This window comes from Streptomyces sp. NPDC093600 (genome assembly GCF_044764755.1).
In the GTDB taxonomy this organism is placed as follows: domain Bacteria; phylum Actinomycetota; class Actinomycetes; order Streptomycetales; family Streptomycetaceae; genus Streptomyces.
Window position 1 is genome coordinate 14,450 of the sequence record NZ_JBIWIU010000012.1, and the last position, 112,523, is coordinate 126,972.

The window sequence follows — 112,523 nt, forward strand, 5'->3', positions numbered from 1 at the left end:
CGCCGGGGCCGTCGGGGCCGTCGGGGCCGTCGGGGCCGTCGGGGCCGTCGGGGCCGTCGGGGCCGTCGGGGCCGTCGGGGCCGTCGGGGCCGTCGGGGCCGTCGGGGCGCGAACCGCGTACGAGCCGGTCAGGACGCCCCCGACCTGGCCCTACCGCGGGCGGGTCCGGTCCGCGATGCCGCCCGGGCCGAGGAAGCCGGTGGGGGCGAGGGCGTCCTCGTCGAGGCGGGACAGGACGCGTCGGGCGCGGAGGGTGACCAGTGCGGGCAGCAGCGGGCCGGCCGCCGGGACGAGGCGCAGCCAGGGCGGCAGGCTCACGACGGCGCTGCGGCGCTCGATGCCCCGGGCCAGCCGCTCGCCGACCCGGTCGAGGCGGTGGACACGGGAGGCGGGCCACGGCAGCCGGTGCCGCAGCTCGCGCATCACCCGGTGGTCGTCGGCCGCCCGGATCATGCCGGTGTCGTGCCAGAGGAGCCGGGCCACGCCTACCGCCACGCCGCGGTGCGCGACCTCCGCGCCCAGGGAGTGGGTGAACGCCTCCACGCCGGCCTTCGACGCGGCGTACGCCGTCATCATCGGCGACGGCGTGATCGCCGCGAGCGAGGAGATCTGCAGGTAGTAGCCGTGGGTCGCCGACAGGGCGGGCAGGAAGACGCGCGCCGTGACGGCGCTGCCGATGAGGTTGACCTCGACGATCCGCCGCCAGGTGTCGGGGGCTGTCCGGTCGAACGGGCCGCCGGCCGCGATCCCCGCGTTGGCGACGACGACGGACGCGGGCCCGAGCCGCCGCTCGACCTCCTCCGCCACGGCCGCCATCCGCCGCTCGTCGGTCACGTCGGCCCGCCAGTGGTGGGCGGCGCCGCCCGCCTCGCGGCAGCGGGCCGCCACCCGGGCCAGTTCCGCCTCCTCGTGCCCGAGGAGGGCGACGCGCGCGCCGCGCCGGGCGAGAGCCAGGGCCACCCGCTCCCCCACGCCGCGCGCCGCGCCCGTCACGACGGCCGTACGGCCCCGCAGTGGTGAACCTCCGCCCATGGGTCCACGGTAGGCAGGTGGGGGATGTTCCGCGCGGGAGCGGGAACCCGCTCGCTCGACGACCGACTTCTCACCCGGGAGGACCCCATGGCCGTACGACACCAGCTGATCCGCCGGAGCCCGGAGGCCGTCTGGGCGGTCCTCGCGGACCCGTCGCGCTACAGCGAGTGGGTGGTGGGCACCTCGGAGTCGGATCCCCTGGACGGCGACTGGCCGCGGGTGGGCTCCCGGCTGCGGTACACGGTCCGGTTCGGCCCGTGGTCGGGCAGCGGCGAGACGATCGTGCGCCGCTGCGAGCCCGGGACCCTCCTGGAGCTGGAGGCTGTCGCCAAGGGCATCGGAACCGCCCGGGTCGCGCTCGAAGTCCGCCCGTGGGGCGAGGAGTGCCTGGTCATCTGTGACGAGCATCCGCTGCGCGGACTGGGCGGACGCTGGCACAACACGCTGTCGGACGCGCTGATGCAACTGCGCCACCGGGACATGCTCTCGCGGCTGGCCAGAACCGTCGAGAACGAGCCGGGCGACGGCGCCGCCTCCGGCGCACGGGCGGGTGACGCGGCGGCCGCCCCGCCGCCGCGGGCGGTGTGACCGGTGCCCGACGCCGTGGTGATCGGGGCCGGCCCCAACGGTCTCGTCGCCGCCAACCTCCTCGCGGACGCCGGGTGGAGCGTGGAGGTCCTGGAGGAACAGCCCGAGCCGGGCGGCGCGGTGCGCAGCGACCGGGGCGTCCACCCCGACTACGTCCACGATCTGTTCAGCGCCTTCTATCCGCTGGCCGCCGCCTCCCCCGTACTGGCCCGCCTCGACCTGGCGCGCCACGGCCTGCGCTGGAGCCACGCCCCACGGGTGCTCGCGCATCCGCTGCGCGACGGCCGCTGCGCGGTGCTCGCGCGGGACGTCGAGGACACGGCGACGGGGCTTGAGGCGTTCGCCGACGGCGACGGCGACGCCTGGCGGAGCATGTACGCGGTGTGGGACCGGCTGGGCGCGGACATCAGGCGCGCCCTGTTCACCCCGTTCCCGCCCGTCCTGGCCACGCTGCGCCTCGCGACCCGGATGAGCCCGCCGTCCGCGCTGCGACTGGCCAGGAACCTGTCGCTGCCGGTCCGCCGGCTGGGCGAGGAGGAGTTCGGCGGGGAGGCGGGCCGGCTGCTCCTCGCGGGCAACGCGCTGCACGCCGATCTGGCTCCGGAGGCGGCGGGCAGCGGAGGGTTCGGCTGGCTGATGTCGATGCTCGGCCAGAGCCACGGCTTCCCGGTGCCGGTGGGCGGCGCCGGGGCGCTGACCGCCGCGCTGGTCCGCCGCCTGTCCGGGCTCGGGGGTGCGGTTCGGTGCGGGGAGCGGGTGGTGTCGGTCGTCGTACGGGAGGGCAGGGCGGTGGCGGCCCGTACGGCGGCCGGTGAGGAGGTGCCCGCGCGGCGGGCCGTGCTCGCCGATGTGTCGGCGCCCGCCCTCTTCGGGCGGCTGGTCGACCCGGCGCATCTGCCCGACCGGCTGCTGCGCGACATCCGGCGCTTCCAGTGGGACTTCGCCACCTTCAAGGTCGACTGGGCGCTCGACGCGCCCGTGCCGTGGACGGCGCCCGCGGCGGCGACGGCCGGAACCGTGCACCTGGCCGACGGGGTGGACGGGCTGACCCGGTTCGCCGCCCAGATCTCCATGGGGCTCGTCCCGGACGAGCCGTTCGCGCTCTTCGGCCAGATGACCACGGCGGATCCGGGGCGGTCACCGGCCGGGACCGAGTCGGCGTGGGCGTACACGCACCTCCCGCAGCACATCCGGGGCGACGCGGGACCCGACGGGATCACCGGAGTCTGGAACACCCGGGAGATGGAGGCGATGGCGTACCGCGTGGAGGCGCAGGTGGAGCGGTACGCCCCCGGCTTCCGTGACCGGATCCGGGCGCGGCGCGTCCTGGCCCCGCCGACGCTGGAGTCGATGGACGCGAATCTGCGTCGGGGTGCCATCAACGGCGGTACGGCCTCCCTGCACCAGCAGCTCGTCTTCCGCCCCACCCCGGGCACCGGGCGCCCGGAGACGCCGGTCAGGGGCCTGTATCTGGCGTCCGCCTCGGCCCACCCGGGCGGCGGGGTCCACGGCGCACCGGGCGCCAACGCGGCACGGGCCGCGCTGCGCGGACGCCTGCTGCGCCGACGATGACGGGGAAGGGCCCGCCGTCCTTGGGACGGCGGGCCCTTCCCCGTAAGAAACCGCGGGTCAGGTCGTACCGACGAAGATCACGAGCAGCAGCCAGACCACCGGAGCCGTCGGCAGCAGCGAGTCCAGCCGGTCCATGATGCCGCCGTGCCCCGGCAGCAGCGTGCCCATGTCCTTGATGCCCAGGTCCCGCTTGATCATCGACTCGCCGAGGTCACCGAGCGTCGCGCTCGCCGCCACCGCCAGGCCGAGGACGAGCCCCTGCCACCACGTGCCGTCCTCGATGAGGAACTGCATGCACAGCGCGCCGGCCCCCATCGCGAAGGCCACCGCCCCGAGCAGTCCCTCACGGGTCTTTCCGGGGCTGATGCGGGGTGCCAGCTTGTGCTTCCCGAAACGCCAGCCGATCGCGTACGCGCCGGTGTCGCTGACCACGGTCAGCACCAGGAACATCAGCACCCGCTGCGGTCCGTCGTCGGCGGTGAGCATCAGCGCCACGAACGTCGCCAGGAACGGTACGTAGAACGCGGCGAAGACGCCCGCCGTGACGTCCTTCAGATAGCCCTCGGGCGGCTCGGTCATGCGCCACACCAGCACCGCCAGAGCGGTCAGCGCCATGGCGACCCAGGCACCCTCCGCGCCGCGGACATAACCGGCGACGACCATCGCAGTGCCGCCGACCGCGAGCGGCACCAGCGGCGCCTTGATGCCCTTGCGTTCCTGGAGGCGGGAGGTGAGCTCCCACAGGCCGACCACCACGGCGACCGCTATCACGCCGACGAACGCGGCCTTCCAGATGAACAGCGACGCGATGATGACGGCGCCGAGCCCGAGCCCGACTCCTATGGCCGCGCCCAGATCGCGCCCCGCGGTCTTCTTCTTCGGGGTGGCGGGCTGGGACGGGCTGGACATGGGCTCCTGCGGGTGCTCGTTCGGCGTCTCGGCACCGAACGGGGGACCGCTCCGGTGAGCGGCCCCCCGATCGTGGTCGTCCTGGTGGTCGCCGGCGGGGACGTCGGGCACGATGGGCATGGGCCGAGTCTGCGCCGCCTGCCGCCCATCGTATGCGGGACCCGCCGGGGCAGGCCCCTGGTGGGGCTCCCGGTAGCCGGAACCGGCCGGGGCCCCCCAGGAAGAGTCGTTCATCAGACCTCGAGCAGCTCGGCTTCCTTGTGCTTGAGCAGCTCGTCCACCTGCGCGACGTACTTCGCGGTGGTGTCGTCGAGCTCCTTCTCGCCGCGGCGGCCCTCGTCCTCGCCCACCTCGCCGTCCTTGACCAGCTTGTCGATGGTCTCCTTCGCCTTGCGGCGGACGGAGCGGATCGAGATCTTGGAGTCCTCGGCCTTGCTCTTGGCGACCTTGATGTACTCCCGGCGGCGCTCCTCGGTCAGCTCGGGGAACACCACACGGATGATGTTGCCGTCGTTGCTCGGGTTGACGCCGAGGTCGGAGTCGCGGATCGCCTGCTCGATGTTGCGCAGCGCGCTCTTGTCGAACGGGGTCACCACGGCCATGCGCGGCTCGGGCACCGAGAAGGACGCCAGCTGGTTGATGGGCGTGATGGCACCGTAGTAGTCCGCCACGATCTTGTTGAACATCGCCGGGTGCGCACGGCCGGTGCGGATCGCGGCGAAGTCCTCCTTGGCGACCACGACGGCCTTCTCCATCTTCTCCTCGGCCTCGAGGAGGGTCTCTTCGATCACCAGTTGCTCCTGCGTGTCGTCGCGTCTTGTCCTGCACGGTGTACGACCGGCAGGGCTCTGTCCATCCCCTCGCGGGGCGGTACCCGGTTCGAGCCGAGGCTCAGGCCCGGGTGCCCTGGTCGCTCACGAGAGTGCCGATCTTCTCACCCTTCACCGCGCGCGCGATATTGCCCTCGGCGAGCAGTTCGAAGACGAGGATCGGGAGGTTGTTGTCCCGGCACAGGGTGATGGCGGTGGCGTCGGCGACCTTCAGGTCGCGCGAGAGCACCTCGCCGTACTCCAGTGCGTCGAACTTGACCGCGTCGGGGTTGGCCTTCGGGTCGGAGTCGTAGACCCCGTCCACGCCGTTCTTGCCCATGAGCAGGGCTTCGGCGTCGATCTCCAGGGCGCGCTGGGCGGCCGTGGTGTCGGTGGAGAAGTAGGGCATGCCCATACCGGCGCCGAAGATGACGACGCGGCCCTTCTCCAGGTGGCGTACGGCGCGCAGCGGGATGTACGGCTCCGCGACCTGACCCATGGTGATGGCGGTCTGGACGCGGGAGTCGATGCCCTCCTTCTCCAGGAAGTCCTGGAGGGCGAGGCAGTTCATGACCGTGCCGAGCATGCCCATGTAGTCGGAGCGCGCCCGGTCCATACCGCGCACCTGCAGCTCCGCGCCGCGGAAGAAGTTCCCGCCGCCGATCACGATCGCGATCTCCGCGCCGTCGCGAACGACCGCGGCGATCTCGCGTGCGATCTTGTGCACGACGTCGGGGTCGACGCCGAGCCCGCCGCCGCCGGCGAATGCCTCACCGGACAGCTTCAGCATGAAGCGGCCGGCCTTTTTGCCGTGGTTGTCGTCGCCCTGTGCGGCGCCCTGATTCATGGAGATCTCCTCGTGCACATACGAAGAAGGCCATTGCCTTGGGTCCTTGCGGTTTCCCCTACGGCAATGGCCTCCTCGTCAGATCTGCGGTCGTCCTACGCGAACGCGGACAACTGCTTCAGACCCTACCGGGGTCCGGTGTCCGTTGCGTACGGACTCAGATGCCGACCTTGATGCGCGTGAAGCGCTTCAGGGTGACGCCGGCCTCGTCCAGGATCTGCTGGACGGACTTCTTGTTGTCGAGCGCGTACGGCTGGCCGAGCAGCGTGGCGTCCTTGAAGAAGCCGTTGACGCGACCCTCGACGATCTTCGGGAGCGCGGCCTCGGGCTTGCCCTCGGCGCGGGTGGTCTCCTCGGCGACGCGACGCTCGGTCTCGACGACCTCGGCCGGAACGTCCTCACGGGTGAGGTACTTCGGCGCGAAGGCGGCGATGTGCTGCGCGACCCCCTTGGCGATCGCCGCGATGTCGTCGGTCGCCTTGTCGAACTCGACGAGGACACCGATCTGCGGGGGCAGGTCGGGCATGGTGCGGTGCATGTAGGCCGTGACGTAGCCGTCGGCGTACTGCGCGAAGCGGTCGAGGACGATCTTCTCGCCGAGGTTGGCGTTGGCCTCGTCGACGAACGCCTGCACGGTCTTGCCGGGCTCGATCTCGGAGGCGAGCAGCGCCTCCAGGTCGGCCGGGGAGGTGGCGGCGACGTGCTCGGCGAGCTTGTTGGCGACGGCCTGGAACTTGTCACCCTTGGCGACGAAGTCCGTCTCGCACTTCAGCTCGACGAGGACACCGGAGGTGTTGTCGTCGGCGATGAGGGAGACCACGGCGCCGTTCTCGGCAGAGCGGCCCTCGCGCTTGGCGACGCCCTTCTGGCCCTTGATGCGCAGGGCCTCGACGGCCTTGTCGACATTGCCGTCGGCCTCGTCGAGCGCCTTCTTGCAGTCCATCATGCCGGCGCCGGTGAGCTCACGGAGCTTCTTGACGTCAGCGGCGGTGTAGTTCGCCATGAGTCTGAGTTTCTCTCTCGAAGTCTGAAAGATCTACGGGTGGACGGCGGGGGCTTCGTGGGCCCCCGCCGTCGACGTCCGTTCCGTCCGAACCAGCCCGGCCGGTGAAGGCCGGGCCGTGGATCAGGCCTGCTCGGCCTCGGCGGCCGGAGCCTCGGCCTCAGCGGCCGGAGCAGCCTCGGCGTCCGCGGCCGGAGCCTCGGCAGCGGCCTCGGCCGGCTTCTCGCCCTCGGCGGCCTCGACGGTCTCGTCGGCCTTCTTCTCACCCTCGAGCAGGTCGCGCTCCCACTCGGCGAGCGGCTCGCCCGCGGCCTTCTCGCCCGGCTTCGAGTCGCCGGTCGCGGCGCCGGAACGGGCGATGAGGCCCTCGGCGACGGCGTCGGCGATCACGCGGGTGAGCAGGGTGACGGAGCGGATCGCGTCGTCGTTGCCCGGGATCTTGTAGTCGACCTCGTCGGGGTCGCAGTTGGTGTCGAGGATCGCGACGACCGGGATGTGGAGCTTGCGCGCCTCACCGACGGCGATGTGCTCCTTCTTGGTGTCGACGATCCAGACGGCGCTGGGCACCTTCTGCATCTCGCGGATACCACCGAGGGTCTTCTCCAGCTTGGCCTTCTCGCGCGAGAGGACCAGGAGCTCCTTCTTGGTGAGACCCGAGGCGGCGACGTCCTCGAAGTCGATCTGCTCGAGCTCCTTGAGGCGCTGCAGACGCTTGTAGACGGTGGAGAAGTTGGTGAGCATGCCACCGAGCCAACGCTGGTTGACGTACGGCATGCCGACACGCGTCGCCTGCTCGGCGATGGCCTCCTGGGCCTGCTTCTTCGTACCGACGAACATGATGGAGCCGCCGTGCGCGACGGTCTCCTTGACGAACTCGTAGGCGCGGTCGATGTACGACAGCGACTGGAGCAGGTCGATGATGTAGATGCCGTTGCGCTCGGTGAAGATGAAGCGCTTCATCTTCGGGTTCCAGCGACGGGTCTGGTGACCGAAGTGGACGCCGCTCTCCAGCAGCTCCCGCATCGTGACGACGGCCATGGCCGTATCTCCTTGAGTTTCTCGGTTATGTCCTGACACCCCGGCGCGCCGTGCCGCAAGGGACCGAAAGGCGCTCCACGACCCGTGAGGGTGGTGGCGGGGCGTGCGAAGTCGACCCGGTGACCCGGATCGCCATAGGAAGTGTACGGGACCCAGGGAGCACCGGGTGACGGCGCTGTCCACGACCGGGTGACGGCTCTGTCCACAACCGGCCCGTCGTCCACAGATACCGTCCATGACCCCCACGAACCGGACCACCCCGGGATCGTGTCGTCCATGCACCTGACGACACTGCTCCTCACCCTCACCCTGGTGTGGCCCGTGGGACCACCGCCCCCGGAGATCCTCCGCGGCTGGGACCCACCCGCCGGACCGTACGCCGCCGGCCACCGCGGCCTCGACCTCGCGGCCCCACCGGGCACCCCCGTCCACGCGACGGCCTCCGGCACGGTCACCTTCGCCGGCCCCGTCGGCGGCCGCGGAGTCCTGACCGTGACCCTGCCGGGCACCGGCACCCCGCCGCTGCGCACCACCTACAGCCCCGTGACCCCGCTGGTGGCGGAGGGCACCACCGTCACCAGCGGCCAACCGGTGGCCACCGTCGCCGCCCCGGACGACGACTCCCCCCACTGCCCGGAGTCCTGCCTCCACTGGGGCCTGCTCCGCGGCGACACCTACCTCAACCCCCTGCTTCTGCTACGGACGGGCCCGTCCCGCCTGCTCCCGGTGGCGGGGGTGCCGTAGAACCCAGCCGTGACGAAAGGGGGGGAGGGGTGGGGGTGGGGGCGGGGGGAGGAGGCGGGGGTCAGCCCCGGACGCCGCGGAGGGCCATGGAGACGGCGGCCTCCGCGATCCGGTCCGGATCCTCGGCCGCTCCGAGTTCGATGCGGCGCACCGCCGCGTCCACCACGCCTTGGAGGAGCATCGCGCCGAGGCGGGGCTGGTCCTGGCCCAGGTCGCGGAGGGCTTCGACGATCATGGCGACCAGGCCGCCGTGGGCGGCGCGGATCTTCTCGCGGGCGCCGTCGTCGAGCTCGCTCGCGGAGATCGCGACGACGGCGCGGTGGCGCCGGTCGCCCACCAGCTCCAGCTGCTTGCGGACGTACGCCTCGACCTTGCCCTCGGCGGTACCGGCCTCGGCCATCGCGGATTCGACCTCGGCCGCCCAGACGGGGAAGTCGACGGCGCACAGCTCCTCGACCACGGCCGCGCGGGAGCGGAAGTACTCGTACACCGAGGAGCGGGCCAGGCCCGTGCGCTCGGCGAGGGCGGGGAAGGTGAGCGCTTCCGTTCCGCCTTCGGACAGCAGGGATCGCGCGGCGTCCAGCAGGGCGCCGCGCTGCATCGACCGGTGCTCGGCCACGGAGGCCGCTCGAATCCTGGGCACGGCTCCACTGTACGACCGGCCCCCGGGCGTCAGCGTCCTACATCGGCCAGCTTGGCGCGCAGCTGGAGGACGGACTTGGTGTGGATCTGGCTGACTCTGCTCTCGGTGACGCCGAGGACGTGCCCGATCTCGGCGAGGGTGAGTCCTTCGTAGTAGTAGAGCGTGACGACGGTCTTCTCCCGCTCGGGGAGGGTGTTGATGGCCCGGGCCAGCAGGCGGCGGAGCTCGCGGTCCTCGGCGACCTCGACGGGGTTGTCGGCGGCGGTGTCCTCCAGCGTGTCCATGATCGACAGCCGGTCGCCGCCCTCTCCGCCGACGTGCAGCAGCTCTTCGAGCGCGACCACGTTCGCCAGGGACAACTGGCTGAAAACCGCGTGCAGTTCCTCCAGGGCGATGCCCATCTCGGCGGCGACCTCGGTCTCGGTCGGGGTGCGCCGCAGTTGGGCTTCGAGGGTGGCGTACGCGCGCTCGACGTTGCGGGCCTTCTGGCGTACGGAGCGGGGGATCCAGTCGAGGGCGCGCAGTTCGTCGATCATCGCGCCGCGGATGCGGGTAATGGCGTAGGTCTCGAACTTGATGGACCGTTCGACGTCGAACTTCTCGATGGCGTCGATGAGGCCGAAGACCCCAGAGGAGACGAAGTCCGCCTGCTCGACGTTGGACGGCAGTCCCACACTGACGCGGCCGGCGACGTACTTGACGAGCGGGGAGTAGTGGAGGATCAGCTGCTCCCGCAGCCGCTCGTCGCCCGTGTCCTTGTAGGACCGCCAGAGCTCGTCGAGCGATGTCGGTGCGGGCGGTCGCACGGTGCCCCGGGCTGCTGGGGGCACCGCAGCGCGGTCAGACCCGGAGGTGTGCTGGGGCATGCGTTGCCTTGAGCCGTTCTGCTGTGGAGTGGGTCGGAGTGGGTGTCCGGTAGTGAATTCTGGTGAGCGTAGCGTGACTGGGCTGTCGCGGTGAGCGAACATTCGTGGATCGGGCCGGTGCGGGTGGGGGGCGTCGGCCACATCTTCGAACGCTGGTCGTGGCGGGGGTCGGCTCCTCGGGTGCGGCCGAGGGAACTCGGCTGTTCATCGGCATCACCTTTTCACCCGAATGCCCCAGGTCAAGTACCGCCTCGCCGCGCGTTCGACCCTTCGGGCGGGCTGTTCGTCAACCGCCAGTCGCCTCCTTGCCGCTCGACGTACCCCAAGGAGTGGAGTTCGTACAGCCGGGCGAGGGTGTCGTCGGGGGCGGTGCCGGCTCGTGCGGCGATCTCGTTCACGGGGGTGGGGCGGCGGGCGGGCAGGGCTTCGAGGACGCGGGCCGCGGCGGGGGCGAGGAGATCTCTGGGCAGGACGGGGCCTCGGCGGGCGGGCGCGAGTTCACCCATGTCGCCGACGAGTTCGATGACCTCCGCGGCGTCGGTGACCAGGGTGGCCTGGCCGCGCAGGAGTTCGTGGACGCCGGCGGAGAGACCGCTGGTGACGGCGCCGGGGACGCCCATGGTGTGGCGGCCGAGGCGTTGGGCGTGGCGGGCGGTGACGAGGGAGCCGCTGCGGTATTCGGCCTCGACCACGACGGTGCCTCGGGTGAGGGCGGCGATGACGCGGTTGCGGAGGATGAAGCGGCTGGGGGTGGGGTGGCTGCCGGGCGGTAACTCGCCTATGACGAGGCCCTGTTCGGCGATGCGGCGGAGGAGCCCGGCGTGGCCGCGGGGGTAGGGGGTGTCGACGCCGCAGGCGAGGACGGCGACGGTGGCGCCGTGGGCGGCGAGGGCGCCTCGGTGGGCGGCGCCGTCGATGCCGAAGGCGGCTCCGGAGACGACGACCCAACCGCGTTCGGCGAGGTCGGAGGCGAGGGTGGTGGCGATGTGGGCGCCGTACGGGGTGCAGGCGCGGGCGCCGACGACGGCGACGGAGCGCAGGGCCCAGGAGCGCAGGTCGGCCGGGCCCCGGATCCAGAGGCCGATGGGGCGGGCGTCGCCGAGGTCGTCGAGTTGTCGGGGCCATTCGGTGTCGCCGGGGACGACGAAGCGACCGCCGTGGTGGGCGATGGCGTCGAGGTCCCGTCGGGGGTCGGCGTCGGCGGCTCGTCGTCGCCATCCGTCGACCCGTTTCTCACCGGTTCCGGGGAACGGCCCCGGGTCGGCGGAGCGCGGGGGCGGGTGCCCGCTGCGCGCGGGGCGCCCGTCGTCGGGCCGTGGCTCGGGCAAGGTGCCTGCCCGCGGCTCGGGCAAGGTGCCTGCCCGCGGCTCGGGCAGGGTGTCTGGCCACGGCTCGGGCAGGGTGCCGGGGTCGGGTTCGTGTCGGGCCGGGTCCCTGAGGCGCTGGAGGAACCCGTTGGCGCCGTACCGGTCCAGCCAGCGGCCGGCGTGTTCGTCGCCGGGTTCGACGATGCGGGTCAGGGCGGCGCGGGCGAGGCGCTCGTCGTCGGCGTTCATGAGCGGTCACCCGCTCCCGCGGCGGCCACGCCCCGGGCGATGCCGGTGCGCAGTTCCAGGGCGAGGCCGACGTCCCGGGTGTCGGGGCGGTCGTGTCCGGCGAGGTCGGCGACGGTCCAGGCGACGCGGAGGACCCGGTCGAGGCCGCGGGCGGTGAGCATGCCGCGTTCGATGTCTCGTTCGGCGGCCGCGAGGGCGCCGGGGGCGACGGTGTAGCGGGTGCGGAGTTCGTGTCCGGGCACTTCGCTGTTGACGGTCCAGGGGGTGTCGGCGAGGCGGGTCGCGGCTCGGTCGCGTGCCTCGCGGACGCGGTCGGCGACGGTCGTGGTGGATTCGCCGCGGCCGCCTTGGGCGAGGAGGTCGGAGCGTGTGACGGGTTCGGCTTCGACGCGCAGGTCGACGCGGTCGAGGAGGGGTCCGGAGAGCCGTGCCTGGTAGCGGCGGATGAGGGAGGTGGGGCATTCGCATCCGGCGCCGTGCAGGGTGTGCCGTCCGCAGGGGCAGGGGTTGGCGGCGAGGGTGAGGAGGAAGCGGGCCGGCAGGCGTACGACTCCGGCGGCGCGGGCGACGACGACGTGCCCGGATTCGAGGGGTTGGCGCAGGGCGTCGAGTGCTTTGCCCGAGAACTCCGGGGCCTCGTCGAGGAAGAGGACGCCTCGGTGGGCGAGGGAGACGGCGCCGGGGCGTGGGAGTCCGTTGCCGCCGCCGACGAGGGACTGCATGGTCGCGGAGTGGTGGGGTGCGCAGTAGGGCGCGCGGCGGACGAGGGGTTCGCCGGGCGGGAGGATGCCGGCGACGGAGTGGACGGCGGTGACTTCCAGGGACTCCTGGCGGGTGAGTGGGGGCAGGATGCCGGGGAGGCGTTCGGCGAGCATGGTCTTTCCGGCGCCCGGTGGTCCGGAGAGCAGCAGGTGGTGGTTGCCGGCGGCGGCGACTTCGAGGGCTCTGCGGGCGCCGTGCTGTCCGGCGACGTCGGCGAGGTCGGGTCCGTCGGCGGGGTCGGCGGCCAGTCCGGTGCCGATGCCGGCGCCGGGGACGAGGAGTCCGGCGAGCATGGCGTCGGGGCGGCCTTCCTCGGTGGGTTCCTCGTGGGGGACGGGTTCGTCGGTGAGGACGGCGATGAGCTGGCGCAGGCTGCGGACGCCGAGGACGGAGACTCCGGGGACGAGGGAGGCTTCGCCGGCGGTCTGTTCGGGGACGACGACCTGTCGGTAGCCGGCGTCGGCCGCGGCGAGGACGGCGGGCAGGACGCCTCGTACGGGGCGTACGCGGCCGTCGAGTCCGAGTTCTCCGATGAGGACGAGGTCGGCGATGACGCGGGGGTCGATGCGTTCGGCGGCGCCGAGCACGGCTGCGGCGACGGCGAGGTCGAATCCGCTGCCGCCCTTGGGGACGGATGCGGGGCTGAGTCCGACGGTGAGTTTTTTCTGGGGCCATTCGGCGTCGGAGTTGACGATGGCGGCCCTGACTCGGTCGCGGCTTTCGGTGAGGCTCTTGTCGGGGAGTCCGACGAGGGTGAAGGCGGCGACTCCGGCCTCCAGGTCGGCCTGGACCTCGACGACGACGCCTTCGACGCCGACGAGGGCGACGGAGCAGGTGCGGGCGAATCCCATCAGGCCACGCCCCTGGCGTGGGTGAGGCGGGGTGCGCCGCGGCGGGGCAGGACGACCCCGATGAGGTCGATGCGGACGCCGCCGTCGGGCGGGGGTGCGCCGTGGCGGTCGAGCCAGCAGGCGGCGAGTCGTTTGAGGCGGTGCGCCTTGGTGGGGGTGACGGCGGCCATGGGGTGTTCGAAGGGGCCTTCGCGGCGGGTTTTCACCTCGCAGACCACGACGGTGTCGCCGTCCCTGGCGACGATGTCGATCTCTCCGGCGCGTCCACAGCGCCAGTTCCGGGCGAGGACGGTCATGCCGGTCTCGGTGAGCCGGCGGACGGCGAGTTCCTCTCCGTACCGTCCGAGTGCTTTCGTGGCGTTCATCGGTACCACCTCCGGCACCGACGGTGACACCTGGCGACGCTGGGTGCAGGAGGCTGTGGAGGGGCGGTCGCCTGTGGAAAACCGCCTCACTCGTGCGGGTGGTTTGGGACCGTCGCAGGCCGGCTGAGCGGCGCCCGGCGAGGGGGCCGGTCAGCTGCCGGGGAGCTCCAGGTCGCTCTTGTTGAGCTCCTCGATGTTCACGTCCTTGAACGTGAGGACGCGGACCTGCTTCACGAACCTGGCGGGCCGGTACATGTCCCAGACCCAGGCATCTGCCATGGATACCTCGAAGAACACCTCGCCCTGAACCGAGTGCACCTGCATCTCATAGTCGTTCGTGAGGTAGAAGCGCCGCTCGGTCTCGATCACGTATTTGAACAGCCCGACGACGTCGCGGTACTCCCGGTAGAGCTTCAGCTCCATCTCGGTCTCGTACTTCTCGAGGTCCTCGGCGCTCATGGCATGTTCCCCTTCAGCCGTGCGTCCCCCTATTGTGCGCCAGGCTCTCGCACCCCTAAACGATTTCCGGGGGGAGATCCAGCGGTGCACTCGGAGGTCCCTCGTCGAGCAGCGTGTGCAGCAGCTCGGCGAGTCTGGTCGGGTACACCGTCTCACGCGCCGCCGACAGTTCGGCGGAGGTCCACCACCTCAGCCCCGCGACACTGCGCGCTTCGAGCTCGGTGAGTCCGCCGGGCGCGGTCGCGGTCTGGGTGGTTCGTGCCAGGTAGTACCACTCGTCCTGGTCCCAGCGTCGGCCGTCGAACGGGAACGAGCAGATTCGCCGCCAGATCACCGGGCCCAGTTCGACGTCGGTGATTCCGGTCTCCTCGACCAGTTCGCGCAGCGCGGCCTGCTCGCGGGACTCGTCGCCCTCCAGGCCACCGCCGGGGGTGAACCACCAGGTCCGTTCCGGGGCGTCGGGCTCGTATCCGTGCAGGAGGAGGATGCGGTCGTCGGGGTCGAGCAGCACGACGCGTGCGACCCGCCGCAGCTCCCGCCCCTCGACACCGACCCCGGCACCACTCACGCCGACCGCAGCACCGGCCCCGGCACCACTCCGGTCCGTCACCTCGCCCATGCCCGTCATACGTCCGCCGTCTCCTTCCGCGGCCGTGCGGCCAGCCGCGCCGCCAGTGGCCCGTACGCCGCCCCGGCCAGGATCAGTACACACCCGGCGACGACGGCGTAGAAGAGCGGCGCGACGGGCCCCGGCGTCGAGACCCCGCCCGGCAGGGCCGCGAAGCTCGTGGGGCGCGCCAGGATGCCGTCCATGGGCCAGGCGACCGCGTCGAGCCTCCCGGTGACCGCCGAGCGCGGTACGGATCCCTGGCCGGCCTCCTGGAGGTGGACCCGGGAGTCGAGGGAGTTGTGCCGCTCGTCGCCGAGGAGGAAGAGGTTCCGCTCGGGCACGGTGGCCGAGAACTCCTGTCCCGAGGCGGGACGGCCGGGCCGCAGATACGGTTCCTCGACCGGCTTGCCGTTGATGGTGAGCCGTCCGTCCGCGCCGCAGCAGGCGATCGTGTCGCCGCCGACGCCGACGACCCGCTTGACCATGGGCATACCGCCCCACCGCGGGTCGGTGAAGACGACGATGTCGCCGCGCCGTACCTCGTCGCCGTCGATCCGCTGGGCGAGGACCCGGGAGCCGACGTCCAGGGTCGGGGTCATCGAGTCGCTGGGCACGGTGTAGGGCTGGTAGAGCACGGCGCCCCAGGCGATGCCGCCGATGAAGAGCAGACAGCCGACGGCCACGGCCAGCCCCGACAGCACACTGCCGAGGCGGCCGCGGCCGCCTTCCGTACGTATGGTTCCGCTCATCCCAGCGCTCCCCACCACGAAGGATTCCGTAGCTCGGTCCGACGATCTGGGACGGCACCCTACCCGCGGGTCGCTACTCGGCGGTATGCCGAGAGGTGAGCCGCTTGCGGCGCCACAGCACCAGCGGCAGCGCGCCCGCGAGTCCGGCGGCGCCCGGGGCCACGGCCAGCGCCTGGTTCAGCCCCGGCTGGTCGAAGACGTCGGGCTCGGGGAGCGTGGCCCAGCGGGTCACGGGCCAGGCCACCACGATCGCGCGTCCGACGACCTGGTCGTTGGCGATGGTGCCGCCGCCGGGAAGCTGCTGGTGGTAGCGCGAGTCCAGGGAGTTCTGCCGGTTGTCGCCCATCACCCAGATGCTGCCCTCGGGGACGTGGATCGGGCCGAAGGAGTCCTGGCAGGGCATGGAGCCGGGGTAGAGATAGGCGGTCTCGTTCAGCTCCTTGCCGTTGAGGACGACCTTGCCGCCCTCCTTGCAGGAGACCGTGTCGCCGCCGACCGCGATGACCCGCTTGATCAGGTCCTTCTCCTCGGCGGACGGCATGAGGCCGATGAAGCTCAGGAACTCCTGCAGCACGTTCGGGTCGGTGACCGGCTGGTTCTCCAGCCAGCCGCCCGGGTCGTGGAAGACGACGACCTCGCCGCGGTCCGGCTCGGAGCCGAACCAGGGGGTCAGTTTGTCCACGAGGACCCGGTCGCCCTTCTGCAGGGTGTTCAGCATCGATTCCGAGGGGATCGAGAACGCCTGCACGAGGAAGGTCTTGATCAGCAGCGCGAGCAGCAGGGCGATACCGATCAGCAGGGGCAGTTCCTTCCAGAAGGAACGCGGCTTCTTCGGTTCCGCTCCCCTCTCCCCCGCCGCTTCCGCGGAGTCGGTGTCGCCGGGATCGGCGTCCGAGCGGCCTGCGGAGTCATCCGTCATGGCGACCGACGACTCGGCGAGCCCCTCCGGCCGCTTGTCGGGCTCGTCGTGTCCGGATCGTGCGCCGACGGCCAAATCCCCCACATCCACTCCTCAGTCCGTGCAATCGCCTGCCCCGGAACAGGGACAGGCCCACCACTCCCATAACGAGCGGGAGTTCCGCAGGGGTCGGGAGCCAGGGCAATCCGTTCAGATTCCGCGAGGACACACTATGCGACATACCGAGCGCCGACGCGGATCCCGAACCTCCGTCCGGCACCGCGGCGAAGGTCTGGGGCTCCTCCAGCCGGCGCCAGTGCCCCACTGGCCACACGATGGCGACGGCCCGCCCGACGACGTCCTCCTCGGAGATCGTCCCTCGATCCTTCTCATCCAGGTGGAAGCGGGAGTCGGCGGAGTCGGACCGGTGGTCGCCCAGTACGAAGATCCGGCCCGCCGGCACCTTCACCTTGAAGGGGATCTTCGAGGGAGCGTCCCCGGGGTGCAGATACGGTTCGTCCAGCGGTACGCCGTTGACGGTGATCCGGCCGTCCGTGCCGCAGCACTCGACCGTGTCGCCACCGACCGCGACGACCCGCTTGATCAGATCCTGCTCGTCGGCCGAGGGCAGCAGCCCGATGAAGGTCAGGAACTGCTTGATCTGCTTGACGCCGACGGGGTCGTCGGCGGGCGGCGCCGCCTCCTCCTGGAGCCAGTCGCCGGGGTCCTTGAAGACGACGACGTCGCCGCGCTGGGGCTTCGAGCCGAACCAGGGCGTCAGCTTGTCCACCACGACGCGGTCGTCGATCCGGATGGTCTGCTCCATGGAGCCGGACGGGATCACGAACGCCTGGACCAGGAAGGTCTTCAGGACGAGGGCGATCAGCAGCGCCACCATGATCAGGAGCGGTATCTCCTTCACGGCGGAGCGCCGTCTGCGGCGCTTGACCTTGCGGGCGAGCTTGCGCCGCTCCGCCCGGCCGGGCCGCGGGCGCGCGACACCGTCCGTGGAGCGGGTGCCGGTCGGCAGCCGGGGGTCGCCGCGCTCCCCCGGCGGCCTGCCCCGGTTACCCATGGCCGCCCGCCGCCGGAGCCGGTACGGCGTCGAAGGCGCCGGTCTCCGGCACGCCCGACCAGCGCCCGACGGGCCATCCGATCCAGTCGGCGCGCCCGATCACCCGGTCGACGGGCACCATCCCGCCGCCCGGCTGCCCCAGATGGTCACGGGAGTCGCTGGACTGGCTGCGGTGGTCGCCCATCACCCACAGGGTGCCGTGCGGTACGACGATGTCGAACGGCACATGGGAGGGCGCGTCGCCCAGCATGACGTACCACTCCTCGACGGGTACGCCGTTGACGGTGAGCCGGCCGTCCTTGCCGCAGCAGACGACGCGGTCGCCGCCCACGCCCACCACACGCTTCACGAAGTCGGTCTCGGCGGGCTCCGCGAGGCCGAGGGAGGAGGCGGCGCCGCGCAGGAGGCCGGTGACCGGGTTCTCCTCGGGGGCTTCCCGGAGGAAGGAGCCGGTGCCGTCGAAGACGACGACGTCGCCGCGGCGCGGCGCATCGCCGAAACGGTACGCCAGCTTGTTGACCAGGATCCGGTCGCCGACCTGGAGCGTGGGCTCCATGGAGCCGCTGGGGATCAGGAACGGCTGGAGCACGAAGTGGCTCAGGAACAGCAGGAAGACCACGCAGGCGGCGCCGATGAGCCCCGTACGCCGCCAGGGCTGCCCGACGCTGGACTCGTCCGGTACGTCGGGGCCCTCGGCCCCGGACGGCTCATCGTCCGCACGCGACTCCTCCGCCCCGGACCGATCGCCGGCCGCACGCGACTCTTCGGCACCGGACCGCTCGCCGGCCGCACGCGGCTCCTCCGCCCCGGATGCCGGGTTCTCCGTCCGGTCCGGCTCGGCGGCCCCGGACATACGCGCGGAGCGCGGCCGCTCCTCCGTCTCGGAGGAGCGGCCGCGCTCCGTGTGCTGTGCTTCGGTGTCCATCGGGGGCAGAGCCTATCCGGCCGCCCTGAGAGTCAGTGATCCGAAGCCCCGCGCGGCAAAGGAGCCTCAGCTCACCTGTCGCGCTTCTCCTTGATCTTGGCAGCCTTGCCGCGCAGCTCACGGAGGTAGTAGAGCTTGGCGCGACGGACGTCACCGCGGCTGACGAGCTCGATCTTCTCGAAGATCGGGCTGTTCACCGGGAAGGTGCGCTCGACGCCGACGGAGAACGAGACCTTGCGGACCGTGAAGGTCTCGCTGACGCCCGAGCCCTGGCGGCGGATGACAACGCCCTTGAACTGCTGGATACGGGAGCGGTTGCCCTCGATGACGCGCACGTGGACGTTCACGGTGTCGCCGGGACGGAAGGCGGGGAGGTCGGTGCGGAGCGAAGCCGCGTTGACCGAGTCGAGCAGGGAGGCCATGGAGGTCTCTTTCCTCGCTGATGCCACAGGTCATCAGCGGTACGTTCGAAGTGGATGGAGCGCCGGTCGCGGGGCGGGCGTCGTTCCCCCTGTGGCAGGGGCGCACGCCGGACAAACGGCAGCGGCCTATTCTTCCACGCCGTCGGGCCTGCGCCAAAATCGGCCACCGGGCTCGGGGGCCCAGCCGAGCATGGAGAGGATCTCCCGGTCCTTCTTGTCGAAGAGGGCCGGGTCGCAGCGCTCGATCAGATCCGGCCGGTTGCGCGCCGTGCGCCGGAACGCCTCGTCGCGCCGCCAGCGTGCGATCTTCCCGTGGTGACCGCTGAGGAGTACGTCGGGGATGGTGCGGCCACGCCACTGCGGCGGCTTGGTGTAGACGGGGCCTTCGAGGAGGTTGGCCATGGCCCCCGGGGCGAAGGAGTCGTCGCGGTGGGACTCGGCGTTTCCGAGGACACCGGGCAGCAGCCGGGCGACGGCCTCGGTGACGACCAGAACGGCGGCCTCGCCGCCGGCCAGGACGTAGTCGCCGATGGAGACCTCGTAGACGGGCATCCGGGTGGCGTACTCGTCGATGACCCGGCGGTCGATGCCTTCGTAGCGGGCGGGGGTGAAGATCAGCCAGGGGCGCTCGGAGAGCTCGACGGCGAGTTCCTGGGTGAAGGGTCGGCCGCTGGGGGTGGGGACGACGATCACCGGGCCGTGGGCGCCCGCCTCGTAGCCGTCGGCGAGGGTCTGGTCCAGGGCCTCGCCCCAGGGCTCGGTCTTCATGACCATGCCGGGGCCGCCGCCGTAGGGAGTGTCGTCGACCGTGTTGTGCCGGTCGTAGGTCCACTCGCGCAGGTCGTGGACGTGGACGTCGAGCTGTCCACGCGCGCGTGCCTTGCCGACGAGGGAGACGTTCAGCGGTTCGAGGTACTCGGGGAAGATCGTGACGACGTCGAGCCTCATGCGTCGTCGTCCCGGTGTGCGTCGCCGCTCTTGAACGCGTCGCCCTCCTGGTGTGCGTCGCCGTCCTCGGAGGCGTCGTCGTCCCGGTGTGCCTCGTCGTCCCGGGAGGAGACGATCTCGGCGCGGTCGTCGATCAGCCCGGGCGGCGGGTCGATGACGGCCCGCTGCTCCTCCAGGTCGATCTCGGTGACGATCTCCTCGACGAACGGGATCATCAGCTCGGTGCCGTCCGGGCGCTCGACGATGAAGAGGTCCTGGGACGGCAGATGGGAGATCTCGGTGATCCGGCCGACCTCGGTGCCGTCGGTGAGTACCACGTCCAGGTCCATGAGCTGGTGGTCGTAGTACTCGTCGTCCCCCTCGGGCTGCTCGTCGGGGTCGACGTCGGCGATGAGCAGGATGTTGCGCAGGGCCTCGGCGGCGTTGCGGTCCCGTACGCCTTCGAAGCGGAGCAGCAGCCGGCCGCTGTGGACGCGGCCGGTCTCGATGGTCAACGGTCCGGCCGAGGCCGGGTCCGTGGCCAGGACGGCTCCGGGCGCGAGCCTGAGCTCGGGCTCGTCCGTACGCACCTCGACGGTGACTTCGCCCTTGATCCCGTGGGCGCGGCCGATCCGCGCGACTACCAGCTGCACGACGTACACACTCTCCTGTCGGACGACGACGGGCCGGGGCGGGCGTTATGCCCTCCCCGGCCCGTTGCCGGCGCATCTATGGTGAAACAGCCGACGTTCTCAGCGGACCTGGTCCACGTCGACGAGGTCGACGCGGATCCCACGGCCGCCGATGGCGCCGACGACGGTCCGCAGCGCACGTGCGGTGCGGCCGTTACGGCCGATCACCTTGCCGAGGTCGTCGGGGTGCACCCGGACCTCCAGCACACGCCCGCGGCGCAGGGTGCGCGAGGCGACCTGCACGTCGTCGGGGTTGTCGACGATGCCCTTCACGAGGTGCTCGAGAGCCTCCTCGAGCATGATCAGGCCTCGGTCGACTCGGTGGACGCGGCCTCGGCCTCGTCCGCCTTCTTGTCGGCCTTCTTCGCCTTCGGGGTGATGGCCTCACCCTTGGCGTCGTCACCCTCGAGGGTCTTGGCGAACGCGTCGAAGGAGGCGCGCTTGTCCTCCTTCGTCTCCGGCTGCAGCAGCGGCGCCGGGGCCGGCAGGCCCTTGTGCTTCTGCCAGTCGCCGGTGAGCTTCAGGATGGCGAGGACCGGCTCGGTCGGCTGGGCGCCGACGGACAGCCAGTACTGCGCACGCTCGGAGTCGACCTCGATCTTCGAGGGGTTGTACGTCGGGTGGTACAGACCGATCTCCTCGATCGCACGACCGTCCCGGCGGGTGCGGGAGTCGGCGACGACGATGCGGTAGTGCGGCTGGCGAATCTTGCCGAGGCGCTTGAGCTTGATCTTGACTGCCACTGGAGTGGTGTCTCCTGGTCTTGACGTGGTTGGGCACATGAGATGCCACGTGGGGTTGCGGTACTCGGGTGCCCGATGGACGCGTCAGCCGGAGGAGAGAGGGGTCCTGTGCGGCTGTCGAGTACAGCTAGCCATTGTGCCACACGCGCGCGGCGCGCCGGACCCGGGCCGTGGCCCCGGCCCGGGTCGTACACCGGCCGTCTCTCAGCTCGCCGCGCCGACGGTCTCCGGGATACGGAAGGGCTTGCCGCACCCGCCGCACACGATGGGGGCCTGGGCGAGGACCGAGGGGACCACGCGGACGTTGCGCCCGCAGTCGCAGACTGCCTTGACCCGGACGCCGCCGCCGGAGGAGCCGTGGCGGGCGGCCGGGCCGCGGAAGGAGCGTTTGGTGTCGGCGGCCGTCGCGACGGTGTGGGCCTTGAGGGCGCGCTGGAGCCGCTCGATCGTGGGGCGGTAGCGCCGCCTCGCCTCGGGGTTCAGTGTGACCAGGGAGAAGCCGCTGCTCGCGTGGGGCTCCTCGGGGTGGTCGAGGCCCATCTCCTCGGCGATCGCCAGGAATCTGCGGTTGTGGTAGCGGCCGGCGCGCGAGGTGTCTCGGACGCCTCGGGCGGCTGCGATGCCGTGGACTGCCTCATGGAGCAGTCGTTCGAAGGAGAGTTCGGCGCCGCAGGCGGACGAGGACTCTCCGATCAGGGACTCGGGCGCGGCAAGGTCGGGCAGCTCGGGGTGGTGCCGCTGAATGTCGGCCCACGCCTGTGCCAGCTCTGCGGCGAGAACAGGTGGTGTCGTGCTCACGTCGCGTACAACGAGCCGAGACGCTCCCGGGTTCCATTACGGGGCATCCCAAATAATTTGCACGTACCCGTCAGTTGCCGCTGTTGTGTCGGGACGAGGGCCAGTGCGCCGATCTGCGGAGAAGCCGCGCAGCTCGCTGCAAGCTGGTGTGTAGCGGCGCATACGCCCCGGCGCGTAGAGGTGGCGTACGCGCCCTGGGGGCTGTGGCAGGACAGTACCGGGTGTAGACGCGAGCCGGCGCACCGCCCCTCGGGGAGTCGTCACCCGAAGGGAAAGTGGTGCGGCACCACCACTGGACGCGGGGACGGATGCGCAGTTCCCTGGCATACGGGGGATGCGGGCGCACACGGACACGGGGGCTGTCGACCAGGTACTGATTGGGGCGCATTCCATGACACCTACGCTCGTCCCGCACCACCCCGCGCGCGACTGGGTCGAGATCCAGGAACGCATGCTGGTCCCGCTGTACGAGGCGGTGTACGACCGTCTCGGCCTGGGTCCCGGGTCCCGGGTCCTCGGGCTCGGCTGCGGGTCGGGCCTCGCGCTGCTGATGGCGGCCGCGCGGGGCGCTCAGGTCACCGGTGTGGATCAGGATCACGCGCGCGTGGAGCTGGCCAGGGAGCGGCTTCCGGAGGGCTCGGGGCACACGGTCGTCACGGGCGGTCCGGCGGATGTCGTGGGCCTGTCGGCCGGCCCGTACGACGTCGTCACCGCCTTTCATCCGGTCGGCGGCCTTGCCGCGGCGCTGGCCGCCGTCACTCCGCTGGCCCAGTCGGGGGCTGCGGTGGTGCTGGCGGGCTGGGGGCCGCCCGAGCGGTGTGCGACGGCGTCGGTCCTGCGGGTCGCGTCGCGGCTGACGGGGTGGCGTCCGGCCCTGCGGGACGATCTGGAGGACGTGGTGTTCCGCTCGGGGCTGCGGCCCGACGGCTCGGGCCGGGTGGCGTGCCCGTTCGGGTACGCGGACCCGGAGAGCGCGGTCCGCGGGCTGCTCTCGACGGGTGACTTCGACGCGGCGGTCCGCGCGACGGAGCCGGCGCAGGTCGAGAAGGAGATCCTGGAGGCCCTGGATCCCCATGTCCGCCCCGACGGGACGGTGTGGATGCCGAACGTCTTCCGCTACCTGATCGCCCGCGTGCCCTGATCCGGACGAGAGGCACCTAAGGGGTGTCCGGCGGTGTCTCCGTCTCCTTCGTGAGGCGGGTGATGCCGGCGGCGCGGTAGGCGGCGTCCTCCTCCAGCGTCTCGTTGGCGAGGAGGGCGGCCGCCAGGGCGTCGAGCTGGTCGCGGTGGTCGCCGAGCTGCCGGACGGCGCTCTCGTAGCACTCGTCGACGATCCGGCGCATCTCCGCGGCGACCGTGTCGAGGGTGGCGGGCGCCGCCGACAGGCCGTACGCCTGCTGGGCGTCGCCGGGGATGGCGGTGAGCCGGCCGACGCGTTCGCTCATGCCCCAGCGGCCCGCCATGCCGCGGGCGATGTTCGTGACCTGCTCCAGGTCGCTCTCGGAGCCCGTGGTGACGACGCCGAAGACGACCTGTTCGGCGGCCATCCCGCCCAGCGCGCCGATGATCCGGCCGCGCAGGTACTCCTCGGTGTAGGCGTACTTGTCGGCGTCGGGTGTCGACAGGGTGACGCCGAGGGCGCGGCCGCGCGGCACGATGGTGATCTTGCGGACGGGGTCGGCGCCGGGCTGGAGCATGCCGAGGAGGGCGTGCCCGCTCTCGTGGTAGGCGGTGCGGCGCCGTTCCTCCTCCGGCATGACGAGCGGGCGCTCGGCGCCCAGCTGGACTTTCTCCAGGGCGTCGGAGAGGTCGGACCGGGTGACCTGATTCTGCTGGCGCTTCACGGCGAGCAGGGCGGCTTCGTTGGCGAGGTTGGCGAGCTCCGCGCCCGTCATTCCGGGGGTCGTACGGGCCACCTGGACCAGGTCGACGTCGGGGGCGAGCGGGATCTCCCGGGTGTGGATCCTGAGGATGGCCTCGCGGCCTCCGCGGTCGGGCGGGTTGACGTGGACGATCCGGTCGAAGCGGCCGGGCCGGGTGAGCGCCGGGTCGAGGACGTCGGCGCGGTTGGTGGCGGCGAGGACGATGACGCCCTCGGAGCCGGTGAATCCGTCCATCTCGGTGAGGATCTGGTTGAGTGTCTGCTCGCGCTCGTCGTGTCCGCCCATGCCGGAGCCGCCGCCCCGGGCCCGGCCGATGGTGTCGATCTCGTCGATGAAGATGATCGCCGGGGCGACCTTGCGGGCCTCGGCGAAGAGCTCCCGTACGCGGGAGGCGCCCACGCCCACGATCATCTCGATGAACTCCGACGCCGAGGCCGAGAAGAACGGCACTCCGGCCTCTCCGGCGACCGCCCGCGCGAGGAGGGTCTTGCCGGTTCCGGGTGGTCCGGCCAGGAGCACGCCGCGCGGCATCTTGGCACCCATCGCGCGGTAGGCGTCCGGGTTCTTGAGGAAGTCGACGACGTCGTTGAGCTCGCCCTCGACCTCGTCGATGCCGGCGACGTCCTCGAAGGTCGTGCGCCGGGTGCCTTCCAGCTCGACGGGTCTGGGCGGCGCCTTGCGGGCGAGCATGCCGCCGGCGCCGCCCATCCCGGACCGCATCCGGCGGGCGATGAACACCCACAGCAGGACGAGCAGCAGCATCGGTGCGAGCGAGATCAGCAGGTTGGCGAGGAAGCTGCGTTCCCGGACGACGGGCTCCGCGGTGACGGTCACCTTCTGCCGCGTCAGCTCGGCCCAGAGGTTGTCGTCGGCGAAGGCGGGCCGCTGGGTGGTGAACTGGGTGTAGTCGCCCTCCCCGTCGGGCACGGGCTGCTTGTTCCTCAGCTCCCCCTGGATGGCGTCGCCCCTGGAGTAGATCTTGGTGACGTTGCCCGCGTTCACCTGCCTGCTGAACTCGGTGTACGAGATCGTCGGGCCGTCGCCGCCGTTGAAGAAGGACAGCACGATGTTGGTGAGGAGGAAGACGACCAGGGCGACGAGGACGAGTCCCGGCCAGCCGCCGGGCATCTTCCTCTTCGACGGCGGGGGCGGCGGGGCTCCCTCCGAGCGCCACGGCTGGTCGGTCCGGTCGCGCGGGGGGACGGAGTTGGCCACGCTGCTCTCCTCAAGCCGACGTCAGCCCCCATGATGCGAGAAGGGGATCAACCCGGCATTACGGGTGGGGCGCGGGTGTGAAGAAGGGGCCCGGGACGGTTGCGCACCGTCCCGGGCCCCTCGGATCGTCCGGCCTCGTCAGCCCAAGAACGCCCTGTCAGCCCATGAGCCCTCGTCAGCCCATGAACTTCTTGAACTCGTCCGGGAGCTCGAAGTCCTGCGGGCCCTGACCGGCCGCCGGCAACCCGAAGGCGCCACCCTGCTGGGCCTGCTCGCGGCGGGCGGCCGCGGCCTGCTCCTCGGCCTTGCGCTTCATCGGGTTGCCGCTCTTGCGCTTGCCCTTGGCCTGCTTGATCTGCTTCTTCTGCCGGCCGGGGCCGCCGCCCATGCCCGGCATCCCGGGCATGCCGGGCATGCCGCCGCCCTGGGCCATGCGCGACATCATCTTGCGGGCCTCGAAGAACCGCTCGACCAGACCCTTGACGGTGCTGACCTCGACGCCCGAGCCCTTGGCGATACGGGCGCGGCGCGAGCCGTTGATGATCGTCGGGTCCTGCCGCTCCGCGGGCGTCATCGACTTGATGATGGCGGCCGTGCGGTCGACGTCGCGCTCGTCGATGTTGTTGATCTGCTCCTTCATCTGCGCCATGCCGGGCAGCATGCCGAGCAGCTTGGAGATGGAGCCCATCTTGCGGACCTGTTCCATCTGGGCGAGGAAGTCGTCGAGCGTGAACTCCTGGCCCTTCTTGGACGCCAGCTTGGAGGCCATCTTGGCGGCCTCTTCCTGGCTGAAGGTCTGCTCGGCCTTCTCGATGAGCGACAGCATGTCGCCCATGCCGAGGATGCGGGACGCCATGCGGTCCGGGTGGAACGCGTCGAAGTCGTCCAGCTTCTCGCCGTTGGAGGCGAACATGATCTGCTTGCCGGTGACGTGCGCGATGGAGAGCGCGGCACCACCGCGGGCGTCGCCGTCGAGCTTGGAGAGCACGACGCCGTCGAAGCCGACGCCGTCGCGGAAGGCCTCGGCGGTGTTGACCGCGTCCTGGCCGATCATGGCGTCGACGACGAACAGGACCTCGTCGGGGCTGACGGCGTCGCGGATGTCCGCCGCCTGCTGCATCATCTCGGCGTCGATGCCGAGGCGGCCGGCGGTGTCGACGATGACGATGTCGTACTGCTTGCCGCGGGCGTACTCGATGGAGTCCTTGGCGACCTGGACCGGGTCGCCGACGCCGTTGCCCGGCTGCGGGCCGTAGAAAGCCACGCCCGCGCGCTCGGCGACGACGCCGAGCTGGGTGACGGCGTTGGGGCGCTGGAGGTCGCAGGCGACGAGCAGCGGGGAGTGGCCCTGGCCCTTGAGCCAGAGACCGAGCTTTCCGGCGAGGGTGGTCTTACCGGCGCCCTGGAGACCGGCGAGCATGATCACGGTCGGGGCGGTCTTGGCGAACCGCAGACGGCGGGTCTCGCCGCCGAGGATGCCGACGAGCTCCTCGTTGACGATCTTGATGACCTGCTGGGCCGGGTTCAGGGCCTGAGAGACCTCGGCGCCGGTGGCGCGCTCCTTGACCTGCTTGATGAACGCCCGGACGACGGGCAGCGCGACGTCGGCTTCCAGGAGGGCGATACGGATCTCGCGCGCGGTGGCGTCGATGTCCGCCTCGGACAGGCGGCCCTTGCCCCGGAGGTTCTTGAATGTCGCTGCAAGGCGGTCGGAGAGGGTATCGAACACGGTGGTCGCGGATCCTCGGTGTCGGGGGCGGGCGGACGGATTGCCCTCCAGGGTATCGGGTGCGGCGCGCGGCCCGGGCGGCGATTCCCCCACCCCGCCCGCGGCCGCGCCGTCACGCTCTCACCGCAGCGCGCTCTCCAGGGTCCGCGCCAGCTCCGCCGCCTCCTCGCCGGGGAGGAGCGAGCCGTCCGGGCGGGTGACGTAGAGGGTGTCCACCGCGTTCGCGCCCAGGGTGGAGACGTGGGCGCTCCTGACCCGTACGTCCGCGCCCTCCAGTGCGCGGCCGATGCGGTGGAGGAGGCCGGGGGCGTCGTGGGCGCGAACCTCGATGACGGTGGCGAGGCGGGAGTCGGCGGCGGCGACCGTGACGCGCGGTGGCGGGGCCGTGGCCCCGCGGCGCCTGGGGTAGGCGGCCTCGCGTTCGGCGAGGCGGGCGGGGATGTCGAGGGAGCCGTCGAGGGCGCGTACGAGGTCGGCGCGGAGCCGGGCGGCCTCGGGCAGGGAGCCGTACTCCGCCGCGACCCGCCAGTTCAGGATCAGTACGGGAGCACCGGCGCCGAGCTCGGTGGGGAGTTCGATGGCGCGCAGGTCGGCGGCGCGGACGGTCAGCCGGTGCAGGGCGAGGACCCCGGCCGCCGCGGGCAGGACCCCGGTCCGCTCCGGCAGGGCGATGAGGAGTTCGACGCCCACGGGCTCGGGGGCGCCGGGGTCCACGGGCTCCTCCGGCTGGGCGTGCAGGGCGAGCACCGGCTCCCCCGTGCGCAGGGCCTCGACGGCGAGCCGTTCCTGTTCCGCGCTGGGTTCGGCCGCCTCGGGGTCGGCGGCGGGCTCGCCCGCCAGGACGGCGGCGACCCGTTTCACCAGGTCGGCGACGAGCGATCCGCGCCAGGAGGACCAGGCCGCCGGGCCGGTGGCCAGGGCGTCGGCCTCGGTGAGGGCGTGCAGCAGCTCCAGGGTGCCGAGCGTGCCGACGGCGGCGGCCACGGACCGGACGGTCGCGGGGTCGTCGAGGTCGCGACGGGTCGCGGTCTCGATGAGCAGCAGGTGGTGGCGTACGACGGTGGCGATGGTGCCGACGTCGGCGCGGTCGAAGCCGACGCGGGTGGCGAGGTCGCGGGCGATGGTCTCGCCGGCCACCGAGTGGTCGCCGGGCCAGCCCTTGCCGATGTCGTGGAGCAGCGCGGCGACGAGGAGCAGGTCGGGGCGGCCGACGCGGCGGGTCAGCGAGGAGGCGCGGACGGCCGTCTCGACGAGGTGCCGGTCGACGGTCCAGGTGTGGACGGGGTTGCGCTGGGGGCGGCAGCGGACGCGTTCCCAGTCGGGCAGGAGCCGGGTGATGAGCCCTTCGGCCTCCAGCGCCTCCCATACGGGGACGGTCGACTCGCCCGCGCCGAGCAGGGTGACCAGTTCCTCCCGTGCCTCGGCCGGCCACGGCACCGGCAGGGGTGCGGCGGCGGCCGCGAGGCGGCGTACGGCGTGCAGGGAGATCGGGAGGCCGGACTGGGCGGCGGCCGCGGCGGCCCGCAGGGGCAGGACGGGGTCGCGTTCGGGTCGGGCGCCGCGGGCGAGGACGACCTCGCCGTCCATCTCGACGACGCCCTCGGCCAGGGGGGTGCGCTCGACCGGTGGTTTTCCGCCGCCCGAGCGTCCGCCGAGGAGGGTGCGCAGCCGGGGCCGGCTGGAGCGGGCCTTGAGCACCCGGTTGACCTCGCGCCAGGTGACGTCGGTGGCGTACGAGATGATCCGCGCGGCCTCGTAGACCTCGCGCAGCAGCGTGTCGGCGTCCAGGAGGCCCAGTTCTTCGGCGACGGCGTCCTGTTCCTGGAGGGCGAGCCGGTCGGTGGCCCGGCCGGTCGCCAGGTGGAGGGCGTCGCGGGCGTCGAGGAGCCGGCGCCGGGCCGCGTCAAGGCCCTCGCGGGGGGCGTCGGCGAGCCAGGAGGCGGCGACGGCGCGCAGGACCTGGGCGTCGCGCAGTCCGCCTCTGGCCTCTTTCAGGTCGGGTTCGAGGAGGAACTGCAGTTCCCCCATGCGGTCGGCCCGCTCCCGGCAGAGTGCGTCGAGTTCGGGGAGCCGCTGGGGCGCCTGGTTGCGCCAGTCGGCGAGGACGGCGGTGCGCAGTCCGGCGACGAGGCCGTGGTCGCCGGCGACGGGCCGGGCGTCGAGCAGTCCGAGCTGGACCTTGAGGTCGTCCCCGGCGGTCTTGCGGGCCTCGGCGGGGGTGCGGACGGAGTGGTCGAGGGCGAGGCCGAGGTCCCAGACGGGGTACCAGATGCGGTCGGCGAGGGTGGCGATCGCGCCGGGGTCGGCGGTGCCGTCGTGCAGGAGCAGCAGGTCGAGGTCGCTGCGGGGGGAGAGCTCGCCGCGTCCGTAGCCGCCGACGGCGACGAGCGCGACGCCCCGCGGTGGTTCGGCGGCGGCGAACAGTCCGTTCAGCCAGTCGTCGGTGAGCCGGGCCAGGGCGGAACGGCGCGGCGGCCCTGACCGCGCCTTCTCGCTGAGAAGGCGCAGCCGGGCCGCCGCGTGACCGCTGGGTCCCGAGTCTTCCGCTCGCGTACTCACATCGACGCTCGTCACCCAGCGGCTCCTCTTCCGTGTGCTTACAGTGCGTCCGGGCCGCGTTCGCCGGTGCGGACGCGTACGGCCGTCTCGACGGGGACGCTCCACACCTTTCCGTCACCGATCTTGCCGGTGCGGGCGGCCTTGACCACGACGTCGATGAGCTGTTCGGCGTCACCGTCCTCGACCAGGACCTCGATACGGATCTTGGGGACGAGGTCGACGGTGTACTCGGCGCCGCGGTAGACCTCGGTGTGGCCGCGCTGGCGGCCGTAGCCGCTGGCCTCGGTGACCGTCAGGCCCTGGACTCCGAAGGCCTGGAGGGCTTCCTTGATCTCGTCGAGCCGGTGCGGCTTGACGACTGCGGTGATGAGCTTCATGCGTCCACCTTCTTGTTCTGCGTGACGGCGGGGGCGGGGGCGGCGGTGGAGCGCGAGGAGGCACCGCCGCCGGCTCCGCTGAAGTCGTACGCGGTCTCGGCGTGCTCGACCTGGTCGATGCCGGAGACCTCGTCGTCCTCGCTGACCCGCATGCCCATCGTCTTGTCGATGATCAGCGCGAGGATCGCGGAGGCGATCAGAGAGTAGGCGAGGACGGCGACGACGCCGATGGCCTGCTTGCCGAGCTGGTCGAGGCCGCCGCCGTAGAAGAGGCCCTTGGCGTCGGACTGGACACCGCCGGTGGCGAAGAAGCCGACGAGCAGGGAGCCGATGACACCGCCGACGAGGTGGACGCCGATGACGTCGAGGGAGTCGTCGTAGCCGAACTTGTACTTCAGGCCGACGGCCATGGCGCAGACGAGACCGGCGATGGCGCCGACGGCGATCGCGCCGAGCGGGCTGACGGAGCCGCCGGCGGGGGTGATCGCGACCAGACCGGCGACCGCGCCGGAGGCGGCGCCGAGGGTGGTGAAGGAGCCGTGGCGGATCTTCTCGTAGGCGAGCCAGGCGAGCATGGCGGCGGCGGTGGCGACCTGGGTGTTGACGAACATCACGGCGCCGACGCCGTCGTCGTTGCCGAGCCAGGAGCCGGCGTTGAAGCCGAACCAGCCGAACCAGAGCAGCCCGGCGCCGAGCATGACCAGCGGGAGGCTGTGCGGGCGCATCGGGTCCTTCTTGAAGCCGACGCGCTTGCCGATGACGAGGATCACGCCGAGGGCGGCCGCACCGGCGTTGATGTGGACGGCCGTGCCGCCGGCGAAGTCGATGACGCCCATCTCGAAGAGCCAGCCGCCGGAGCCCCAGACCCAGTGGGCGACGGGGAAGTAGACGACGGTGACCCACAGGGCGATGAACAGGGCCCAGGCGGTGAACTTCACGCGGTCGGCGAGGGCGCCGCTGATCAGGGCCGGGGTGATGATCGCGAACATCAGCTGGAAGACGGCGAAGACGTACACCGGGATGGTGTAGCCGTCCCACAGCTCGGTGACGCCGATGCCGCTGAGGCCGACGTACTCGGAGGACCAGCCGATGACCGATCCGGAGTCGGTGCCGAAGGCGATGCTGAAGCCGTAGAGCACCCACAGGATCGTGACGATCCCGAGGCTGATGAAGCTCATCATCAGCATGTTGAGGGTGGACTTGACGCGGACCATGCCTCCGTAGAAGAAGGCGAGGGCCGGGGTCATCAGCATGACCAGGGCGGAGCAGATGAGCATGAACCCGGTGTTGGCGGCGGACAGCTCGGGGGCGTCTGCTGCCAGGGTCGTGATGGCTGGTGCCATCGGCGTCTCCTCGTCGTCGGTACGGCCTGTGCGGGGGCGGGGCCGGAGAGCGGCTTCGGCCGTGAGGGTGGCCGGTTATGCGCCAGAGGTTGGCGCAGCGCGGTTTCCGTCGATGCCGCACGATGTTTCGGCGCAGTGACGAAGGCAGGGGGCGTGTTACACGACGGTGAACGGCTGTGTCACGGGAAGGTAACGCGCGTACCCTGCCCGCGGCGCCTCCGACCCGCTCGCGGACGCGGACCGGCCGCGGCAGTCGTCCCAGTGACCTTGCGGCGGGGGAGCCGAGTCGGGCGGTACGGGATGTCTGTCGCGGCCGGGGTTCGAGGGGCCGTACGAGGACGGCGGGCGGTCAGACCGCCTCCGCGGTCTCGGGCAGCAGGGCGGTGAGCCGGTCGGTGAGCCGGACGACCTCGGCGACGTCGCCGAAGTCGCGGGCGGCCGTGTCGACGGTCTTGCGGAGCCGGTTGTTGACCCGCTCGGAGCGGACCTTCTTGGCGACGACGAGCGCCTTCTCCGCGAGGCGGGCGGACTGTTCCGGCTCCCGCTTGAGGAGGTGCACGGTGGCCATGCCGATGAGGTTGAGCGCGTACGAGCGCTGGTGCTCGGGGTCCTTCTCGAAGAGCCGGACGGCCCGCTCCATGACGGGTTCGGCGAGGGAGGCGTAAGTCGGGGAGCGGCCGGCGACGTAGGCGAGGTCGCGGTAGGAGTGGGAGTTCTCGCCGTTGAGCTCGGCCTCGGAGAAGAAGCGGATCCAGTCGGGCTCGGGCTCGCCGTCCAGGCCGACGTCGGCGAAGGTGTCCTCGGCCATGCGCACGGCCCGCTTGCACTTGCTGGGCTGGCCCATGTTGGCGTAGGCGCGGGCCTCCATCGCATACAGCATGGACTGGGTGCGGGCGGTGGCGCAGTCGCGGCTGCCGTACTGGGCGAGGTGGATGAGTTCGAGGGCGTCGTCGGGCCGGCCGAGGTGGATCATCTGGCGGCTCATCGAGGAGAGGATGTACGACCCGAGGGGCTTGTCGCCGGCTTCCTTGGCGGCGTGCAGGGCGAGGACGAAGTACTTCTGCGCGGTGGGCTGCAGGCCCACGTCGTAGCTCATCCAGCCGGCGAGTTCGGCGAGTTCGGCGGCGCACTTGAAGAGGCGTCGGGCGGTGGCGGCGGGCTGCGGCTCCTGGAGCAGGTCGGTGACCTCGTGGAGCTGGCCGACGACCGCCTTGCGGCGCAGGCCGCCGCCGCACTGGGCGTCCCACTGGCGGAACATGGCGGTGGTGGTTTCGAGGAGGTCGAGTTCGCCGGTGGAGAGCCGGTGGGGGCGGCGGGTGTCGAGGGCCGGTTCGGCGGGCTCGGCTTCGCCGACGGGGGTGGGTACGAGCCAGCGCTGCATGGGCTCGATGAGGGCGGGTCCGGCGGCGAGGGCCAGGGAGGTGCCGAGGAAGCCGCGGCGGGCAAGCATCAGGTCGCTGCGGGAGAACTCGCTGAGGAGGGCGACGGTCTGGGGCCCGGCCCAGGGCAGGTCGACGCCGGAGACGGACGGCGACTGGTGGGCGGTGCGCAGTCCGAGGTCCTCGACGGCGACAACGGAGCCGAACCGCTCCGAGAAGAGTTCCGACAGGATCCGCGGGATGGGCTCGCGGGGCTGCTCGCCGTCGAGCCAGCGCCGCACGCGTGAGGTGTCGGTGCTGATGTGGTGCGCGCCCATCTGCCGGGCTCTGCGGTTCACCTGGCGCGCGAGTTCGCCCTTCGACCAGCCGCTGCGCACGAACCACGAACTCAGCCGCTCGTTGGGGCGCTTGCCGGCAGTCGTACCGTCTGCGCCGTTGCCGCCCACTGGAACGCCCCCATCCACGTTGATGTCCTGTCGCGCGAAGCACTCTCAGAATGCCGTGCGTCGCGGCTCCCGTCCGGCGCTTGCACCGCTTCGAACAGGAAACCGAGTTGCCTCCGGCATACCCACGCGCAACGAATTCTTGGGCTTGTGCACCGAACGTAACCCTACGATCACCCGTCCGGGGAGGCGGATTCAAGAAACGCCACCATTCGCCACCCCTTCGAATGAACTCGCCCGCCGCCGAACACGATTCACTTGACATGCGACGAACCCGGGTAGGCGGAGCGAAGCGCGAGGAGGCGCGCGCCGAGGTCCGCACCACCGCACTCGCGACCGTGCGCCCCGCGGGGGCGACGGAGCGTGACGACGGTGCTCCGGGTCGTAACCACCGGCGCGTCCGACCCGTTGGAGGGGGCATGGGCTTCACGATCGGCGGCATTCGTGAGATGCGGTCCGGCGTACGCCGCCGCGTCCGCACCACGGAGTGCACAGCGGTGGCCGAGTACACCGGGCTGTGGGGCTGGGACGTCGTCCCGGGAGTGCGGGCGGTGTCCGGCCGGTGCTCCTGCGGGGACGCGTCGTGTACGGCCCCGGGGGCGCATCCGCTCCCGTTCGCCGAGGAGGTCCCGGCCGGGGCGGGTCTCGACGAAGCGGCCAGGACGTGGTCCCAGTACCCGGGCGCGGCGCTGCTGCTGCCGGTGGGCCGGTCCTTCGACGTGATCGAGGTCGCCGAGACGGCGGGCCGGCGGGCGCTGGTCCGGCTGGAGCGCATGGGGCTGCCGCTGGGCCCGGTGTGTGTGACGCCGACCGGGCGGGCGCAGTTCTTCGTGGCCCCGGGCGCGGCGGCGGAGCTGCCCGGGCTGCTGTACCGGATGGGCTGGGACGACGCCGATCTGGACCTGCGCTGCCTCGTGCCCGGTGGGCACATCACCGCGCCGCCCTCGGACCTCGGCGGCCTGGGCCCGGTGCGCTGGCTGCGCCCGCCGACCCTGGACACGGCGGGAGCGCCGCCGCAGGCACGGCTGCTCCTGGGCACCTTGGCGTACATCTGCCACCGCACGCACCTCTAGCGGCGCACGCACTTCTGGCGGGGCTGCGGCCCCGGGCCCGCCCACCGGCGGGTGGGCGGGCCCGGTGAGGCCGGGCGGTTCTAGGCTCCGTCGCCGATCAGGGCGTCGACGAACGCGCCGGGCTCGAACGGAGCCAGGTCGTCCGGGCCCTCGCCCAGGCCGACCAGCTTGACCGGGACGCCCAGCTCGCGCTGGACCGCGACGACGATGCCGCCCTTGGCCGTGCCGTCGAGCTTGGTGAGCACGATGCCCGTGATGTCGACGACCTCGGCGAAGACGCGCGCCTGGACGAGGCCGTTCTGGCCGGTGGTGGCGTCGAGCACGAGCAGGACCTCGTCGAGCGGGCCGTGCTTCTCGACGACGCGCTTGACCTTGCCGAGCTCGTCCATCAGGCCGGTCTTGGTGTGCAGCCGGCCCGCGGTGTCGATGAGGACGACGTCGGCGCCCTCGGCGATGCCTTCCTTGACCGCGTCGAAGGCGATCGACGCCGGGTCGCCGCCCTCGGGGCCGCGCACGGTGCGGGCGCCGACGCGCTCGCCCCAGGTCTGGAGCTGGTCGGCGGCGGCGGCGCGGAAGGTGTCGGCCGCGCCGAGGACGACCGTGCGGCCGTCGGCGACGAGCACCCGGGCGAGCTTGCCGGTGGTGGTGGTCTTGCCGGTGCCGTTGACGCCGACGACCATGACGACGCCGGGGGTGCCCGGGGCGCTCTCGGTCTTCACCGAGCGGTCGAAGTCGCCGAGCAGGGCGACGAGCTCTTCGCGCAGCAGGGCGCGCAGCTCGTCGGGGGTGCGGGTGCCGAGCACCCTGACGCGCTCGCGCAGCCGCTCGACGAGCTCCTGGGTCGGGGCGACGCCGACGTCGGCGGTGAGGAGGGTCTCCTCGATCTCCTCCCAGGTCTCCTCGTCGAGGTGTTCGCGGGAGAGCAGCGTGAGCAGCCCCTTGCCCAGCGAGTTCTGCGAGCGGGCGAGCTTGGCCCGGAGCCGTACGAGACGGCCCGCGGTCGGCTCGGGCACCTCGATCTCCGGGGCGGGGGGCGCCTCGGCGACGACGGGGTCCTCGAGGGCGGCCGGGGTCTCGACGGCCTCCTCGGCGGTCGGGAGGTCGAGCTCCTCGATCGTGCGGCGTGGTTCTTCCCGCGGTGTCTCCGCCTCGTCGCCGACATGCGGTTCGGCGGGCGGAGCGGTGATGGTCGGCGTGGTGGACGGCGCCTCGGCCGGCGGCAGCTGCTTCTTCTTGCGGCCGCTGATCACGAGCCCGCTGGTCACGGCGACCGCGACGACGAGAGCGATGACTACAGCAAGGATGAGTTCCATAACCCGTCCAGTATCGGCCACGACCGGACCGATGAAGGAGCACGTACGCTGGGTGGGTCCCCCCTCATCTGTACGGAGTACCCCCATGCCCCACGCCTCCGAAGCCGAAGGCGCGACGAACGACGGCGCGACGAACGACGGCGCGATGGAGACCCGAGGTCTCGAACCCGTCCCCGACGCCGAGCGCACGGGCCATGTGCGCGAGCTCTTCCCGACCTGGGTCGCGGCCAACATCAGTGTGCTTCTTCTCACGATGGGCGCCGGCCTGATCGTCTTCAACGGTCTGAACTTCTGGCAGGTGCTGGTCGTCGCGATCGCGGCGCCGGTCCTGTCGTACGGAATCGTCGGGCTGATCTCGATCGCCGGAAAGCGCGGCGGCTCGCCGGGCATGGCGCTCTCGCGGGCCGTCTTCGGTCAGCGGGGGAACCTCTTCCCCGGTTCGTTGATCTGGGTGGCGCGCTGGGGGTGGGAGACCATCAACGCGGTCACCGGCGCCTATGCCGTGCTGACCGTGCTCGACCTGCTCTTCGGGGTCGAGTCGAACACGGTGCTGATCGTCGTCACGCTGCTGCTCTTCGTCGCCTGTACGTTCCTGGTCTCCGGTCTCGGCATCAACGCGCTGCGGGTGTGCAGCAAGTGGTCGACGTACCTCTTCGGCGCCTTCTCCGTGCTCGTGCTGGTGTATCTGATAGCCGACACCGACTGGTCTGCGGTCTTCGACAAGCCGGCCGGTTCGACGGCGATGATGATCGCGGGCATCGGAACCATCGCGGCGGGTGGCATCAGCTGGGTCCCCTCGGGGCCGGACTTCACCCGCTACCTCCCGCGGACCGCCTCCGCCAAGGCGATGGTCGGCTCCACGATCGGCGGCGCCGGGATCGTCGTGCTGCCGATGGTGCTGATGGGCGCGGTGATGGCGGTGGCGACGCCCGGTCTCGCCTCGGCGCAGGACCCGGTGTCGTTCATCGGCGAGCTGCTGCCGGCCTGGATCTCCGTCCCGTACCTGCTCATCGCGCTGATCGGGATGCTGCTGATCAACTCGATGTCGATGTACTCCGCCGGGTTCACCGCACAGACGCTGGGGATCAAGGTCTCGCGTGCCGCGGCGGTCAGTGTGAACGCCGTGATCAGCCTGGTCTTCGGCTTCCTGCTGATGGTGGTGGCGACGAGCTTCATCGGTTCGTTCATCTCGTTCCTGACGCTGCTCGCGGTGGCGTTCTCGGCGTGGATCGGCGTCTTCGGCGTCGACATGCTGCGCCGCCGGTCGTACGACGGGGCGGCGCTGATGGACACCACGCGGACGAGTGCCTACTGGTACCGGGGCGGCTTCGCCTGGCAGGCGATGACGGCCTGGGCCGTGGCGCTGGTGGCGGGTCTGCTGTTCACGAAGGTCGACTGGTTCTCCGGTCCGCTGGCGTCCTCGTGGATCGGTGAGAACGGGCTCGGCTGGGCCGCCACGATCGTGGTCGCGGGCGCGCTGTACGCCGTGCTGCCGCGGACGTCCGCCGGGGTGCCGGCGGAGCCCGCCGAGATCCGCGAGACCGTCTCCGTCTGACGCCGAGACCGTTTCCATCTGACGCCGAGACTGTTTCCATCTGACGATACGTCAGATAGCGTCCCCCTTCGCCGGCTTCCACGCTCGCCCGCCCGCGGAGGGGGACTTCCCATGCCCTTCACAGTCGTACGGTTCAATCTCGTCGATCCCCGCGCGACCCCCGCGTCCCTCTCGGAGCGCTACCGCGCCGCGCTCGCCATGGCCGCCTACGCCGACGAGCACGGGATCGACACGGTCCAGACCGAGGAGCACCACGGGGCCGCGAACAACTGGCTCCCCTCCCCCTTCGCCTTCGCGGGCGCCGTGTTCGGGGCGACGAGGCGGATCGCGGTCACCGTGTCCGCCGCCATCGGTCCGCTGCACGACCCGCTGCGGCTGGCCGAGGAGATCGCGGTCCTCGATCTGCTGAGCGGGGGCCGGCTGGTGACGGTGGCGGGCATCGGCTACCGCCCCGAGGAGTACGAGGAGCGCGGGGTCGACTGGGGCCGGCGCGGCAAGCTGCAGGACCTGCTCCTGGAGACCCTGCTCCAGGCGTGGTCCGGCGAGCCCTTCACGTACCAGGGCCGTACGGTACGGATCACTCCGCGGCCCTTCACCCAGCCGCATCCGCTGCTGCTCGTGGGCGGCTCCTCGAAGGCGGCGGCGCGGCGGGCGGCCCGGCTGGGCCTGCCGTTCTTCCCGAGCGCCCATCTGCCCGAGCTGGAGGCGGACTACCGGCGCCTGTGCGCGGAGTACGGCACGGAGGGCTGGACGATGATGCCGGCGGAGGAGACCCCGCTGCTGCATCTCTCGGAGGACCCGGACCGGTCCTGGGAGCTGTACGGGGAGCATTTCCTGCACGAGGCGCGGACGTACGCCTCCTGGCAGTCGAAGGACATCCGCTCGGCCGTGCGGTCGACGGCGACGACGGTGGCGGAGCTGCGCGCGGAGGGGGTCTACCGGATCGTCACGCCGCGGGAGTGTCTCGCTCTCGGCCTGGAGAGTCTGGTGCTGCATCCCCTGTGCGGCGGGATGCCGGTCGACGAGGCGTGGCGGAGTCTGCGGCTGTTCGGGGAAGACGTACTGCCCCGACTCGGGGCATAGGGCCCTGAGCCGGGGCAGTTCCGTGGTCGAGGAGAGGGGCAGCGGGGGTTAGCCCATCTCCTCCAACGCCTTGCCCTTGGTCTCCTTCACGTACCGCAGCACGAAGGGGATGGAGAGCACGGCGAAGACCGTGTAGATGACGTAGGTGCCGGAGAGGTTCCAGTCCGCGAGGGACGGGAAGCTCGCGGTGATGGCCCAGTTGGCGATCCACTGCGCGGAGGCGGCGACGCCCAGGGCGGCGGCGCGGATCCGGTTGGGGAACATCTCGCCGAGGAAGACCCAGACGACCACGCCCCAGGAGAGGGCGAAGAAGAGCACGAAGACATGGGCGGCGACGAGCGCGACGACGCCCTGGGTCTCGGGCAGCTTGCCGTCGACGAGGTCGGCGGAGAAGGCCCACGCCTCGAAGGCGAGGGCGATGGCCATACCGATGGAGCCGACCAGCGCGAGCGGCTTGCGGCCCACCCGGTCGACCAGGACCATCGCGATCACCGTGCCGACGATGTTGATGATCGACGTGGTGAACGAGTAGAAGAACGAGCTGGACGGGTCGATGCCGACGGACTGCCAGAGCGTCGCGGAGTAGTAGAAGGCGACGTTGATGCCGACGAGCTGCTGGAAGACCGAGAGTCCGATGCCGACCCAGACGATGGGCAGCAGCTTGAAGCGGCGGCCGGTGGCGAGCAGGTCCCTGAAGGTGGACTTGTGCTCGCGGCGCATGGCCAGCTCGATCTCGGCGACGCGGTGGTCGAGGTTGACGCTGTGGCCCTCGACCTCGGCCAGGACCTCCTTGGCCCGGTCGACCTTGCCCACGGAGATCAGGAAGCGCGGGGACTCGGGGATGGCGAAGGAGAGCAGGCCGTAGAGGACGGCGGGGACCACCATCACGCCGAGCATCCACTGCCAGGCTTCGAGGCCGCCGATCTCTCCGCGCTGGTCGCCGTCGGCGAGCTGCAGGATGCCGTAGTTGACCAGCTGGGAGATGGCGATGCCGATGACGATGGCGGCCTGCTGGAAGGAGCCGAGGCGGCCTCGGTAGGCGGCGGGGGCGACTTCGGCGATGTACGCGGGGCCGATCACCGAGGCCATGCCGATGGCGAAGCCGCCGACGATCCGCCAGAAGGCGAGGTCCCAGAGGGCGAAGGGCAGGGCCGAGCCCACGGCGCTGATGGAGAACAGCACGGCGGCGATCTGCATGCAGCGGATGCGGCCGATCTTGTCGGCCATCCGGCCTGCGGTCGCGGCGCCGATGGCACAGCCGATCAGGGCGATGGCGATGACCTGGGCGAGCGTCCCGGAGCCGATGTCGTAGCGGTCCCGGATGGCTTCGACGGCGCCGTTGATGACGGAGCTGTCGTACCCGAAGAGGAAACCGCCCATCGCGGCGGACGCCGTGATGAAGATGACGTGGCCGAGGTGGTCCGGGTGGGCGGCTCGGCCTTCGGACGGCGGCGGCGTGGGCGCCTGAGCGGTGCTGGTCACATGGACTCCTGGAGGCTCCGGCAGCGTCGCCGGGGCGTGGGGGGGCGAGCCCTTCCAGTGGCGCACAACTTCACGCCGCCCACCACTTGAAGGTAAAAGCAACGTTGCAGAGACTATTCCTTCAAGTTTCGAAGTCAAGACTTGTTCACTTGTGAATTCTGGCGGACGGCACGTTGCCTTGCGTTCAAGTCTTGAATGACCAGGGTCAGCGCAGCCGCTGGCTGATGACCTTCGATACCCCGTCGCCCTGCATGGAAACGCCGTAGAGGGCGTCCGCGACCTCCATGGTCCGCTTCTGGTGCGTGATCACGATCAGCTGCGAGGACTCCTGGAGCTCCCGCATGATCCGGATCAGCCGCTGAAGGTTGGTGTCGTCCAGCGCCGCCTCGACCTCGTCCATCACGTAGAACGGGCTGGGGCGGGCCTTGAAGATCGAGACCAGCATCGCCACGGCGGTCAACGACCGCTCGCCGCCGGAGAGCAGCGAGAGCCGCTTCACCTTCTTGCCCGGCGGGCGGGCCTCCACGTCGACGCCGGTGGTGAGCATGTTGTCGGGGTCGGTCAGGACCAGCCGCCCCTCGCCCCCGGGGAAGAGACGCGAGAAGACGCCCTCGAACTCGCGGGCGGTGTCCCGGTACGCCTCGGTGAAGACCTGCTCGACGCGCACGTCGACCTCCTTCACCACCTGAAGGAGGTCGGCGCGGGTCTTCTTCAGGTCCTCCAGCTGCTCGGAGAGGAACTGGTGGCGCTCCTCCAGCGCCGCGAACTCCTCAAGGGCCAGCGGGTTCACCTTTCCGAGCTGCTGGTACGCCCGCTCGGCGGCCTTCAGCCGCTTCTCCTGCTCCGCGCGGACGAAGGGGCGCGGCTGGTTGCGCGGGTGCTCCGGGTCCTCGGGCAGTGTCTCGCCGTCCGCGGGCGGCGACGGCGGTACGAGCTGATGGGGGCCGTACTCGGAGATCAGGCCGGCCGGCTCGACACCGAACTCCTCCAGGGCCTTGGTCTCCAGCTGCTCGATCCGCAGCCGTTTCTCCGCACCGAGGACCTCGCCCCGGTGGACGGAGTCGGTGAGCCTGTCGAGTTCGGCCTTCAGGTCCCGGCCCCGGGCGCGGGCGGCCGCGAGGCCCTGCTCGCGGGCGCCCTTGGCGGCCTCGGCCAGGGCGCGCTCCCGCTCGGCCCGGACCAGGGAGACCTCGATATGGGCCAGCAGCTGCCGGGCTCCGGCGGCGACGGCGGTGGCGACCTCGGCCTCGTGGCGCAGCCGGGCGCGGCGCTGCTCCGCACGCGCGCGTGCCTCGCGTTCGGCGCGTGCGGCCCGGTCGAGGGAGTCCGCGCGGCCGGCGAGGCCCTTGACCCGTTCCTCGTGGGTACGGAGCTGGAGCCTGGCCTCCATCTCCGTCTGGCGGGCGTTGGCGCCGTCCGCGGCGAGCCGGTCGCGCACGGAGGTGTCGGGTTCCTCCTCGGCCGGGGCCTCCTCGGCGACGAGGAGCCGTTCGGCCAGCTCCTCCGCCTCGTACAGCGCCTTCTCCAGGGACTCCTGGGCGCGGGCGGCGGCCGCGGCGGTCCGCTCGGCCTCCCCTGCTGCGCCGCGGGCCTGGCCCGCGAGACGCCCGAGCTGCTGGGCGACGGCGGACTTCTCCCGGTCGGCGGCGCGGCGGCGTTCGGCCAGCTCCTCGACGAGCGCGGCGGCGGCTCGGCGGCGCTCCTCGGCCTCCCGCTGGGCCGACGCCAGCGCTTCGCAGCGCACGTCGAGCTCCGCCAGCTCGGCGGCGGCCTCGTCGACGGACGCCTGCACCTCCAGCAGGCTCGGCGCCCCGGCGGAGCCGCCCTGCGCGAAGTGGGCCCCGAGCAGGTCCCCCTCGGGCGTGACCGCGGTCAGCCGGGGCCGGACGCGGACAAGCTCCTCGGCCTCCTCCAGGCTGCCGACCACGACGATCCCGTCGAGCAGGCGCCGCACGGCCCCCATGAGCTCCTCCGGTCCGCGCACGAGGGAGACGGCGGGCGTGCACCGAGGCGCGTGGCCGGGGTGCGCGGCGTGGCCGGGGTGCTCCGCGTAGCCGCGATGCTCGGCGCCGGGTGCCGCCGGGCCGCTTCCGGGTTCCACCGTGACGACGCCGTACGCCTCCGGCGACGCCAAGCCGCCGGCGGTGGCCTCCGGGCGGCCGTCGGCGGAAGTGGCCGAGCCGTCCCGGTCCTGGCCGATGCCGTCGGCGGCGGGCTCGGGGGCCTCCGCCGCCTCCACGCCCGTGAGCAACCGCGACGCGCGACCGGCGGGCTCGGGGGCCTCCGCGCCCGTGAGCAGCAGAGACGCGCGGCCGGCGTCCTGCTTGCGCAGCAGGCGCAGCGCCTGGGCCGCCGAGGCGGGGCCCGATACGGCGATCGCGTCGGCCGCGGCGCCGAGGGCGGCGGCGACGGGGATCTCGTACCCGGGGGTGACCGTGAGGAGTTCCGCCGCGGGGCCGAGGAGACCGTCCACGATGTCCTGCGCGGCGAGCAGCGCACCGGTGCCGTCCTTGCGGCGCAGGCCCAGGGCGAGGGCCTCGTGCCGGGCGCGGGTCGCCGCGCGGCTGCGGTCGGCGGCGGTGGCGGCCTCCCGGGCGGCCGTCAGGGCGGCCTCCGCCTCGGCGAGGTCCCGACGGGCGGCCTCGTACCGCTCCCCCAGCTCGGTGTCGTCCGCGTCGAGCCCGTCGACCTCGGCCTTGAGCTGCTCGTACTCCTCCTGGGCCCGGGTCGCCCGTTCCCGCGCCTCGTCGCGCGCGGCGGCGAGCCGGTCGATCTCGGCCTGGGCGGACGCGGCACGCGAGCGGGCGGCGTTGACCTGGCCGTGCAGCCGGGCAAGCCCCTCGCGCCGGTCGGCGATGGCACGGGCCACGTCCTTGAGCCGCCGCTCCTCCACCGCCAGCTCGCGTTCCAGCTCGGCGCGGTGCGCGACGGTGTCCTCGAGCGCCCGCTCGGCCGCCTCCAGCGCGGCCTCCAGTTCGGCCTCCTGCTCGCGGATACGGGCCGCCTCGCGCTCCATGTCCTCCGGGTCGCGTCCGCGACGCTCCTCCGGCGGCTGGGTGGTGACGCTCTTCACGCGCGCGTCGGCGAGCGAGACCGTGCCGCGCACCCGCTCGGCGAGCTGGGAGAGCTCGTACCAGGTCTGCTGGGCCCGCTGGAGGCGCGGGGCGAGCCGCCGCACCTCGTCCTCGAGGTCCGCCTCCTTGGCGAGCGCGGCCCGCAGCTCGGCCTCGGCGCTCTCCCTGCGCTCCTTGAGCGCGGCCTCGTCGGCGACCTCGGCCTTCAGCGCCTCCTGGAGCCGTACGAGATCGTCGGAGAGCAGCCGCAGCCGGGCGTCGCGCAGGTCGGCCTGGATGACCGCGGCGCGGCGGGCGACCGCCGCCTGCCGGCCGAGGGGCTTGAGCTGGCGCCGTAGTTCGTCGGTGAGGTCCTGCACGCGCGCGAGGTTGGCCTGCATCGCGTCCAGCTTCCGCAGCGCCTTCTCCTTGCGCTTGCGGTGCTTGAGGACGCCGGCCGCCTCCTCGATGAAGGCGCGCCGCCCCATCGGGTCGGCGTGCAGGACGGAGTCGAGCTGCCCCTGGCCGACGATCACGTGCATCTCGCGCCCGATGCCGGAGTCGGAGAGCAGGTCCTGGATGTCGAGCAGCCGGCAGGTGTCGCCGTTGATCTGGTACTCGCTGCTGCCGCCGCGGAACATGATCCGGGTGAGGGTGACCTCGGCGTAGTCGATGGGCAGCGCGCCGTCGGAGTTGTCGATGGTCAGGGAGACCTCGGCGCGGCCGAGCGGCGGCCGCCCGGTCGTGCCGGCGAAGATGACGTCCTCCATCTTGCCGCCGCGCAGCGACTTGGCGCCCTGCTCCCCCATGACCCAGGACAGCGCGTCCACGACGTTGGACTTGCCGGATCCGTTGGGGCCCACGACACAGGTGATTCCGGGTTCGAACCGCAGCGTGGTGGCGGAGGCGAACGACTTGAAACCGCGGAGTGTCAGGGCCTTGAGATGCACGCCCCCGGACTCTACCGGGGCGCGTGCGTTTCGCCCCCGAAGGCGCAGGGCAGACCCTCCCTCAGGAAAAGGGGTGGGGCCTGGGGAACCGGAGAAACGGGGGACTCAAGAAAGAAGGGACGCCGAAGCGTCCCTTGCATATCTGGCTGTGCCAGCGAGAGTGTCTCTCACCTGGCCCCTGCGGGCTGAGACATCAGGTGAGCGCAGGCTCCGCCTGGGGTACGTCGAGGTCGATGCGGTCGAGCAGCGAGTCTCCGTGCTGTGCGGCGGCAGCGTTGAGCGCGTCGTTCTCGGACTGAATCCGTACAAGCTCGGACTCGAGGTCCTGAACGCGCTGCTGAAGCCGTCGCATCTCGGCGAGGAGTCGCGGGTCGGAGCCGCCGACGTAACCGAGAAGCGCCTTTGCCATGATGGATGGTCCTCCACAATGAGTGACCGACCGATGCGGTTGGGTCGTGAGGGATTCGCACCCGCGGTGCTCGGCAGTACTTCTTGTGGTGCCGGTTCTCACTGCCAAACAGCTAAGGTGCGCGGGGCTTCCAGAGTCTCACCAAAAAGTTTGACGGTCAACACGATCACGCCCCGCATCAAGGGGCGACCGGGGGGTCCACGACCGCGGAACGTGCGGCGGGCCTCGCGACATCGGTGCCTCTGGGGCTGTGGAGATCATCCTTCCTCGTGCGACCGGACAAGGCAAGCCCTTCTCGGCAACCACCTGGTCATTTCCCCGTCAGGTGACGTTGCTCGAACGTCCGCCCGGTGATCGCGCGGACCACCGGACGGAGTGAGCGGGGAACGGTCGTCAGCGGATCGCGAAGCCGTCGTAGCCGCCGCGCGGGGTGTCCCAGATCTCAGTCACCCCGTCGACGCGCCCGGGTGTGTCGTCGGAGCGGAGCCAGTCGAGCAGACGGTGGCAATTCTCACGCGGCCCTTCGGCGACGACCTGCACCCGTCCGTCGTCGAGATTGAGCGCGAATCCGACCAGGCCGCCGATCTCCAGCGCGTTTGCCCTGGTGAACCAGCGGAAGCCCACTCCCTGTACTCGACCGCGTACCCAGGCGGTGAGCCGTACGTCTTCGTTCATGGCTGCACGCTAACGGGCCGATCACCGCAGAGGGGCACCGCCCCCGCGCGTCATGGCGTACAGTCCCGACCGAATAGGGCTCACCCGCATGGGTGAGTCCTCTCTGACAGGCTCCACAGAAGCAAAGATCGCAAAGAGCACAGCACAGCACAGGTCGTCGTCAGGAAGGCAGAGCAGATGGGACGCCATCGTCGCTCCGGCGCCGCGCCCGCCGCAGAAGGGTACGCGGCGGACGGGGACCGCCGGCACAGGGGGGCCCGCCGCAAGAAGCGGGGCGCGCCCGTGCGCACCGGGCTGCTCGGTGCCTCCGCCGCGGTGGCGGTCGGCGCGGTCGCCGTCGCCTCGGGTCTGCTGCCGGGCGGGGACACGTACACCGTCGGCAGCCCGAGCTCTGGCGAGACCCGCTCCCACTCCCAGGCCCAGCAGGCGCCGGAGCTGACGACGCAGGGCGGTGCCTCGGCGACCCCGTCCGACCGGTCCTCCTCCCCCACCCCGAGCGCGGGCAGGAGCGCGGGTACGGGCACCGCCGGGAAGAAGGCCTCGCCGTCGGCGAAGCCGTCGCTCACCCCGTCGAGGACCACGGCCTCCCCGACGCCGAAGAAGCCCTCCCCGAAGCCGTCGAGGACGGTGCGGACCGCGAATCCCACGCCGAAGCCGGCGCCCACGACCGAGAAGCCGGTCGTGCGGAGCGAGGCCCCGGCCCCGGCCCTGGTGAGCCGTGACGCGGCCGCCGCGGCGGAGGTGGTCCGCCTGGTCAACCTGGAGCGGGCCAAGGTCGGCTGCGTCCCCGTCCGCTCCGACGCGGAGCTGACGGAGCTGGCCGACGCCTTCAGCGAGGACATGGCGCGGCGCGGCTTCTTCGACCACACGGACCCGGACGGCGCGACGCCGTGGGACCGAGCGGCCAAGGCAGGCATATCCGGCATGGGCGGCGAGAACATCGCTCGCGGCCAGGTGGACGCCGCGGCCGTGATGTCGTCCTGGATGAACAGTGACGGACACCGCGCGAACATCCTGAACTGCGACTTCACCTCCCTGGGGGTCGGCGTCCACTTCGCGGACGGCGGCCCGTGGTGGACCCAGGACTTCGGCTACTGACCCGTACCCGCCCTTCGGCGAGACCGCGGGGTCACCTGACCTGAGCGCAATCCCCGAGTGAGCGCTCTCCTGGGCGCAGCGCTCCGCGCGTAAGGTGGAGGGATGAGTGACGACCTCGTGTTCGACGTGTTCGCCCGGGCCTGCGCCTCGCGCGAGACGTTGGAGCATGTGACCGGGCGGTGGGGTTCGCTCACCCTGGGCGCGCTCTACGAGGGCACGTTCCGGTTCAACGAGTTGCGCCGCCGGGTCGACGGTGTGAGCGAGAAGATGCTGGCGCAGACCCTGCACGCGCTGGAGCGGGACGGGCTCGTCCACCGTGAGGCGCGGCCGACCAATCCGCCGCGGGTGGACTACCGGCTGACGCCGCTGGGCCGGGAGATCGCGGAGCAGCTGCGCCGCCTCATCGACCTGGTCGAGGGGCGGATGCCGCAGGTGCTGTCGGCGCGAGAGGGCTACGACGCGGCGCGTGCGCCGAGCGTGCCCGTCGCGCCGTGACGCCCGGGCTTCTCAGAGGATGGCGCGCGGCGGGCGCTGGCAGCGCGGACAGAAGTAGCTGGACCTGTTCATCCAGGGGCGGCGGCGCATCGGCGTCCCGCAGCGCCGGCACGGCTCGTCCTCGCGGCCGTACGCGTCCAGGGAACGGTCGAAGTAGCCGGATTCGCCGTTCACGTTGACGTACAGGCTGTCGAAGCTGGTCCCGCCTGCCGCGAGCGCCGCGTTCATCACGTCGCGTACATGGCCGAGCAGCTCGGCCGAGCGGGGCCGGGTCAGGCTCGCGGTCGGGCGTTCGTAGTGGAGCTTGGCCCGCCACAGCGCCTCGTCGGCGTAGATGTTGCCGACCCCGCTGATCAGCGACTGGTCGAGCAGCGCGCGCTTGATGGTCGTACGGCGCAGGCGCAGCGCGGCCTGGAAGGCCGCGTCGTCGAACGCCGGGTCCAGCGGGTCGCGCGCGATGTGGGCGATGACGTCGGGCAGGCCGTCCGGCGTGTTCTCGTGGAGCGAGAGTCCGCCGAAGGTCCGCTGGTCGACGAAGCGCAGCTCGGTGCCGAGGTCGTCGTCGAACCGGACGCGGATGCGCAGATGCTTCTCGTCGGGTGCCGTCTCCGGCTGGACGAGCAGCTGGCCGCTCATGCCGAGATGGCCGAGGACGGAGGCGTCGGAGTCGGCGAGCGGGATCCAGAGGTACTTGCCGCGCCGCCGGGCGGTCCCGAACCGGTGCCCCTTGAGCCGTGCGGCGAAGTCCTCGCCGCCGGCCGGGTGGCGCCGCACCGCCCGCGGGTGCAGGACCTCGACCTCGCCCACGGTCCGCCCGCCGACCCAGCGTTCAAGACCGCGCCGCACGACCTCGACCTCGGGCAGCTCGGGCACGGGACTCCTCCGGACGGGGTACGGGAACGATGCCCGAAGCCTACCGCCCGGACGGCCACCCCCGGCTGGAGGGTTCCACGCGGAACGACCCCGCCCGGGACCCTGGTCGGGGTCCCGGGCGGGGTCGTTCAGGAAGCGGTGGTCTCAGGCCGAGGCCTGGTCCGCGGCGGAAGAGACGTCGGCGCCCTCTTCCGTTCCCGCCTCGGCCGCGGCCTTCGCCGCCGCCAGGCGTTCGTCCGCGGCCGAGCGGATCGCGCGCCACGCGGATTCCGCGGCCTGCTGCTCCGCTTCCTTCTTGCTGCGGCCGGTGCCGGTGCCGTACGAGACACCACCGACGCGGGCGGCAGCAGTGAAGACCTTCTCGTGGTCCGGGCCCGTCTCGGAGACGAGGTACTCCGGAACGCCCAGGCCCTCGGCCGCGGTCAGCTCCTGGAGGCTGGTCTTCCAGTCCAGTCCGGCACCGAGGTTCGAGGACTTCTCGATCAGCGGGTCGAAGAGCCGGTGCACCAGCTCGGACGCCGCGTCGAGGCCCTGGTCGAGGTAGACCGCGCCGATCACCGCTTCAAGGGTGTCGGCGAGGATGGACGCCTTGTCCCGGCCACCCGTGCCCTCTTCGCCCCGGCCGAGCCGGATGAAGGAGCCGAGTTCGAGGCCGCGGCTGACCTCCGCCAGCGCACGCGAATTGACCACCGCGGCCCGCAGCTTGGCCAGTTGGCCCTCGGGCAGGTCGGGGTGGGTGCGGTACAGCGTGTCCGTGACCACCAGGCCGAGCACGGAGTCCCCGAGGAACTCCAGACGCTCGTTGGTGGGCAGGCCGCCGTTCTCGTACGCGTACGAGCGATGCGTCAGCGCACGCACCAGAAGGGCGGACTCGAGCTGATACCCGAGCCGCCCTTCCAGAAGCGTGTGGGACGAGGCATTGTCCGTCTTGTTGTCCGTCTTGTGGGACTCAGACATTGCGCCTCTCACCAGCCACTCAGACCGAGAGGACCTGGCGCTTGTTGTAGGTGCCGCAGCTCGGGCACGCGATGTGCTGCTGCTTCGGCTCCTGGCAACGCTCACACGAAACCAGGGTGGGGACCGCAGCCTTCCACTGCGACCGGCGGTGGCGCGTGTTGCTGCGCGACATCTTCCGCTTCGGAACAGCCACGGCTACTTCTCCTGCTTCTCGGCGGCGCGTCCGGATCCAGGCTCGTCGCCGCTCATGTTGTCCTTCTCATCGGTTCCCAGCGAACCGGCGAGTCCCTGCAGTGCCGCCCAACGGATGTCGACGGCTTCATGGTGGTGGTCCGGGTTGTCGTTCAGGTTGGTTCCGCATTCGGAACACAGACCCGCACAGTCCTCCCGGCACACCGGCTGCATCGGCAGTGCGAGCACCACCGCATCACGCAGCACGGGTTCGAGGTCGAACATGCCGTCCTCGAGGGGGATCATGTCCTCGTCTTCCTCGGCTTCGTCGCCCGCGGCCGCCTTGGAGCGGCCCCGGTCGTCGGAGTCGGGGTACGAGAACATCTCCTGGAAGTCCACGTCGAGCTCAAGCTCGACGGGCTCCAGACACCTTACGCACTCCCCCTCGGCCGATGCACGGGCGGTGCCTGTGACAAGCACCCCTTCCATGACCGACTCGAGACGGAGATCGATCTCCACGGGGGCGCCTTCCGGCACTCCCACGACCCCTTCGACACCGAGGTCGGCGGGGGCCGCGACCGAACGGGAGAGCCGCTGGAGGGCACCAGGACGCCGCCCCAGCTCGTGTGTGTCGAACACGAGGGGGTTGCGGTGGTCGAGGCGCGTGCTCAGGGTTCTTCCTGCTTTCGGTTCGTGGGAGGGCTGCCGTGTTCGAATCGAGAGACGAAGCGGGCAGCGTGGATCGCGGGCATACGCGCGACCGAAGAGCCAGGATACTGGACGCTTCGCTCAGGGCCCAATCCGGGCCCGTGCGGCACCGGGGTCTCAGCGCCCCTGCTCGTACCGGCGCAGCTGCTCCAGGTCGATCATGCCGGTGTCGAAGAAGCTGGTCTCGTCGAGAGCGGCGGCCTGCGGCTGCTGGGGCTGGTGCGGGGGCTGCGGCTGCTGGTCGTAGGCGTACTGCTGCTGGTACGCGTACGGGTCCTGGTTCTGGTTCTGGTAGGCGTACGGGTCCTGCTGCTGGTACGCGTACGTCTCCTGAGGCTGCTGCTGGTAGCCGTACGGGTCGGGCTGCTGGGCCGGGAGCTGCGGGGCGTCCTGCGGGACGTACTGCCGCACCGGCTCCGGGTCGGCGAGCTCCGCGAGCCCGGCCAGATAGTCGGCGTCGCTGGTGTGCACCGCGCCGCCGCCGGCCGCGTCCTGGGCCGCCATGTGCTCGCCCAGGGCGTCGCTGGTGGTGCGCCCGTGCAGCTTCTGCCGGCCGCGGCCGACCGCCTCCAGGGTCTTGGACAGCACGGCCTCGAAGGCGCCCAGCTTGGCGTCGACATAGGCGTCGGCCCGGTGGATCAGGGTCTGCGGGTCCGAGCTGTACTCCGGGGCGTCCTCGTCGGCGTACCCCTGCTCGTCCAGGCCCGGGCCCCGGCCGAGGAGCTTCTCGCGGCCGCGGTCGACGGAGCCGATGGTCTTGTTGAGGACGACCTCGAAGTTGGCGAGCTTGGAGTCGACGTAGTCGTCGGCCTCGGCGCGGATCTCCTCGGCCTCGCGGCGTGCCTCGGCGAGGATCCGGTCGGCCTCGTCCTGGGACTGGCGGGCGACCTGCGTGTCGGAGATCAGGGAGCCGCGCTCGGCGTGGGCGGCCTCGATGATCCGCTCGGCCTCCCGACGGGCCTGCTCGACCATCTGCTCGCGCCCGCCGAGGAGCTCCTGGGCCTGGGCGAGCGAGCCCGGCAGGGCCTCCCGTACCTCTTCGAGCAGGGCGAGCAGCTCGGCGCGGTTGATCACACAGGATGCCGACATGGGCATGGAGCGGGCGTTGGCGACCGTCGAAACGATCTCGTCGAGCTTCTTCTGCACGTCCACCGGGTGTTCGCCACTCTCTACAGCTGAATGAAGACGGACGGGACGACTGTAAGGGCAGTCGTCCCCCGTCCGACACCGAGTGACGGTCTGTCAGCGGCGGTGGCGCGTGGTCACTGTCCGCCGCGCTGCTGGGCGAGGCGCTCGGTGAGCCGTCCGAGTACGGCCTCGGGCACCAGGTGGGAGACGTCGCCGCCCCAGGCGGCGACCTCCTTGACCAGCGAGGACGACAGGAAGCTGTAGGTGGGGTTGGTGGGGACGAACAGGGTCTCGACGCCCGAGAGGCCGTTGTTCATCTGCGCCATCTGCAGCTCGTAGTCGAAGTCGCTGACCGCGCGGAGGCCCTTGACGATGGCCGGGATGTCGCGCTGTTTGCAGAAGTCGACGAGGAGGCCGTGGAAGGACTCCACCTCGACGTTCCCGAAGTCGGCGGTCACCTCGCGGATCAGCTCGATCCGCTCGTCGACGGTGAACAGCCCCTTCTTGGACTGGTTGATCATCACCGCGACGTGTACGACGTCGTACAGCTTGGAGGCGCGGGCGATGATGTCGAGATGTCCGTTGGTGATGGGGTCGAATGACCCCGGACAGACGGCGCGGCGCAACTTGGGTCCCTCGCTCTCCGGTCCGGTCATCGTGCGTCTTCGCACGTAGAGGCGGCGCGACCGTACCAAAACGTTCCCTCGCCGTAGCGACGGGCTCGCAGTGGCTCGAAACCGGCCGGCCAGCCGAATTCCCCGCCTCGGGTGCTGCGCTCCACGGTGACGAGAGCGTCCTCCGCGATCCAGCCCCCGGAGCGGAGTGTGAGGAGGATCTCGCGAAGATCGTCGTCGGAGACGGCGTACGGGGGGTCGAGGAAGACCAGGTCGTACGGCTCCGCCGGGGCCGGGCCCGTCACGATCTGTTCCGCTTTGCCGGTACGGAGTTCGGCGCCGGGCAGTCCGAGGGTGCGGATGTTCTCGCGGACGGTCTTCGCGGCGCGCGGGTCGGCCTCGACGAGCAGCGCGTGGGTCGCGCCGCGGGACAGCGCCTCCAGGCCGACGGCGCCGGAACCTGCGTACAGGTCGACGACCCGTGCCCCGGCCAGGCCGTGGAACGACTCCCAGGTGGAGAAGAGGCCCTCCCGCGCCCGGTCGGAGGTGGGGCGGGTGCCGTTGCCCGGCGGTACGGCGAGTCGGCGTCCGCCGGCGGTGCCGGCGATCACGCGGGTCATCTGGGTCCTCGCTCTGTATGGGCCGTGAGCCGTCTGTCTGGGCCGTGAGCCGTCAGCCATTGCGTGTGCAATAGCTTATGGCGGCTGCCGGCCTGCCGCGTCAGCCCTTCTCCAGGTACTCCTCGCGTTCCTTGTCGAGGAGGGCGTCGAGGGCGGTGCGCAGCTCGGGGTGGTCGGTGAGGTCGGGGTCGGCGAGGACGACGGCGGTGGCCTCCTCGCGGGCGGCCGTGATGACGTCCTCGTCGTCGATGACGGTGAGCATCCGCAGCGAGGAGCGGACGCCGGACTGGGCCTGGCCGAGGACGTCGCCCTCGCGGCGCTGTTCGAGGTCGATCCGGGAGAGTTCGAAGCCGTCGAGGGTGGCGGCGACGGCGGCGAGGCGCTGCCGGGCGGGGCTGGCCTCGGGCATCTCGGTGACCAGGAGGCACAGACCGGGGGCGGAGCCGCGACCGACGCGGCCGCGGAGCTGGTGGAGCTGGGAGACGCCGAACCGGTCGGCGTCCATGATCACCATGGCGGTGGCGTTGGGGACGTTGACACCGACCTCGATGACGGTGGTGGCGACGAGGACGTCGACCTCGCCGGCGGCGAAGCGGCGCATGACGTCGTCCTTGTCGTCGGGGTGCATCCGGCCGTGCAGGACCTCGACGCGCAGCCCGGCGAGCGGGCCGGCCCTCAGCTTCTCGGTGACGTCGAGGACGGCGAGCGGCGGGCGCTTCTCCGCCTCGTCCTCGGGGGTGGACTTCTTCTTCCCCTTGGGGTCGTCCTCGCCGTCGCCGATGCGAGGGCAGACGACGTACGCCTGGTGGCCGTTCTCCACCTCTTCGCGCACGCGGTCCCACGCGCGCGTGAGGAAGTGCGGCTTGTCGGCGGCGGGGACGACATGGCTGGCGATCGGTGAGCGCCCGGCGGGCAGCTGGTCCAGGACGGAGGTCTCCAGATCGCCGAAGACGGTCATGGCGACCGTGCGCGGGATGGGCGTCGCCGTCATCACGAGCAGGTGAGGGGGCTGTTTCCCCTTGCCGCGCAGGGCGTCGCGCTGCTCCACACCGAAGCGGTGCTGCTCGTCGACGACGACCAGGCCCAGGTCGTGGAAGCGCACCTTGTCCTCGATCAGGGCGTGGGTGCCGATGACGATCCCGGCCTCGCCGGTGACGAGGTCGAGCAGGGCCTGACGGCGGGCGGCCGCGCCCATGGAGCCGGTGAGGAGCACGACCTTGGTGCCGTGCTCGGAGCCGCCGAGCAGGCCGCCCTCGGCGAGCTCGCCCATCATCTCGGTGATCGACCGGTGGTGCTGCTGGGCGAGGACCTCCGTGGGGGCGAGCATGGCGGCCTGTCCCCCGGCGTCCACGACGGCGAGCATGGCCCGCAGGGCGACCATCGTCTTTCCGGATCCGACCTCGCCCTGGAGGAGCCGGTGCATCGGGTGCTCGGTGGCGAGGTCGTCGAAGATCTCCTTCGAGACCTTCCGCTGGCCGTCGGTGAGAGTGAAGGGGAGTTTGGCGTCGAAGGCGTCGAGGAGGCCGCCCGGGACGGGACGGCGGGCGACGGCGGGGAGTTGGGTGTCGGCGAAGCGACGGCGGGCGAGGGCGACCTGGAGGACGAACGCCTCGTCCCACTTCAGCCGCTGCCGGGCGTCCTCGATGTCCGCCCTGGTGCGAGGGCGGTGCACCTTCTGGAGCGCCTCGGGCAGGGCGGCGAGGCCGCGGCCCTCGCGCAGGGCGGGCGGCAGCGGGTCGGCGAGTCCGGCCCAGCCGGTGGCGGCCATGGAGTCCAGGACGATGGAGACCGACTGCTCGATGGTCCAGGACTCCAGCTGCTTGCAGGCGGGGTAGATCGGCAGCAGCTCGCTCGCGAACGCCTTGACCGTCTCGTCGCTGCTGTCGGCGTCGAGGAGCTTGTACTCGGGGTGGGAGAGCTGGAGCTTGCGGTTGAAGAGCCCGACCTTGCCGGCGAACATGCCGCGCCGGCCCGGCAGCAGCTCCTTCTGGTGGAAGAAGACCGCCCGGCCGAAGAAGACCAGCTGCATCCGGCCGCTGCCGTCGGTGATCGTGACCTCGAGCCGCTGGCCCTTGCCCCGCCCGCCCTTGTTGAAGGTCAGCACGCGGGCGTCGGCCACCTGGGCGACGACCGTGACGTGCTCGTCCAGGGGCAGGTCGGCCAGCGCGGTCAGCTCCCCGCGCTCGGCGTACCGCCGAGGATAGTGGTGGAGCAGGTCGCCGACCGTACGCAGGTCGAGATGGTCGGCCATCACCTTCGCGGTGGCGGCCCCGAGGACGTTCTTGAGCGGGTCACCGAGCAGCACGGCGGCTCCCCTCGGGCAGTCGGTTCAGTGGTTCGTCGAGCACGGGCACGCGTTCCATTGCACACCACCGCACCGACAACCGTCCCGCAGGCTGTGGATATCCGCTGGTCACGTCGGCTCCGCGGCGCCTAGGATGGCGGCTCTTCCCACCCCTTCCGCGATCACCGGCCGCCGGGATCGCCCGACCCGCGCCGTCGCCCGTCCCCCCACCGGCGCAGCGACGATGACTGCTGACCAGACACCGCACACGTTCCAGGTCGATCTGCGCGGCCTCGTGGATCTCCTCTCCCACCACCTCTATTCGAGCCCCCGGGTCTATCTGCGCGAACTGCTGCAGAACGCCGTGGACGCCATCACCGCCCGCCGTGCCGAGCAGCCGGACGCCCCTGCCCTTGTCCGGCTGTACGCCGACGGCGCCGGCCTGCGCGTCGAGGACAGCGGCATCGGGCTGACCGAGCAGGACGTGCACAGCCTCCTGGCCACGATCGGCCGCAGTTCCAAGCGCGCCGGCACCGACGGCATCGCGTCCGTGCGTGCCGAGTTCCTCGGGCAGTTCGGCATCGGGCTGCTCGCCTGCTTCGTCGTCGCCGCCGAGATCCGGGTGGTGAGCCGCAGCGCCCGCACGCCCGACGCGCCTCCGGTGGAGTGGACCGCCCGCGAGGACGGTTCGTACACCGTCCGTACGCTCCCCGACATCGCCCGGACGGAGCCCGGCACCACGGTGCATCTCGCCGCGCGCCCGGGCTCGGGTGAGTGGCTGACCGAGGAGAAGGTGCTGTCGCTGGCCCGGGAGTTCGGCTCCCTCCTCCCGTACGAAGTACGGGTCGGGGACCGGGCGGTCACCGATCTGCCCGCGCCCTGGGACCGGTCGTATCCGAGCCCGGCCGCCCGCCGGGTCGCGCTCGCCGGGCACTGCCGGGACCTGTTCGGCTTCACCCCGCTCGACTCGATCGATCTGGACCTGCCGCTGGCCGGCATCCGGGGTGTGGCCTACGTCCTGCCGTCGGCGGTGAGCCCGGCCCAGCGGGCGGGCCACCGGGTCCACCTCAAGGGCATGCTGCTGACCGAGCGGGCCGACGGCCTGCTGCCCGACTGGGCGTTCTTCGTGCGCTGCGTCCTGGACACGGACAGCCTGCGGCCGACCGCCTCGCGCGAGTCCCTGTACGAGGACGAGACGCTGGCGGGCGTACGGGACGCGCTGGGCGCCGCGATCCGCGACTGGCTCGCCGGTCTCGCCGCGGGCGCGCCCGAGCGGCTGGAGGCCTTCCTCGCCGTGCACCACCTGGGTGTGAAGTCGCTGGCGCGGCACGACGGCGAGATGCTGCGGACGATGCTGCCCTGGCTGCCGTTCGAGACGACCGACGGCCGTGTCTCCCTGGAGGAGTTCGCCCGGCGCCATCCGGTGGTGCACTACACCCGTACGGTCGAGGAGTTCCGGCAGGTCGCCGCCATCGCCTCCGCGCAGGGCATCGGCGTGGTCAACGGCGGCTACACCTACGACACGGAGCTGGTCGAGCGGCTCCCCGAGGTGCGGCCGGGCACCCCCGTCGCCGAACTCGACGCGGACACCGTCACCGCCCACCTGGACGCGGTCGATCCGGCGCGGGAGCTGGCGCTGTCGCGGTTCCTGTCGGTGGCGCGTGCCACGCTGGATCCGCTGGGCTGCGATGTGTCGCTGCGTTCCTTCCACCCGCTGACGGTGCCCGCGCTGCATCTGGACGACCGCTCGGCGCGTCATGAGCGGGCCCGCGCGGACGCCGAGGAGGAGGCCGACGGTCTGTGGGCGGGCATCCTCGGTTCGCTGCGCGGTAGCGCGCCGCGGGCCCGGCTCGTCCTGAACGATCTGAATCCGCAGGTCCGCCGGATCGGCGCCCTCGACGACCCGGGGCTGGCCGGGACGGCCGTCGAGGCGCTCTACGGGCAGGCGCTGCTGATGGCGCAGCGGCCGCTGCGCCCCGCCGACTCGGCGCTGCTCAACCGGGCGTTCGCCGGGCTGCTGGACTGGGCCACCCACGACGGGGAGAGCCACAAGGGGGAGAAGAAGGCATGACGCTGACGTTCGACGCTCTGCGCGAGGCCATGCGCGACAACTACGAGCAGCCGGAGGGCCCCGCGCGCAACGCGCGCGCCGAACGGCTGCTCGCCGAGGCCGAGCTGATCGGCGAGCCGCCGGCCGTGATCGAGGCCCTCGGCCATCAGCTGCAGGTCTACAACTACAGCTCCGAGAAGGCGAAGATGTTCGTTCCCTTCGCCCGGCTGCTGCGGATGTGGGACGAGAACCCGGCGGACTTCGACGCATACGAGACGCACTCCCTGCACTGGGTCTTCAAGTGGGTCTCCAGCGGCATGCTCGACCAGCCGCACATCCCGCTCGCCTCGATCGAGAAATGGCTCGGCGAGATGGAGCACCGCTACCGCCTCGCCGGGCACTCGGAACGGGCCGTGCGGCAGGGCGAGTTCCGGGTGGCGCGGCATGTCGGGGACAGGGAGCGGGCGGCGCGGGCGTACGCCGCCTGGCTGGCGGCCGACCGGGACCGGATGGCCGACTGCCACGCCTGCGAGCTGCACACCCAGGGCCTGTGGCGCGCGGAGCTCGGGGAGGACGACAAGGCCCTGGAGACGTGGGCGCCGGTCCTGGACGGCGAGCACACCTGCTCCCACGAACCGCACGCGGTCCTGGCGTCCTCACTGCTGCCGCTGCTCCGGCTGGGCCGGGCCGAGCAGGCGCGGGCGAACCATCTGCGGGGCTACCGCCTGGTGCGGCCGATGGAGAGCATGCGCGCTTCGGTGGCGCTGCACATCGAGTTCTGCGCGCTGACCGGCAACGAGGCGCGGGGTCTGGAGATCCTGGCGGAGCGTCCGGCCTACTTCACCGACAGCGGCGACCCGGACAGCCAGGCGGACTTCCTCGCCGTGACGGCGCTGCTGATGGACCGCCTGGTGGCGCTCGGTCACGGCGAGCAGTCGGTCCCGGGTCCCGCCGGATCGTCCTGGACGGCGCGGGAGCTGGCCCTCCACGCGCGCGTGGAGGCTCTCGCCATCGCCCGTCGCTTCGACGAGCGCAACGGCACGGAGCGGGTCAGCGAGGTCGTACGGAAGCGGATGGACGCCCTGCCGTTCCTCGACCGGCTGCCGCTGGGGGTACGGGCGTCGGCGCCGGTGCCCGTGCGGGCGCCCGCGCCGGTGGCCGGTCCCGCGGTGCTCTCCCGTGATCCGCTCGCGGAGGCGCGGCGGCTGTCCCGGGAGCGGCGACCCGAGGCCGGCGAGGCGTGGGCGGCGCTGGGGCGGGCGGTGGACGCGGGCGAGGTGACGCTCGACGCCCTCGCGCGGGCCGAGCTGGCCGACCACCGGGCCAGGTCCCTGGAGGAGGGCCCGGAGGGCACCCTGCGGCTGTTCCTGGCGGCGGCGGAGGGGTACGAGGCGGCGGGCGATCCCGGTGAGGCGCAGGCCGCGCGGGCCCGGGCGGCGTACGCGCTCTGGATGGACGAGAAGCCGGAGGAGGCGCTCGCGGCGGTGGCGGAGCCGATCGCCCGGCTGCGCGCGCTGTTCGAGGACGGCGGGGCGACACCGCGCCAGGTGTCCGGGGCGCTGCTGCTGCGGGCGCGGATGCTGAGGACGGCGGAGGCGGTCGGCGAGGTCCTGGAGTTCGCCGAGGAGCACGGCGAGGACGGCGCGGGCGGGGAGGACGGCGACGGCGGCGCGTGGCTGACGGACCGGGTCGCCGAGGCCGAGTCGCTGCGGGGTGACCTGGCGGCGCGGGACGGTGATCTGCCGGCGGCGCTGGCCCGGTACGAGCGGTCGGCGGAGCTCTTCCTCGCGGCCGGACTGCCCTGGTACGCGGCCGAGCCGGAGACCGACGTCGCGGGGATCGCCCAGCACCTGGGGGACGCGGAGACGGCCGAGCGGGCGGCGCGGGCCGCCCTGAAGCACGGGGCGGAGCACGCTCCGGCGGCCGGTCAGGCCCGGCTGCGGCTGCGGCTCGCGGAAGTGCTGGGCGGGACCGGCCGGTTCGGGGAGGCGGCGGAGCACGCGCTGGAGGCGGCGCACTGGGCGGACGAGGCGGGCGAGAGCCGGGGCATCGGGACGTACGCGCGCCATCTGCTCGGCGGCTGGCTGCTGCGCGACGGGCGGGCGGCCGAGGCGGCGGCGGTCCTGGAGGCGGTGCTGCCGGACCTGTCCGTGGAGGACCACGGCGACGGGACGGTCGTCCAGACCCTGTGGTGGCTGGGCGACTGCCTGACGGAGCTGAGCGAACCCCGGTCGGCGGCGGAGCAGTGGCTGCGGGCGGCGGAGCTGGCGAAGGAGTGGCCGGAGCAGCGGGACCACGCGATGCTGGCCAACCTGGCGGCGCAGGCGCTGATGCGGGCGGAGCTGAAGCCGCAGGCCGCGGCGGCGTACGAGCGGGCCGGCGAGCTGTGGCGGGAGCTGGGCGACACGACGGCGTACGTCCGTACGGTCCGGGTCCGCGCGTGGCTCGCGGGCCCGGAGTCGGGTGGCGTGGAGCTGATGGAGGCGGCCGCGGAGGCGTGCGGGGAGGACGCGGCGGAACGCGCGGACACGTACCGCCAGACCGTCGAGCTGATCGCGGGCGCGGAGGGGGCCGGGGAGCGGGAGCTGCGGGCCGCCCTGCCGTACGCGCGGCGCGCGGCGGCCGCCTTCGCCGAGGCGGGCCCGGAGTTCCGGGACGGCCGGGCGGGGGCGGAGCTGCTGGCGGGGTGGCTCCAGCTCGACCTGGGCGACGGCTCGGCGGCGGCGGAGGCGGCGCGGGGCGTGCTGGCGGAGTTCCCGGACGCGGACGCGCCCCGGCACGAGGAGGCGGCGGAGCTCCTGAAGCGCGCGACCGCCTGAGCGGGTGGGGGCGGGGAGATCCCCCGCCCCACGAGACTCCCGGACCAAGGGTCCGCCGAGGCTACTCCACGCCGATGAGGAGGGGTGGCGCTCCGGGCCCCGCGTGGTAGGTCGTGGTGTCGACCGCCAAGTACGTGTCGCGGACGTGGCGTTCGAGGGCTGATGCCAGGGTCTCGGGGGTGTCGGTGGCGACGATCAGGGTGACCAGTTCGCCGCCCGCCGACAGCATCCGGTCCAGGACCGTCCGCGCTGTGGCCGTCAGGTCCTGGCCGATGACCGCCACGTCGCCCTCGATCAGGCCGAGGACGTCACCGGCCTGGCACACGCCCGCCGAGGTGAAGGACTGCCGTTCGGCGACGGCCAGTTCGGCGTAGCGCGTGGCGCCCGCCGCCGCCGTCATCGCCACCACGTCCTCGTCGAAGCGGCGCTCCGGCTCGTGGACGGCCAGGGCCGCGATGCCCTGGACGGCCGCGCGGGTCGGGATCAGGGCGACCCGGATGCCCTCGGCGCGGGCCTGTTCGGCCGCGGCGCCCGCCGTGTGCCGCAGGGCGGTGTCGTTCGGCAGGAGGACCACCTCGCGCGCGTGGGCCCGCCGGATCGCGTCGACCAGCTCCCCGCTGGCCGGCGGCTCGCCCGCCCGCGCCAGGACCGTCGTGGCGCCCGCCTCCTGGCACAGGCCCGCGATGCCCTCGCCGGGTACCACCGCGACCACCGCGCGCTGCATCCGCTCGGCCGGCGCCACCCCCGCGAAGTGCGTGATCCGGATCCGGTACGGGCGTCCCGCCTCCACGCCCGCCTCGACCGCCGCTCCCGCGTCGTCGACATGGACGTGGACGTTCCACAGCCCGTCACCGCCCACGACGACGAGCGAGTCCCCCAGGTCGTCCAGCCGGGACCGCAGCCGTTCCACGGCCTCGTCCTCCGCCTCCAGGAGGTAGATCACCTCGAACGCGGGGCCGCGCCTGCTCTCCTCGGCCGGGCACTCCTCCTCGTCCCGTACGGGACGTCCGGGGCGGACCGGCCGAATCTGCGCCTCGCCCGACACCACCTCGACCAGGGCGCCGAGGACCGCCACCAGGCCGCGCCCGCCGGCGTCCACGACGCCCGCGCGCTGGAGTACGGCCAACTGTCCCGGGGTCTCCTCCAGGGCCGTCCTGGCCCCCTCGTAGGCCCCTCTGGCCACCGTCACGAGGTCCCCGCCTCGTGCGCAGGCGTCCGCCGCGGCGTGCGCCACGGTCAGGATCGTGCCCTCGACAGGGTGTGCCACGGCCCGGCGGGCTGCGGCGGAGGCGGCCGTCAGCGACTTGGCGAGGTGATCGCCGTCGCGCCCGTCGGCGAGGACGGACGCCATGCCGCGCAGCAGCTGCGAGAGGATCGTCCCGGAGTTGCCCCGCGCCCCGATGAGGGCACCGTGCGCCATGGCCCGTATCGCGTCCACGGCGTCCGGCTCGTCGGCCGCGAAGACAGCCTCGACCGCCTGTGCGGCGGATTCCACTGTGAGATAGAGGTTGGTGCCGGTGTCCCCGTCGGCGATCGGATAGACGTTGATCGCGTCGATCTCCTCGCGCTCCCGGCCGAGCGCCTCCAGCGCCCGTACGCACCAGGATCGGACCGCTGCGGCGTCGAGGGTCTGCGCGGTCTGCGGCAACGGGTGATCCTCCTGTGGACGGCCTGCGCGGCACGGGCCGCGCCTGGGCGGCGAGCTCACCGCAGGGTAGACCCGCTCGTGACCTGGGCCGGGGACGGGGGCCGCCGAGGTCATGGTAGTTTCGTTCTACGGGAGCAGCCGTTGTATGCTGCTTCGGTTGCCCGGCGAGAGTCGGGCCATTCCCCCGGCAAGCCACTTCAGAACTCTGATTCCGGTGCGCCGGATTTCACTGTAAATCTGAAGTCTTTGGAGTGACCCGTGGCTGCCAACTGCGACGTCTGCGGCAAGGGGCCGGGCTTCGGCAACAACATTTCGCACTCGCACCGCCGTACGTCCCGTCGCTGGAACCCGAACATCCAGCGCGTGCGTGCCGTGGTCGGTCGGACGCCGAAGCGGCTCAACGTCTGCACCTCGTGCATCAAGGCCGGCAAGGTCTCGCGCTAAGTGATGCTCCCCGCGCAAGCGGGGAAGATCCCGCCGACGTTTTGTCGTAGCGCAGCCCCTGCGGTTGCCTTGAAAGGCCGGTTCACCTCGGTGAACCGGCCTTTTGCCATGCCCTGAGGTCGGCGGCGCCGTGATCGTCTCCATCCGGAGCGGGTCGTCGGCGCTGCTCCTCTCGTCTCAGCGCAGCAGTGACCGCTCCGTGGGCGCCAGCCGGAGGTGTTGCGGCGCTCTGGCCCACCCCCGCGACAGGGTCGGCAGCAGCTCCCCCCAGCTTCCGGACTCCTGCAGGCGACGCAGGTGGTCGTCGAGCCGGTCCTCGTCGGTGAACCGCGCGAAGAAGACGAAGACCTCCTCGCCCGTCCGTACCGGCAGCGCCGGGAAGGTGTTCGGGGCGTGTTCCGAGCGCAGGTACGCCAGCAGCTCGCCGCCGGCCTCGGCCAGGACGGACGGCACCCGCCGCTCGAAGAACTCCACGAACGCGGCGTCGAACGGGCGGTCGCCGTACCAGATCGTGGCGAGGACCCGCGACGGCGGCACGTCCGCCGGATCGCCGGGGGCCCGGCGGGGGGCGGTCGGCACGGGGAACCCGGCGTGTGCCGAGGCCGGCCGCAGCAGCAGGACGTCGTCGGAGTCGATCATCGTCGCGTTGGCCCGGTCGCGGTGCGCCTGCCAGACCGGCCCGCCGTAGAAGCTCTCCAGCGCCTGGGCGCGGCGCGGCATGCCGTCGAAGCCGCGCAGCCAGACGAACCGATCGGGGTCGTCCACGTCGCGAAACTGCCCGAGGACGGTCATACCCGCGTCCTCCTGGGGCTCGACGAACTCCCGGTCGAACAGATCGATCAGTACGTCCCGCTGTCCTGGGCGCAGCGTGTACTGCCGCAGTTCGACGACCGGGCACCGTAGGGCTTTCACCGGACCTGCTCCTCGCTCGATTGATGAAACCGTTTTTGTTACACCAAGGGGTAGGGCTTCCCGGCGGCCATCCGTCCGCCGCCGGACGCGCCTCAGTTCACCAGCGTCTCGCGCAGGACATCGGCGATCGACGTGTCCGCCAGCTCCCGCCGCATGGCCTGCTCGACCCGCCTGTAGACGTCGCTCAGCGCGGGCCGGATGCCCCGGCCGACCGGGCACTCCAGGTTGGGCTCGCTGTGGTGCAGGCCGAACGGCGCCTGCGCGCCGACGGCCTCGTGCACGTCGAGGAGGGAGATCTCCTCCGGCGCGCGGGCCAGACTCCAGCCCGCGCCGGCGCCGTGGCGCACCTCCACCAGGCCGGCTCGCCGCAGGTCACCGAGGCTGCGCCGGATGATCACGGCGTTGGTGTTGACGCTGGCCGCGACCTGCTCCGACGTGAGAACCTCCCGGCCGCGGCGTTGCGCCAGCGCCAGCCAGGCCAGGGCGTGCGTCGCGACGGTCAGTCGACTGTTCGCCGCCATCCACCCTCCCCTTGCCTCCTGATGCTGCAACAGCTTCTGTTACAGCTGGGTGCCCGGTCAAGATCCGGGAGCCGTCCGCCGGTCAGCGCGGCGGCGCGAGCGTGACGTACGTGTCACGCCGAACCCCGCCACCGCCAGGCGTGGTCCACCGGTCCGATGCCCGCGCCCAGCGCGAAACCGGCCGCGATCGCCCCCGTCACGTACGCCTTCGCCTCCCGTACCGCCTCCGGTACCGGCAGCCCCTTCGCGAGGCCCGACGCCACCGCCGAGGCCAGCGTGCAGCCCGTCCCGTGCGTGTGCCGGTTGTCGTGGCGCGGCGCGCGCAGCCAGTGCTCCTCGGCGCCGTCCGTGAGCAGGTCCACGGCCTCCTCGCCGGTCGGCAGATGCCCGCCCTTGATCAGCGCCCAGCGCGGGCCGTACGACAGGATCGCCTCGGCGGCGGTCCGCATGTCGCGCTCGTCGACGACGTGGACGCCGGTGAGCTGCGCCACCTCGTCCAGGTTGGGTGTGGCGACGGTCGCGACCGGCAGCAGCCTCGTCCGTACGGAGTCCAGCGCGGAGGCGGCGAGGAGCGCGTCCCCGTGCTTGGAGACGCCCACCGGGTCGACGACCACGGGCGCGTCCGTCGCGGCGAGCAGTTCGGCGACTGTCTCCACGAGGGCCGCCGAGGCGAGCATGCCGGTCTTCACCGCCTGGACGCCGATGTCGTCGACGACGGCGCGGTACTGGGCCCGTACGGCCTCCTCGGGCAGCTCCCACGCCCCGTGGACGCCCCGGGAGTTCTGGGCCGTGACGGCGGTGATCACGCTCATGCCGTGGACACCGAGGGCGAGCATGGTCTTCAGGTCGGCCTGGATGCCCGCGCCGCCGCCGGAGTCCGATCCGGCGACGGTGAGGACGAGGGGCGGCGGGAGGCTCACTCGGTCTCCCCGAAGTGGTCCCAGCCGCCCGTGCTGTGCCAGGGCGCGCCGTCCACGGTCACCTGCGGCAGCGCCGAGGGGTTGAGGACCTCGCCGATGACCTTCCAGCGGGCCGGCAGCTTCACGTCCGGCGGGAAGGTGGCGACGATCGCGTGGTCCTCGCCGCCGGTGAGCACCCACTGCAGGGGGTCGACGCCGACGGCCTGGCCGATGTCGTTCATCTGGGTGGGGATGTCGATGAGGCCGGAGCGCAGGTCGATACGGACCTTGCTGGCCTCGGCGATGTGGCCGAGGTCGGCGATGAGTCCGTCGCTGACGTCGCACATGGCGGTGGCGCCGAGGCCCGCCGCGGCGGGGCCCGCGTGGTACGGCGGTTCGGGCCGCCGGTGCGCCTCGACGAAGGCGCGCGGCGAGCGGAAGCCCCGGGAGAGGACGGCGTAGCCGGCGGCGGACCAGCCGAGCCAGCCGGTGTACGCGACGACGTCGCCGGGCTGTGCCCCGCCGCGGGTCACCGGGTCGTGGTTGCGCAGGTCGCCGAGGGCGGTGATGGCGACGGTGATGGTGTCGCCGCGGACGACGTCGCCGCCGACGACGGCCGCGCCGGCGACCTGGCACTCGTCGCGCAGGCCGTCCATGAGCTCGGTGGGCCAGGTGACGGGCAGTTCGGCGGGGACGACGAGGCCGAGCAGGAGCGCGGTGGGGACGGCGCCCATGGCGGCGATGTCGGCGAGGTTCTGCGCGGCGGCCTTGCGGCCGACGTCGTACGCCGTGGACCAGTCGCGGCGAAAGTGCCGTCCTTCGAGCAGGATGTCCGTGCTGGCCACCACGCGCCGGTCGGGTGCGGAGACGACCGCGGCGTCGTCGCCCGGCCCGATCCGTACCGCCGGGGTGGAGGTGAGCCGGGACGTGAGCTCCTTGATGAGCCCGAACTCGCCCAACTCGCCGACTGTGCCCTTCACCGCGTCTCACCTCGTGTTGTCGTGCCGGCCGTGCGCGCCGACCGCGGGTCGCGAGCCGTCACTGCGCCAGATACCGTCAAGTGGTCCGTCAACTTCTGTCGTGCCTTCGCCACACTGTGGGCGCCTCGGGGCGCGCAGGTCTCCCCGCGGCCCGCGGCGACGCGGTACCGTGGCGTCCCTTTCTCCCACAAGATCCTCGTGGTCGCCCTGGAGGTTCCGTGGTACAGGCGTACATCCTCATCCAGACCGAGGTGGGCAAGGCGTCGACCGTCGCCGAGACCATCTCCGAGATCCCGGGGGTGATCCAGGCGGAGGACGTGACGGGACCGTACGACGTGATCGTCCGCGCCCAGGCCGACACGGTCGACGACCTCGGCCGCATGGTGGTCGCCAAGGTCCAGCAAGTGGACGGCATCACGCGGACCCTCACCTGCCCGGTCGTGCATCTGTAGCCCCCGTCTACGCTTGGCCGGTGATGTCATCCCACCGGCCCTTCGGCCTGCCCGTCGCCGCCGCGGCCGCGGCCGTGCTGCTGCTGTCCGCCGTGGGCTGCTCCTCCACGGACGCGAAGGTGTCGGCCCCGGTTCCCAGCCCTCCGGCGGAGGAAGCCGCCTTCTGCCGGGCGCTGGCGAAGGAACTTCCCGGGACCGTGGCGGGGCTGGAACGGAACGACCCGGAGCCCGACTCCGAGCTGACCGCCGGATGGGGGGACGCGGCGATCGTACTGCGCTGCGGCGTCCCCCGGCCCGACAGGATGAACGATCCCCAGGCACAGGGGGTCGACGCCGACGGTGTGAACTGGCTGTACGAGCCGCGGCAGGGCGACGGACCCCGCTTCACCACGACGTACCGGAAGGCGTACGTCGAGGTGACGCTGGACGAGCGGTACGCGCATGACGTCGGCCCGCTCGTGGATCTCGCCGCCCCCGTCAAGAAGGCGGTCCCGGACAGCGTCTAGGGTCTGTCGTGTGGATCAGGCCGGATCCACACGACAGACCCTAGCGGTCAGCGCAGGCCCGTGGAGCGGGTCAGCGCGGCCTGGATCAGCCGGTCGACGAGCTCGGGGTAGCTGACGCCGCTCTCCTGCCACATGCGCGGGTACATGGAGATCGGCGTGAAGCCGGGCATGGTGTTGATCTCGTTGATGACGAAGTCGCCGTCCTCGGTGAGGAAGAAGTCGGCGCGGACCAGGCCCTCGCAGGAGACGGCCTCGTAGGCGGCGACCGCGAGGCGCTGGACCTCGGCGGTGGCCTCGTCGCCGATCGGCGCGGGCACGATGCCGGACGCCGAGTCGATGTACTTCGCCTCGAAGTCGTAGAAGTCGTGGTCGGTGACGGGCGGGATCTCGGCCGGCACGCTGGCGCGCGGGCCGTCCTCGAACTCCAGGACGCCGCACTCGATCTCGCGGCCGCGCAGCAGCGACTCGACGAGGATCTTGGGGTCGTGGCGGCGGGCCTCCTCGATGGCCTCGTCCAGGCCGGAAAGGTCGTCGACCTTGGTGATGCCCATGGAGGAGCCGCCGCGGGCCGGCTTCACGAAGAGCGGCCAGCCGTGCTCGGCGGCGAACTCCACGATCTTCTTCCGGGCGGCCGCCGGATTCTGCTCCCACTCGCGCGGCCGGATGACCTCGTACGGGCCGACGGGCAGCCCGAAGGAGGTGAACACCCGCTTCATGTACTCCTTGTCCTGGCCGACGGCGGAGGCGAGGACGCCCGCGCCGACGTAGGGGACGCCGGAGAGCTCGAGGAGTCCCTGGAGCGTGCCGTCCTCGCCGTACGGGCCGTGCAGCACGGGGAAGACGACGTCGACGTCGCCGAGGGCCTTGGGCACGGCGCCGGGCTCGGTGTACACGACCTCGCGGTTGGCGGGGTCCACGGAGAGGACCACGCCGCCCGTCTCGGACTCGGCGAGGTCGGCGACGTTCGGCAGGGAGCGCTCGGCGATGGCCATCCGCTCGGGGGCGTCGGCGGTCAGCGCCCAGCGCCCGTCGGTGGTGATGCCGATGGGCAGCACGTCGTACTTGTCCCGGTCGATGGCGCGCAGGACGGCACCGGCGGTGACGACGGAGATGGCGTGCTCCGAGCTGCGTCCGCCGAAGACGACGGCCACGCGCGGCTTGCGGGGGCTCTGGGTGTTCTCGCTCATATCGCGTTGAGCGTACCCTGCGTCTCCGGCAGGCTTGAGTGCCCCGGTGCGCCGCGCGCGTCCGGCCCAACGGGGCTCCCCCGGTGGGCCGCTCGGCGTCGCTCAGCGCCGCTCGGGTTTGGCGCTGCGGGACATCAGTTCCTTGAGGGCGACGATCGGCGGCTTGCCCTCGTGGACGATGGAGACGACGGTCTCGGTGATCGGCATGTCGACGCCGTGTCGGCGGGCCAGGTCGAGGACCGATTCGCAGGACTTGACGCCTTCGGCGGTCTGCTTGGTGGCGGCGATGGTCTCTTCCAGCGTCATGCCGCGGCCCAGGTTGGTGCCGAAGGTGTGGTTGCGGGAGAGCGGCGAGGAGCAGGTGGCGACCAGGTCGCCGAGTCCGGCGAGGCCGGAGAAGGTGAGCGGGTCGGCTCCCATGGCGAGGCCGAGCCGGGTGGTCTCGGCAAGGCCGCGGGTGATGAGCGTGGCCTTGGAGTTGTCTCCGAGGCCCATGCCGTCCGCGATGCCGACGGCGAGCCCGATGACGTTCTTCACCGCGCCGCCGAGCTCGCAGCCGACGACGTCGGTGTTGGTGTACGGGCGGAAGTACGGGGTCATGCAGGCGGCCTGGAGGCGCTGGGCGACGGATTCGTCGGCGCAGGCGACGACGGCGGCGGCGGGCTGCCGGGCGGCGATCTCCTTGGCCAGGTTGGGTCCGGTGAGGACGGCGACGCGGTCGGCCGGGACCTTGGCGACCTCCTCGATGACCTCGCTCATCCGCTTGGCGGTGCCCAGTTCGACGCCCTTCATGAGGGAGACGAGGACGGTGCCGGGGGCCAGATCGGCGGCCCATGCGGCGAGGTTGCCGCGCAGGGTCTGGGAGGGGACGGCGAGCACGGTGAACTCGGCGTCGCGGGCGGCCTCGGCCGGGTCGGTGGTGGCCCGGACCTTCGCCGGCAGTTCGATGCCGGGGAGGTAGTCGGGGTTGGTGCGGGTGGTGTTGATCGCGTCGACGAGTTCGGCGCGGCGCCCCCAGAGGGTCACCTCGCAGCCCGCGTCGGCGAGCACCATGCCGAAGGCGGTGCCCCACGATCCCGTACCGAAGACGGCTGCCTTGGTCACTTCTTGCCCTCTCCGGCGGCCTTGCGCCGCAGTTCCAGCCTTGCCTTGCGGTGGTCGTACGGTTCGGCGGGCGCCTTCTCGCCGCGTACCTCCTCCAGGAGTGCGGTGATCGCGGCCATGATGACCTCGGTCGCCTCGCGCAGCACCTCCGGCGTCGGTTCCTTGCCGTAGAAGCGCGAGAGGTCGACCGGCGGACCGGCCTGAACGATCAGCGTCTTGCGGGGGAACAGCCTGAGCTTGTTCTCCCTGGCGTACGGCGGCATCGCGAGGTTGGCGCCCCACTGGGCGACCGGGATGACGGGGGCCTTGGTGAGCAGTGCGACGCGGGCGGCGCCGGTCTTGCCTGCCATGGGCCACATGTCGGGGTCGCGGGTGAGGGTGCCCTCGGGGTAGAAGGCGACGCATTCGCCGCGCTCGATGGCCTCGACGGCGGCGCGGAAGGCGTCCAGCGCGTTGGTGGTCTCGCGGTAGACGGGGATCTGTCCGGTGCCGCGCAGCATCATGCCGACGAACGAGCCCTTGAAGAGGCCGGCCTTGGCGAGAAAGCGCGGGACGCGCCCGGTGTTGTACTGGAAGTGCGCGTAGGACAGCGGGTCCAGATAAGAGTTGTGGTTGACGGCGGTGATGAATCCGCCGTCGGCCGGAATGTGTTCCGTTCCGCGCCAGTCCCGCTTGAACAGAACCACCAGCGGCGGTTTAGCGATGACCGCCGCCAGGCGGTACCAGAAGCCGATTCTGCGGCGGGACACTCGGACACCTTCCTCTGGGACTGGCTTGCAGGGGGTCAAGTGTCGCCCCATGCTCCTGGTCTGTCGAGAACACCGTACGCCCCGGGCCGAGGCTCCCGCCGGACAGTCTGACCGCGAGCGGGGCGACAATGGCCCCGATGAACACCGATCCGGATGACGGCTGGTCCCTGGTCGTTCCCCTGAAGCCCCTTGCGCGGGCGAAGAGCAGGCTCGCCGCGGCGGCCGGTGCGCGGTCGCGGCCGCGGCTGGCGCTGGCGTTCGCGCAGGACACGGTGGCCGCGGCGCTGGAATGCGCGCGGGTGTGCGATGTGGTGGTCGTCACGGACGATCAGGTGGCGGCGGTGGCGCTCTCGGCGCTGGGGGCGCGGATCGTGCCGGACTCCCCCGCCGCCGGGCTCAACGCGGCGCTGGCCCACGGGGCGCGCACGGTGCGCGGCGGTCGGGCCGGGGCGCGGGTGGCGGCGCTGAACGCCGATCTTCCGGCGCTGCGGCCGGCGGAGCTGGGCCGGGTCCTCCAGCTGGCCGGAGAATTCCCGCGGGCATTTCTCGCGGATGCCACCGGAATAGGTACGACATTCCTCTCGGCGGGCCCGGGAGTGGAATTGGCGCCTGCTTTCGGCGGCGCTTCACGGCGGCGGCATTTGTCGTCGGGGGCGGTGGAAATCCGGCTGGCGGGGGTGGATTCCGTGCGCCGGGACGTGGACACCGGCGAGGATCTGGCGGCGGCGCTCGGCCTGGGCGTCGGGCCGCGGACGGCCGCCCACTTCGATCGCGCCGCCGGATAGGCTGCGGTCCATGCAGGCGACCGCGTACACGTACGACCCCGAGACCCGCAGCGGAAGTGTGCTGCTCGACGACGGCACCCCGGTGGAGTTCGGGGCCGACGCCTTCGACGCGGGCGGGCTGCGGCTGCTGCGTCCGGGGCAGCGGGTGCGGATCGAGACGGAGCCCGCGTCCGGGGGCGCAGCCCCCCGGATCACCCTGATCACCCTGCAGACGTTCTGACGCCTCGGGCAACACCGCGGGCCGCGCTCCCCCGAAGGGGACCGCGGCCCGGCGTGTGAGTGGCCCTGTGACCCTGCGCCGCTTACTTCTTGCGGGCGGTGGTGGTCTTCTTGGCGGGGGTGGTCTTGCGCGCGGTGGTCTTCTTCGCCGGCGCCTTCTTCGCCGTGGCCTTCTTCGCCGGGGCGGTCTTCTTCGCGGTGGTCTTCTTCGCGGCGGCGGTGGTCTTCGCCGGAGTCGCCTTCTTGGCGGCCGTCGTCTTCTTGGCCGCGCTCGTGGTCTTGGTGGCGGTGGTCTTCTTCGCCGTGGCGGCGGAGGTCTTCTTGGCCGGGGTGGCCTTCTTGGCGGCGGCCTTCTTCGCCGCGGCGGCGGAGGTCTTCTTGGCGGCGGCCTTCTTGCCGGCGGCCTTGGCGATGGTGGGCGGCGGCCCGGAAAGGCTGCCCTTGGGCGCCTTCTTGACGGAGACCTCGCCTCCCTTGGGGAGCTTCTTCGAGCCGCTGACCAGGTCCTTGAAGCCCTGACCCGCGCGGAATCGGGGCACGGAGGTCTTCTTGACCCGTACGCGCTCGCCCGTCTGGGGGTTACGGGCGTAACGGGCCGGCCGGTCGACCTTCTCGAACGATCCGAAGCCGGTGACCGAGACCCGGTCCCCGCCGACCACGGCACGCACGATGGCGTCGAGCACGTGGTCGACGGCGTCGGCGGCCTGCTGGCGACCGCCCATCTTGTCGGCAATCGCTTCTACGAGCTGCGCCTTGTTCACGTCTTCCCCTTCGGAGACATTGCCAGAACGAAAGTGTTCAAGCTTTTTCGCACGTTAGGCATGTATATACCGCAAATCAAACACGAAACGGGCTAATCACCCTAGTGCCGCAACGCGGAAGTCCCGTTGCGGAGTTCCTGGTGTCAGTCGTCTTCAGGGAATCGGCCCTCGTCGAGGTCCTTCATCAACCGGTCCAGACGCGCTGCCGCGTCCGCTAGATCGTGCTTCGCCGCGGCCGTCACGACCAGCAGCTTCCGGGACAGCGCCATCCTTACGCCCTCCGGGACTTGCAGTGCGCGCACCTTTGTGTGCGCTTCCTTCAATCGGGCGGCGACTGCCTCGTAGAGCTCGAGTTGGCTGTCGCGTTCCATGCACCGATTGTGCCATCTAGGGCGAGTTGTCGCCCGACGGGGTCTCAACAAGCGACTGCGCCCCCCACCGGAGGGTGGGGGGCGCAGTCGTGGAAAAGCGCTGCTCAGACGGTAATTGTACGGGGCTTGAAGGACGGCCGTGCCGCCTCGTAAGCCGCGATGTCGCCTTCGTTCTGAAGGGTGAGGCTGATGTCGTCCAGGCCGTTGAGCAGTCGCCAGCGGGCGTTCTCGTCGAGTTCGAAGTCGGCTTCGATCCCGGCCGCGAGCACCTTGCGCTGCTCCAGGTCGACGGTGATCTCGGCCGTCGGGTCGGCCTCGGTCAGCTCCCAGAGCCGGTCCACGACCTGCTGGTCGAGGACCACGGTCAGCAGCCCGTTCTTGAGCGAGTTGCCGCGGAAGATGTCGGCGAACCGGGAGGAGATCACGGTCTTGAAGCCGTAGTTCTGCAGCGCCCAGACGGCGTGCTCGCGGGAGGAGCCGGTGCCGAAGTCGGGGCCGGCGACCAGGACCGAGGCACCCTGCCGCTCGGGGCGGTTGAGCACGAACTCGGGGTCCTTGCGCCAGGCCTCGAAGAGCCCGTCCTCGAAGCCGTCGCGGGTGACCTTCTTCAGCCAGTGGGCGGGGATGATCTGGTCGGTGTCGACGTTGCTGCGGCGCAGCGGGACGGCGCGACCGGTGTGTGTGGTGAAGGCTTCCATGGCTCTCAGACCCCCGCGGGCGTAGCGACGTCGGACAGATCGGCCGGGGAGGCCAGATGGCCCAGTACGGCGGTGGCGGCGGCGACCTGGGGGGAGACCAGGTGGGTCCGGCCGCCCTTGCCCTGCCGGCCCTCGAAGTTGCGGTTGGAGGTGGACGCGGAGCGCTCGCCCGGCGCCAGTTGGTCGGGGTTCATGCCCAGGCACATCGAGCAGCCCGCGTGCCGCCATTCGGCCCCCGACTCCTTGAAGACCTTGTCCAGGCCCTCCTCGACCGCCTGCAGGGCGACCCGGACCGAGCCGGGGACGACGAGCATCCGCACGCCGTCGGCGACCTTGCGGCCGCGCAGCAGCTCGGCGGCGTTGCGCAGGTCCTCGATGCGGCCGTTGGTGCAGGAGCCTACGAAGACGGTGTCGACCCTGATGTCCCGCAGCCGCTGCCCGGCGCTCAACCCCATGTACTCCAGGGCCTTTTCGGCGGCGAGGCGCTCCGAAGCGTCTTCGTACGAAGCCGGGTCGGGGACGTTCGCCGAAAGCGGTGCTCCCTGGCCGGGGTTGGTGCCCCAGGTGACGAACGGCGCCAGGGAGGCGGCGTCGATGACGACCTCGGCGTCGAAGACGGCGTCGTCGTCGGTCTTCAGGGTCTTCCAGTAGGCGACGGCGGCGTCCCAGTCCTCGCCCTCGGGGGCGTGGTCGCGGCCCTTCAGATAGGCGAAGGTGGTCTCGTCGGGGGCGATCATGCCCGCGCGGGCGCCGGCCTCGATCGACATGTTGCAGATGGTCATCCGGGCCTCCATCGAGAGCTTCTCGATGGCGGAGCCGCGGTACTCCAGGATGTAGCCCTGGCCGCCTCCGGTGCCGATCTTGGCGATGATCGCCAGGATCAGGTCCTTGGCGGTGACGTCCTCGGGCAGCTCGCCGTCGACCGTGATGGCCATGGTCTTGGGGCGGGCCAGCGGCAGCGTCTGGGTGGCCAGCACGTGCTCGACCTGGCTGGTGCCGATACCGAACGCCAGGGCGCCGAACGCGCCGTGCGTGGAGGTGTGCGAGTCACCGCAGACCACGGTCGTGCCGGGCTGGGTCAGGCCCAGCTGGGGGCCCACGACGTGGACGACGCCCTGCTCGACGTCGCCCAGCGGGTGCAGCCGTACACCGAAGTCGGCACAGTTCTTGCGCAGGGTCTCCAACTGCGCGCGGGAGACCGGGTCGGCGATCGGCTTGTCGATGTCGAGGGTCGGGGTGTTGTGGTCCTCGGTGGCGATGGTGAGGTCGAGGCGACGCACCTGGCGGCCGTTCTGACGGAGGCCGTCGAACGCCTGGGGGCTGGTCACCTCGTGCAGCAGGTGCAGATCGATGAAGAGGAGGTCGGGCTCGCCCTCGGCGCGCCGGACGACATGGTCGTCCCAGACCTTCTCCGCGAGTGTCCTACCCATCGCTTTCCCTCCGGCCGACGTATACGCCGGCACAACTAGAGACCCGTTTCGCGGGCCGTTGTGCGGCCGCCCCACCAGGGTCACAGGTTCCGGGAGAAATTGAACTTGCGTTTCACAGAGTGAGACGTGAATATCGTTGCATGGACAACTCTAGCGGCGTGGGCGTTCTCGACAAGGCAGCCCTTGTCCTGAGCGCTCTGGAGTCCGGTCCGGCCACCCTCGCAGGTCTGGTCGCGGCGACGGGACTCGCACGACCCACGGCACATCGACTCGCCGTGGCACTGGAACACCACCGGATGGTGGCTCGCGACATGCAGGGCCGGTTCATCCTCGGGCCGCGCCTGGCGGAGCTCGCCGCCGCGGCCGGTGAGGACCGCCTGCTCGCCACGGCTGGCCCGGTACTGACGCATCTGCGCGATGTGACCGGCGAGAGCGCCCAGCTCTACCGGCGCCAGGGAGACATGCGCATCTGCGTGGCGGCGGCCGAGCGGCTGTCCGGCCTGCGGGACACCGTCCCGGTCGGCTCGACGCTGACGATGAAGGCCGGCTCGTCCGCGCAGATCCTGATGGCCTGGGAGGAGCCCGAGCGGCTCCACCGCGGTCTTCAGGGCGCCCGCTTCACGGCGACCGCCCTGTCGGGCGTACGGCGCCGTGGCTGGGCCCAGTCGATCGGCGAGCGGGAGCCTGGCGTGGCGTCGGTCTCCGCGCCCGTACGCGGCCCCTCGAACCGCGTGGTGGCCGCCGTGTCGGTCTCCGGGCCGATCGAGCGCCTGACCCGCCACCCCGGCCGTATGCACGCCCAGGCGGTCATCGACGCGGCCGCTCGCCTCTCCGAGGCGCTGCGCCGCAACGGCTGATCGCGTCCGTCCCCTCCTTGTTCGTCCCGGCCCACCGCTTCAACGCCGCAGCGGTGGGCCGGAGTTGTGTCCATCGCCGCCCGGACGCGAAGAAGCCCTCCCCCGAAGGGAAGGGCTTCTTCGATGCGTACCCCCGACCGGATTCGAACCGGCGCTACCGCCTTGAGAGGGCGGCGTGCTAGGCCGCTACACAACGGGGGCCTTGCGGATCAGATCCGCGTTTGCAGATGAGCTCTGCGAGCTGGCCTACCAGGACTCGAACCTAGAATGACGGTACCAGAAACCGTAGTGTTGCCAATTACACCATAGGCCATGGTGGTTTAGACCAGTACCCCCGACCGGATTCGAACCGGCGCTACCGCCTTGAGAGGGCGGCGTGCTAGGCCGCTACACAACGGGGGCCCTAGCGATCCCGCCCGGCACCGGAGTGCCGAGCGATGTCACCACGTGTTCACCGGGAGCGACCCTGGTGATGCGCAGGATGGATCTGTACCCCCGACCGGATTCGAACCGGCGCTACTGCCTTGAGAGGGCAGCGTGCTAGGCCGCTACACAACGGGGGCTTTGCGGATCAGATCCGCGTGGTGCAGATGAGCTCTGCGAGCTGGCCTACCAGGACTCGAACCTAGACTAACTGAACCAGAATCAGTCGTGCTGCCAATTACACCATAGGCCACCAAAACGCAATCCCCTGCGGGGATCTTGTTCGGCTTGTGCTCCGTGGGTTTCGGCCTTTCGGCTTGCTCCCCTCGGCGCAGGAAGAACATTACCCGAAGGTGTCCGGCGCTCCAAAACGGCTTTCGCCGCGCAGCAGCGCGGGGAGCTGGTGGAGGTCGGTGATGCGGGTCAGCTCGGGTCTGCCGCCGCGGCCCGCGCGGTCCAGCCAGATGCCCGTGAGCCCCGCCTCGACCGCCCCGCGGGCGTCGATGTCCGGCTGGTCACCGACGTACGCCACCTCGTTCGGGGCGAGCGCGAGCGCGTCGCAGGCCGCGTGGAACGCCTCGGGCGCGGGCTTGGCGACCCCCAGTTCGGCGGCGCAGACGACGGCCTCGAAGCGGTCCCGTACACCGAGCACCCGCAGCTTGCGGTCCTGGTTGCGGATGCTGGAGTTCGACAGGACGGCGTGACGGTACTCACGCGCGAGCAGGTCCAGGACGGGGACGGTGTCCGGGAAGAGCTCCCAGGCGGATTCGTAGTGCGTGATGTACCGCTCGAACCAGCCGTCGGCCTCGGCGGCGGTGAGGGCGGGCGCCCCGAGGAAGTCACGCACGCGCTCGCGCCGCTGCTCCTGGAAGTCCACCCCGCCGGCCTCGAACCGCCGCCAGTGGACGACGGTGAGCTCCTGCCAGCGACCGAGGGCCTGGTCGACGGAGTCGAATCCGTCCACCAGGCCCTCGGCCGTGAGATGGTCGCGCATGCCGGTCAGGTCGGCGCGGGCGTAGTCGAAGATCGTGTCGTCGATGTCCCACAGGACCGCGCGGATGGCCATACGTCGACGGTACCGCCCCCCTTGCCGGGGGTTCGGGGGTCGTCCCCGGAAGAGCGTCGTTCAGCCCGCGATCACGCCGCCAGCTTCGCCAGCGCCGCGTCGATCCGGGCCAGGGTCTTCTCCTTGCCGAGGATCTCCAGGGACTCGAAGAGCGGCAGGCCGACCGTGCGGCCGGTGACCGCGACGCGGACCGGGGCCTGGGCCTTGCCGAGCTTGAGGCCGTGCGCCTCGCCGGCGGCGAGGACCGCGTTCTTGAGGGACTCCGGGTCGCTCCAGTCGGCGCCTTCGAGCTTCTCGCGGGCGGTGGTGAGCAGCGCGGCGGGCTCGCCCTTCATGGCCTTGTCCCACGAGGGCTGGTCGAAGACCGGCTCGGGAAGGAACAGGAAGTCCACGTTCTGCGTGATGTCGGAGAGGACCGTGACACGCGTCTGCGCGTGCGGGGCGATGGCCTCCCAGGCCGCGCGGTCGAAGTCCTCGGGGGCCCAGTTGGCGTGCGGCGCCTGGAGCCAGGGCTCGCAGGCCGCGGCGAAGGCCTTCACGTCGAGCATGCGGATGTGGTCGGCGTTGATCGCCTCGGCCTTCTTGAGGTCGAAGCGGGCCGGGTTGGCGTTGACGTCGGCGATGTCGAACTTCTCGACCATCTGCTCGATGGTGAAGATGTCCTGGTCGGCCGAGAAGGACCAGCCGAGGAGGGAGAGGTAGTTCAGGAGGCCCTCGGGGAGGAAGCCGCGCTCCCGGTAGAGGTTGAGGGAGGCCTGCGGGTCGCGCTTGGAGAGCTTCTTGTTGCCCTCGCCCATGACGTACGGCAGGTGGCCGAAGGCGGGGATCTCCTTGGCGACGCCCAGCTCGATCAGCGCCTTGTAGAGGGCGATCTGGCGCGGGGTGGAGGAGAGCAGGTCCTCACCGCGCAGCACGTGGGTGATCTCCATGAGCGCGTCGTCGACCGGGTTGACCAGGGTGTACAGCGGGGCGCCGTTGGCGCGCACGATGCCGTAGTCCGGGACGTTGTCCGGGGTGAAGGTGAGCTCGCCGCGGACCAGGTCGGTGAAGGTGATCGGCTCGTCGGGCATCTTGAAGCGGACGATGGACTCGCGGCCCTCGGCGCGGTAGCGCTCGATGCGCTCGGCGCTCAGGTTGCGGCAGGTGCCGTCGTAGCCGGAGGGCTTGCCGGCCAGGCGCGCGGCGTCGCGGCGGGCCTCGAGCTCCACGGCGGTGCAGAAGCAGTGGTAGGCGTACCCGCCGGCGAGCAGCTTCTCGGCGACGTCCTTGTAGATGTCCATCCGCTGGGACTGGCGGTACGGGGCGTGCGGGCCGCCGACCTCGTCGGGGCCCTCGTCCCAGGTGAAGCCGAGCCAGCGCAGCGAGTCGAGCAGCTGCTGGTACGACTCCTCGGAGTCGCGCGCCGCGTCGGTGTCCTCGATGCGGAAGACGAACGTACCGCCGTGGTGCCGGGCGAACGCCCAGTTGAAGAGGGCGGTCCTGACCAGGCCCACGTGGGGGTTGCCGGTCGGGGAGGGACAGAAACGTACGCGGACGTTCGCGTTAGCCACGCTTGATCACCTTGTTGGTGAGAGTGCCGATGCCTTCGATGGTGACGGCGACCTCGTCGCCGACGTTGAGCGGTCCGACTCCGGCCGGGGTGCCGGTGAGGATGACGTCGCCGGGGAGCAGCGTCATGGCCTCGGTGATGTGGACGACCAGGTCCTCGATGGAGCGGATCATGTCGCTCGTACGACCGAGCTGGCGCTGTTCGCCGTTGACCGTGGCCTGGATGGTGAGGTCGCTCGGGTCGAGGTCGGTCTCCACCCAGGGGCCGAGCGGGCAGCTGGTGTCGAAGCCCTTGGCCCGGGCCCACTGCTTCTCGCGCTGCTGGGCGTCGCGGGCGGTGACGTCGTTGGCGCAGGTGTAGCCGAAGACGACGTCCTTGACGCGTTCGCGGGGGACCTCGCGGCACATGCGGCCGATGACGACGGCCAGTTCGGCCTCGTGGTGCAGTTCGTTGGAGAAGGAGGGGTACTCGATCGCGTCGCCGGAGCCGATCACCGAGGTGGTGGGCTTGAAGAAGGCGACGGGGACGTCGGGGACCTCGTTGCCGAGTTCGGCGGCGTGCTCCGCGTAGTTGCGGCCGATGGCGACGACTTTGTTGGGCAGCACGGGCGGCAGCAGCCGCACCTTGCCGAGCGGCACCTTGGTGCCGCTCAGTTCGAAGTCCGTGTACGGGATGCCCTTGATGATGTCGAGGACCAGGCCGCCGGATTCGACGGTTCCCTCGCCCTCGACGGCGCCGAAGGCGACATTGCCGTCGATGGAGAATCTGGCGATGCGCACGAGTGCTGTCGCCCCTCACTTGCTACTGGCTGGAGTCTGACGCTCCAGGCTAACGCGGCGAGGGGCGGCGGATAGCGAGCCCGGAAACCCTATTACTCTGCGGGCTGGAGGGCCTCGGGCGCGGTCATGAGGATGGTGCGGCGGGGGTTGGCGGTCTGGGCGGGGAGTTCGATGGTGTGCTCCCGCTGTGCGCCGAGGTCGAGCCGCTCGGCGTCCTCGAGGTGTGCGAGCGTGGTGCGGCGGGGGTTGGCCGTGGAGCGGAGCAGCATCGTCGTCTTCATCGCGGGTGTCAGACCTCTACAGAGTGGGGGCTGGTGTAAAGCGTCAGGCTAAACGCCCCATTCCCTTCGAATGCATGGCTCAGACACCGATCTGGGTGTGAGTTTGCTCACCACCGAGCGGGCAAATCCGGCATTACGGGCCACCCTCAGAGGTCACTGAAACGGACAATGCGTAGCTGAACGCTTCATTCCGCTCCTGATCATCGCGACTGGGACACTCGACCCCCGTAAGCCTTTGGAGTTAATAAGTCCGATTCCTCCATGATCATGTTCTACATCGGGTGACAGGATGTTCACCGGTTGTTATCCGGTCGGTGGTCCGAGACGCGGCTCTTGTTGGAGATCCGGCACTGTGCTGGAATTCCACGCACCGCGCGGGTTTCAAGACCGGCGCGCTGGGGCGCAACGCAGCGCCGGGTGAGCGGCGGGAAGGGGGATCTGCGCCGGTCACCGACGACCACCATGGGGCGCATTCGTGTCCCACGACGCCGACACCGTCTGTTCCGCTCACGCGGAAGGACGCCTGGTCCAGAGGTTGCGACGCTAGTGCAGGGACGTTTCAAGAGGGATGGCATGGGGTCCCCCCAGGCCCGTCAGGGCCGAGGGGATGCTGCGGCGGAGCAGGAGCGCGCTGCCGGGACCGACCGCGGTTCCTCGGCCCAGCACGCCCAGAACCAGGCGCAGGGACCGGCCTCCGACGGTGGTGACGGCGCCGCGCGCAAGGGTGCCGCGAAGCCCGCCGCCGAGCCCGGGGCGGTGCCCCAGCTGAAGGCCGAGGTCGACGCCGGGCCGCGAATAGCCCTGCGCAACTGGCGCATCTCGACGCGCCTGGTCGCTCTGCTGACCCTTCCCGTGGTGGCGGCCACCAGCCTCGGCGGTATCCGGATCAGCGAGTCGCTCCAGGACATGGAGCAGCTGGAGCACATGCAGCTGCTCACCAAGCTGACCAAGGACGCGACGAAGCTCGCCCAGGCGCTCCAGGAGGAGCGCGACCTGTCCGCCGGTCCGCTCGCGAACCGGAAGTCGGCCAGCGACTACCAGGTCGCCAACCCCCGCAAACAGACGGACCGCGCCCAGAAGGCGTTCATGGACGCCACCGCGGAGATCCCGGCGTCCGAGGGCGACGAGGCGCTGCAGGGCATCCGCCAGAACGTCAGCCAGATCGCGTCCCAGGTCGTCCTCATCGGCGGTATCCGGCAGGACGCCTACAAGCCCGGCGTCGCCCACTCCGTGACGGTCGAGGCGTACAGCCGGCTGATCCGTTCGCTGCTGAGCCTCTCCCAGGACATGGCGCAGGCGACCAGCAACCCGGAGATGATCAAGCGGACCCGGGCGCTCGCCGCGTTCTCCTCCGCCAAGGAGTACGCCTCCATCCAGCAGGCGATCATCGCCGCCGCGCTCCCCTCCAGCGACAGCAGGCCGGGCAAGCTGGAGCCGGGCGACCGCCTCTACGGCTACGCCGCCCAGCGCGGCGAGAACGTCGAGCTCAAGGCGTTCTCGTCCATCTACGAGTCGGCCGGCGGCGACGCCGACGATCTGACCGCCCCGCTGACCACCGGCAACCCGTCGATCGACGCCGCCGACAAGTACGCCGACCGGGTGCTGAGCAACGACTCCGGCATGGAGAGCCGCACCCCCCGCGGCCACCTCAACTTCACGGACGAGTACGGCACCAAGCTGGAGACGATGAGCCTCATCGAGGCCCACCTCCTCGGCCAGATGGAGGAGAAGGCCCGCGAGCTGCGCCAGGAGTCGCAGCGCGAGGCGATCATCAACGGTGCCCTGATCGTCCTCGTCCTCGGTGTCTCCCTCATCGGCGCCTTCGTCGTGGCCCGGTCCATGATCCGGTCGCTGCGCCGACTCCAGGACACCGCCACCAAGGTCGCCCAGGAACGTCTGCCCGAGCTCGTCAAGCAGCTCTCCGAGGCCGACCCCCAGGACGTCGACACCTCCGTCGAGTCCGTCGGTGTGCACTCCCGGGACGAGATCGGCCAGGTGGCCGCGGCCTTCGACGACGTGCACCGCGAGGCGGTCCGCCTCGCCGCCGAGCAGGCCCTGCTGCGGGGCAACGTCAACGCGATGTTCACCAACCTCTCGCGCCGCTCCCAGGGTCTGATCCAGCGCCAGCTCTCGCTCATCTCCGAGCTGGAGTCCCGCGAGGCCGATCCGGACCAGCTCTCCTCGCTCTTCAAGCTCGACCACCTCGCCACCCGCATGCGGCGTAACGGCGAGAACCTCCTCGTCCTCGCCGGTGAGGAGCCGGGGCGTCGCTGGACCCGCCCGGTCCCGCTGGTCGACGTGCTCCGCGCCGCCGCCTCCGAGGTGGAGCAGTACGAGCGCATCGAACTGTCCTCCGTCCCGGCGACCGAGGTCGCCGGCCGGGTCGTCAACGACCTCGTGCACCTCCTCGCCGAGCTGCTGGAGAACGCCACGTCGTTCTCCTCGCCGCAGACCAAGGTCCGCGTCACCGGTCACGCGCTGCCCGACGGCCGCGTGCTCGTCGAGATCCACGACACCGGCATCGGCCTCTCCCCCGAGGACCTCGCCGCGATCAACGAGCGGCTCGCCTCGCCGCCCACCGTGGACGTCTCGGTCTCCCGCCGCATGGGCCTGTTCGTGGTCGGCCGCCTGTCCCTGCGGCACGGCATCCGGATCCAGCTGCGCCCCTCGGACTCGGGCGGCACCACCGCGCTCGTCATGCTTCCCGTGGACGTCGCCCAGGGCGGCAAGAAGCCGGTGCCCAAGGCGGGTCCCGGCGGCCAGGGCGCGATGCCGCAGGGTCCCTCCGCTCCCGGCGGCCGGCTCCCCGGTTCGGCCGGCGGCCCCGGCGGCGCCGGTGGCGGCCGCCCGGGTCTCGGCTCCCCGTCGGCCCCGGCCGGACTGCTCGGCGGCGGTGCCGGTGCGGGCGGCGCGCGTGGCCAGGTCGGTGCGGGCAACGGTCCGCGGGCCGCGCTGCCCGGCCGGGACGGTGCTCCGCAGGGCCAGGGCCAGGGTCAGCACCAGGCCCCCGCGCCCGCCCCGCAGCCGGCGCAGACCGCCCAGATGCCGCAGGTCTCCGCGGAGCCGCAGCGCCCCGCCGCCGGCGGGCTCGGCGGTGGTGCCCAGCGGGCCATCCCGTCCCGTACGGACGTCTGGGGCGGCCAGGGCAACAAGAGCCATCAGCCGAGCCAGAGCCAGGGCCAGCCCCCGCAGCCTCCGCAGGCGCAGCAGCACCACCCGGGCCGGCAGGGGCAGCAGGGTGGCGGCCGTCCCGGCCAGAACCCGCGCGCCGAACTCCCCGGCGGCGCCCCGCAGCAGCAGCGCCCGCAGGCCGCGAGCTGGGGCAACGACCAGGCGCAGCCGGTTCGCCGTCCGCGGCAGGAGGCGTCCCCGCTGGACGCCCCGCGCGGCCACGAGGAACCGGAGACCACCGGCCGGTACGCCCGTCCGGCGGCGCCCCAGGCCCCCGGTTCCACCGGCGGGTTCACGGGCGCGGACCTCGGCGGCCGTCAGCAGGCTCCCCAGGCGTACCAGCCTGCGGCGCAGGACCCGGCGGCCACCGCCCAGTTCGCGCGCCCCGACTTCGGCGCGCAGCAGCAGGCACCGCAGGGCTACCAGCAGCAGGCCCCCCAGCAGCCGGGCCCGCGCCGGGACGGCTCCGACTACGGCGCCCCGCGCCCGGCCGGAAGCCTGCCCCAGCAGTCTCAGCAGCCCCGGGTTCAGCAGCCCCGTCAGCCCGAGGCCCTGCCTCCGGCGAGCGGGTCGGGCGACGGCCGCACGCCGCTGTACGACACGCTGGAGACCAACTGGTTCCACGGTCAGGCCCCGGGTCAGGACCAGGGCCGGCAGGACGGCGGCCGGGTCCCGGACGCCGAGCAGACCATGCAGACCCCGGTCGTGCCGCAGCCGTCCGCCGCCCCGGCGCCGCGGCGTCCCGCCGCCCCCCAGGGCGGCGACGGCGGTCAGCAGGCCGGCCCCGCCTCCTGGCGGACCTCCCCCAACGACGAGTTGGTGCGCCAGGCCGAGCGGGTGCGCAAGCCCGCGGCCGGCGGTGTCACCACCTCGGGGCTGCCGCGGCGTGTGCCGCGCGCCAACCTCGTACCCGGGACCGCACAGGAGCAGGCCCACACGGCCGGCCCCCAGGTCTCGCGTGCACCAGACGACGTCCGCGGCCGGCTCACCAATCTGCGCCGCGGTATCCAACAGGGCCGCCAGGCCGGTAACTCGACCACGGGTAACCACCCCCTCGGCCCGACCCACCAGCAGGAGCGTTAGTTGAGCGCGATGAGCCAGGCGGCGCAGAATCTGAACTGGTTGATCACCAACTTCGTGGACAACACCCCTGGGGTGTCCCACACGGTGGTGGTCTCCGCCGACGGCCTGCTGCTGGCCATGTCGGAAGGGTTTCCCCGGGACCGTGCCGATCAGCTGGCGGCGGTCGCGTCCGGACTGACCTCGTTGACCGCGGGCGCGTCCCGCATCTTCGAGGGCGGCCCGGTCGCACAGACCGTCGTGGAGATGGAGCGCGGCTTCCTCTTCCTGATGTCCGTCTCCGACGGCTCCTCGCTGGCCGTGCTCGCGCACCCGGAGTGCGACATCGGCCTCGTGGGCTACGAGATGACGCTGCTGGTCGACCGGGCCGGCAGTGTCCTCACCCCGGACCTCCGTGCGGAGCTCCAGGGCAGCCTGCTCCACTAGCCTCGCACCGACGGTGCGGTACGCCCCTCCGTACCGCACCGGGCACACACACCGTCCGGCCGCCCCCATTCGGCCCCCCACCGGCCCCATCAGACGGCAGACTTCTTGCTGTCACGCCCGGAGGATTCATGACCCCGCCCCCCGCCTCTCACGATCCGTACGGCGCCTCACTCGACGAGTCGTACGGATATGAGGGCGACCAGCCGCTGGTACGTCCGTATGCGATGACCGGCGGCCGGACCCGGCCGCGTTACCAGCTCGCCATCGAGGCGCTGGTCAGCACCACGGCCGACCCGGCGCACCTTGCCAGTCTGCTCCCCGAGCACCAGCGCATCTGCCACCTGTGCCGTGAGGTCAAGTCGGTGGCCGAGGTCTCGGCCCTGTTGTCGATGCCGCTCGGTGTGGCCCGGATCCTCGTCGCCGACCTGGCGGAGGCGGGCATGGTGGCGATCCACCAGCCGGGCAACGGAGAGACCGGCGGCACGCCGGACGTGACACTGCTCGAAAGGGTGCTCAGTGGACTTCGCAAGATCTGACGGCGGTACCGGCTCCCAGGGCCGGGCGACCACCAGCGCCAAGATCGTGGTGGCGGGTGGCTTCGGCGTGGGCAAGACCACGTTCGTCGGCGCCGTCTCGGAGATCGACCCGCTGCGTACCGAGGCCGTGATGACCTCGGCCTCGGCCGGCATCGACGACCTCACGCACACCGGGGACAAGACCACCACGACGGTGGCGATGGACTTCGGCCGCATCACGCTGGACCAGGACCTGATCCTGTACCTCTTCGGTACGCCGGGCCAGGACCGTTTCTGGTTCATGTGGGACGACCTGGTCCGCGGTGCCATCGGCGCCGTCGTGCTCGTGGACACCCGGCGGCTCGCCGACTGCTTCCCCGCGGTCGACTACTTCGAGAACAGCGGCCTGCCGTTCGTCATCGCGCTGAACGGCTTCGAGGGCCATCAGCCGTACACTCCGGACGAGGTCCGCGAGGCGCTGCAGATCGGCCCGGGCACGCCGATCATCACCACCGACGCCCGCCACCGCGCGGACGCCAAGGGCGCGCTGATCACGCTTGTGGAGCATGCGCTGATGGCACGACTCAAGTAGGCGAACGTATACAGCAGTTGTCGTACGCCTCTCTGGGGGCGGTCTGTGTCCTTTGACACGGTCCGCCCTCGCGTTCATAACGTTTCGACAGAGAATTGGTGAGCCACGGACACCCGACGCATCCGTTCGGTACCACTGTGCTCACATGAGCCCCGCCTTTTGGCGGGGCTCGTTCTTTATGCCCGTTTTATCTTCGGGCTCGAGTCGTGAAAGCGCCCGCTCAGCGCTGTTTGGAGGGGACCCCCTTCACGTGCTGCAATTCATGAACTCCCGAGTAGTACGGCCCTGACAGAAACACCGGCACAACGTAGGTGCCGACGCCGAGAGGTTGTTGGTCGAGTGAGGCGAAGCAAGGAAAGCTCCGCGGAGCAGCAGGCGCGAGGCAACTTCACACCGCCTGCGCGCACGGTGGCGTCTCCCGCCGACATCGCTGCGACGCCTGTCCCGCCCCCGGCCGGCAAGGGCAGCTCCAGCAAGCTGTCCCCGCGCAACTGGCGTGTACCCACCAGGCTGAACGCCATCCTCCTCATACCCGTGCTGGTCGGCCTGGTCATGGGCGGCTTCCAGGTGAAGGGGTCGATCGACACCTGGCAGGAGGCGCAGAACGCCGAGAAGACGGCGCTCATCGTGCGCGCCGCCTCCGAGTACAGCCAGGCCCTGCTCAACGAGCGCGACCTCACGGCCGCTCCGCTCCTCAAGGCCACCTCCGCGAAGGACCGCGAGAGCGACGAGGTCACGCAGGCGTACGCCGCCAGCGACGCCGCCGCGGTGAAGTTCGAGCAGGCCACCAAGGACATGCCGGAGGGCGAGGGCCTCGAGCGCCGCCTGAAGCTGTTCAAGGACAAGGAGCCGAACCTCAAGAAGCTCCGCGAGGTCGCGTACACCAAGGCCATGGACCCGGTGCAGACCCAGCTCGGGTACACCGATGTCCAGCACTACCTGATGGAGTTCTCCAACGAGCTCGGGCTCGGTACGGGCAACATCACCAGCTACGGCCGTACCGTCTACGCCATCCAGCTCGCCAAGGCCGCCGAGTCGCTGCAGCGCTCGATCGGCATGCAGCTCCTGGTGCGCCCCAGCAAGTCGGACGCGGTCTTCGCCCAGCAGTCGGTGGCGTTCAACTCGTACAACTACCTGGAGCAGATCGCCCTCGGCGAGTACCAGTCCGGCGGCACCCAGGCGGATGTGGACCGTCTGAAGCAGGTCATGACCGAGAAGGCCACCGAGGGCGCCAAGAAGCTCGAGGCCGCCGACCTGAACCCTCCCAAGGGCACGGACGGCTCGGTCTACACCGGGATGGCGAAGGCGATCGGTTCCGCCGAGGACGCCGACGCGATCGCGGACCTGCGCAAGCAGGACGTCACCCCCGAGACCTGGATGGGTGCGGCCACCGCCAAGTTCGACGGCTACACCGAGGTCGAGAAGGAGCTCGTCGACAAGGCCGTGAACGAGGCCTCCGCGATCTCCGACGACGCCAGGACGGACGCCTTCCTCAACGGTGGCATCGTGGTCATCGCGCTGCTCGCCGCCTTCATCCTGGCCGGGATGATGGCCCGGCAGATGAGCCGCTCGATGCAGCAGCTGCGCACCGCCGCCTTCGGCATCGCCGAGCAGCGTCTGCCGATGCTGGTCGACCAGCTCTCCCGTACCGAGCCGGGCCGGGTCGACACCCGCGTCCAGCCCATTCCGATCGACTCCCAGGACGAGATCGGCGAGGTCGCCCGCGCCTTCGACCAGGTCCACCGTGAGGCCGTACGGCTCGCCGCCGAGCAGGCCATGCTCCGCGGCAACGTCAACGCGATCTTCACCAACCTCTCGCGCCGCAACCAGTCGCTGATCGAGGGCCAGCTGACCCTCATCACCGACCTGGAGAACAACGAGGCGGACCCGGACCAGCTGGAGAACCTCTTCAAGCTGGACCACCTCGCCACCCGTATGCGCCGCAACGGCGAGAACCTCCTCGTCCTCGCGGGCGAGGAGCCCGGCCGCCGCTGGGACCAGCCGGTGCCGCTGGTCGACGTGATGCGCGCCGCCTCCTCCGAGGTGGAGCAGTACGAGCGCATCGAGCTGGCCGGTGTCCCGGAGGCCGAGATCCACGGCCAGGCCGTGACCGACCTCGTGCACCTGCTCGCCGAGCTCCTGGAGAACGCCACCACGTTCTCCTCGCCGCAGACCAAGGTCCGCGTCACCGCCACCCGCCTGCCCGACGGCCGGGTGATGGTCGAGATCCACGACAAGGGCATCGGCCTCACCGCCGAGGACTTCGCGGACATCAACCACAAGCTGGCGAACCCGCCCACCGTGGACGCCGCCGTCTCGCAGCGCATGGGCCTGTTCGTGGTCGGCCGGCTGGCCGACCGGCACGGCATCCGGGTCCAGCTGCGCCCCTCCGGCGAGCAGGCCGGTACGACCTCGCTGGTCATGCTGCCGGACGCGATCACCCACGGTGGTGGTGGCGAGGCGCTGCCGCAGGACGACTTCACCGTCTCGCAGATGATCCCGCAGCAGCAGACGCAGTCCTTCGAGCCCGTGCAGCAGCCGATGCGGACCGCGGCCGAGCTCGGCTTCGACGACTCGCGCTACGAGCAGCCCGGCGAGGGCCGGCCGCTCGACCCGGTCAACCGCTCGCTGCAGCGCGAGGAGCGGCGAGCCGCCCTCGAGGCGCAGGCGCAGGGCGGCGACCGTCCGCTGTTCCGGGACGAGCTCGACCCGGAGCAGCAGGGGTACGTACAGCAGGAGCAGGAGCAGGAGTACGCACCGGAGCAGGGCTACGTACAGGAGTACGCGGCCGACTTCGGTCAGCAGGCTCAGCAGCACGGCGGTTACGACTACCCGCAGCAGGGCTACGACGAGTACGCCCAGCCCGTCGGTGACTACGGACAGCCCGCGCAGTCCGGCTATGCGGAAGCCGCCTACCAGGGTCAGGACAACGGCCAGGCGCAGTACGACGGTGGCTATGACGCCCAGTCCCAGCAGGGCGAGTGGGCGGATCAGGGCGCGTACCAGGGTGGCTACGAGCAGCAGTACCAGGCGGAAGCGGAATCTGCTCCGGACGCTCCCGAACAGGCTCATGACCGCGTAGGCTTCGACCGTCCGGGTCCCACGCCGAACCCGGCCCCGGACGCCGGCCACGCGCTGACCGATGCCGGTCTGCCGCGCCGTGGCAGCACCGCCGCGCAGGCGCCTCAGCCCGCGCAGCAGCCGCTGCCCACGCGGACGGCCCAGCAGCCGGCGCAGCAGAACGAAGCCGACGGCTCCGAGGAATGGCGCTCGACCAACGACGAGCGCTGGATGCGGGCCGAGAAGCTCCGCGAGCCGAAGGCGGGCGGGGTCACCTCCTCCGGCCTTCCGCGGCGCGTCCCGAAGGCCAATCTGGTCGAGGGGACGGCGGAGCAGACCCCGCAGGGCGGCCCCCAGGTCTCCCGCGCCCCCGAGGACGTGCGAGGCAGGTTGAGCAACCTGCGCCGTGGCGTCCAGCAGGGACGCACCGCGGGAACGGACACGAACGGATCGGGCCTCGGCCCGGGCAGTACCTACAACCAGGAGCGTTAGTGTGAGCATGAGCCAGGCGGCGCAGAATCTGAACTGGTTGATCACCAACTTCGTGGACAACACCCCTGGGGTGTCCCACACGGTGGTGGTCTCCGCCGACGGACTCCTGCTGGCGATGTCCGAGGGTTTCCCCCGGGACCGAGCCGACCAGCTGGCGGCCGTCGCCTCCGGACTGACCTCGCTGACCGCGGGCGCGTCCCGGATCTTCGAGGGTGGTGCGGTCAACCAGACCGTCGTGGAGATGGAGCGCGGCTTCCTCTTCATCATGTCGATCTCGGACGGCTCCTCGCTGGCCGTACTCGCGCACCCCGAGGCGGACATCGGTCTCGTGGGTTACGAGATGGCGCTGCTCGTCGACCGTGCGGGCAGCGTGCTGACTCCTGACCTCCGGGCGGAGCTTCAGGGAAGTCTGCTCAACTAACAGACAGACAGTGCGTATCTCGCCACCGCACCGTAAGGTGCGGTGGCGCGGCTCCACAGGGACATGGACCGCGAGGCAGTCGGAGGAGGAGACGTGGGAACACCCCCGGGCGGACGCCCTTACAACGGTTTTGAGGCGCAGCAGCCGCACGGAGACACGGCGCAGAACCGGTTCAACTTTCCCTCCGCACCGAGCAGACAGGGTGTACAGCAGCCCTATCAGCAGCCGCAGGCCCAGCCGTCGCCCGTGAGCGCTCCGAGCGCGCCGAGTGCCGCGCGCCGCACGAGCGGTTCGGGTGGTTCGGGCGGTCCGGGTGTGCACAACCCGCTCGTGCGTCCTTACGCGATGACCGGCGGCCGGACCCGGCCGCGTTACCAGCTCGCCATCGAGGCGCTGGTCAGCACGACGGCCGATCCGTCCCGGCTGCAGGGGCAGTTGCCCGAGCACCAGCGGATCTGCCGGCTCTGCTTCGAGATCAAGTCGGTCGCCGAGATCTCGGCGCTCCTCTCCATCCCCCTCGGCGTTGCCCGGATTCTCGTCGCCGACCTGGCCGAGGCCGGACTTGTCGCCATCCACCAGCCCGGCGGCGACGAAGCCGCCGGCGGTCAGCCAGACGTGACACTGCTCGAAAGGGTGCTCAGTGGACTTCGCAAGCTCTAGCGGCGGCGCGGCCCGTTCAACCACCAGCGCGAAGATCGTGGTGGCGGGTGGCTTCGGCGTGGGCAAGACCACGTTCGTCGGCGCCGTCTCGGAGATCAACCCGCTGCGTACCGAGGCCGTGATGACGTCTGCGTCGGCGGGCATCGACGACCTCACGCACACCGGCGACAAGACGACGACGACTGTCGCGATGGACTTCGGCCGTATCACCCTGGACCAGGACCTGATCCTGTACCTCTTCGGTACCCCGGGCCAGGACCGCTTCTGGTTCATGTGGGACGACCTGGTCCGCGGCGCCATCGGCGCCGTCGTGCTCGTGGACACCCGGCGGCTCGCCGACTGCTTCCCGGCTGTCGACTACTTCGAGAACAGCGGGCTGCCGTTCGTCATCGCGCTGAACGGCTTCGACGGCCACCAGCCGTACAACCCGGAGGAAGTCCGCGAGGCCCTGCAGATCGGCCCGGACACCCCCATCATCACCACCGACGCCCGCCACCGCGCGGACGCCAAGAGCGCGCTTATCACGCTCGTGGAGCATGCTCTGATGGCCCGCCTTCGGTAAGTCCCACCGCGAGGTGTGAAGGAGCCCCGCCGCACCGCCCGGTGCGCGGGGCTTCTTGGCGTCCACCGAGGGCGCGTCACGGCGCGCGGGGGCGTACTGGGACAACGGCGAAGGCCCCCCGCTCCATGAGGAGCGGGGGGCCTTCGGTGCCCTGTGGGCTCAGCCCTGCCAGGAGTGGGAGGGGCGGAAGCCCGACTGGCGCTCCAGGCGGCGCCAGCCGGCGGTGGAGCGGGCGGACGTCGGGGCGTCGGCGGGCTGGGCGGCCGCGCGGGCGAGCAGGACCGCGGTGATGGCGGCCAGCTCCTCGGGGTCGGCGTGGCCCTTCTCGACTCGGAGAAGGTTGGCGGGCATGGTCACGAAGGTCTCCTCTTACTGAGGCGGGTTGCCGTGCTTGCGGGACGGCAGGTCGGCGTGCTTGGTGCGGAGCATGGCGAGGGACCGGATGAGGACCTCCCGCGTCTCGGCGGGGTCGATCACGTCGTCGACCAGGCCGCGCTCCGCGGCGTAGTAGGGGTGCATCAGCTCGGCCTTGTACTCCTTGACCATGCGGGCCCGCATGGCCTCGGAGTCCTCGGCCTCGGCGATCTGCTTGCGGAAGATGACGTTGGCGGCACCTTCGGCGCCCATCACCGCGATTTCGTTGGTGGGCCAGGCGTACGTCAGGTCGGCGCCGATGGACTGGGAGTCCATGACGATGTAGGCGCCGCCGTACGCCTTGCGCAGGATCAGCGAGATCCGGGGCACGGTCGCGTTGCAGTACGCGTACAGCAGCTTCGCGCCGTGGCGGATGATTCCACCGTGCTCCTGGTCCACGCCCGGCAGAAAGCCGGGTACGTCCAAAAGGGTGATGATCGGGATATTGAAAGCATCGCACATCTGGACGAATCGTGCGGCCTTCTCGGACGCCTCGATGTCCAGGACACCGGCCAGCGACTGCGGCTGGTTGGCGACGATGCCGACGACCTGGCCGTCGAACCGGGCCAGCGCGCAGATGATGTTGCGGGCCCAGCGCTCGTGGATCTCCAGGTAGTCGCCGTCGTCGACGAGCTCCTCGATCACCTTGTGCATGTCGTACGGACGGTTGCCGTCGGCGGGCACCAGGTCGAGCAGGACGTCCGAGCGGCGGTCGGCCGGGTCCTCGGACGCGACGGTCGGCGGGTTCTCGCGGTTGTTCTGCGGGAGCATCGACAGCAGGTAGCGCACCTCGGCGATGCAGGTCTCCTCGTCGTCGTACGCGAAGTGTGCGACGCCGCTGGTCTCGGCGTGGACGTCGGCGCCGCCGAGGCCGTTCTGGGTGATCTCCTCACCGGTGACGGCCTTGACGACGTCCGGTCCGGTGATGAACATCTGCGAGGTCTCGCGGACCATGAAGACGAAGTCGGTGAGGGCGGGGCTGTAGGCCGCGCCGCCCGCGCACGGGCCGAGCATCACGCTGATCTGCGGGATGACGCCCGAGGCGCGGGTATTGCGCTGGAAGATGCCGCCGTAGCCGGCGAGGGCGGAGACGCCCTCCTGGATCCGGGCGCCCGCGCCGTCGTTCAGCGAGACGAGCGGGGCGCCGGCCGCGATGGCCATGTCCATGATCTTGTGGATCTTGGTGGCGTGGGCCTCGCCCAGCGCGCCGCCGAAGATCCGGAAGTCGTGGGCGTAGACGAAGACCGTGCGGCCCTCGACCGTGCCCCAGCCGGTGACGACACCGTCGGTGTACGGCTTCTTCGCCTCCAGGCCGAAGCCCTGGGCGCGGTGCCGGCGCAGCTGCTCGACCTCGTTGAAGGAACCGGGGTCGAGCAGCAGCTCGATCCGCTCGCGAGCGGTCAGCTTGCCCTTGGCGTGCTGGGCCTCGGTCGCCCGGTCACTGGGGCCGCGCCGAGCCTCCTCGCGCAGGGCGTGCAGTTCGGCCACACGGCCACGGGCGTCAGTCGGCTCGCTCGGGATCTGGTCCACAACGGTCATGTACCGACCCTACGAAGTCGACCAAGGAAATCCCGCCGTCCACTCCGTACAGTCTCCCGCGTCGATTCCTGGTGGGGCTGGACAGAACCGCACCGCCCCCGGCACGAGTCGACAGCGGGAGACCCCTTGTGTTTGTAGGATTCTTACACAACCACCGCGACGGGGTCTCGCAACGGTGGGCGGCTCGGGCCGGTACGCGCACCGTACCGGCCCGCCGGGGATCCGGGGCGGCCGGCCCGGTCAGCCGCAGTGGAAGCGGGCGTTCCCCCAGTCGGCGTGGTCGTTGCCGGTGCCGTCGCCGCCGTCCGTGACGACGAGGTCGACGAAGTCGGCGCCCGTGACGTCGGCGGTGAGGGACCAGGCCGGGTCGGTCGCCTTGAGGACCGGCGAGGCGGCCTGCTCCGTACCGTCGGCGAGGACGCTGAAGCGGACGGTGCCCCGGGTCGTCTGGACGTCGTCCACGCCGACCTCGGCGGTGAGGGAGGTGCACCTGCCGCCGAGGTGGTAGCGGACCCGGGACGGGGCGTGGGTGCCCAGGCCCTTGGCGTAGGTCACTCCCCCGATACGCAGCGGGCCGCCGTCGCCGGTGCCCGTCTCGCCGTTGGAGAGGTCGCGCTCGACCGGCCCCCAGCCGTTGGTGGCCGAGATCCAGTCCAGGTCGCTCGCCCAGCTGTCGGTGGTGGGCGGCGGGGGCAGCGTACGGACGGAGGCGGTGGCGGTCAGCTTCCTGGGCTCGCCCCCGACGGTGTACGTGACGGTGGAGCCCAGGGGGTACGAACGGTGGGCGGCGTCCGCCGGGGGTGTCACCTTCCACGTCGCGGTGGTCCTGGCGCCCGCCGCGACAATCTGGAGGGCGACGGGGGCGGCCGGCTCGGCGGTCCAGCCCTCGGGCAGGGTGAGCGTCGCCCGGGCGTCGCCGACCGAACTCGCCTCGTCGTTGGCGAAGGTGGCCGTGACCTCGTTGGCCCGGCCGGGCACCAGGGCGTCCGGGGCGGTGACGGCGAGCGTGCCGCAGGCGGGCTTCTGCGCGGCCGGACCCAGGTCGGTGACGGTGAAGGAGTCGAGGACGAAGTCGGCTCCGTCGGGTGCGTCGCCGCGCTTGCGCAGTCCGGTCCACGTGTCGCCGCAGCCGGCCGTCACCGTCTCCGAGAAGTGCCCGGTGGTCCGCTGCTCGCCGAGGGGGGTCCTGCGGGTCTCGACCGAGCCGCCGTTCCCGTGCACGCGGTCGTACCCGGTGACCCACTCGTAGGCGCCCGCGTGGCTGGACTGGTAGGCGTACTCCACGCGGTAGGCGTGCCCGTCCTTCATGGGGACGGTCCAGGGCGCGGTCCGGTAGACCAGGCCGGTGTTCTCCTCGTGCGACTTGAGGGACTCGGCGCCGCCGATGACGTCGTCGATCAGCTTTCCGTTCCAGCCGGACTGCGTGTAGGGGGCGTGCAGTTGGGCGATGTGGGTGCGCGGGTCGGTCGTACCGCCGGAGTCGCCCTTGAGGAAGGGGCCCCAGCCCTGGTCGACGGCCTCGAAGTCCTCGTACACCGCCGCGCCGGCCTTGGTCGCCGGGTCGTTGGCGACGACGCGGACGTCGTCGGCCCGGACGGTGGCGGCGCTGCCCCCGGCGGCCTCGATCCTCAGGGTCGCCCTCCCGCCGGCCGGGGCGGTGAAGGTGACCTTGGCGCGCTGGAGGCGGGTGCCGTTCCAGTCGGAGGCGGCGACCCGGTCCTCGAGGGACGAGCGCGCGACGGTGACGGACCGGCCTGCGACGGAGAGCGTGGTCGGGCGGGTCTTCCCGGGCTCGACCTCGATCAGCGCGGAGGCGGTGTACCGCTTGCCTGGGGTCAGTCCGGTGAGCTGCTGGCGTACGGAGGTGGTGGCCGATCCGGTGAGCTTCGCGCTGTTGCGGCCGTGGTCGTCGGTGTCGCGGGTGACCGTGCCGGTCTTCGTCCAGGCGGCGAGGTTGCGGTCGTTGAAGCCGGGGTCCTTGACCGGGGTGCCCTCGCCCCAGCGCGGGTCACGCGGCTCGGGGGCCCGTTGCGGGTAGAGGACGTAGGGCTGTCCGGCGACGGCGTCGAGGGTGATCCTGCCGCCGACGGGCCGTACGGTCGCGGTCTTCACCCGGCCGTTGTCGGTGAGCTTGTGGACGGTGTACGGGCCGGTGCCCGGCACCGCCCATGTGGTCCTGCCGCCCGCCTTGTTGTAGTGGTAGAGCTTCCTGCCGCCGTCCCAGGGCAGGAGGTAGTTCTCGCCGTCGAGGACCTTGCGGCCGTGGTCGTAGAAGGTGCGGCGGCCGCTCTCCAGGGTGCCGCGCACGCCGCCGGTGAAGGTGAGGTCGTCGCCGTTCCAGCGGGTGATCCTCTGCTGCTGGAGGTACTTGGCGGGCAGGTTCTTCTGCCAGATGTTGGCGTAGAAGCGGTTCCAGTCGGTCTCGCCGGTCCAGCCCTCGAAGTCTTCGAGGGCGGTCTGGCCGAGGACCGGGTGGTTGTTCCAGATGTCCTTCTCGCCGTTGCGGATGAACCGGATGATCTGGGAGTTCAGGCCCTTGTTGGTGGCGCCGCCGTAGTCCAGGTCGTTGGCCCAGTGGGACCAGAGGGAGGCGCGCTCGAACTTCTCGGACCACTCGGTGGCGATGTTCCAGCCCTGCGCCTGGACGGCCCGCACGGTCTTGTCCGCGATCCAGCCGTGGGTGTAGTAGACGTCGATGTAGAGCATCGACAGGTTGGGGTCGGTCTCGTCGCGCAGTTGCTGGAAGCGGCGGGCGAGGTCGCCGCTGTTGACGTCCCGGCGCTGGTCGATGTAGTAGCTCTGGTTGAGCCAGTTCCAGCCGGGCCTGGTCCTGTCGACGAGGGTCTCGCTGAAGTTCTTCGCCTCCGGGTAGGACTCGGTGGCGTTGACGTGGACGCCGAAGCCCGCGCCCCACTTCTTGCCTTCCCTGAGCAGGGTGTTGAGGTCCTTGAGTCCGCCGGCGCGCTTGTTGTGGTTACCGCCGTAGTCGGGGTGGGCGGAGTCGTGACCCTCGGAGCCGTACCCCTTGAGCAGGGCGAACTGGCCGAGGGCGTCGGTGGCGAGCGAGATGCGCTTGACATCGTCGAGGGTGCGCAGGAAGGGGTGGGTGGCGTTGCTGGCGAAGTTGAACGGGATGTGGGCGATCACCCGGTCCGGGGTCGCGTCGCTGCCGGGGGCCTTCATCCCGATCGCGGGGAAGGCCAGGGCGCCGTCCTGCCAGTCGGTCCGCCCGTCGGCGTTGGCGTCGGGGGTGACGACGACCTTGGCCCAGGGCAGGTCGGCGCCGCTCTCGGGGGCGGGCGCGCCGGCGCCCCGGTAGGTCCATTGGCCGGACCAGACGCCGACGCGGGTCTCGGTGCCGTTCTTCCGCGCCTGGTGCCAGAAGCGGGCGCCGTCGCGGGCGCTCGGGCCGGAGGGCTTGTCGTAGCTGGAGTTCGACTCGACGGCGGCGGCGAGGGAGCCGGTGTTGACGATCGCGTAGCTGGCGCCGGTCGGGGCGGCCTCGGCGGGGGTGGCGTCGGTGACCTTCGTGAAGACGTCGGCGGTCCGGGTGGAGTCGGGGTCGAGCCGGGTGAAGGCGGTCTCCGCGCCGCCGTCGGAGGAGCCGACGGAGACGAGGTCGTGGCCGGGTATGTCGAGGGTGCCGACGCGGAAGGCCTCGGTGTCGCGGACGGCGGTGACCTTGAAGGTGGTGGCGCGGCCGCTGACGCTCAGGGTCGCGTCGATCTCGACTCCGGGCAGGGCGGGGAAGGCCAGGGTGTACGCGGCGGCGGCGGGCGTGAGGACGGGGGCGGCCTTGACCTCGACCTCGTACGCCGTGCCGTTGAGGACGATCCGGGTCACCGGGGCCGTACTGCCGAGGAGGCGGGCGCCGGTAGCGCGGTCGGTGTACGAGACGACGCGCGGGAAGTCCCGGGCGACGGCGACGGAGAGCTGGTCGGAGCCGATGAGGGACGTGGCGGAGGCGGCGGAGGCGGCCGCCAGTGGGCCGGGGACGTCGGCGAGGGACGGTCCCGCCAGGGCGACCACGACGGACGAGGCGGCGGCGAGGGCACCGGCCGCGCGGAGGCGTCGCGACCCGGGCAGGGGCCGGGGAAGGGGCTTGGGGAGGGACATGGCCACTAGTTGGCCCGTGGCGCGCGGCACCGTCAACGAGATCGCGGGCCCCGGGCCGCACCAGTCCAACAACCCTCTTCGGTTAGTCCAAGCGTCCGTCCGGGTGATCCTCCGGCCAAGATGTTGAAACTTGAACTGAATGGGGTTACTGTCGATGTCGTTGAAGGTTAAACAACCTCGCACGCTCGTCCCCCCTCAAGGAGCACGTCATGGGCATCTTCGGCCGCAAGAACGAGACCGCCACCACCACCGCCGTCGCCACCCTCCCCGTCGACCCGGCCCTGGCCGCCCTGACCGGCGACTACACCATCGACCCGGCCCACAGCAGCATCGGCTTCACCGTCCGCCACGCGATGGTCACCAATGTGCGCGGCACCTTCGCCGAGCACGAGGGCACGCTGACGCTCGACGGGTCGAACCCGGGCGCCTCCACCGCCTCGATCGACGTCAGGATCGCCTCCATCGACACGGGCATCGCCGACCGCGACGGCCACCTGCGCAGCGGCGACTTCTTCGACGCCGAGCGCTTCCCGCTGATGTCCTTCCGCTCCACCAGGGCCGAGCAGCTGGGCGGCGACCTGTACCGCGTCACCGGTGACCTCACGATCAAGGACGTCACGCGCCCGCTCTCCATCGACCTGGAGTTCAACGGCGCGGCCACCGACGTCTACGGCAACGAGCGCGTCGGCTTCGAGGGCTCGGCCGAGATCCTGCGCTCCGACTGGGGCCTGACCTGGAACGCGGCGCTGGAGACCGGCGGCGTCATGGTCAGCGACAAGGTGAAGCTGAACTTCGACATCTCCGCGATCAAGAACGCCGCCTGACCACCTCGGAACGCCCCGCCACACGAGCGCGCCCGCCCTCCGCGACAGCGGAAGGGCGGGCGCTCGGCGTTCCCGGGGGCGTTGTCAGTGGGGGCCGCTAGCGTCGGCGGCATGGAACTCCGTATCGACAGCAGTGTGTTGACCGACGCCGTGGCCTGGGCCGCCCGCGTCCTGCCCGCCCGGTCGCCCGTGCCGGTGCTCGGCGGGCTCCTCCTGGAGGCGCGGGGCGACGGCCTGCTGCGCGTCTCCGGTCTCGACTACGAGGCGTCGGCACGCATCGAGGTCGAGGCGGACACGGTCGCGCCGGGCCGGGCCCTGGTGCTGGGACGGCGGTTGCTCGACATCTGCAAGGTCCTGCCGAGGGGGCCGGTGGAGTGCGCGGTCGAGGGGGCCCGGCTCGCGGTGACCGGTGGGGACGCCCGGTTCGGGCTCTCTCTGCTGCCGCTGGAGGACTATCCGGTGCAGCCGGCGCTGCCCGCGTTCCGGGGCGTGGTGGACGCCGAGGCGTTCGCGACGGCGGTCGGGCAGGTGGCGGTGGCCGCGGGCCGGGACGACTCGCTGCCGGTCCTGACGGGCGTACGGCTCGCGCTCGACGGTACGGAGATGACGCTGGCCGCGACCGACCGCTACCGCTACGCGGTCCGGACGCTGGAGTGGAAGCCGGAGCCCTCCTCCGGGGAGACGGGGGAGGCTGGGGAGACCGATGTCGTGGTGCCGGCGCGTCGGCTGACCGAGATCGCCCGCTCGCTCGCCGGGGCCGGTGCCGTTCGGCTCGCCCTGGACGGCGGTTCGATCGGCTTCGAGGGCGAGGGGACGCGGACGACGACCCGCCTGCTCGACGGTCGCCTCCCCCGTCACGACAAGCTCTTCGCCCTCGGCGACCACGCCGTCGCGCGGACGGACCGGGTGCCGCTGGTCGAGGCCGTGAAGCGGGTCGCGGTGGTCGCGGAGGGCGACAGCCCGGTGCAGCTGGCCTTCACCGGCGACGCCGTCCATCTCCAGGCGGGGTACGAGGACGACGTGGCCTCGCAGCGGCTTCCGGCGGCGCTGACCGGGGCGGAGTCGGTGACGGTCGCCTTCAACCCCGGCTATCTCCTGGACGCGCTCGGGTCGTTCGGCACCGGATCGGTCCGTTTCCATCTGCTCGGCCCGGGCCAGCGCGCGCTGATCACGGACGGGGAGGGCGCGGCCCACCGCCATCTGCTGATGTCGGTGAAGCCGCTGATGTGAACGGACATCCGCCCGTCAGGTGGCGAGACACCCCCTAGAACCCGCCGCCGAAGTCCCCACCGCCACCGAAGTCCCCGAACCCGCCGCCGCCACCGAAGTCGCTCGACCCGAAGTCACCGGAGCTGAAGTCGGCGCCGGAGAAGTCCCCGCCCTCGAACTCCGAGCCGCCGTACTCGCCCGCGTAGGCCGGGGTGGAGAGCATCGAGCCGAGCATGGTGCCGACCAGCAGGCCGGGAAGCAGACCGCCGCCGAAGTAGCCGCCCGCCCAGGGGCCGTACGCCGGTCCCGCCTCCCAGTACGGGCGGCGGCCGCCGTCGGTCTCGACCGTACGGGCCATGGGGTCCCGGCCGTCGTCGAGGCGGGCGGCGTCGGCGGCGCAGACCGGGACCTGGCGGGCGGCGCCGCCGACCGGGGTCCAGGTCCGGTCCTCGGAGGCCGGGCCGTGCCGCGGGTCGAAGAAGCAGGGCGGCCGGCGCTCGGGCAGCGGCCGCCGCTCGCGGCGGGCGGCCAGGACGGCGAGGGACCAGCGGCCGTCCTCCAGGGCCTGGGTCACGGCCCGGACGTCGTGCGGGTGCCTGGCGGAGCCCATGAGGGACTTGGCCTTGTCGTAGGAGTCGAGAGCGCGTTCGTAGTCGCCGCGCATGGCGTCGTCGGCGCCGGGCTCGGCCGGGTGGAAGTCGAGGCGGTCGAGCTCCTCGCCGAAGGCGGTGATGTCCTCGTCGACGACGACCCGGAGCCGGTCGAGGGCCGCGCGCTCCTCGGCCTCCTTGCGGAGCCGGTTGCGGCGGACGACCGCGTACGCGCTCGCACCGCCCGCGGCGGCGACCGCGCCGAGGGTCACCAGACCGGCGACCGGGACACCGCTGTCGGGGCCCACGTCTCCCCAGGAGGCGGGGGCGGAGCCGCGCAGGGTGGGCAGGGCCTGGTCGACGAAGTTGTTCAGCTCGGTCTCGGCGTCGACGCCGGGCTGCCGTACGGCTGTGATCAGGTTCTGCACGGCGTCACGGGACAGCACGGAGGAGTCCGCGGCGGCGTTGAAGCCGTCACCGAGGCGGACGGCGTAGAGGCCGGTCACTCCGGTCTCGGTGCGCAGATTGCGGAGCAGGTTCTCGGGCGGGAACTCCTCGTTCGCCGGCAGCACGGCCACGAAGAGCGGCTTGTCCGCGTCCTTGATCTTCTGGGCGAGGGCGTCCGCGTCGGCCCGCGAGAGCTGGTCGGCGGCGCCTGGATGGACGTACACCGGACCCTGCTTCAGGGCCGCGGCGGCCTCGGAGATCCCGGTGGCCCTGGCGCCCGCGGAGGGGGTCAGGACCAGGAGCAGCAGCAGTGCCAGCCCCGCGAGGGCCGACAGAAGGTGAAACGGCCTGGTCCTCATAGTTCGAAGCTACCCGAACGGGCTCGAACAAGACATAGAGGACCAAGACCGTTTCCCGTCGCTCGGGGCAGGCCCACAGCGTGGGCTACTCCGCCGGTTCGATGCCGACCCGCAGCAGCCCGTAGGTGAACGCGTCCTCCAGCGCCTGCCAGGAGGCGGCGATCACGTTCTCGCCGACGCCGACCGTCGACCACTCGCCGTTGCCGTCGCTGGTGGTGATCAGTACGCGGGTCGTGGACTCGGTGCCGTGGCGGCCCTCCAGGATGCGGACCTTGTAGTCGACCAGCTCGAACTTGGCGAGCTGGGGGTAGATCCGCTCCAGGGCCACCCGCATCGCCCGGTCGAGGGCGTTGACGGGGCCATTGCCCTCGGCCGTGGCGACGATCCGTTCGCCCTTGGCCCAGAGCTTCACGGTCGCCTCGTTGGCGTGGATGCCGTCGGGCCGGTCCTCGACGATCGCGCGCCAGGACTCCGTACGGAAGTAGCGGCGGGGCCTGCCCTCCGCCTCCTCGCGGAGCAGCAGCTCGAAGGAGGCGTCGGCGGCCTCGTAGGTGTAGCCCTTGAGTTCGCGTTCCTTGACCCGCTCGACGACCCGGCCGACCAGCCGGCGGTCGTCGCCGAGGTCGACGCCGAGCTCCTTGCCCTTGAGCTCGATGGAGGCGCGTCCGGCCATGTCGGAGACGAGCATCCGCATGGTGTTGCCGACCAGTTCGGGGTCGATGTGCTGGTAGAGGTCGGGGTCGACCTTGATGGCGGAGGCGTGGAGTCCGGCCTTGTGCGCGAAGGCGGAGACACCGACGTAGGGCTGGTGGGTGGAGGGGGTCAGATTGACGACCTCGGCGATGGCGTGCGAGATGCGGGTCATCTCGGCGAGCGCGCCCTCGGGCAGCACCCGCTTGCCGTACTTGAGCTCGAGCGCGGCGACGACCGGGAAGAGGTTGGCGTTGCCGACGCGCTCGCCGTAGCCGTTGGCGGTGCACTGGACGTGTGTGGCGCCCGCGTCGACCGCGGCCAGCGTGTTGGCGACGGCGCAGCCGGTGTCGTCCTGGGCGTGGATGCCGAGCCGGGCGCCGGTGTCGGCGATGACGGTGGCGACGACGGCCTGGACCTGGGCGGGGAGCATGCCGCCGTTGGTGTCGCAGAGGATCACGACGTCGGCGCCGGCCTCGTGGGCGGCGCGGACGACGTCCTTGGCGTACTGCGGGTTGGCCTTGTAGCCGTCGAAGAAGTGCTCGCAGTCGACGAAGACCCGGCGGCCCTGGGAACGGAGGTAGGAGACGGTGTCGCGGACCATCTCCAGGTTCTCGTCCAGGGTGGTCCGCAGCGCGAGCTCGACGTGCCGGTCGTGCGACTTGGCGACCAGGGTGATCACCGGGGCGCCGGAGTCCAGGAGGGCCTTGACCTGCGGGTCCTCGGCGGCGTTGCCGCCGGCCCGGCGGGTCGCGCCGAAGGCGACGAGCTGGGCGTGGCGGAAGTCGATCTCCTGCCGGGCGCGCGCGAAGAACTCGGTGTCACGCGGGTTGGCGCCGGGCCAGCCGCCCTCGATGAAGCCCACACCGAACTCGTCGAGGTGCCGCGCGATGGTCAGCTTGTCCGCGACGGTGAGGTTGATCCCCTCGCGCTGCGCCCCGTCGCGCAGCGTGGTGTCGAAGACGTGGAAGCTGTCGTCGGGACGCGAGCTCGCGTCGGTCTCCGTGGTCATGACTGTGTTGGCTCCTGTCGGACGTGGCTCCGGAAGGTCTGGCTCCACTTGCCCCCATTTTCGCGCGCGGTCCGTCTCCGGCGTGGGTGGGGCCGGAAAACGAAAAAACCCCTCGCGGGTGCGAGAGGTCTGCGCGCGGGTCTGGGGCACGGTGTCCACTGCCGCGGGGATCGAGCCGCGGGTCAGCGGTCACTGCGGACCGGCGCGCTGCTGCCGATAATCATCGTGGTAGCAAGCACGCCCGCAGTCTGCCACAGCCCTGCGGGGCGCGGGACACGGATCTCACGATGCGGGCACCCCCGCCCATGCGGGGGCGCGGCGACGGGTAGGCGCGGCGAAGGCCCGGGAGCGCGGCGCGGCGATGGCCGGGACCCCGGATGCACGTCGCCCCCCCACCTTACGGTCGCGCGACCAGCGTGTCCTCCACGAACTCCCGTACGTGGGCGAGGACCTGCTCCCGCCCGGTGCCCGGGATGCCGACCGCGACGTGGACGCTGAAGCCGTCGAGGAGGGCCCGCATCCGGGCCGCGAAGCGGTCGGGGTCAACCGGCCGGAACTCCCCGCGCGAGACGCCCTCGGCGATCAGCGCGACCAGGTCCCGGTGCCAGGCGCCCTCGATGGCGGCCTGGCGGGCGCGGGCGTCGGCGTCGGCGTTCTGGGAGCGGTTCCAGACCTCAAGCCAGAGGGTCCAATGGGGGTCGCGGGGGCCGTCGGGGACGTAGACGTCGATGTATCCGTCGAGCCGCTCGCGGGCCGTCCCGGGCCGCGAGAGCAGCGCGCTGCGCTCGGCGCCGAGCCGCCCCTCGCTCCACTCCAGGGTCTGCAGGAGCAGCTCGTCCTTGGTGCGGAAGTAGTAGAGCAGGTGCCCGCTGCTCATCCCGACCTGGCGCCCGAGCCCGGCCATGGTCAGCCCGTCGAGCCCGCGCTCGGCGATGGTGCCCATCGCGGCGGCGAGCAGCTCCTCGCGGGGCGGGGCGGCCTGGTTGCGGCGCCGGGGGCCGGCGGGGTCGATGCGGGTCACTCGTACGTTCTACCTCATGGCCTTGAGGGGGGCTCCGTCCACCTTCCGTCCGGGGACGCACCCCCGGGTACGCGGGGGTCCCGGCGTACCACCGCCCGGCCGCGGGCTCGCCGGGAGCCCGCGGCCCGCCCCCCTCGGGTGGCTCAGACCTTCGGCTGCTGCTGCGTGATGCAGTGGATGCCGCCCCCGCCCGCGAAGATCGCCCGCGCGTCCACCAGCGTCACGATCCGCTCCGGGAAGAGCCGGCGGAAGATGCCCGCCGCGATCTCGTCGTTCGGGTCGTCGAAGCCGCACAGCACCACGCCGCCGTTGCAGAGGTAGTGGTTGATGTACGAGTAGTCGACCCAGTCGCCCTCCTCGTCCTTCAGGACGGTGGGGGCCGGGATCTCGACGATCTCCAGGGTGCGGCCCTTGGCGTCGGTCTGGCCGCGCAGCAGGTCGACGTACAGGCGCGAGCGCTCGTGGTCGGGGTGGGCCGGGTCCTGCTGGCTGTGGACGACCACGACGCCGGGCCTGGCGAAGGCGGCGACGATGTCGACGTGGCCCTGGGTGCCGTAGAGGCCGTAGTCCCCGGTCAGGCCGTGCGGGAGCCAGATCGCCTTGGTCGTGCCGAGCTTGGCGTGGATCTCGGCCTCGACCTGCTCGCGCGTCCACTCGGGGTTGCGGCCCGCGCCGAGCTGGACGGTGTCGGTCAGCAGGACCGTTCCCTCGCCGTCGACGTGGATCGCGCCGCCCTCGTTGACGAGCGGCGAGGGGAGCACCGGCACCCCGGCCAGGTCCGCGACATGGCAGGCGATCTTGGAGTCGTGCTCCCAGCGGGCCCAGTCCTGCGCACCCCAGCCGTTGAACACCCAGTCGACCGCGCGGAGTTCGGACCCGTCGGTGACGAACGTGGGGCCGATGTCCCGCATCCAGGCGTCGTCCAGATCCCGCTCGACCAGGTCGACCGAGTCGCCGAGCAGGGCCCGCGCGGAGTCCAGCTGTCCGGGGCCGACCACCATCGTCACCGGCTCGAAGCGGCGTACGGCACGGGCCACCGAGGCCCAGGCGGCGCGCGCCTCGGCCAACTCCTCCTCGTTGGTGAAGGTGGGGTTGGGGCCGGGCCAGGCCATCCAGGTGCGCTCGTGGGGGGCCCACTCGGGCGGCATGCGGAAGCTCATGAGATGCGTCCTCAGAGGAAGTAGAGACGGTTGAGGGAGATGGAGTCGGCCGGTTCGGAGCGGATGGGGTCGCCGTCCAGCGACACCAGGCCCGTCCGGCCGTCGACCGAGACGTCTCCGATACGGGAGTTGAGGAGCAGGTCGCCGGGGCCGATGCCCCGCGTACCGCGGACGGCGACCCGGCGGCGCCGGGTCGGCATCGAGTCGGAGCCGAGGTCGACGGCGGCCTGGGCGACGAAGGCGACGGAGATGTCGGCCGGGGTCGCGCCGTGCGCCCCGAACAGCGGGCCGAGGACCAGCGGTTCGCAGGTGTCGGTGGCGGCGTTCGGATCGCCCACGACCCCCCAGGCGGGGAAGCCGGACTTCAGCACCATCTGGGGCTTGGCGCCGAAGAACTCGGGCCGCCACAGCACGATGTCGGCCATCTTGCCGACCTCGATGGAGCCGATCTCGTGGGCGAGGCCGTGGGCGATCGCCGGGTTGATGGTGAGCTTGGCCATGTAGCGCAGCACGCGCGCGTTGTCGTCGTGCGCGCCGTCGCCCTCCAGCGGGCCCAGCTCGGCCTTCATCTTCCCGGCCATGGCGAAGGTCCGGCGTACGGTCTCGCCGGCCCTTCCCATCCCCTGCGCGTCGGAGGAGGTGATCCCGATCGCGCCGAGGTCGTGCAGGACGTCCTCCGCTCCCATCGTCCCGGCCCGGATCCGGTCGCGCGCCATGGCGGCGTCGCCGGGGAGGTCGGTCTTCAGGTCGTGGACGGAGACGATCATCCCGTAGTGCTCGGCGACCGCGTCGCGGCCGAAGGGCAGCGTGGGGTTGGTGGACGAGCCGATGACGTTCGGCACGCCCGCCATCTTGAGGACGTTGGGTACGTGTCCGCCGCCGCAGCCCTCGATGTGGAAGGCGTGGATCGTACGGCCGTCCAGGACGCGCAGGGTGTCCTCGACGGAGAGGCACTCGTTGAGGCCGTCGCTGTGCAGGGCGACCTGGACGTCGTGCTCCTCGGCGACCCGCAGAGCGGTGTCGAGGGCGCGGGTGTGGGCGCCCATGTCCTCGTGGACCTTGAAGCCGGACGCGCCGCCCTCGGCGAGCGCCTCGACGAGCGGGGCGGCGTCCGACGAGGAGCCGCGGCCGAGGAAGCCGATGTTGACGGGCCAGGCGTCGAAGGCGTTGAAGGCGTGCTTGAGGGCCCAGGGCGAGTTGACGCCGACGCCCCAGACGGGGCCGAACTCCTGGCCGATGATCGTGGTCACGCCGGAGGCCAGCGAGGCTTCCATGATCCGCGGCGACAGGAGGTGGACGTGGGTGTCCACGGCTCCGGCGGTGGCGATCAGGCCCTCGCCGGAGACGATCGACGTGCCGGTGCCGACGACGACGTCGACGCCGTCGAGGGTGTCCGGGTTGCCGGCCCGCCCGATGGCGTGGATGCGGCCCTCGCGGATGCCGATGGACACCTTGCGGATGCCCTGGACGGCGTCGATCACCAGGACGTTGCTGATCACGACGTCGCAGGTCTCGCGGACGGCCGCGGCCTTGAGGTGCAGGCCGTCGCGGGCGGTCTTGCCGAAGCCGGCGAGGAACTCGTCGCCGGGCTTCTGGGAGTCCGACTCGACCCGGACGACGAGCCCGGAGTCGCCCAGGACGACCCGGTCCCCGGCACGGGGGCCGTGCACCGACGCGTACTCGTACGGGTCCATCAGTTGCCCTCCTTCGGGGACTCCGCGCCCAGGTAGCCGCAGGCAGCCGCCCTGCGCAGCGCCTCTTCCTTCGCGCCCGGCTCGTCCAGCGGGCCGTCGACCAGGCCCGCGAAGCCGATGGCGACGCGGGCGCCGCCGATGGGAAGGAGGCCGACCTCGGCCTCGCCGCCCGGGTCGAAGCGGAACGAGGACCCGGCCGGGACGGCGAGCCGCATGCCGTAGGCGGCGGCGCGGTCGAAGTCGAGCCGCGGGTTGGCCTCGAAGAAGTGGAAGTGCGAGGTGACGCTGACGGGGACGGCCGCGGTGTTGCGGACGGTCAGGGTGAGCGCGGGCCGCTGCTCGGCCCGCGCGGGGCCCGGCAGCAGGGCGCCCGGGGCGCCCTCGCCGAGAGCGCCTCCCCCGGTTTCAGCGGGGGACCCCCAGCCGATCGGGTCGGAGACGACCGCGAGCCGCGAGCCGTCGTCGAAAACGGCCTCGACATGTACTTCGGTGACGATGTCGGCCACACCCGGCAGCACGTCGTCCGGGCCGAGGACGGAGCGGGCCTCCTCGATCGCCTCGGCGAGCCGCTTGCCGTCGCGGGCCGCCTCGCAGACGGTGTCCGCGATCAGGGCGGTCGCCTCGGGCACGTTCAGCCGCAGGCCCCTGGCCCGGCGGGCCCTGGCGAGCTCGGCGGCGCCGAAGAGCAGCAGCCGGTCGCGCTCCGTGGGGGTCAGTCGCACGTCAGAAACACCTCCTGTTTGAGCGACACTCTAACCGCTGAATTCGCTGCTTCCAAGGATTGACGTACCGAGTTGTAGTAGGCCACATTGAGCGCCACTCAAAAACTTGTCCGTCCGCTTGCCCGCAGGGAGCCCCCATGCCGATAGAACAGCGCGGAGTCGACACCATCCCCGAAGAGGAACGCACCAGCGGTCCGCGTGACCTCGTCTCGATCCTCCTCGGCTCCAACCTCTGCCTCGGCGTGATCGTCTTCGGCTGGCTACCGGTCTCCTTCGGCCTCGGCCTGTGGGCGTCGGTGACCTCCGTCGTCGCCGGCACGCTCGCGGGCGTCGCCGTGACCGCCCCGCTCGCCCTCGTCTCGCTGCGCACCGCGACGAACCTCTCCACCTCCAGCGGCGCCTTCTTCGGCGTCCGGGGACGGCTCGTCGGCTCCGTCGTCGGCCTGCTGCTCTCCCTCGGCTACACCGCGCTGACCCTGTGGATCGGCGGGGACGTGATCGTGGGCACGCTGGACCGGCTGGTGGGGCTGCCGACCGGGGACGTCACGCACACCACCGTGTACGCGGTGCTCGCCGCCTGCACGGTCGTCGCCGCGGTCTACGGCTACCGGCTGCTGCTCAGGCTCAGCAAGGGCCTCGCGGTCGGCATGACCCTGCTGCTCGCGCTGGGCCTGTTCGCGTACGCCGGGGACTTCACCACCGCGGCGGTGCCCGAGACCCCGTACCTGCTGGGCTCGTTCTGGCCGACCTGGGTGCTGTCCGCGGTGGCCGCCGGGCTCAGCGGCCCGGTCGCCTTCATCACGCTGCTCGGCGACTACACGCGCTACATCTCACCCGAGCGGCACAGCCCGAAGTCCGTCTGGCGAGCCACCTGTCTGGGCCTGCTGGTGGGTCTGCTGATCCCTCAGCTCTTCGGTACGTACACGGCGTTGGCGGCGCGCGGCGCCCTCGACTACGCCGGGCCGCTCGTCGACGCCTCCCCCGTCTGGTACCTGGTGCCGCTGCTGCTCGCGGCCACCGCCGGCTCGGTCGGCAACGCGGGGCTGATGCTGTACTCGATGGGGCTCGACCTGGACGCGATCCTGCCCCGCGCGACGCGCGCGCGGGCGACGCTCGTGGTCGCGGTGGTCGCGACGGCCTTCGTCTTCCTGGGCCACTTCGCCACGGACGCGCAGACGGCGATGACGTCGTTCGTGCTGCTGCTCACCGCGGTCGGCACGCCATGGGCGGTGATCACGCTGATCGGGCACGCGCGGTGCGGGGGCGCGTACGACCCGGAGGCGCTGCAGGTCTACAACCGCCGGGCGCGGGGCGGGGCGTACTGGTTCACGGCGGGGTGGAACGCGCGGGCGACCGCCTCGTGGGCGATCGGCGCGGGCGTGGGACTGGCGTCGGTCGCCACGCCGCTGTACGAGGGGCCGCTGCTCGCCCTCACCGGCGGCGTCGACTGCAGCTTCGTGCTGTCGGGCCTGGTGGGCGGCGTGCTGTACGCGGTCCTGACACCGAAGCAGGCGGTGGCGCCGGAACCGGAGGTCGCGGTCTCCTGACGGGCGGAGACACGGTCAGGGGCGCCCTCGATCGAGGGCGCCCCCGCTCACGTACCGACTAGCCCAGCTGGTGTGTCCAGCCGTGGACGTCCTCCGCCTTGCCGGTCTGGATGGCGAGCAGCGCCTCGCGCAGACGCATCGTGACCTCGCCGGGCTGTCCGTCCGACTGCTGCCACTCGCCGCGGGCCGCCTTGACCGTGCCGACCGGGGTGATCACCGCGGCCGTGCCGCAGGCGAAGACCTCCGTCAGGGTGCCGTTCTGCGAGTCGGCGTGCCACTGGTCGATGGAGACCCGGCCTTCCTCCGCCTCGTAACCGAGGTCCTTCGCGAGCTGGAGGAGCGAGTCACGGGTGATGCCGGCGAGGAGGGAGCCGGTCAGCGTGGGCGTGACGATCCGGGGCTTGCGGCCGGCCTCGGCGCCGTACACGAAGTACAGGTTCATGCCGCCGAGCTCCTCGACCCACTTGTGCTCCACGGCGTCGAGGTAGGCGACCTGGTCGCAGCCCTTCGCGGCCGCCTCGGCCTGGGCGAGCAGGGAGGCCGCGTAGTTGCCGCCGGTCTTGGCGTCGCCGACACCGCCGGGGACCGCGCGGACGCGGTCCTCGGAGAGCCAGATGGAGACGGGCTTCACGCCGCCGGGGAAGTACGGCCCGGCGGGCGACGCGATGACGACGAAGAGGTACTCGTTGGCGGGCCGCACCCCGAGCCCGACCTCGGTCGCGATCATGAACGGGCGCAGGTAGAGGGACTCCTCGCCGCCGTGCGCCGGGACCCACGCCTTGTCCTGCTGGACGAGCGCGTCACACGCCTCGATGAAGGTCTCGACGGGCAGCTCCGGCATCGCCAGACGGCGGGCGGACGCCTGGAAGCGCCGGGCGTTGGCGTCGGGGCGGAAGCTGGCGACCGAGCCGTCGGGGCGGCGGTAGGCCTTCAGGCCCTCGAAGATCTCCTGCGCGTAGTGCAGGACGTTCGTGGCCGGGTCGAGGGAGAGCGGGCCGTACGGCACGAGCTGGCCGTCGTGCCAGCCGCGGCCCTCGGTCCACCGGATGGTCACCATGTGGTCGGTGAAGTGGCGGCCGAATCCCGGGTTGGCCAGGATCGCCTCGCGCTCCGCGTCGGACAGCGGGCTGGAGGAGGGCTTGAGCTCGATCGTGGGCGTCGTCATGAGTGCTTGTCCTTCACCGGTTGTGTGTGACGGACCGCGCTCACGCCGCTATCAGTGCTCTGCTAGGACGTCCGAGCTTTCCCGCATGCCGCGGCCCCACGTTCGATTATCGCCCGAGGGGTCCGGTGCACGGAAACGGTGTGCATACGGTCCAGGATGTGATGGTGGCACCCTGCGACCGCATAGGTACAGCCGCCGGGTGCGGAATGCGACCCGGCGGCTGTGGTGATGCTCAGTCGGCGGGTCAGCTCGCTACGCGTACCGCGAGCGCGTCGCCGATCTCGTCCGTCGTGCGGGCCGCGTTCTTGGCGTCGCCGCGCTCGGTCAGGTCGGCGGCGACGGCCGCCTCGATGCGGCCGGCCTCGGTCTCGTAGCCGAGGTGGCGCAGCAGGAGCGCGACGGAGAGGACGGTGGCCGTGGGGTCGGCCGTGCCCTGGCCCGCGATGTCCGGCGCGGAGCCGTGGACCGGCTCGAACATGGACGGAAACTCGCCGCTCGGGTTGATGTTGCCGGAGGCGGCGACGCCGATGCCGCCGGAGACGGCCGCGGCGAGGTCGGTGATGATGTCGCCGAAGAGGTTGTCGGTGACGATCACGTCGAACCGCTCGGGCTGCGTGACGAGGAAGATCGTCGCCGCGTCCACGTGCAGGTAGTCGGTGGTGACCTCGGGGAACTCCTCGGCCACCTTGTTGAAGATGTTGGTCCAGAGGTGACCCGCGTACGCCAGGACGTTGTTCTTGTGGACCAGCGTCAGCTTCTTGCGCGGGCGGGCCTGGGCGCGGGTGAAGGCGTCGCGGACCACGCGCTCGACACCGAAGGCCGTGTTGACGGAGACCTCGGTGGCGACCTCGTGCGGCGTACCGGTCCTGATCGAGCCGCCGTTGCCGGTGTACGGACCCTCGGTGCCCTCGCGGACCACGATGAAGTCGATCTCGGGCTGGCCCTTGAGCGGGGTCGACACGCCGGGGAGCAGCTTCGAGGGGCGCAGGTTGACGTGGTGGTCGAAGAGGAAGCGGAGCTTCAGCAGGAAGCCGCGCTCCAGCACGCCGGACGGGACCGACGGGTCGCCGATGGCGCCGAGCAGGATGGCGTCGTGCTGCTTCAGCGCCGCGACATCGGCGTCGGTGAGGGTCTCACCGGTCGCGTGGTAGCGCTTGGCGCCGAAGTCGTACTCCTTCGTCTCCAGCTTCACATCCTGCGGGAGCGCGGCGGCGAGGACCTTGAGGCCCTGGGCCACGACCTCCTGGCCGATGCCGTCGCCGGGAATGACTGCGAGATTGATGCTGTGAGACATGTCGGCACCCTACTCCTCGTCCCAGTGCCTGACACTCATTGTCCACCATGCGGACGGCCCCGAGTTCTTCGAAAATCGTTCATCCCGCGTCTGGCGCGAGGACGTAAGTTACTGGCAAGTTGCCCGCCATGACTGAGGACACCCCACGCTTCGGCATTCCCGAAGCCCTCGCCCGCCGTCTGTCCATGCCGGAGCAACACGATTACCTGCGGGCAAAGTTGACGCGCCGTCGGGTTCTGGCCGGGTCGGCGGCGGGCGCCGCCGCGGCCGGGACCGGGCTGCTCGCCGGAGGCCCCGCCGGGGCGGCCACACCGACCTTGGTGACGGCTGCCGCGACCACCGCCGTGGACGGCTCGCTCGTCGCGCCGTTCGGGCGCCACCTCGCCTTCGGCGCGGACCCCAGGACCCAGATGCGGATCTCCTGGCAGGTGCCGTTCGCCGTCTCCCGGCCGTACGTCCGGGTCGGGACGCGCCCGTGGGAACTCGGAGCGCGCGTCGAGGCCGAGGTGCGGCCGCTGCACACGCCCTCGCTCTCCCGGAAGCTGCCGGCGGTGGACCAGTACTACCTGCACGTCGGTCTGGACGGGCTGCGGCCCGGCACGACGTACTACTACGGTGTGGGCCACGACGGCTTCGACCCCGCCTCCCCCGAGCGGCTCTCCACGCTCGGTTCGTTCCGTACGGCTCCGGCGGCGCCCGAGACCTTCGTCTTCACGGCCTTCGGCGACCAGGGCGTGAGCTACCACGCGCTCGCCAACGACCAGCTGATCCTCGGCCAGAACCCGGCCTTCCACCTCCACGCCGGTGACATCTGCTACGCCGACAGCACCGGCCGCGGCAAGGAGACGGACACGTACGACGCCCGGGTCTGGGACCAGTTCCTGGCCCAGACGGAGAGTGTGGCGGCGCGCGTGCCGTGGATGGTGACGACCGGGAACCACGACATGGAGGCGTGGTACTCGCCGAACGGCTACGGCGGCCAGTCGGCCCGCTTCTCGCTCCCGGACAACGGCCCCGACCCGGACCGCGCACCCGGCATCTACTCCTTCACCTACGGCAACGTCGGGGTCGTCGCGCTCGACGCCAACGACGTCTCGTACGAGATACCGGCGAATCGGGGCTACACGGAGGGGCGGCAGACGGCCTGGCTGGACCGGCGGCTCGGCGAGCTGCGGGCGCGCCCGGAGATCGACTTCGTGGTGGTCTTCTTCCACCACTGCGCCTACTCGACCTCCACCCACGCCTCGGACGGCGGGGTCCGCGACGCGTGGCTGCCGCTGTTCACCAAGCACCAGGTGGATCTGGTGATCAACGGCCACAACCACGTCTACGAACGCACCGACGCGATCAAGGGCGGCGAGGTGGGCAGGCCGGTGCCGGTCGGCGGGACGACGGACCCGACGCGCGACGGCATCGTGTACGTGACGGCCGGCGGCGCGGGCAAGGAGCTGTACGGCTTCGGGCTCGGCGTCCAGGACAGCTACGAGGGGCACGTCCACGACCACGAGCACATCGTGACGTTCCACTGGACCAAGCTGCGGCTGCCGGACCCGGACACCGTGGAGTGGTCGCGGGTGCGCTACACCGGCTTCTCGTTCCTCGCGGTGGAGGCGGTGGCCGGGGCGTCGCCGGTGCTCAGGGTCTCGGCGCTCGCCGAGAGCGGCGAGCGCGTCGACCACTTCGAGGTGCGGCGTTCGGCTCCGTGACCGTCAGCGGCCCGTGGAACCCGTAGGCGTCACTGGCCCGTAGGCCTCAGTGGCCCGTGGACCCGCCGTTGTCGCGGCGGTCCAGGGCCCGCTGGAGGGCGGCGGCGGCGTTCTTGCGGGCGTCGTCGCTGGGGCGGGTGGCGGAGTGGCGGACGCGGCGGAGGGTCTCAGCGGCCATGGGGGATCGACTCCTTGAGATCAGTGGTGATCCGAGATCAGTGGTGATCGAAGGCGCCGGAAGGGGCGGGGAGCGCCGCCGCAGGGGTTGCCTGCACAGGGGCATCGCGCTCACGACCGCCATTCGCTGATGGAGCGAGACGTTCGGCTCCTACCAAGCTAGGACAGGCGGCCCGGTCTGTCTCCACAATTACTCGGACTTCCTACTATCTGAGACGGCGGGTTTCCCGCAGGGCCCGGATCAGGGCCTGGACGGCGAGCGATCTCGCCAGCTCAGGGGTGGTGACATAGCCGACGGAGCGGGTCGGGCGGTCCGGGCCGAGGTCGGTGACCGCGACCGAGGGCGGTGCTCCGACCAGGGACATCTCCGGCATCACGGCCATCCCGAAACCGCTGCTCACCATCGAGAGCACCGCTCCGTCGTCCTCGGCCTCGACGGTCGCGGGCGGCAGCCACTCCTGCGCCGCCCACCACTCGCGGGTGTAGGAGGTGCAGTTCTCCGCCCAGTCCACCAGCGGCAGCGAGCGCGGCGCCGCGTGCCCGGCCGGGTGCACCAGGGCGTACCCCTCCTCCACGAGCACCCCGCCGACCAGCCGGGGCGGTACGGGTGAGGTCGTCCCGATCGTCGCGACACCGAGGTCCGCCCGGCCGTCCAGGACCTCGCCGGCCGTCCCGCGCCCCACCTCCCGCACGATCCGCACCTCCGGGACGATCTCCGGGTGGCGGGCGGCCAGGCGCTCCAGAACGGGCGGCAGCAGATGCAGCGCGGCGCTGCGGAAGGCGGCGATCCGCAGCGGTCCCGAGGCGGTGCCGCTCTGCGCGCCGCGCACCTCGGCGGCCATCACCTCCAGGAGCCGCAGCACCCGCCGCGCGTGGGCGAGGGCCCGCTCCCCCGCCGGGGTGGGCGTGGCACCCGTCCGCCCCCGGTCGAAGAGGACCGCGCCCAGCTTGCGCTCGCTGGCGCGCACCGAGTGGGAGACGGCGGACTGGGTCATGCCGAGCGCGACGGCGGCGGCCGAGAAGCCGTGCTCCCGCCCGACGGCGACCAGGACGCGCAGCTCCCGGGGCGCGAGATCGTTCATGGCGGTGCCTCACCTCGGGGTATGAGCGGAATTCATGGATGGGCCGGTTCCATCGACGCAACCTACTGCCCGGCCTCCCGATTCCTTCCTACGGTCTCGGACATGACGAACGACACCATGATCACGGTCCGGCAGACGGCCCGCCCCGAGGGCTTCCCCACCGCCGCCCACTTCGCCTTCGTCGAGGCCCCGGTCCCCGCCCCGGCGCCCGGCACCGCCCTCGTCGAGAACCTGCAGTGGTCCGTGGACCCCTACCACCGCGAGGCGATGGACGACGGCTCGCTGTGGGCGCTGAACGCACCCATGGAGGGGCGCACCATCGGCCGGGTCCTCGACTCGCGTACGCCGGAGCTGACCCCCGGCGATCTGGTCCTGCACCGCGAGGGCTGGCGCACCCACGCCGTGGTCGCGCCGGACCGGGCGCGCCCGGTCCCGGACTTCGACGGCGTGCCCCTGGCCGCGCATCTGAGCGTGCTCGGCGGCACGGGCCTGTCGGCCTACGTCGGCCTGACCCGGATCGCGCGGCTCCAGCCGGGCGAGGACCTGTTCGTCTCCGCCGCGGCCGGCGGGGTCGGCACGGCCGCCGGCCGTTTCGCCCGGCTCCTCGGCGCCGGCCGGATCGTCGGCAGCGCGGGCTCGGCGCGCAAGGTCGCCCACCTCACCGGAGAGGTCGGCTACGACGCGGCGTTCGACTACCACGACGGGCCGGTCACCGAGCTGCTGGCCGAGGCGGCCCCGGACGGGCTGGACGCCGTGCTCGACGGCGTGGGCGGCGACCATCTGGAGGCGGCCATCGCCGCGTTGCGCGACCGCGGCCGGATCGCCTGGGTCGGCGCCGTCGCGCAGTACCACTCCCTCTCCACTCCCCCGCCCGCCCCGCGCAACCTCTTCGACGTGGTGGGCAAGAGCCTGCGCCTCGAAGGCTTCCTGGTGCGCGATCACCGGGACGCGCAGCGGGAGCTGTACGACTTCGCGGTGCCCCATCTGCGGAGCGGGCGGCTGCCGCTGGACGTGACGGTGGTGGAGGGGTTCGAGCACATCGTGGACGCCTTCCTCGGGATGCTGCGCGGCGAGAACACCGGGAAGATGCTGGTGTCCCAGCCGGTCGACCGCTCTAGCTAGATTGCTTTCCTACCTAGGTGGTGATGGAATGCACCCATGGCCGCAGACCGCAGATCCAGCTGGCTCAAGGGAGTCCTCGACCTGCTCGTCCTCTCCTGCCTGACCGACGGGGAGAGTTACGGGTACGAGATCGCCAAGTCGCTCGCCGGGGCGGGGCTCGGCGAGATCAAGGGCGGGACGCTCTATCCCGTACTCAACCGGCTGGAGGAAGCGGGCCTGCTGGAGGCCGAGTTCCGGGCCGCCGAGCGGGGACCGGGACGCCGCTACTACCGGCTGACCGAGCGGGGGCGGGAGCATCTCGCCGCCGAGAGCGGGGCCTGGCTGGACTTCCACACGGCCGTACGGGCCGCGCTGCACCCAGGGGGATCGACACCATGACCACGGACACGTACTTCGAGGAGCTGGCCACCGCGCTGCGCACCGCGGGCGTGCCTCGCGCGCAGATCGACGCGACCGTCGACGATCTGCGCGGCCATCTCGACCGGACGGGGGTGACGGCGGAGGAGGAGTTCGGCCCGGCCGCCGCCTTCGCGGCGCAACTCGGCGGTCTCGCGCCGCTGCCCGGCGAGCCGGACGAGGCGGCGGAGAGCTGGACCTGGACCGCGGACATCTTCAACGACCGGCGGATGCTGGCGGTCCACGGCGACCAGGGCTGGGAGGTGGAGTCCCTCGACGCGCTCGGGCGGTTCGTGTGCCGCCGGGCGCCGGGCGCCGCGCTGCGCTGGGAGTACCGGCGCGAGGTGATCAAGGGTCGGCGCCGCGACCAGGTCCTGGGCGAACTGGAGCCCGAGGGCTGGGAGTTGTGCGGCGAA

The 112,523-nt window shown here is 71.6% G+C and carries 103 protein-coding genes and 5 tRNA genes (1 of these 108 cut by a window edge); 32 read left to right on the forward strand and 76 right to left on the reverse strand.

Annotated features, from left to right (window positions below; translation table 11 throughout):
- Positions 1-150: 150 nt before the first annotated feature.
- Positions 151-1,032 carry an SDR family oxidoreductase gene (locus ACIRB4_RS25755; protein ID WP_403294544.1) on the reverse strand — a complete coding sequence of 294 codons (882 nt, stop codon included), beginning with the start codon at positions 1,030-1,032 and terminating at the stop codon, positions 151-153.
- Between the two features lie 87 nt (positions 1,033-1,119).
- Between ACIRB4_RS25755 and ACIRB4_RS25760 the strand changes: the two genes are divergently transcribed.
- Both ACIRB4_RS25760 and ACIRB4_RS25765 read left to right on the forward strand, forming a co-directional pair.
- Positions 1,120-1,620, forward strand: coding sequence for an SRPBCC family protein (locus tag ACIRB4_RS25760; RefSeq protein WP_403294546.1), 501 nt, complete (start codon positions 1,120-1,122; stop codon positions 1,618-1,620).
- A 3-nt stretch (positions 1,621-1,623) separates the two neighbouring features.
- Entirely contained in the window at positions 1,624-3,192 is a 1,569-nt protein-coding gene (locus ACIRB4_RS25765) for a phytoene desaturase family protein (RefSeq protein WP_403294547.1), read from the forward strand.
- 57 nt (positions 3,193-3,249) lie between these two features.
- Here the strand turns inward: ACIRB4_RS25765 and ACIRB4_RS25770 are convergent, their stop codons facing one another.
- The 5 genes from ACIRB4_RS25770 to rpsB form a co-directional block, all read right to left on the reverse strand.
- Positions 3,250-4,335 carry a phosphatidate cytidylyltransferase gene (locus ACIRB4_RS25770; RefSeq protein ID WP_403294548.1) on the reverse strand — a complete coding sequence of 362 codons (1,086 nt, stop codon included), beginning with the start codon at positions 4,333-4,335 and terminating at the stop codon, positions 3,250-3,252.
- The gene (gene frr / locus ACIRB4_RS25775; protein ID WP_137993093.1) at positions 4,335-4,892 is read right to left on the reverse strand and encodes a ribosome recycling factor; all 558 of its coding nucleotides are present in this window, start codon (positions 4,890-4,892) and stop codon (positions 4,335-4,337) included. The genes ACIRB4_RS25770 and frr overlap by 1 nt, the downstream gene beginning before the upstream one ends.
- Positions 4,893-4,992: 100 nt before the next feature.
- Positions 4,993-5,757: a UMP kinase gene (gene pyrH / locus ACIRB4_RS25780; RefSeq protein ID WP_403294550.1), complete on the reverse strand. Its 765-nt coding sequence runs from the start codon at positions 5,755-5,757 to the stop codon at positions 4,993-4,995.
- A 157-nt stretch (positions 5,758-5,914) separates the two neighbouring features.
- The gene (gene tsf, locus ACIRB4_RS25785; RefSeq protein WP_403294551.1) at positions 5,915-6,760 is read right to left on the reverse strand and encodes a translation elongation factor Ts; all 846 of its coding nucleotides are present in this window, start codon (positions 6,758-6,760) and stop codon (positions 5,915-5,917) included.
- Positions 6,761-6,883: 123 nt separating this feature from the next.
- Positions 6,884-7,798 carry a 30S ribosomal protein S2 gene (gene rpsB / locus ACIRB4_RS25790; protein ID WP_403294552.1) on the reverse strand — a complete coding sequence of 305 codons (915 nt, stop codon included), beginning with the start codon at positions 7,796-7,798 and terminating at the stop codon, positions 6,884-6,886.
- Between the two features lie 276 nt (positions 7,799-8,074).
- On the opposite strand from rpsB, the gene ACIRB4_RS25795 reads away from it, so the two are divergent.
- On the forward strand, positions 8,075-8,542 hold the full coding sequence (locus ACIRB4_RS25795; RefSeq protein ID WP_403294553.1) for a murein hydrolase activator EnvC family protein: 468 nt from the start codon (positions 8,075-8,077) through the stop codon (positions 8,540-8,542).
- A gap of 61 nt (positions 8,543-8,603) precedes the next feature.
- On the opposite strand, the gene ACIRB4_RS25800 is transcribed toward ACIRB4_RS25795, so the two are convergent.
- The 17 genes from ACIRB4_RS25800 to ACIRB4_RS25880 form a co-directional block, all read right to left on the reverse strand.
- On the reverse strand, positions 8,604-9,161 hold the full coding sequence (locus tag ACIRB4_RS25800; RefSeq protein WP_403294717.1) for a TetR/AcrR family transcriptional regulator: 558 nt from the start codon (positions 9,159-9,161) through the stop codon (positions 8,604-8,606).
- A 53-nt stretch (positions 9,162-9,214) separates the two neighbouring features.
- Positions 9,215-10,051, reverse strand: a complete 837-nt coding sequence (whiG, locus tag ACIRB4_RS25805; RefSeq protein WP_403294555.1) for an RNA polymerase sigma factor WhiG — start codon at positions 10,049-10,051, stop codon at positions 9,215-9,217.
- Positions 10,052-10,290: 239 nt separating this feature from the next.
- A complete protein-coding gene (gene dprA, locus ACIRB4_RS25810; protein ID WP_403294556.1) occupies positions 10,291-11,607 on the reverse strand; it encodes a DNA-processing protein DprA in 1,317 nt (438 codons plus the stop codon).
- Positions 11,604-13,220 carry a YifB family Mg chelatase-like AAA ATPase gene (locus tag ACIRB4_RS25815; protein ID WP_403294557.1) on the reverse strand — a complete coding sequence of 539 codons (1,617 nt, stop codon included), beginning with the start codon at positions 13,218-13,220 and terminating at the stop codon, positions 11,604-11,606. The genes dprA and ACIRB4_RS25815 overlap by 4 nt, the downstream gene beginning before the upstream one ends.
- A complete protein-coding gene (locus tag ACIRB4_RS25820) occupies positions 13,220-13,585 on the reverse strand; it encodes a YraN family protein (RefSeq protein WP_403294558.1) in 366 nt (121 codons plus the stop codon). The genes ACIRB4_RS25815 and ACIRB4_RS25820 overlap by 1 nt, the downstream gene beginning before the upstream one ends.
- A gap of 150 nt (positions 13,586-13,735) precedes the next feature.
- Complete coding sequence (locus tag ACIRB4_RS25825; RefSeq protein ID WP_005311352.1) at positions 13,736-14,044, reverse strand: DUF2469 domain-containing protein; 309 nt, start codon at positions 14,042-14,044, stop codon at positions 13,736-13,738.
- Between the two features lie 55 nt (positions 14,045-14,099).
- Positions 14,100-14,672, reverse strand: coding sequence for an NUDIX hydrolase (locus ACIRB4_RS25830; RefSeq protein ID WP_403294559.1), 573 nt, complete (start codon positions 14,670-14,672; stop codon positions 14,100-14,102).
- Complete coding sequence (gene lepB / locus ACIRB4_RS25835) at positions 14,669-15,403, reverse strand: signal peptidase I (RefSeq protein ID WP_403294560.1); 735 nt, start codon at positions 15,401-15,403, stop codon at positions 14,669-14,671. Before lepB (ACIRB4_RS25835) ends, ACIRB4_RS25830 begins: the two co-directional genes overlap by 4 nt.
- A gap of 73 nt (positions 15,404-15,476) precedes the next feature.
- The gene (lepB, locus tag ACIRB4_RS25840) at positions 15,477-16,406 is read right to left on the reverse strand and encodes a signal peptidase I (protein WP_403294561.1); all 930 of its coding nucleotides are present in this window, start codon (positions 16,404-16,406) and stop codon (positions 15,477-15,479) included.
- Positions 16,312-17,376 (reverse strand): signal peptidase I, encoded by a 1,065-nt coding sequence (lepB, locus tag ACIRB4_RS25845; protein ID WP_403294562.1) that lies wholly within the window; start codon positions 17,374-17,376, stop codon positions 16,312-16,314. The genes lepB (ACIRB4_RS25840) and lepB (ACIRB4_RS25845) overlap by 95 nt, the downstream gene beginning before the upstream one ends.
- On the reverse strand, positions 17,369-18,301 hold the full coding sequence (gene lepB / locus ACIRB4_RS25850) for a signal peptidase I (protein ID WP_403294563.1): 933 nt from the start codon (positions 18,299-18,301) through the stop codon (positions 17,369-17,371). The genes lepB (ACIRB4_RS25845) and lepB (ACIRB4_RS25850) overlap by 8 nt, the downstream gene beginning before the upstream one ends.
- Before the next feature lie 71 nt (positions 18,302-18,372).
- On the reverse strand, positions 18,373-18,723 hold the full coding sequence (gene rplS, locus ACIRB4_RS25855) for a 50S ribosomal protein L19 (RefSeq protein ID WP_403294564.1): 351 nt from the start codon (positions 18,721-18,723) through the stop codon (positions 18,373-18,375).
- 126 nt (positions 18,724-18,849) lie between these two features.
- The gene (gene trmD, locus ACIRB4_RS25860; RefSeq protein WP_403294565.1) at positions 18,850-19,671 is read right to left on the reverse strand and encodes a tRNA (guanosine(37)-N1)-methyltransferase TrmD; all 822 of its coding nucleotides are present in this window, start codon (positions 19,669-19,671) and stop codon (positions 18,850-18,852) included.
- Complete coding sequence (gene rimM, locus ACIRB4_RS25865) at positions 19,668-20,303, reverse strand: ribosome maturation factor RimM (RefSeq protein WP_403294566.1); 636 nt, start codon at positions 20,301-20,303, stop codon at positions 19,668-19,670. Before rimM ends, trmD begins: the two co-directional genes overlap by 4 nt.
- A 99-nt stretch (positions 20,304-20,402) precedes the next feature.
- A complete protein-coding gene (locus ACIRB4_RS25870; RefSeq protein ID WP_003980229.1) occupies positions 20,403-20,642 on the reverse strand; it encodes an RNA-binding protein in 240 nt (79 codons plus the stop codon).
- Positions 20,643-20,644: 2 nt separating this feature from the next.
- Complete coding sequence (gene rpsP / locus ACIRB4_RS25875; RefSeq protein WP_158990950.1) at positions 20,645-21,085, reverse strand: 30S ribosomal protein S16; 441 nt, start codon at positions 21,083-21,085, stop codon at positions 20,645-20,647.
- A gap of 204 nt (positions 21,086-21,289) precedes the next feature.
- On the reverse strand, positions 21,290-21,883 hold the full coding sequence (locus ACIRB4_RS25880; RefSeq protein ID WP_024755886.1) for a hypothetical protein: 594 nt from the start codon (positions 21,881-21,883) through the stop codon (positions 21,290-21,292).
- A gap of 391 nt (positions 21,884-22,274) precedes the next feature.
- Between ACIRB4_RS25880 and ACIRB4_RS25885 the strand changes: the two genes are divergently transcribed.
- Entirely contained in the window at positions 22,275-23,024 is a 750-nt protein-coding gene (locus tag ACIRB4_RS25885; RefSeq protein WP_403294567.1) for a class I SAM-dependent methyltransferase, read from the forward strand.
- A gap of 16 nt (positions 23,025-23,040) precedes the next feature.
- Here the strand turns inward: ACIRB4_RS25885 and ftsH are convergent, their stop codons facing one another.
- From ftsH to ACIRB4_RS25915, 6 genes are all read right to left on the reverse strand, one after another.
- On the reverse strand, positions 23,041-24,981 hold the full coding sequence (ftsH, locus tag ACIRB4_RS25890) for an ATP-dependent zinc metalloprotease FtsH (protein ID WP_403294568.1): 1,941 nt from the start codon (positions 24,979-24,981) through the stop codon (positions 23,041-23,043).
- 175 nt (positions 24,982-25,156) lie between these two features.
- Positions 25,157-26,710 carry a signal recognition particle protein gene (ffh, locus tag ACIRB4_RS25895; protein WP_403294570.1) on the reverse strand — a complete coding sequence of 518 codons (1,554 nt, stop codon included), beginning with the start codon at positions 26,708-26,710 and terminating at the stop codon, positions 25,157-25,159.
- A 120-nt stretch (positions 26,711-26,830) separates the two neighbouring features.
- Positions 26,831-29,284 carry a [protein-PII] uridylyltransferase gene (locus ACIRB4_RS25900; RefSeq protein WP_403294571.1) on the reverse strand — a complete coding sequence of 818 codons (2,454 nt, stop codon included), beginning with the start codon at positions 29,282-29,284 and terminating at the stop codon, positions 26,831-26,833.
- Positions 29,285-29,307: 23 nt separating this feature from the next.
- A complete protein-coding gene (locus ACIRB4_RS25905) occupies positions 29,308-29,646 on the reverse strand; it encodes a P-II family nitrogen regulator (RefSeq protein ID WP_064070309.1) in 339 nt (112 codons plus the stop codon).
- Positions 29,643-30,989, reverse strand: a complete 1,347-nt coding sequence (locus tag ACIRB4_RS25910; protein WP_403294572.1) for an ammonium transporter — start codon at positions 30,987-30,989, stop codon at positions 29,643-29,645. The genes ACIRB4_RS25905 and ACIRB4_RS25910 overlap by 4 nt, the downstream gene beginning before the upstream one ends.
- A gap of 349 nt (positions 30,990-31,338) precedes the next feature.
- Positions 31,339-32,814: a hypothetical protein gene (locus ACIRB4_RS25915; protein WP_403294573.1), complete on the reverse strand. Its 1,476-nt coding sequence runs from the start codon at positions 32,812-32,814 to the stop codon at positions 31,339-31,341.
- Positions 32,815-33,230: 416 nt separating this feature from the next.
- Here ACIRB4_RS25915 and ACIRB4_RS25920 point away from each other — a divergent pair, with 416 nt between their 5' ends.
- Complete coding sequence (locus ACIRB4_RS25920) at positions 33,231-33,884, forward strand: bifunctional DNA primase/polymerase (protein ID WP_403294574.1); 654 nt, start codon at positions 33,231-33,233, stop codon at positions 33,882-33,884.
- Positions 33,885-33,964: 80 nt separating this feature from the next.
- Here ACIRB4_RS25920 and ftsY read toward each other — a convergent pair whose 3' ends face one another.
- Positions 33,965-35,197 carry a signal recognition particle-docking protein FtsY gene (ftsY, locus tag ACIRB4_RS25925; protein ID WP_403294575.1) on the reverse strand — a complete coding sequence of 411 codons (1,233 nt, stop codon included), beginning with the start codon at positions 35,195-35,197 and terminating at the stop codon, positions 33,965-33,967.
- Between the two features lie 85 nt (positions 35,198-35,282).
- Between ftsY and ACIRB4_RS25930 the strand changes: the two genes are divergently transcribed.
- Together ACIRB4_RS25930 and ACIRB4_RS25935 are read left to right on the forward strand one after the other, a co-directional pair.
- Positions 35,283-36,752 (forward strand): cytosine permease, encoded by a 1,470-nt coding sequence (locus ACIRB4_RS25930; protein ID WP_403294576.1) that lies wholly within the window; start codon positions 35,283-35,285, stop codon positions 36,750-36,752.
- A 111-nt stretch (positions 36,753-36,863) separates the two neighbouring features.
- The gene (locus ACIRB4_RS25935) at positions 36,864-37,835 is read left to right on the forward strand and encodes an LLM class flavin-dependent oxidoreductase (RefSeq protein ID WP_403294577.1); all 972 of its coding nucleotides are present in this window, start codon (positions 36,864-36,866) and stop codon (positions 37,833-37,835) included.
- A 48-nt stretch (positions 37,836-37,883) separates the two neighbouring features.
- On the opposite strand, the gene ACIRB4_RS25940 is transcribed toward ACIRB4_RS25935, so the two are convergent.
- The 4 genes from ACIRB4_RS25940 to ACIRB4_RS25955 all read right to left on the reverse strand — a co-directional run bounded on the left by ACIRB4_RS25940 (position 37,884) and on the right by ACIRB4_RS25955 (position 44,404).
- Positions 37,884-39,317, reverse strand: a complete 1,434-nt coding sequence (locus ACIRB4_RS25940; protein ID WP_403294578.1) for a sugar porter family MFS transporter — start codon at positions 39,315-39,317, stop codon at positions 37,884-37,886.
- A gap of 205 nt (positions 39,318-39,522) precedes the next feature.
- A complete protein-coding gene (locus ACIRB4_RS25945) occupies positions 39,523-43,320 on the reverse strand; it encodes an AAA family ATPase (protein WP_403294579.1) in 3,798 nt (1,265 codons plus the stop codon).
- A gap of 193 nt (positions 43,321-43,513) precedes the next feature.
- Positions 43,514-43,729: a hypothetical protein gene (locus ACIRB4_RS25950; RefSeq protein ID WP_403294580.1), complete on the reverse strand. Its 216-nt coding sequence runs from the start codon at positions 43,727-43,729 to the stop codon at positions 43,514-43,516.
- A gap of 393 nt (positions 43,730-44,122) precedes the next feature.
- On the reverse strand, positions 44,123-44,404 hold the full coding sequence (locus tag ACIRB4_RS25955; protein ID WP_403294581.1) for an acylphosphatase: 282 nt from the start codon (positions 44,402-44,404) through the stop codon (positions 44,123-44,125).
- 177 nt (positions 44,405-44,581) lie between these two features.
- Here ACIRB4_RS25955 and ACIRB4_RS25960 point away from each other — a divergent pair, with 177 nt between their 5' ends.
- Together ACIRB4_RS25960 and ACIRB4_RS25965 are read left to right on the forward strand one after the other, a co-directional pair.
- Entirely contained in the window at positions 44,582-45,502 is a 921-nt protein-coding gene (locus ACIRB4_RS25960; RefSeq protein ID WP_403294582.1) for a CAP domain-containing protein, read from the forward strand.
- 102 nt (positions 45,503-45,604) lie between these two features.
- A complete protein-coding gene (locus ACIRB4_RS25965; RefSeq protein WP_403294583.1) occupies positions 45,605-45,997 on the forward strand; it encodes a winged helix-turn-helix transcriptional regulator in 393 nt (130 codons plus the stop codon).
- Positions 45,998-46,009: 12 nt separating this feature from the next.
- On the opposite strand, the gene mutM is transcribed toward ACIRB4_RS25965, so the two are convergent.
- The 8 genes from mutM to recG form a co-directional block, all read right to left on the reverse strand.
- Complete coding sequence (mutM, locus tag ACIRB4_RS25970) at positions 46,010-46,870, reverse strand: bifunctional DNA-formamidopyrimidine glycosylase/DNA-(apurinic or apyrimidinic site) lyase (protein ID WP_403294584.1); 861 nt, start codon at positions 46,868-46,870, stop codon at positions 46,010-46,012.
- Between the two features lie 144 nt (positions 46,871-47,014).
- A complete protein-coding gene (rnc, locus tag ACIRB4_RS25975) occupies positions 47,015-47,827 on the reverse strand; it encodes a ribonuclease III (RefSeq protein ID WP_403294585.1) in 813 nt (270 codons plus the stop codon).
- 19 nt (positions 47,828-47,846) lie between these two features.
- Positions 47,847-48,020, reverse strand: a complete 174-nt coding sequence (gene rpmF / locus ACIRB4_RS25980) for a 50S ribosomal protein L32 (RefSeq protein WP_030496967.1) — start codon at positions 48,018-48,020, stop codon at positions 47,847-47,849.
- Between the two features lie 2 nt (positions 48,021-48,022).
- Positions 48,023-48,670 carry a YceD family protein gene (locus ACIRB4_RS25985; RefSeq protein ID WP_403294718.1) on the reverse strand — a complete coding sequence of 216 codons (648 nt, stop codon included), beginning with the start codon at positions 48,668-48,670 and terminating at the stop codon, positions 48,023-48,025.
- Between the two features lie 153 nt (positions 48,671-48,823).
- Positions 48,824-49,858, reverse strand: coding sequence for an ATP synthase F0 subunit B (locus tag ACIRB4_RS25990; RefSeq protein ID WP_403294586.1), 1,035 nt, complete (start codon positions 49,856-49,858; stop codon positions 48,824-48,826).
- 110 nt (positions 49,859-49,968) lie between these two features.
- A complete protein-coding gene (coaD, locus tag ACIRB4_RS25995; RefSeq protein WP_356894206.1) occupies positions 49,969-50,460 on the reverse strand; it encodes a pantetheine-phosphate adenylyltransferase in 492 nt (163 codons plus the stop codon).
- A gap of 26 nt (positions 50,461-50,486) precedes the next feature.
- Positions 50,487-51,068 (reverse strand): 16S rRNA (guanine(966)-N(2))-methyltransferase RsmD, encoded by a 582-nt coding sequence (rsmD, locus tag ACIRB4_RS26000; protein WP_403294587.1) that lies wholly within the window; start codon positions 51,066-51,068, stop codon positions 50,487-50,489.
- A 100-nt stretch (positions 51,069-51,168) separates the two neighbouring features.
- Entirely contained in the window at positions 51,169-53,319 is a 2,151-nt protein-coding gene (gene recG / locus ACIRB4_RS26005) for an ATP-dependent DNA helicase RecG (RefSeq protein WP_403294719.1), read from the reverse strand.
- A 277-nt stretch (positions 53,320-53,596) separates the two neighbouring features.
- Here recG and ACIRB4_RS26010 point away from each other — a divergent pair, with 277 nt between their 5' ends.
- The gene (locus ACIRB4_RS26010; protein WP_403294588.1) at positions 53,597-55,423 is read left to right on the forward strand and encodes an HSP90 family protein; all 1,827 of its coding nucleotides are present in this window, start codon (positions 53,597-53,599) and stop codon (positions 55,421-55,423) included.
- A complete protein-coding gene (locus tag ACIRB4_RS26015) occupies positions 55,420-58,221 on the forward strand; it encodes a tetratricopeptide repeat protein (RefSeq protein WP_403294589.1) in 2,802 nt (933 codons plus the stop codon). The genes ACIRB4_RS26010 and ACIRB4_RS26015 overlap by 4 nt, the downstream gene beginning before the upstream one ends.
- A 61-nt stretch (positions 58,222-58,282) precedes the next feature.
- Here the strand turns inward: ACIRB4_RS26015 and ACIRB4_RS26020 are convergent, their stop codons facing one another.
- A complete protein-coding gene (locus ACIRB4_RS26020; RefSeq protein WP_403294590.1) occupies positions 58,283-59,869 on the reverse strand; it encodes a DAK2 domain-containing protein in 1,587 nt (528 codons plus the stop codon).
- 258 nt (positions 59,870-60,127) lie between these two features.
- Between ACIRB4_RS26020 and rpmB the strand changes: the two genes are divergently transcribed.
- Positions 60,128-60,313, forward strand: a complete 186-nt coding sequence (gene rpmB / locus ACIRB4_RS26025; protein ID WP_003957616.1) for a 50S ribosomal protein L28 — start codon at positions 60,128-60,130, stop codon at positions 60,311-60,313.
- Between the two features lie 177 nt (positions 60,314-60,490).
- Here rpmB and ACIRB4_RS26030 read toward each other — a convergent pair whose 3' ends face one another.
- The 4 genes from ACIRB4_RS26030 to ACIRB4_RS26045 form a co-directional block, all read right to left on the reverse strand.
- Positions 60,491-61,225 carry an NIPSNAP family protein gene (locus ACIRB4_RS26030; protein ID WP_403294591.1) on the reverse strand — a complete coding sequence of 245 codons (735 nt, stop codon included), beginning with the start codon at positions 61,223-61,225 and terminating at the stop codon, positions 60,491-60,493.
- Between the two features lie 92 nt (positions 61,226-61,317).
- A complete protein-coding gene (locus ACIRB4_RS26035) occupies positions 61,318-61,746 on the reverse strand; it encodes an Rrf2 family transcriptional regulator (protein ID WP_403294592.1) in 429 nt (142 codons plus the stop codon).
- Positions 61,747-61,859: 113 nt separating this feature from the next.
- The gene (gene thiD, locus ACIRB4_RS26040) at positions 61,860-62,666 is read right to left on the reverse strand and encodes a bifunctional hydroxymethylpyrimidine kinase/phosphomethylpyrimidine kinase (protein ID WP_403294593.1); all 807 of its coding nucleotides are present in this window, start codon (positions 62,664-62,666) and stop codon (positions 61,860-61,862) included.
- Complete coding sequence (locus tag ACIRB4_RS26045) at positions 62,663-63,625, reverse strand: thiamine-phosphate kinase (RefSeq protein ID WP_403294594.1); 963 nt, start codon at positions 63,623-63,625, stop codon at positions 62,663-62,665. The genes thiD and ACIRB4_RS26045 overlap by 4 nt, the downstream gene beginning before the upstream one ends.
- 218 nt (positions 63,626-63,843) lie before the next feature.
- Here ACIRB4_RS26045 and ACIRB4_RS26050 point away from each other — a divergent pair, with 218 nt between their 5' ends.
- Positions 63,844-64,077, forward strand: coding sequence for an Lrp/AsnC family transcriptional regulator (locus ACIRB4_RS26050; RefSeq protein WP_403294595.1), 234 nt, complete (start codon positions 63,844-63,846; stop codon positions 64,075-64,077).
- A gap of 23 nt (positions 64,078-64,100) precedes the next feature.
- Positions 64,101-64,583: a DUF3515 domain-containing protein gene (locus ACIRB4_RS26055; protein WP_403294720.1), complete on the forward strand. Its 483-nt coding sequence runs from the start codon at positions 64,101-64,103 to the stop codon at positions 64,581-64,583.
- Positions 64,584-64,630: 47 nt separating this feature from the next.
- Here the strand turns inward: ACIRB4_RS26055 and ACIRB4_RS26060 are convergent, their stop codons facing one another.
- The 3 genes from ACIRB4_RS26060 to ACIRB4_RS26070 form a co-directional block, all read right to left on the reverse strand.
- The gene (locus tag ACIRB4_RS26060) at positions 64,631-65,770 is read right to left on the reverse strand and encodes a D-alanine--D-alanine ligase family protein (RefSeq protein ID WP_403294596.1); all 1,140 of its coding nucleotides are present in this window, start codon (positions 65,768-65,770) and stop codon (positions 64,631-64,633) included.
- A 102-nt stretch (positions 65,771-65,872) separates the two neighbouring features.
- Entirely contained in the window at positions 65,873-66,874 is a 1,002-nt protein-coding gene (locus ACIRB4_RS26065) for an NAD(P)H-dependent glycerol-3-phosphate dehydrogenase (RefSeq protein ID WP_403294597.1), read from the reverse strand.
- Entirely contained in the window at positions 66,871-67,623 is a 753-nt protein-coding gene (locus ACIRB4_RS26070) for a lysophospholipid acyltransferase family protein (protein ID WP_403294598.1), read from the reverse strand. The genes ACIRB4_RS26065 and ACIRB4_RS26070 overlap by 4 nt, the downstream gene beginning before the upstream one ends.
- A 137-nt stretch (positions 67,624-67,760) precedes the next feature.
- On the opposite strand from ACIRB4_RS26070, the gene cofC reads away from it, so the two are divergent.
- Together cofC and ACIRB4_RS26080 are read left to right on the forward strand one after the other, a co-directional pair.
- Entirely contained in the window at positions 67,761-68,408 is a 648-nt protein-coding gene (cofC, locus tag ACIRB4_RS26075; protein WP_403294599.1) for a 2-phospho-L-lactate guanylyltransferase, read from the forward strand.
- Between the two features lie 10 nt (positions 68,409-68,418).
- Complete coding sequence (locus ACIRB4_RS26080; RefSeq protein WP_403294600.1) at positions 68,419-68,628, forward strand: hypothetical protein; 210 nt, start codon at positions 68,419-68,421, stop codon at positions 68,626-68,628.
- 82 nt (positions 68,629-68,710) lie between these two features.
- On the opposite strand, the gene ACIRB4_RS26085 is transcribed toward ACIRB4_RS26080, so the two are convergent.
- The 4 genes from ACIRB4_RS26085 to leuC form a co-directional block, all read right to left on the reverse strand.
- Positions 68,711-69,388 carry an HU family DNA-binding protein gene (locus tag ACIRB4_RS26085; RefSeq protein ID WP_403294601.1) on the reverse strand — a complete coding sequence of 226 codons (678 nt, stop codon included), beginning with the start codon at positions 69,386-69,388 and terminating at the stop codon, positions 68,711-68,713.
- 143 nt (positions 69,389-69,531) lie between these two features.
- A complete protein-coding gene (locus ACIRB4_RS26090; protein ID WP_361434521.1) occupies positions 69,532-69,759 on the reverse strand; it encodes a hypothetical protein in 228 nt (75 codons plus the stop codon).
- 104 nt (positions 69,760-69,863) lie between these two features.
- Positions 69,864-70,457, reverse strand: coding sequence for a 3-isopropylmalate dehydratase small subunit (leuD, locus tag ACIRB4_RS26095; protein ID WP_403294602.1), 594 nt, complete (start codon positions 70,455-70,457; stop codon positions 69,864-69,866).
- 5 nt (positions 70,458-70,462) lie between these two features.
- Positions 70,463-71,887, reverse strand: a complete 1,425-nt coding sequence (gene leuC, locus ACIRB4_RS26100) for a 3-isopropylmalate dehydratase large subunit (RefSeq protein ID WP_403294603.1) — start codon at positions 71,885-71,887, stop codon at positions 70,463-70,465.
- 140 nt (positions 71,888-72,027) lie between these two features.
- Here leuC and ndgR point away from each other — a divergent pair, with 140 nt between their 5' ends.
- A complete protein-coding gene (gene ndgR / locus ACIRB4_RS26105; protein ID WP_005311436.1) occupies positions 72,028-72,744 on the forward strand; it encodes an IclR family transcriptional regulator NdgR in 717 nt (238 codons plus the stop codon).
- Positions 72,745-72,872: 128 nt separating this feature from the next.
- Here ndgR and ACIRB4_RS26110 read toward each other — a convergent pair.
- From ACIRB4_RS26110 to ACIRB4_RS26150, 9 genes are all read right to left on the reverse strand, one after another.
- Positions 72,873-72,945, reverse strand: a tRNA-Glu gene (locus ACIRB4_RS26110).
- A gap of 40 nt (positions 72,946-72,985) precedes the next feature.
- Positions 72,986-73,057 (reverse strand) — tRNA-Gln (locus ACIRB4_RS26115).
- Positions 73,058-73,073: 16 nt separating this feature from the next.
- A tRNA-Glu gene (locus tag ACIRB4_RS26120) sits at positions 73,074-73,146 on the reverse strand.
- Between the two features lie 88 nt (positions 73,147-73,234).
- Positions 73,235-73,307 (reverse strand) — tRNA-Glu (locus tag ACIRB4_RS26125).
- 41 nt (positions 73,308-73,348) lie between these two features.
- Positions 73,349-73,420, reverse strand: a tRNA-Gln gene (locus tag ACIRB4_RS26130).
- A gap of 90 nt (positions 73,421-73,510) precedes the next feature.
- Positions 73,511-74,233 (reverse strand): HAD family hydrolase, encoded by a 723-nt coding sequence (locus ACIRB4_RS26135; RefSeq protein WP_403294604.1) that lies wholly within the window; start codon positions 74,231-74,233, stop codon positions 73,511-73,513.
- Between the two features lie 71 nt (positions 74,234-74,304).
- Positions 74,305-75,783, reverse strand: a complete 1,479-nt coding sequence (gene gltX, locus ACIRB4_RS26140; protein WP_403294605.1) for a glutamate--tRNA ligase — start codon at positions 75,781-75,783, stop codon at positions 74,305-74,307.
- Entirely contained in the window at positions 75,776-76,561 is a 786-nt protein-coding gene (locus ACIRB4_RS26145) for a fumarylacetoacetate hydrolase family protein (protein ID WP_403294606.1), read from the reverse strand. The genes gltX and ACIRB4_RS26145 overlap by 8 nt, the downstream gene beginning before the upstream one ends.
- Positions 76,562-76,653: 92 nt before the next feature.
- Positions 76,654-76,842, reverse strand: a complete 189-nt coding sequence (locus ACIRB4_RS26150) for a hypothetical protein (protein WP_403294607.1) — start codon at positions 76,840-76,842, stop codon at positions 76,654-76,656.
- A gap of 573 nt (positions 76,843-77,415) precedes the next feature.
- Between ACIRB4_RS26150 and ACIRB4_RS26155 the strand changes: the two genes are divergently transcribed.
- From ACIRB4_RS26155 to ACIRB4_RS26190, 8 genes are all read left to right on the forward strand, one after another.
- Complete coding sequence (locus tag ACIRB4_RS26155; RefSeq protein ID WP_403294608.1) at positions 77,416-81,096, forward strand: nitrate- and nitrite sensing domain-containing protein; 3,681 nt, start codon at positions 77,416-77,418, stop codon at positions 81,094-81,096.
- 9 nt (positions 81,097-81,105) lie between these two features.
- Positions 81,106-81,519, forward strand: coding sequence for a roadblock/LC7 domain-containing protein (locus tag ACIRB4_RS26160; RefSeq protein WP_030325548.1), 414 nt, complete (start codon positions 81,106-81,108; stop codon positions 81,517-81,519).
- Positions 81,520-81,647: 128 nt separating this feature from the next.
- Complete coding sequence (locus ACIRB4_RS26165; protein ID WP_356894192.1) at positions 81,648-82,055, forward strand: DUF742 domain-containing protein; 408 nt, start codon at positions 81,648-81,650, stop codon at positions 82,053-82,055.
- Positions 82,036-82,626, forward strand: a complete 591-nt coding sequence (locus ACIRB4_RS26170) for an ATP/GTP-binding protein (protein ID WP_356894194.1) — start codon at positions 82,036-82,038, stop codon at positions 82,624-82,626. The genes ACIRB4_RS26165 and ACIRB4_RS26170 overlap by 20 nt, the downstream gene beginning before the upstream one ends.
- Before the next feature lie 339 nt (positions 82,627-82,965).
- Positions 82,966-86,178 carry a nitrate- and nitrite sensing domain-containing protein gene (locus ACIRB4_RS26175; protein WP_403294609.1) on the forward strand — a complete coding sequence of 1,071 codons (3,213 nt, stop codon included), beginning with the start codon at positions 82,966-82,968 and terminating at the stop codon, positions 86,176-86,178.
- Between the two features lie 7 nt (positions 86,179-86,185).
- A complete protein-coding gene (locus ACIRB4_RS26180) occupies positions 86,186-86,599 on the forward strand; it encodes a roadblock/LC7 domain-containing protein (RefSeq protein WP_005311461.1) in 414 nt (137 codons plus the stop codon).
- A gap of 93 nt (positions 86,600-86,692) precedes the next feature.
- Positions 86,693-87,259, forward strand: coding sequence for a DUF742 domain-containing protein (locus tag ACIRB4_RS26185; protein ID WP_403294610.1), 567 nt, complete (start codon positions 86,693-86,695; stop codon positions 87,257-87,259).
- Entirely contained in the window at positions 87,240-87,821 is a 582-nt protein-coding gene (locus tag ACIRB4_RS26190) for an ATP/GTP-binding protein (protein ID WP_050791473.1), read from the forward strand. The genes ACIRB4_RS26185 and ACIRB4_RS26190 overlap by 20 nt, the downstream gene beginning before the upstream one ends.
- A gap of 159 nt (positions 87,822-87,980) precedes the next feature.
- Here the strand turns inward: ACIRB4_RS26190 and ACIRB4_RS26195 are convergent, their stop codons facing one another.
- From ACIRB4_RS26195 to ACIRB4_RS26205, 3 genes are all read right to left on the reverse strand, one after another.
- Positions 87,981-88,172, reverse strand: coding sequence for an acyl-CoA carboxylase subunit epsilon (locus ACIRB4_RS26195; protein ID WP_403294721.1), 192 nt, complete (start codon positions 88,170-88,172; stop codon positions 87,981-87,983).
- 18 nt (positions 88,173-88,190) lie between these two features.
- Positions 88,191-89,774 carry an acyl-CoA carboxylase subunit beta gene (locus ACIRB4_RS26200; protein WP_403294611.1) on the reverse strand — a complete coding sequence of 528 codons (1,584 nt, stop codon included), beginning with the start codon at positions 89,772-89,774 and terminating at the stop codon, positions 88,191-88,193.
- A 240-nt stretch (positions 89,775-90,014) separates the two neighbouring features.
- A complete protein-coding gene (locus tag ACIRB4_RS26205) occupies positions 90,015-93,890 on the reverse strand; it encodes an endo-alpha-N-acetylgalactosaminidase family protein (protein WP_403294612.1) in 3,876 nt (1,291 codons plus the stop codon).
- A gap of 209 nt (positions 93,891-94,099) precedes the next feature.
- Between ACIRB4_RS26205 and ACIRB4_RS26210 the strand changes: the two genes are divergently transcribed.
- Positions 94,100-94,714, forward strand: a complete 615-nt coding sequence (locus ACIRB4_RS26210; RefSeq protein WP_403294614.1) for a YceI family protein — start codon at positions 94,100-94,102, stop codon at positions 94,712-94,714.
- A gap of 111 nt (positions 94,715-94,825) precedes the next feature.
- Positions 94,826-95,944: a DNA polymerase III subunit beta gene (gene dnaN / locus ACIRB4_RS26215; protein WP_403294615.1), complete on the forward strand. Its 1,119-nt coding sequence runs from the start codon at positions 94,826-94,828 to the stop codon at positions 95,942-95,944.
- A 34-nt stretch (positions 95,945-95,978) separates the two neighbouring features.
- Here dnaN and ACIRB4_RS26220 read toward each other — a convergent pair whose 3' ends face one another.
- From ACIRB4_RS26220 to ureA, 6 genes are all read right to left on the reverse strand, one after another.
- Positions 95,979-97,319, reverse strand: a complete 1,341-nt coding sequence (locus ACIRB4_RS26220; protein ID WP_403294616.1) for a hypothetical protein — start codon at positions 97,317-97,319, stop codon at positions 95,979-95,981.
- 85 nt (positions 97,320-97,404) lie between these two features.
- Positions 97,405-99,021: a citramalate synthase gene (gene cimA / locus ACIRB4_RS26225; RefSeq protein ID WP_403294617.1), complete on the reverse strand. Its 1,617-nt coding sequence runs from the start codon at positions 99,019-99,021 to the stop codon at positions 97,405-97,407.
- A gap of 397 nt (positions 99,022-99,418) precedes the next feature.
- Positions 99,419-99,979 carry a TetR/AcrR family transcriptional regulator gene (locus ACIRB4_RS26230; protein ID WP_403294722.1) on the reverse strand — a complete coding sequence of 187 codons (561 nt, stop codon included), beginning with the start codon at positions 99,977-99,979 and terminating at the stop codon, positions 99,419-99,421.
- A gap of 206 nt (positions 99,980-100,185) precedes the next feature.
- On the reverse strand, positions 100,186-101,202 hold the full coding sequence (locus tag ACIRB4_RS26235; protein WP_403294618.1) for an agmatine/peptidylarginine deiminase: 1,017 nt from the start codon (positions 101,200-101,202) through the stop codon (positions 100,186-100,188).
- A gap of 11 nt (positions 101,203-101,213) precedes the next feature.
- Positions 101,214-102,896 (reverse strand): urease subunit alpha, encoded by a 1,683-nt coding sequence (locus ACIRB4_RS26240; RefSeq protein WP_403294619.1) that lies wholly within the window; start codon positions 102,894-102,896, stop codon positions 101,214-101,216.
- Positions 102,896-103,618 (reverse strand): urease subunit gamma, encoded by a 723-nt coding sequence (ureA, locus tag ACIRB4_RS26245; protein ID WP_403294620.1) that lies wholly within the window; start codon positions 103,616-103,618, stop codon positions 102,896-102,898. Before ureA ends, ACIRB4_RS26240 begins: the two co-directional genes overlap by 1 nt.
- A gap of 137 nt (positions 103,619-103,755) precedes the next feature.
- Here ureA and ACIRB4_RS26250 point away from each other — a divergent pair, with 137 nt between their 5' ends.
- On the forward strand, positions 103,756-105,165 hold the full coding sequence (locus tag ACIRB4_RS26250) for a cytosine permease (RefSeq protein WP_403294622.1): 1,410 nt from the start codon (positions 103,756-103,758) through the stop codon (positions 105,163-105,165).
- Positions 105,166-105,223: 58 nt separating this feature from the next.
- Here ACIRB4_RS26250 and ACIRB4_RS26255 read toward each other — a convergent pair whose 3' ends face one another.
- Both ACIRB4_RS26255 and ACIRB4_RS26260 read right to left on the reverse strand, forming a co-directional pair.
- A complete protein-coding gene (locus ACIRB4_RS26255; protein ID WP_403294623.1) occupies positions 105,224-106,330 on the reverse strand; it encodes a branched-chain amino acid aminotransferase in 1,107 nt (368 codons plus the stop codon).
- A gap of 244 nt (positions 106,331-106,574) precedes the next feature.
- Positions 106,575-107,624, reverse strand: coding sequence for a 3-isopropylmalate dehydrogenase (locus ACIRB4_RS26260; RefSeq protein WP_403294624.1), 1,050 nt, complete (start codon positions 107,622-107,624; stop codon positions 106,575-106,577).
- A 128-nt stretch (positions 107,625-107,752) separates the two neighbouring features.
- On the opposite strand from ACIRB4_RS26260, the gene ACIRB4_RS26265 reads away from it, so the two are divergent.
- On the forward strand, positions 107,753-109,330 hold the full coding sequence (locus ACIRB4_RS26265; protein ID WP_403294625.1) for a purple acid phosphatase family protein: 1,578 nt from the start codon (positions 107,753-107,755) through the stop codon (positions 109,328-109,330).
- Between the two features lie 46 nt (positions 109,331-109,376).
- On the opposite strand, the gene ACIRB4_RS26270 is transcribed toward ACIRB4_RS26265, so the two are convergent.
- Positions 109,377-109,508, reverse strand: coding sequence for a hypothetical protein (locus tag ACIRB4_RS26270; protein ID WP_403294626.1), 132 nt, complete (start codon positions 109,506-109,508; stop codon positions 109,377-109,379).
- A 205-nt stretch (positions 109,509-109,713) separates the two neighbouring features.
- Positions 109,714-110,589, reverse strand: coding sequence for a LysR family transcriptional regulator (locus ACIRB4_RS26275; RefSeq protein ID WP_403294627.1), 876 nt, complete (start codon positions 110,587-110,589; stop codon positions 109,714-109,716).
- Between the two features lie 102 nt (positions 110,590-110,691).
- Between ACIRB4_RS26275 and ACIRB4_RS26280 the strand changes: the two genes are divergently transcribed.
- The 3 genes in view from ACIRB4_RS26280 to ACIRB4_RS26290 are tightly spaced (at most 36 nt apart) and all read left to right on the forward strand, a layout consistent with a single transcriptional unit that may run on beyond the window.
- On the forward strand, positions 110,692-111,711 hold the full coding sequence (locus tag ACIRB4_RS26280) for an NADP-dependent oxidoreductase (protein WP_403294628.1): 1,020 nt from the start codon (positions 110,692-110,694) through the stop codon (positions 111,709-111,711).
- A 36-nt stretch (positions 111,712-111,747) separates the two neighbouring features.
- Positions 111,748-112,089: a PadR family transcriptional regulator gene (locus ACIRB4_RS26285; protein WP_403294629.1), complete on the forward strand. Its 342-nt coding sequence runs from the start codon at positions 111,748-111,750 to the stop codon at positions 112,087-112,089.
- Positions 112,086-112,523, forward strand: partial view of a hypothetical protein gene (locus ACIRB4_RS26290; RefSeq protein ID WP_403294630.1) — the 5' portion only. 288 nt of this gene lie beyond the right edge of the window; 438 of the gene's 726 nt are visible here — the first part of the coding sequence; it begins with the start codon at positions 112,086-112,088; its stop codon lies beyond the right edge, outside the window. Before ACIRB4_RS26285 ends, ACIRB4_RS26290 begins: the two co-directional genes overlap by 4 nt.

Bases quoted from the DNA above. Each gene is read 5' to 3' on its own strand.
- ACIRB4_RS26260 (WP_403294624.1), bottom strand. From the start codon at position 107,624: ATGTCTCACAGCATCAATCTCGCAGTCATTCCCGGCGACGGCATCGGC.
- ndgR (WP_005311436.1), top strand. From the start codon at position 72,028: ATGGACAACTCTAGCGGCGTGGGCGTTCTCGACAAGGCAGCCCTTGTC.
- ACIRB4_RS26240 (WP_403294619.1), bottom strand. From the start codon at position 102,896: ATGGACCCGTACGAGTACGCGTCGGTGCACGGCCCCCGTGCCGGGGAC.
- lepB (WP_403294560.1), bottom strand. From the start codon at position 15,403: ATGAGCGGAACCATACGTACGGAAGGCGGCCGCGGCCGCCTCGGCAGT.
- cofC (WP_403294599.1), top strand. From the start codon at position 67,761: ATGAACACCGATCCGGATGACGGCTGGTCCCTGGTCGTTCCCCTGAAG.
- ACIRB4_RS25795 (WP_403294553.1), top strand. From the start codon at position 8,075: ATGCACCTGACGACACTGCTCCTCACCCTCACCCTGGTGTGGCCCGTG.
- ACIRB4_RS26180 (WP_005311461.1), top strand. From the start codon at position 86,186: ATGAGCCAGGCGGCGCAGAATCTGAACTGGTTGATCACCAACTTCGTG.
- ACIRB4_RS26285 (WP_403294629.1), top strand. From the start codon at position 111,748: ATGGCCGCAGACCGCAGATCCAGCTGGCTCAAGGGAGTCCTCGACCTG.
- ftsY (WP_403294575.1), bottom strand. From the start codon at position 35,197: ATGGAACTCATCCTTGCTGTAGTCATCGCTCTCGTCGTCGCGGTCGCC.
- ACIRB4_RS25950 (WP_403294580.1), bottom strand. From the start codon at position 43,729: ATGGCAAAGGCGCTTCTCGGTTACGTCGGCGGCTCCGACCCGCGACTC.
- dnaN (WP_403294615.1), top strand. From the start codon at position 94,826: ATGGAACTCCGTATCGACAGCAGTGTGTTGACCGACGCCGTGGCCTGG.
- ACIRB4_RS26220 (WP_403294616.1), bottom strand. From the start codon at position 97,319: ATGAGGACCAGGCCGTTTCACCTTCTGTCGGCCCTCGCGGGGCTGGCA.
- ACIRB4_RS25955 (WP_403294581.1), bottom strand. From the start codon at position 44,404: ATGAACGAAGACGTACGGCTCACCGCCTGGGTACGCGGTCGAGTACAG.
- ACIRB4_RS25770 (WP_403294548.1), bottom strand. From the start codon at position 4,335: ATGAACGACTCTTCCTGGGGGGCCCCGGCCGGTTCCGGCTACCGGGAG.
- ACIRB4_RS25905 (WP_064070309.1), bottom strand. From the start codon at position 29,646: ATGAAGCTCATCACCGCAGTCGTCAAGCCGCACCGGCTCGACGAGATC.
- ACIRB4_RS25825 (WP_005311352.1), bottom strand. From the start codon at position 14,044: ATGAGCGCCGAGGACCTCGAGAAGTACGAGACCGAGATGGAGCTGAAG.
- ACIRB4_RS26135 (WP_403294604.1), bottom strand. From the start codon at position 74,233: ATGGCCATCCGCGCGGTCCTGTGGGACATCGACGACACGATCTTCGAC.
- ACIRB4_RS26275 (WP_403294627.1), bottom strand. From the start codon at position 110,589: ATGAACGATCTCGCGCCCCGGGAGCTGCGCGTCCTGGTCGCCGTCGGG.
- ACIRB4_RS25815 (WP_403294557.1), bottom strand. From the start codon at position 13,220: ATGGGATTCGCCCGCACCTGCTCCGTCGCCCTCGTCGGCGTCGAAGGC.
- ACIRB4_RS26055 (WP_403294720.1), top strand. From the start codon at position 64,101: ATGTCATCCCACCGGCCCTTCGGCCTGCCCGTCGCCGCCGCGGCCGCG.
- ACIRB4_RS25920 (WP_403294574.1), top strand. From the start codon at position 33,231: ATGGGCTTCACGATCGGCGGCATTCGTGAGATGCGGTCCGGCGTACGC.
- ACIRB4_RS26195 (WP_403294721.1), bottom strand. From the start codon at position 88,172: ATGCCCGCCAACCTTCTCCGAGTCGAGAAGGGCCACGCCGACCCCGAG.
- lepB (WP_403294563.1), bottom strand. From the start codon at position 18,301: ATGGACACCGAAGCACAGCACACGGAGCGCGGCCGCTCCTCCGAGACG.
- leuC (WP_403294603.1), bottom strand. From the start codon at position 71,887: ATGGGTAGGACACTCGCGGAGAAGGTCTGGGACGACCATGTCGTCCGG.
- ACIRB4_RS26235 (WP_403294618.1), bottom strand. From the start codon at position 101,202: ATGAGCTTCCGCATGCCGCCCGAGTGGGCCCCCCACGAGCGCACCTGG.
- lepB (WP_403294562.1), bottom strand. From the start codon at position 17,376: ATGGGTAACCGGGGCAGGCCGCCGGGGGAGCGCGGCGACCCCCGGCTG.
- ACIRB4_RS25755 (WP_403294544.1), bottom strand. From the start codon at position 1,032: ATGGGCGGAGGTTCACCACTGCGGGGCCGTACGGCCGTCGTGACGGGC.
- ACIRB4_RS25960 (WP_403294582.1), top strand. From the start codon at position 44,582: ATGGGACGCCATCGTCGCTCCGGCGCCGCGCCCGCCGCAGAAGGGTAC.
- ACIRB4_RS25760 (WP_403294546.1), top strand. From the start codon at position 1,120: ATGGCCGTACGACACCAGCTGATCCGCCGGAGCCCGGAGGCCGTCTGG.
- recG (WP_403294719.1), bottom strand. From the start codon at position 53,319: ATGGCCGACCATCTCGACCTGCGTACGGTCGGCGACCTGCTCCACCAC.
- whiG (WP_403294555.1), bottom strand. From the start codon at position 10,051: ATGCCCCAGCACACCTCCGGGTCTGACCGCGCTGCGGTGCCCCCAGCA.
- ACIRB4_RS26265 (WP_403294625.1), top strand. From the start codon at position 107,753: ATGACTGAGGACACCCCACGCTTCGGCATTCCCGAAGCCCTCGCCCGC.
- ACIRB4_RS25885 (WP_403294567.1), top strand. From the start codon at position 22,275: ATGACACCTACGCTCGTCCCGCACCACCCCGCGCGCGACTGGGTCGAG.
- leuD (WP_403294602.1), bottom strand. From the start codon at position 70,457: ATGGAAGCCTTCACCACACACACCGGTCGCGCCGTCCCGCTGCGCCGC.
- ACIRB4_RS25830 (WP_403294559.1), bottom strand. From the start codon at position 14,672: ATGACGGGCATGGGCGAGGTGACGGACCGGAGTGGTGCCGGGGCCGGT.
- ACIRB4_RS26015 (WP_403294589.1), top strand. From the start codon at position 55,420: ATGACGCTGACGTTCGACGCTCTGCGCGAGGCCATGCGCGACAACTAC.
- ACIRB4_RS25930 (WP_403294576.1), top strand. From the start codon at position 35,283: ATGCCCCACGCCTCCGAAGCCGAAGGCGCGACGAACGACGGCGCGACG.
- ACIRB4_RS26010 (WP_403294588.1), top strand. From the start codon at position 53,597: ATGACTGCTGACCAGACACCGCACACGTTCCAGGTCGATCTGCGCGGC.
- ACIRB4_RS25820 (WP_403294558.1), bottom strand. From the start codon at position 13,585: ATGAACGCCACGAAAGCACTCGGACGGTACGGAGAGGAACTCGCCGTC.
- ACIRB4_RS26060 (WP_403294596.1), bottom strand. From the start codon at position 65,770: ATGAGCGAGAACACCCAGAGCCCCCGCAAGCCGCGCGTGGCCGTCGTC.
- ACIRB4_RS26205 (WP_403294612.1), bottom strand. From the start codon at position 93,890: ATGTCCCTCCCCAAGCCCCTTCCCCGGCCCCTGCCCGGGTCGCGACGC.
- ACIRB4_RS25910 (WP_403294572.1), bottom strand. From the start codon at position 30,989: ATGGCACCAGCCATCACGACCCTGGCAGCAGACGCCCCCGAGCTGTCC.
- ACIRB4_RS26270 (WP_403294626.1), bottom strand. From the start codon at position 109,508: ATGGCCGCTGAGACCCTCCGCCGCGTCCGCCACTCCGCCACCCGCCCC.
- ACIRB4_RS26165 (WP_356894192.1), top strand. From the start codon at position 81,648: ATGACCCCGCCCCCCGCCTCTCACGATCCGTACGGCGCCTCACTCGAC.
- ACIRB4_RS26150 (WP_403294607.1), bottom strand. From the start codon at position 76,842: ATGAAGACGACGATGCTGCTCCGCTCCACGGCCAACCCCCGCCGCACC.
- ACIRB4_RS26210 (WP_403294614.1), top strand. From the start codon at position 94,100: ATGGGCATCTTCGGCCGCAAGAACGAGACCGCCACCACCACCGCCGTC.
- tsf (WP_403294551.1), bottom strand. From the start codon at position 6,760: ATGGCGAACTACACCGCCGCTGACGTCAAGAAGCTCCGTGAGCTCACC.
- ACIRB4_RS26280 (WP_403294628.1), top strand. From the start codon at position 110,692: ATGACGAACGACACCATGATCACGGTCCGGCAGACGGCCCGCCCCGAG.
- trmD (WP_403294565.1), bottom strand. From the start codon at position 19,671: ATGAGGCTCGACGTCGTCACGATCTTCCCCGAGTACCTCGAACCGCTG.
- ACIRB4_RS26255 (WP_403294623.1), bottom strand. From the start codon at position 106,330: ATGACGACGCCCACGATCGAGCTCAAGCCCTCCTCCAGCCCGCTGTCC.
- cimA (WP_403294617.1), bottom strand. From the start codon at position 99,021: ATGACCACGGAGACCGACGCGAGCTCGCGTCCCGACGACAGCTTCCAC.
- ACIRB4_RS26250 (WP_403294622.1), top strand. From the start codon at position 103,756: ATGCCGATAGAACAGCGCGGAGTCGACACCATCCCCGAAGAGGAACGC.
- rplS (WP_403294564.1), bottom strand. From the start codon at position 18,723: ATGGCCTCCCTGCTCGACTCGGTCAACGCGGCTTCGCTCCGCACCGAC.
- ACIRB4_RS26160 (WP_030325548.1), top strand. From the start codon at position 81,106: ATGAGCCAGGCGGCGCAGAATCTGAACTGGTTGATCACCAACTTCGTG.
- ACIRB4_RS25965 (WP_403294583.1), top strand. From the start codon at position 45,605: ATGAGTGACGACCTCGTGTTCGACGTGTTCGCCCGGGCCTGCGCCTCG.
- ACIRB4_RS26090 (WP_361434521.1), bottom strand. From the start codon at position 69,759: ATGGAACGCGACAGCCAACTCGAGCTCTACGAGGCAGTCGCCGCCCGA.
- rsmD (WP_403294587.1), bottom strand. From the start codon at position 51,068: ATGACCCGCGTGATCGCCGGCACCGCCGGCGGACGCCGACTCGCCGTA.
- rpsB (WP_403294552.1), bottom strand. From the start codon at position 7,798: ATGGCCGTCGTCACGATGCGGGAGCTGCTGGAGAGCGGCGTCCACTTC.
- dprA (WP_403294556.1), bottom strand. From the start codon at position 11,607: ATGAACGCCGACGACGAGCGCCTCGCCCGCGCCGCCCTGACCCGCATC.
- ACIRB4_RS26200 (WP_403294611.1), bottom strand. From the start codon at position 89,774: ATGACCGTTGTGGACCAGATCCCGAGCGAGCCGACTGACGCCCGTGGC.
- ACIRB4_RS26035 (WP_403294592.1), bottom strand. From the start codon at position 61,746: ATGGCGGCGAACAGTCGACTGACCGTCGCGACGCACGCCCTGGCCTGG.
- ACIRB4_RS25935 (WP_403294577.1), top strand. From the start codon at position 36,864: ATGCCCTTCACAGTCGTACGGTTCAATCTCGTCGATCCCCGCGCGACC.
- rnc (WP_403294585.1), bottom strand. From the start codon at position 47,827: ATGTCTGAGTCCCACAAGACGGACAACAAGACGGACAATGCCTCGTCC.
- pyrH (WP_403294550.1), bottom strand. From the start codon at position 5,757: ATGAATCAGGGCGCCGCACAGGGCGACGACAACCACGGCAAAAAGGCC.
- ACIRB4_RS26155 (WP_403294608.1), top strand. From the start codon at position 77,416: ATGGGGTCCCCCCAGGCCCGTCAGGGCCGAGGGGATGCTGCGGCGGAG.
- ACIRB4_RS26080 (WP_403294600.1), top strand. From the start codon at position 68,419: ATGCAGGCGACCGCGTACACGTACGACCCCGAGACCCGCAGCGGAAGT.
- ACIRB4_RS25870 (WP_003980229.1), bottom strand. From the start codon at position 20,642: ATGCTCGAGGAGGCTCTCGAGCACCTCGTGAAGGGCATCGTCGACAAC.